Annotated in this window: 107 protein-coding genes and 4 pseudogenes (2 of these 111 only partly in view); 65 read left to right on the top strand and 46 right to left on the bottom strand. The window is 69.5% G+C overall.

Features of this window, described 5'->3' with window-relative positions; translation table 11 throughout:
* From OOK40_RS18310 to OOK40_RS18355, 10 genes are all read right to left on the bottom strand, one after another.
* A protein-coding gene (locus OOK40_RS18310; protein ID WP_266482671.1) for an MCE family protein crosses the window boundary here: on the bottom strand, positions 1-584 show its 5' portion. The gene continues 691 nt to the left of window position 1, outside the view; only the first 584 of its 1,275 coding nucleotides appear in the window; the start codon lies at positions 582-584; the stop codon falls past the left edge of the window.
* Positions 581-1,735, bottom strand: coding sequence for an MCE family protein (locus tag OOK40_RS18315; RefSeq protein WP_266482674.1), 1,155 nt, complete (start codon positions 1,733-1,735; stop codon positions 581-583). Before OOK40_RS18315 ends, OOK40_RS18310 begins: the two co-directional genes overlap by 4 nt.
* Positions 1,732-2,712, bottom strand: coding sequence for an MCE family protein (locus OOK40_RS18320; RefSeq protein ID WP_266482676.1), 981 nt, complete (start codon positions 2,710-2,712; stop codon positions 1,732-1,734). The genes OOK40_RS18315 and OOK40_RS18320 overlap by 4 nt, the downstream gene beginning before the upstream one ends.
* Complete coding sequence (locus OOK40_RS18325; protein ID WP_266482679.1) at positions 2,709-3,743, bottom strand: MCE family protein; 1,035 nt, start codon at positions 3,741-3,743, stop codon at positions 2,709-2,711. Before OOK40_RS18325 ends, OOK40_RS18320 begins: the two co-directional genes overlap by 4 nt.
* Entirely contained in the window at positions 3,740-4,984 is a 1,245-nt protein-coding gene (locus tag OOK40_RS18330) for an MCE family protein (RefSeq protein WP_266482682.1), read from the bottom strand. The genes OOK40_RS18325 and OOK40_RS18330 overlap by 4 nt, the downstream gene beginning before the upstream one ends.
* A gap of 5 nt (positions 4,985-4,989) precedes the next feature.
* Positions 4,990-5,793: an ABC transporter permease gene (locus OOK40_RS18335; RefSeq protein ID WP_266482685.1), complete on the bottom strand. Its 804-nt coding sequence runs from the start codon at positions 5,791-5,793 to the stop codon at positions 4,990-4,992.
* Positions 5,794-5,795: 2 nt separating this feature from the next.
* Positions 5,796-6,566, bottom strand: coding sequence for an ABC transporter permease (locus OOK40_RS18340; RefSeq protein WP_266482687.1), 771 nt, complete (start codon positions 6,564-6,566; stop codon positions 5,796-5,798).
* Positions 6,563-7,522 carry an ABC transporter ATP-binding protein gene (locus OOK40_RS18345; RefSeq protein ID WP_266482690.1) on the bottom strand — a complete coding sequence of 320 codons (960 nt, stop codon included), beginning with the start codon at positions 7,520-7,522 and terminating at the stop codon, positions 6,563-6,565. Before OOK40_RS18345 ends, OOK40_RS18340 begins: the two co-directional genes overlap by 4 nt.
* Before the next feature lie 100 nt (positions 7,523-7,622).
* Positions 7,623-8,675, bottom strand: a complete 1,053-nt coding sequence (locus tag OOK40_RS18350; protein ID WP_266482692.1) for an RNA polymerase sigma factor — start codon at positions 8,673-8,675, stop codon at positions 7,623-7,625.
* A gap of 57 nt (positions 8,676-8,732) precedes the next feature.
* Complete coding sequence (locus tag OOK40_RS18355) at positions 8,733-9,782, bottom strand: lytic transglycosylase domain-containing protein (protein ID WP_266482695.1); 1,050 nt, start codon at positions 9,780-9,782, stop codon at positions 8,733-8,735.
* Positions 9,783-9,951: 169 nt separating this feature from the next.
* Here OOK40_RS18355 and OOK40_RS18360 point away from each other — a divergent pair, with 169 nt between their 5' ends.
* Entirely contained in the window at positions 9,952-10,200 is a 249-nt protein-coding gene (locus OOK40_RS18360) for a hypothetical protein (protein WP_266484407.1), read from the top strand.
* A complete protein-coding gene (locus tag OOK40_RS18365; protein WP_266482699.1) occupies positions 10,197-10,580 on the top strand; it encodes a helix-turn-helix domain-containing protein in 384 nt (127 codons plus the stop codon). The genes OOK40_RS18360 and OOK40_RS18365 overlap by 4 nt, the downstream gene beginning before the upstream one ends.
* 33 nt (positions 10,581-10,613) lie before the next feature.
* Here the strand turns inward: OOK40_RS18365 and OOK40_RS18370 are convergent, their stop codons facing one another.
* Complete coding sequence (locus OOK40_RS18370; RefSeq protein WP_266482702.1) at positions 10,614-10,907, bottom strand: hypothetical protein; 294 nt, start codon at positions 10,905-10,907, stop codon at positions 10,614-10,616.
* A gap of 441 nt (positions 10,908-11,348) precedes the next feature.
* Here OOK40_RS18370 and uraD point away from each other — a divergent pair, with 441 nt between their 5' ends.
* The 5 genes from uraD to OOK40_RS18395 all read left to right on the top strand — a co-directional run bounded on the left by uraD (position 11,349) and on the right by OOK40_RS18395 (position 16,401).
* Complete coding sequence (gene uraD, locus OOK40_RS18375) at positions 11,349-11,891, top strand: 2-oxo-4-hydroxy-4-carboxy-5-ureidoimidazoline decarboxylase (RefSeq protein ID WP_266482705.1); 543 nt, start codon at positions 11,349-11,351, stop codon at positions 11,889-11,891.
* A complete protein-coding gene (gene uraH, locus OOK40_RS18380) occupies positions 11,888-12,277 on the top strand; it encodes a hydroxyisourate hydrolase (RefSeq protein ID WP_266482707.1) in 390 nt (129 codons plus the stop codon). Before uraD ends, uraH begins: the two co-directional genes overlap by 4 nt.
* 5 nt (positions 12,278-12,282) lie before the next feature.
* Entirely contained in the window at positions 12,283-13,206 is a 924-nt protein-coding gene (gene pucL, locus OOK40_RS18385; protein ID WP_266482710.1) for a factor-independent urate hydroxylase, read from the top strand.
* A 146-nt stretch (positions 13,207-13,352) separates the two neighbouring features.
* Positions 13,353-14,729 carry an 8-oxoguanine deaminase gene (locus OOK40_RS18390; protein ID WP_266482713.1) on the top strand — a complete coding sequence of 459 codons (1,377 nt, stop codon included), beginning with the start codon at positions 13,353-13,355 and terminating at the stop codon, positions 14,727-14,729.
* 232 nt (positions 14,730-14,961) lie between these two features.
* A complete protein-coding gene (locus OOK40_RS18395; protein ID WP_266482715.1) occupies positions 14,962-16,401 on the top strand; it encodes a nucleobase:cation symporter-2 family protein in 1,440 nt (479 codons plus the stop codon).
* Between the two features lie 67 nt (positions 16,402-16,468).
* On the opposite strand, the gene OOK40_RS18400 is transcribed toward OOK40_RS18395, so the two are convergent.
* The 6 genes and pseudogenes from OOK40_RS18400 to OOK40_RS18425 all read right to left on the bottom strand — a co-directional run.
* Entirely contained in the window at positions 16,469-17,326 is an 858-nt protein-coding gene (locus tag OOK40_RS18400; protein WP_266482717.1) for a chitosanase, read from the bottom strand.
* Between the two features lie 196 nt (positions 17,327-17,522).
* A complete protein-coding gene (locus tag OOK40_RS18405; protein WP_266484411.1) occupies positions 17,523-18,344 on the bottom strand; it encodes a chitosanase in 822 nt (273 codons plus the stop codon).
* 29 nt (positions 18,345-18,373) lie between these two features.
* Positions 18,374-18,961 (bottom strand): 3'-5' exoribonuclease, encoded by a 588-nt coding sequence (locus OOK40_RS18410; protein WP_266482719.1) that lies wholly within the window; start codon positions 18,959-18,961, stop codon positions 18,374-18,376.
* Positions 18,962-19,067: 106 nt separating this feature from the next.
* Positions 19,068-19,670 carry a TIGR03086 family metal-binding protein gene (locus OOK40_RS18415; RefSeq protein WP_266482722.1) on the bottom strand — a complete coding sequence of 201 codons (603 nt, stop codon included), beginning with the start codon at positions 19,668-19,670 and terminating at the stop codon, positions 19,068-19,070.
* A gap of 203 nt (positions 19,671-19,873) precedes the next feature.
* Positions 19,874-20,275, bottom strand: coding sequence for a hypothetical protein (locus tag OOK40_RS18420; protein ID WP_266482726.1), 402 nt, complete (start codon positions 20,273-20,275; stop codon positions 19,874-19,876).
* A gap of 75 nt (positions 20,276-20,350) precedes the next feature.
* Positions 20,351-20,556, bottom strand: a pseudogene (locus tag OOK40_RS18425) (ATP-binding protein); the annotation flags it as partial.
* A gap of 6 nt (positions 20,557-20,562) precedes the next feature.
* On the opposite strand from OOK40_RS18425, the gene OOK40_RS18430 reads away from it, so the two are divergent.
* The gene (locus OOK40_RS18430; protein ID WP_266482729.1) at positions 20,563-21,405 is read left to right on the top strand and encodes a MerR family transcriptional regulator; all 843 of its coding nucleotides are present in this window, start codon (positions 20,563-20,565) and stop codon (positions 21,403-21,405) included.
* Positions 21,406-21,600: 195 nt separating this feature from the next.
* On the top strand, positions 21,601-23,763 hold the full coding sequence (locus tag OOK40_RS18435) for a hypothetical protein (protein ID WP_266482731.1): 2,163 nt from the start codon (positions 21,601-21,603) through the stop codon (positions 23,761-23,763).
* A gap of 28 nt (positions 23,764-23,791) precedes the next feature.
* On the opposite strand, the gene OOK40_RS18440 is transcribed toward OOK40_RS18435, so the two are convergent.
* On the bottom strand, positions 23,792-24,973 hold the full coding sequence (locus OOK40_RS18440) for a GDSL-type esterase/lipase family protein (protein WP_266482733.1): 1,182 nt from the start codon (positions 24,971-24,973) through the stop codon (positions 23,792-23,794).
* A gap of 212 nt (positions 24,974-25,185) precedes the next feature.
* Positions 25,186-25,491 carry a hypothetical protein gene (locus OOK40_RS18445; protein WP_266482735.1) on the bottom strand — a complete coding sequence of 102 codons (306 nt, stop codon included), beginning with the start codon at positions 25,489-25,491 and terminating at the stop codon, positions 25,186-25,188.
* 10 nt (positions 25,492-25,501) lie between these two features.
* On the opposite strand from OOK40_RS18445, the gene OOK40_RS18450 reads away from it, so the two are divergent.
* From OOK40_RS18450 to OOK40_RS18460, 3 genes are read left to right on the top strand one after another with little or no spacing between them, the layout of a single operon-like run.
* Positions 25,502-25,741 carry a hypothetical protein gene (locus tag OOK40_RS18450; protein ID WP_266482739.1) on the top strand — a complete coding sequence of 80 codons (240 nt, stop codon included), beginning with the start codon at positions 25,502-25,504 and terminating at the stop codon, positions 25,739-25,741.
* Between the two features lie 53 nt (positions 25,742-25,794).
* Entirely contained in the window at positions 25,795-26,487 is a 693-nt protein-coding gene (locus tag OOK40_RS18455; protein WP_266482742.1) for a response regulator transcription factor, read from the top strand.
* On the top strand, positions 26,484-27,788 hold the full coding sequence (locus OOK40_RS18460) for a HAMP domain-containing sensor histidine kinase (protein WP_266482746.1): 1,305 nt from the start codon (positions 26,484-26,486) through the stop codon (positions 27,786-27,788). Before OOK40_RS18455 ends, OOK40_RS18460 begins: the two co-directional genes overlap by 4 nt.
* Positions 27,789-27,811: 23 nt before the next feature.
* On the opposite strand, the gene OOK40_RS18465 is transcribed toward OOK40_RS18460, so the two are convergent.
* Together OOK40_RS18465 and OOK40_RS18470 are read right to left on the bottom strand one after the other, a co-directional pair.
* Positions 27,812-28,624 (bottom strand): CAP domain-containing protein, encoded by an 813-nt coding sequence (locus tag OOK40_RS18465; protein WP_266482748.1) that lies wholly within the window; start codon positions 28,622-28,624, stop codon positions 27,812-27,814.
* Between the two features lie 405 nt (positions 28,625-29,029).
* Positions 29,030-29,827, bottom strand: a complete 798-nt coding sequence (locus tag OOK40_RS18470; protein WP_266482750.1) for a hypothetical protein — start codon at positions 29,825-29,827, stop codon at positions 29,030-29,032.
* A gap of 220 nt (positions 29,828-30,047) precedes the next feature.
* Here OOK40_RS18470 and OOK40_RS18475 point away from each other — a divergent pair, with 220 nt between their 5' ends.
* Both OOK40_RS18475 and OOK40_RS18480 read left to right on the top strand, forming a co-directional pair.
* Complete coding sequence (locus OOK40_RS18475) at positions 30,048-30,998, top strand: fibronectin type III domain-containing protein (protein WP_266482752.1); 951 nt, start codon at positions 30,048-30,050, stop codon at positions 30,996-30,998.
* 304 nt (positions 30,999-31,302) lie between these two features.
* Positions 31,303-36,213: a DUF3320 domain-containing protein gene (locus tag OOK40_RS18480; RefSeq protein ID WP_266482755.1), complete on the top strand. Its 4,911-nt coding sequence runs from the start codon at positions 31,303-31,305 to the stop codon at positions 36,211-36,213.
* Positions 36,214-36,276: 63 nt separating this feature from the next.
* Here OOK40_RS18480 and OOK40_RS18485 read toward each other — a convergent pair whose 3' ends face one another.
* From OOK40_RS18485 to OOK40_RS18495, 3 genes are all read right to left on the bottom strand, one after another.
* Positions 36,277-37,269 (bottom strand): hypothetical protein, encoded by a 993-nt coding sequence (locus tag OOK40_RS18485; protein WP_266482757.1) that lies wholly within the window; start codon positions 37,267-37,269, stop codon positions 36,277-36,279.
* Positions 37,266-37,823 (bottom strand): hypothetical protein, encoded by a 558-nt coding sequence (locus tag OOK40_RS18490; protein ID WP_266482759.1) that lies wholly within the window; start codon positions 37,821-37,823, stop codon positions 37,266-37,268. Before OOK40_RS18490 ends, OOK40_RS18485 begins: the two co-directional genes overlap by 4 nt.
* A gap of 353 nt (positions 37,824-38,176) precedes the next feature.
* Positions 38,177-38,638: a MarR family winged helix-turn-helix transcriptional regulator gene (locus tag OOK40_RS18495; RefSeq protein ID WP_266482762.1), complete on the bottom strand. Its 462-nt coding sequence runs from the start codon at positions 38,636-38,638 to the stop codon at positions 38,177-38,179.
* A gap of 85 nt (positions 38,639-38,723) precedes the next feature.
* Here OOK40_RS18495 and OOK40_RS18500 point away from each other — a divergent pair, with 85 nt between their 5' ends.
* Both OOK40_RS18500 and OOK40_RS18505 read left to right on the top strand, forming a co-directional pair.
* Positions 38,724-39,095, top strand: coding sequence for a VOC family protein (locus OOK40_RS18500; RefSeq protein ID WP_266482764.1), 372 nt, complete (start codon positions 38,724-38,726; stop codon positions 39,093-39,095).
* A gap of 2 nt (positions 39,096-39,097) precedes the next feature.
* A complete protein-coding gene (locus tag OOK40_RS18505) occupies positions 39,098-40,069 on the top strand; it encodes a DNA-3-methyladenine glycosylase (protein ID WP_266482767.1) in 972 nt (323 codons plus the stop codon).
* Between the two features lie 98 nt (positions 40,070-40,167).
* Here OOK40_RS18505 and aceB read toward each other — a convergent pair whose 3' ends face one another.
* Both aceB and OOK40_RS18515 read right to left on the bottom strand, forming a co-directional pair.
* The gene (gene aceB / locus OOK40_RS18510) at positions 40,168-41,790 is read right to left on the bottom strand and encodes a malate synthase A (RefSeq protein ID WP_266482770.1); all 1,623 of its coding nucleotides are present in this window, start codon (positions 41,788-41,790) and stop codon (positions 40,168-40,170) included.
* A gap of 217 nt (positions 41,791-42,007) precedes the next feature.
* Positions 42,008-42,625 (bottom strand): NTP transferase domain-containing protein, encoded by a 618-nt coding sequence (locus OOK40_RS18515; protein ID WP_266482774.1) that lies wholly within the window; start codon positions 42,623-42,625, stop codon positions 42,008-42,010.
* Positions 42,626-42,791: 166 nt separating this feature from the next.
* Between OOK40_RS18515 and OOK40_RS18520 the strand changes: the two genes are divergently transcribed.
* A complete protein-coding gene (locus OOK40_RS18520; RefSeq protein ID WP_266482777.1) occupies positions 42,792-44,678 on the top strand; it encodes a serine/threonine-protein kinase in 1,887 nt (628 codons plus the stop codon).
* Positions 44,679-44,797: 119 nt separating this feature from the next.
* Positions 44,798-45,109, top strand: a complete 312-nt coding sequence (locus OOK40_RS18525) for a DUF5955 family protein (protein WP_266482780.1) — start codon at positions 44,798-44,800, stop codon at positions 45,107-45,109.
* A gap of 55 nt (positions 45,110-45,164) precedes the next feature.
* On the opposite strand, the gene OOK40_RS18530 is transcribed toward OOK40_RS18525, so the two are convergent.
* The gene (locus tag OOK40_RS18530; protein WP_266482783.1) at positions 45,165-45,797 is read right to left on the bottom strand and encodes a response regulator transcription factor; all 633 of its coding nucleotides are present in this window, start codon (positions 45,795-45,797) and stop codon (positions 45,165-45,167) included.
* Positions 45,794-46,978, bottom strand: a complete 1,185-nt coding sequence (locus tag OOK40_RS18535) for a sensor histidine kinase (protein WP_266482787.1) — start codon at positions 46,976-46,978, stop codon at positions 45,794-45,796. The genes OOK40_RS18530 and OOK40_RS18535 overlap by 4 nt, the downstream gene beginning before the upstream one ends.
* A 110-nt stretch (positions 46,979-47,088) precedes the next feature.
* On the opposite strand from OOK40_RS18535, the gene OOK40_RS18540 reads away from it, so the two are divergent.
* Together OOK40_RS18540 and OOK40_RS18545 are read left to right on the top strand one after the other, a co-directional pair.
* Positions 47,089-48,168, top strand: a complete 1,080-nt coding sequence (locus tag OOK40_RS18540; protein ID WP_266482790.1) for an ABC transporter permease — start codon at positions 47,089-47,091, stop codon at positions 48,166-48,168.
* Positions 48,165-48,857, top strand: coding sequence for an ABC transporter ATP-binding protein (locus tag OOK40_RS18545; RefSeq protein ID WP_266482794.1), 693 nt, complete (start codon positions 48,165-48,167; stop codon positions 48,855-48,857). The genes OOK40_RS18540 and OOK40_RS18545 overlap by 4 nt, the downstream gene beginning before the upstream one ends.
* Positions 48,858-48,878: 21 nt before the next feature.
* On the opposite strand, the gene OOK40_RS18550 is transcribed toward OOK40_RS18545, so the two are convergent.
* Positions 48,879-49,298 carry a nuclear transport factor 2 family protein gene (locus tag OOK40_RS18550; RefSeq protein WP_266482799.1) on the bottom strand — a complete coding sequence of 140 codons (420 nt, stop codon included), beginning with the start codon at positions 49,296-49,298 and terminating at the stop codon, positions 48,879-48,881.
* A gap of 92 nt (positions 49,299-49,390) precedes the next feature.
* On the opposite strand from OOK40_RS18550, the gene OOK40_RS18555 reads away from it, so the two are divergent.
* Positions 49,391-49,957 carry a TetR/AcrR family transcriptional regulator gene (locus tag OOK40_RS18555; protein ID WP_266482802.1) on the top strand — a complete coding sequence of 189 codons (567 nt, stop codon included), beginning with the start codon at positions 49,391-49,393 and terminating at the stop codon, positions 49,955-49,957.
* Between the two features lie 76 nt (positions 49,958-50,033).
* On the opposite strand, the gene OOK40_RS18560 is transcribed toward OOK40_RS18555, so the two are convergent.
* Positions 50,034-50,834, bottom strand: a complete 801-nt coding sequence (locus tag OOK40_RS18560; protein ID WP_266482806.1) for an IclR family transcriptional regulator — start codon at positions 50,832-50,834, stop codon at positions 50,034-50,036.
* A 337-nt stretch (positions 50,835-51,171) separates the two neighbouring features.
* On the opposite strand from OOK40_RS18560, the gene allB reads away from it, so the two are divergent.
* The 5 genes from allB (at position 51,172) to OOK40_RS18585 (ending at position 56,094) form a co-directional block, all read left to right on the top strand.
* The gene (allB, locus tag OOK40_RS18565; RefSeq protein WP_266482813.1) at positions 51,172-52,515 is read left to right on the top strand and encodes an allantoinase AllB; all 1,344 of its coding nucleotides are present in this window, start codon (positions 51,172-51,174) and stop codon (positions 52,513-52,515) included.
* Positions 52,515-53,630, top strand: coding sequence for an allantoicase (alc, locus tag OOK40_RS18570; protein ID WP_266484413.1), 1,116 nt, complete (start codon positions 52,515-52,517; stop codon positions 53,628-53,630). The genes allB and alc overlap by 1 nt, the downstream gene beginning before the upstream one ends.
* A gap of 283 nt (positions 53,631-53,913) precedes the next feature.
* Positions 53,914-54,732 carry an AIM24 family protein gene (locus tag OOK40_RS18575; protein ID WP_266482817.1) on the top strand — a complete coding sequence of 273 codons (819 nt, stop codon included), beginning with the start codon at positions 53,914-53,916 and terminating at the stop codon, positions 54,730-54,732.
* Between the two features lie 107 nt (positions 54,733-54,839).
* Positions 54,840-55,448: a dihydrofolate reductase family protein gene (locus tag OOK40_RS18580; protein ID WP_266482819.1), complete on the top strand. Its 609-nt coding sequence runs from the start codon at positions 54,840-54,842 to the stop codon at positions 55,446-55,448.
* 82 nt (positions 55,449-55,530) lie between these two features.
* Positions 55,531-56,094 carry a dihydrofolate reductase family protein gene (locus tag OOK40_RS18585; protein WP_266482821.1) on the top strand — a complete coding sequence of 188 codons (564 nt, stop codon included), beginning with the start codon at positions 55,531-55,533 and terminating at the stop codon, positions 56,092-56,094.
* A gap of 39 nt (positions 56,095-56,133) precedes the next feature.
* On the opposite strand, the gene OOK40_RS18590 is transcribed toward OOK40_RS18585, so the two are convergent.
* Positions 56,134-56,718: a DUF1062 domain-containing protein gene (locus tag OOK40_RS18590; RefSeq protein ID WP_266484415.1), complete on the bottom strand. Its 585-nt coding sequence runs from the start codon at positions 56,716-56,718 to the stop codon at positions 56,134-56,136.
* Here OOK40_RS18590 and OOK40_RS18595 point away from each other — a divergent pair.
* A complete protein-coding gene (locus OOK40_RS18595) occupies positions 56,717-57,097 on the top strand; it encodes a hypothetical protein (protein WP_266482823.1) in 381 nt (126 codons plus the stop codon). The genes OOK40_RS18590 and OOK40_RS18595 overlap by 2 nt on opposite strands.
* Before the next feature lie 8 nt (positions 57,098-57,105).
* On the opposite strand, the gene OOK40_RS18600 is transcribed toward OOK40_RS18595, so the two are convergent.
* Positions 57,106-57,324 carry a hypothetical protein gene (locus OOK40_RS18600; protein ID WP_266482827.1) on the bottom strand — a complete coding sequence of 73 codons (219 nt, stop codon included), beginning with the start codon at positions 57,322-57,324 and terminating at the stop codon, positions 57,106-57,108.
* A gap of 145 nt (positions 57,325-57,469) precedes the next feature.
* Between OOK40_RS18600 and OOK40_RS18605 the strand changes: the two genes are divergently transcribed.
* The 3 genes from OOK40_RS18605 to OOK40_RS18615 are packed head-to-tail and all read left to right on the top strand — an operon-like array spanning position 57,470 to position 60,558.
* Positions 57,470-58,693: a sensor histidine kinase gene (locus tag OOK40_RS18605; RefSeq protein WP_266482829.1), complete on the top strand. Its 1,224-nt coding sequence runs from the start codon at positions 57,470-57,472 to the stop codon at positions 58,691-58,693.
* Positions 58,690-59,361, top strand: a complete 672-nt coding sequence (locus tag OOK40_RS18610) for a response regulator transcription factor (protein WP_266482831.1) — start codon at positions 58,690-58,692, stop codon at positions 59,359-59,361. Before OOK40_RS18605 ends, OOK40_RS18610 begins: the two co-directional genes overlap by 4 nt.
* A gap of 18 nt (positions 59,362-59,379) precedes the next feature.
* Positions 59,380-60,558 (top strand): cytochrome P450, encoded by a 1,179-nt coding sequence (locus OOK40_RS18615; protein ID WP_266482834.1) that lies wholly within the window; start codon positions 59,380-59,382, stop codon positions 60,556-60,558.
* Positions 60,559-60,623: 65 nt separating this feature from the next.
* Here OOK40_RS18615 and OOK40_RS18620 read toward each other — a convergent pair whose 3' ends face one another.
* A complete protein-coding gene (locus OOK40_RS18620) occupies positions 60,624-61,628 on the bottom strand; it encodes a Gfo/Idh/MocA family oxidoreductase (protein ID WP_266482836.1) in 1,005 nt (334 codons plus the stop codon).
* Between the two features lie 155 nt (positions 61,629-61,783).
* Here OOK40_RS18620 and OOK40_RS18625 point away from each other — a divergent pair, with 155 nt between their 5' ends.
* The 12 genes and pseudogenes from OOK40_RS18625 to OOK40_RS18680 form a co-directional block, all read left to right on the top strand.
* Positions 61,784-62,503 carry a GntR family transcriptional regulator gene (locus OOK40_RS18625; protein WP_323136086.1) on the top strand — a complete coding sequence of 240 codons (720 nt, stop codon included), beginning with the start codon at positions 61,784-61,786 and terminating at the stop codon, positions 62,501-62,503.
* Between the two features lie 142 nt (positions 62,504-62,645).
* Positions 62,646-63,644: a substrate-binding domain-containing protein gene (locus OOK40_RS18630; RefSeq protein WP_266482838.1), complete on the top strand. Its 999-nt coding sequence runs from the start codon at positions 62,646-62,648 to the stop codon at positions 63,642-63,644.
* Between the two features lie 128 nt (positions 63,645-63,772).
* A complete protein-coding gene (locus tag OOK40_RS18635; RefSeq protein WP_266482840.1) occupies positions 63,773-64,786 on the top strand; it encodes a sugar ABC transporter substrate-binding protein in 1,014 nt (337 codons plus the stop codon).
* Complete coding sequence (locus OOK40_RS18640; protein ID WP_266482843.1) at positions 64,783-65,838, top strand: ABC transporter permease; 1,056 nt, start codon at positions 64,783-64,785, stop codon at positions 65,836-65,838. Before OOK40_RS18635 ends, OOK40_RS18640 begins: the two co-directional genes overlap by 4 nt.
* A complete protein-coding gene (locus OOK40_RS18645) occupies positions 65,835-66,662 on the top strand; it encodes an ATP-binding cassette domain-containing protein (RefSeq protein WP_266482846.1) in 828 nt (275 codons plus the stop codon). Before OOK40_RS18640 ends, OOK40_RS18645 begins: the two co-directional genes overlap by 4 nt.
* Positions 66,663-67,132: 470 nt before the next feature.
* Positions 67,133-68,293, top strand: a complete 1,161-nt coding sequence (locus OOK40_RS18650; protein WP_266482849.1) for an ROK family glucokinase — start codon at positions 67,133-67,135, stop codon at positions 68,291-68,293.
* Positions 68,294-68,295: 2 nt separating this feature from the next.
* On the top strand, positions 68,296-68,874 hold the full coding sequence (locus OOK40_RS18655) for a hypothetical protein (RefSeq protein WP_266482852.1): 579 nt from the start codon (positions 68,296-68,298) through the stop codon (positions 68,872-68,874).
* Positions 68,875-68,910: 36 nt separating this feature from the next.
* Positions 68,911-70,209, top strand: coding sequence for a 4-carboxymuconolactone decarboxylase (gene pcaC, locus OOK40_RS18660; RefSeq protein WP_266482854.1), 1,299 nt, complete (start codon positions 68,911-68,913; stop codon positions 70,207-70,209).
* A 44-nt stretch (positions 70,210-70,253) separates the two neighbouring features.
* On the top strand, positions 70,254-70,886 hold the full coding sequence (locus OOK40_RS18665) for an MBL fold metallo-hydrolase (RefSeq protein WP_266482858.1): 633 nt from the start codon (positions 70,254-70,256) through the stop codon (positions 70,884-70,886).
* A 44-nt stretch (positions 70,887-70,930) separates the two neighbouring features.
* Positions 70,931-71,710: an exodeoxyribonuclease III gene (locus tag OOK40_RS18670; RefSeq protein ID WP_266482861.1), complete on the top strand. Its 780-nt coding sequence runs from the start codon at positions 70,931-70,933 to the stop codon at positions 71,708-71,710.
* 58 nt (positions 71,711-71,768) lie between these two features.
* Positions 71,769-72,215, top strand: coding sequence for a DUF6278 family protein (locus OOK40_RS18675; RefSeq protein ID WP_266482866.1), 447 nt, complete (start codon positions 71,769-71,771; stop codon positions 72,213-72,215).
* 302 nt (positions 72,216-72,517) lie between these two features.
* Positions 72,518-72,652: pseudogene (locus OOK40_RS18680) on the top strand (amino acid ABC transporter permease); the annotation flags it as partial.
* Positions 72,653-72,698: 46 nt separating this feature from the next.
* Here the strand turns inward: OOK40_RS18680 and OOK40_RS18685 are convergent.
* Positions 72,699-74,288 carry a CocE/NonD family hydrolase gene (locus OOK40_RS18685; protein ID WP_266482869.1) on the bottom strand — a complete coding sequence of 530 codons (1,590 nt, stop codon included), beginning with the start codon at positions 74,286-74,288 and terminating at the stop codon, positions 72,699-72,701.
* Positions 74,289-74,454: 166 nt separating this feature from the next.
* On the opposite strand from OOK40_RS18685, the gene OOK40_RS18690 reads away from it, so the two are divergent.
* Positions 74,455-74,997, top strand: coding sequence for a hypothetical protein (locus tag OOK40_RS18690; protein ID WP_266482873.1), 543 nt, complete (start codon positions 74,455-74,457; stop codon positions 74,995-74,997).
* Positions 74,998-75,025: 28 nt separating this feature from the next.
* The gene (locus OOK40_RS18695; protein ID WP_266482877.1) at positions 75,026-76,321 is read left to right on the top strand and encodes a cytochrome P450; all 1,296 of its coding nucleotides are present in this window, start codon (positions 75,026-75,028) and stop codon (positions 76,319-76,321) included.
* Here the strand turns inward: OOK40_RS18695 and OOK40_RS18700 are convergent.
* Positions 76,318-77,060, bottom strand: a pseudogene (locus OOK40_RS18700) (hypothetical protein). The gene OOK40_RS18695 and the pseudogene OOK40_RS18700 sit on opposite strands and share 4 nt — an antisense overlap.
* Positions 77,061-77,165: 105 nt before the next feature.
* On the opposite strand from OOK40_RS18700, the gene ggt reads away from it, so the two are divergent.
* Entirely contained in the window at positions 77,166-78,983 is a 1,818-nt protein-coding gene (ggt, locus tag OOK40_RS18705) for a gamma-glutamyltransferase (protein ID WP_266482881.1), read from the top strand.
* 26 nt (positions 78,984-79,009) lie between these two features.
* On the opposite strand, the gene map is transcribed toward ggt, so the two are convergent.
* Positions 79,010-79,777 carry a type I methionyl aminopeptidase gene (gene map / locus OOK40_RS18710; protein WP_266482884.1) on the bottom strand — a complete coding sequence of 256 codons (768 nt, stop codon included), beginning with the start codon at positions 79,775-79,777 and terminating at the stop codon, positions 79,010-79,012.
* Positions 79,778-79,832: 55 nt separating this feature from the next.
* Between map and OOK40_RS18715 the strand changes: the two genes are divergently transcribed.
* The 8 genes from OOK40_RS18715 (at position 79,833) to OOK40_RS18750 (ending at position 88,834) form a co-directional block, all read left to right on the top strand.
* A complete protein-coding gene (locus OOK40_RS18715) occupies positions 79,833-80,090 on the top strand; it encodes a helix-turn-helix domain-containing protein (RefSeq protein WP_266482887.1) in 258 nt (85 codons plus the stop codon).
* Positions 80,091-80,389: 299 nt separating this feature from the next.
* Positions 80,390-80,770: a PPOX class F420-dependent oxidoreductase gene (locus OOK40_RS18720; RefSeq protein ID WP_266482889.1), complete on the top strand. Its 381-nt coding sequence runs from the start codon at positions 80,390-80,392 to the stop codon at positions 80,768-80,770.
* Between the two features lie 105 nt (positions 80,771-80,875).
* Positions 80,876-82,474 carry a hypothetical protein gene (locus OOK40_RS18725; RefSeq protein ID WP_266482892.1) on the top strand — a complete coding sequence of 533 codons (1,599 nt, stop codon included), beginning with the start codon at positions 80,876-80,878 and terminating at the stop codon, positions 82,472-82,474.
* A 246-nt stretch (positions 82,475-82,720) separates the two neighbouring features.
* Positions 82,721-83,563 (top strand): nitrilase-related carbon-nitrogen hydrolase, encoded by an 843-nt coding sequence (locus OOK40_RS18730; RefSeq protein WP_266482895.1) that lies wholly within the window; start codon positions 82,721-82,723, stop codon positions 83,561-83,563.
* Positions 83,560-84,843 carry an aspartate aminotransferase family protein gene (locus tag OOK40_RS18735; protein ID WP_266482898.1) on the top strand — a complete coding sequence of 428 codons (1,284 nt, stop codon included), beginning with the start codon at positions 83,560-83,562 and terminating at the stop codon, positions 84,841-84,843. The genes OOK40_RS18730 and OOK40_RS18735 overlap by 4 nt, the downstream gene beginning before the upstream one ends.
* A gap of 32 nt (positions 84,844-84,875) precedes the next feature.
* Positions 84,876-86,282 carry a dihydropyrimidinase gene (gene hydA, locus OOK40_RS18740; protein WP_266482900.1) on the top strand — a complete coding sequence of 469 codons (1,407 nt, stop codon included), beginning with the start codon at positions 84,876-84,878 and terminating at the stop codon, positions 86,280-86,282.
* A gap of 12 nt (positions 86,283-86,294) precedes the next feature.
* Positions 86,295-87,296 (top strand): TIGR03842 family LLM class F420-dependent oxidoreductase, encoded by a 1,002-nt coding sequence (locus OOK40_RS18745; RefSeq protein WP_266482902.1) that lies wholly within the window; start codon positions 86,295-86,297, stop codon positions 87,294-87,296.
* 14 nt (positions 87,297-87,310) lie between these two features.
* Positions 87,311-88,834: an NCS1 family nucleobase:cation symporter-1 gene (locus OOK40_RS18750; RefSeq protein ID WP_266482904.1), complete on the top strand. Its 1,524-nt coding sequence runs from the start codon at positions 87,311-87,313 to the stop codon at positions 88,832-88,834.
* A 303-nt stretch (positions 88,835-89,137) separates the two neighbouring features.
* Here the strand turns inward: OOK40_RS18750 and OOK40_RS18755 are convergent, their stop codons facing one another.
* Positions 89,138-89,929, bottom strand: a complete 792-nt coding sequence (locus OOK40_RS18755) for an SDR family oxidoreductase (protein WP_266482907.1) — start codon at positions 89,927-89,929, stop codon at positions 89,138-89,140.
* Positions 89,930-89,984: 55 nt separating this feature from the next.
* Here OOK40_RS18755 and OOK40_RS18760 point away from each other — a divergent pair, with 55 nt between their 5' ends.
* Positions 89,985-91,415, top strand: a complete 1,431-nt coding sequence (locus OOK40_RS18760) for an amidase (RefSeq protein ID WP_266482909.1) — start codon at positions 89,985-89,987, stop codon at positions 91,413-91,415.
* 5 nt (positions 91,416-91,420) lie between these two features.
* The gene (locus tag OOK40_RS18765) at positions 91,421-91,996 is read left to right on the top strand and encodes a TetR/AcrR family transcriptional regulator (protein WP_266482911.1); all 576 of its coding nucleotides are present in this window, start codon (positions 91,421-91,423) and stop codon (positions 91,994-91,996) included.
* Positions 91,997-92,239: 243 nt separating this feature from the next.
* On the opposite strand, the gene OOK40_RS18770 is transcribed toward OOK40_RS18765, so the two are convergent.
* Positions 92,240-93,022, bottom strand: coding sequence for a TIGR02569 family protein (locus OOK40_RS18770; RefSeq protein WP_266482913.1), 783 nt, complete (start codon positions 93,020-93,022; stop codon positions 92,240-92,242).
* A 133-nt stretch (positions 93,023-93,155) separates the two neighbouring features.
* Positions 93,156-93,722 (bottom strand): nucleoside deaminase, encoded by a 567-nt coding sequence (locus OOK40_RS18775; protein WP_266482915.1) that lies wholly within the window; start codon positions 93,720-93,722, stop codon positions 93,156-93,158.
* A gap of 81 nt (positions 93,723-93,803) precedes the next feature.
* Between OOK40_RS18775 and OOK40_RS18780 the strand changes: the two genes are divergently transcribed.
* The 3 genes from OOK40_RS18780 (at position 93,804) to OOK40_RS18790 (ending at position 97,154) form a co-directional block, all read left to right on the top strand.
* Positions 93,804-94,781, top strand: a complete 978-nt coding sequence (locus OOK40_RS18780; protein WP_266482918.1) for an antibiotic biosynthesis monooxygenase — start codon at positions 93,804-93,806, stop codon at positions 94,779-94,781.
* Between the two features lie 48 nt (positions 94,782-94,829).
* Positions 94,830-96,209: an FAD-binding oxidoreductase gene (locus OOK40_RS18785; protein ID WP_266482920.1), complete on the top strand. Its 1,380-nt coding sequence runs from the start codon at positions 94,830-94,832 to the stop codon at positions 96,207-96,209.
* 123 nt (positions 96,210-96,332) lie between these two features.
* Positions 96,333-97,154, top strand: coding sequence for an inositol monophosphatase family protein (locus OOK40_RS18790; RefSeq protein WP_266482922.1), 822 nt, complete (start codon positions 96,333-96,335; stop codon positions 97,152-97,154).
* 372 nt (positions 97,155-97,526) lie between these two features.
* Here OOK40_RS18790 and OOK40_RS18795 read toward each other — a convergent pair whose 3' ends face one another.
* Positions 97,527-98,321 (bottom strand): nucleotidyltransferase family protein, encoded by a 795-nt coding sequence (locus tag OOK40_RS18795; protein WP_266482924.1) that lies wholly within the window; start codon positions 98,319-98,321, stop codon positions 97,527-97,529.
* Positions 98,322-98,407: 86 nt separating this feature from the next.
* Here OOK40_RS18795 and OOK40_RS18800 point away from each other — a divergent pair, with 86 nt between their 5' ends.
* The 5 genes from OOK40_RS18800 to OOK40_RS18820 all read left to right on the top strand — a co-directional run bounded on the left by OOK40_RS18800 (position 98,408) and on the right by OOK40_RS18820 (position 103,371).
* The gene (locus OOK40_RS18800) at positions 98,408-99,832 is read left to right on the top strand and encodes an NAD(P)/FAD-dependent oxidoreductase (RefSeq protein WP_266482926.1); all 1,425 of its coding nucleotides are present in this window, start codon (positions 98,408-98,410) and stop codon (positions 99,830-99,832) included.
* A 36-nt stretch (positions 99,833-99,868) separates the two neighbouring features.
* Positions 99,869-100,390, top strand: coding sequence for an O-acetyl-ADP-ribose deacetylase (locus tag OOK40_RS18805; RefSeq protein ID WP_266482929.1), 522 nt, complete (start codon positions 99,869-99,871; stop codon positions 100,388-100,390).
* A 49-nt stretch (positions 100,391-100,439) separates the two neighbouring features.
* Positions 100,440-101,915, top strand: coding sequence for an AlkA N-terminal domain-containing protein (locus tag OOK40_RS18810; protein ID WP_266482931.1), 1,476 nt, complete (start codon positions 100,440-100,442; stop codon positions 101,913-101,915).
* Positions 101,916-101,927: 12 nt separating this feature from the next.
* Positions 101,928-102,422 (top strand): methylated-DNA--[protein]-cysteine S-methyltransferase, encoded by a 495-nt coding sequence (locus OOK40_RS18815; protein ID WP_266482933.1) that lies wholly within the window; start codon positions 101,928-101,930, stop codon positions 102,420-102,422.
* Between the two features lie 85 nt (positions 102,423-102,507).
* On the top strand, positions 102,508-103,371 hold the full coding sequence (locus OOK40_RS18820) for an ROK family protein (protein WP_266482935.1): 864 nt from the start codon (positions 102,508-102,510) through the stop codon (positions 103,369-103,371).
* A gap of 75 nt (positions 103,372-103,446) precedes the next feature.
* On the opposite strand, the gene OOK40_RS18825 is transcribed toward OOK40_RS18820, so the two are convergent.
* The 4 genes from OOK40_RS18825 to OOK40_RS18840 all read right to left on the bottom strand — a co-directional run bounded on the left by OOK40_RS18825 (position 103,447) and on the right by OOK40_RS18840 (position 107,279).
* Positions 103,447-104,178: a Sir2 family NAD-dependent protein deacetylase gene (locus OOK40_RS18825; protein ID WP_266482937.1), complete on the bottom strand. Its 732-nt coding sequence runs from the start codon at positions 104,176-104,178 to the stop codon at positions 103,447-103,449.
* A 193-nt stretch (positions 104,179-104,371) separates the two neighbouring features.
* Entirely contained in the window at positions 104,372-105,109 is a 738-nt protein-coding gene (locus tag OOK40_RS18830; RefSeq protein ID WP_266482940.1) for a Sir2 family NAD-dependent protein deacetylase, read from the bottom strand.
* A gap of 87 nt (positions 105,110-105,196) precedes the next feature.
* Entirely contained in the window at positions 105,197-106,105 is a 909-nt protein-coding gene (locus OOK40_RS18835) for a DUF4231 domain-containing protein (RefSeq protein ID WP_266482945.1), read from the bottom strand.
* Between the two features lie 19 nt (positions 106,106-106,124).
* Positions 106,125-107,279, bottom strand: coding sequence for a hypothetical protein (locus OOK40_RS18840; RefSeq protein ID WP_266482948.1), 1,155 nt, complete (start codon positions 107,277-107,279; stop codon positions 106,125-106,127).
* A gap of 569 nt (positions 107,280-107,848) precedes the next feature.
* Between OOK40_RS18840 and OOK40_RS18845 the strand changes: the two genes are divergently transcribed.
* The gene (locus OOK40_RS18845; protein ID WP_266482950.1) at positions 107,849-108,913 is read left to right on the top strand and encodes a hypothetical protein; all 1,065 of its coding nucleotides are present in this window, start codon (positions 107,849-107,851) and stop codon (positions 108,911-108,913) included.
* A gap of 367 nt (positions 108,914-109,280) precedes the next feature.
* Positions 109,281-109,616: pseudogene (locus OOK40_RS18850) on the top strand (aminoglycoside phosphotransferase family protein); the annotation flags it as partial.
* A gap of 129 nt (positions 109,617-109,745) precedes the next feature.
* Here the strand turns inward: OOK40_RS18850 and OOK40_RS18855 are convergent.
* Positions 109,746-110,237 carry an NUDIX hydrolase gene (locus tag OOK40_RS18855; protein WP_266482952.1) on the bottom strand — a complete coding sequence of 164 codons (492 nt, stop codon included), beginning with the start codon at positions 110,235-110,237 and terminating at the stop codon, positions 109,746-109,748.
* A gap of 28 nt (positions 110,238-110,265) precedes the next feature.
* On the bottom strand, positions 110,266-112,144 hold the 3' portion of the coding sequence (locus OOK40_RS18860) for an SAV_2336 N-terminal domain-related protein (protein ID WP_266482955.1). The gene runs 1,910 nt beyond the window's last position; 1,879 of the gene's 3,789 nt are visible here — the last part of the coding sequence; the start codon falls outside the window, past its right edge; its stop codon occupies positions 110,266-110,268.

The raw sequence follows: 112,144 nt of genomic DNA on the forward strand, positions 1-112,144 counted from the left end.
AAGGTGTCGAGCTCGCTCAGCAGGGACTTCACCCGGTTCTCCCGGCCCTCCAGGGCCTTGTTCAGCTCTGTGGTGACCGTCTTCAGCTGGGCCACCCCGCCGCCGTTGAGCAGCGCCGACAGCGCGGACAGCACCTCCTCGATCTCCGGGTTGCGCCCGCTGCGGGACAGCGGGATCCGGTCGCCGTCACCGAGCTTTCCCGCGGGGGCGCTGTCCACCGGGGCGGACAGCGCCACGTACTTCTCGCCGAGCATGCTCGTCTGGCGCAGCTCGGCGATCGCGTTGGCCGGCAGCTTCACCTTGCCGTCGACCCGCAGCCGCACCCGGGCGTGCCAGCCGGCCAGTTCCACCTTCTCGACCGCGCCCACGGTGACGTTGTTGACCTTCACGGCCGACTGCGGAACCAGATCGAGTACGTCCCGGAACTCGACGGTGACCCGGTAGGCGTTGCCGTCGTCGGCCGCGCCGCCGGGCAGCCCCACGTCGTACAGGCCGTTGAACTCGCAGCCGGTGAGCACGACCGAGCCCATCGCCGTCCACAGGGCCGCGGCCCTGCCCCCGCGCAGCACTCTGCTGAACCTCATGCACCGGCCTCCAGGATTCCGCCGAGCGTCCGGTCGACCGGTCCGGTGCCCGACACCGGTGCGGCGGTGGGCAGTTGGGGCAGCGTGTCGAAGAGCTGCCGGAGCTCCTTGCAGTCCGGGTTCTTGCCGCCCGCGTCCCCCGTGGTCCGCAGCAGCGAGCACAGCAGCGCGGCCGGATCCTGTGACTGGTTCAGGTTGTTACGGGTGTCGAGGGTGCCGGACGAGGGGTTGTAGGCGTTCTGCAGATTGGAGAGCCCGGCCGGTGCGACCTCCAGCAGTTCCGCCAGGGCGGCACGCTGGGTGACCAGCACTCGGGTGACCTTGCTGAGTCCCTTCACATCGGCGGTCAGCGCCTTCTTGTTGCCGCGAACGAACGCGGACACATCGCCGAGCGCAACCCCCAGATTCCGCAGCGCCGCCGCCAGGTCCTTGCGTTCGCCGGCGAGCTGGTCGGCCACCTGGGCGAGGCTGTCGTTGAACGACCGCACGTTCCTGTCGTCGGCGGCCAGCGCCGCGGTGAACACCTGCAGGTTGCGTACGGTGCCGAACAGGTCCTGCCTGCCGTCGGACAGGGTGGTGACCGCCAGCGACAGGTCCTCGACCGTCTGGTGGAGCTTGGCGCCCTGCCCGTCGAGGTTGTCCGCGCTCACCCCGAGCAGCCGGGACAGCGAGCCGTCCGCGTTGGCGCCCTTGGGGCCCAGCGCCTCGGCTGTCGTATGCAGGCTGTCGAAGACCCGGTCCAGCTCGACCGGCACGGCCGTGCGGCTCAGCGGAATGACCGCGCCGTCCTTCATCGCGGGCCCGCCGCGGTAGACGGGCAGCAGCTGGACGTAACGGTCGCTGACGACCGAGGAGTTGATGATCGCGGCCTGCGCGTCGGCGGGGATCCTGCGACCGGGCTCGTACTCCAGCTCCACCCGCACCCGGCCGCCCTCCGGCGTGATCTTCCCGACCTCGCCGACGCGGACGCCGAGGACGCGCACGTCCGAGCCGGGGTGGATGCCGACGGTGCGCGGGAAGTACGCGGTGACATGGACCGGGGACGAGCGCGGCCACAGGACGACCGCCGCCGTGCCCGCGACGAGCGCGAACGCCAGGGCCAGTGCCACGCGCCGGGTGAGGCGTCCTCTCCAAACGAGCCGGGCGTTCATCGCGAGCCTCCCGTCCGCGGAACCACCGGAGTGGCGACCATGTTCTGGATGTAGCTGTCGAACCACCGCCCGTTGCCAAGGGTGTTGGTGAACACGCGCACATACGGCGCGAGCAGCTTGATGCTGCGGTCGAGGCTCGCCTGGTTGCGTTCGAGCATGGCGACCACCGAGCCCAGGCCCTTGAGCGCCGGGCCGATCTGCTTGCGGTTGTCCTGCACCAGGCCCGAGAGCTGGACGCCCAGTGCGGCCGAGCTCTTGAGCAGCGAGTGGATCGCCGCCCGCCGCGCGGCGATCTCCTTGAAGAGTTTGTCGCCGTCCTTGACCAGTACGGCGAACTCGTCGGAGCGGTCCTTCAGCACGCCGGTGACCCCGTTGGCGTGATCGAGGAGTTCCCGAAGCGACTGATCGCGGGAGGCCACCGTCCGGGAGATCTTCGACAGACCCTTGATGGACGCCCGTACCTCGGCGGGCGAATCCTCGAAGGTGGTGGAGATGGTGTCGAGCGCCTTCGCCAGCCGGGCGGTGTCCACCTTCTCCGTGGTGGTTGTCAGATCGCTGAACGCCGCCACGACGTCGTACGCCGGAGTTGTCCGGTTGAGCGGGATCTCGCTGCCGGGCCGCAGCTGCCCGGATCCCTTCGGCTGCAGCGCGAGGTACTTCGCGCCCAGGATCGTCTTGACCCTGATGGCGGCCCCGGTCCGGGTGCCGAACTCCGGCTCGCCCTTGATCCGGAAGGTGACCTTCACGTGGTCACCGTCCAGGTCGACCTCGTCGACCTTGCCCACCTTGACCCCCGCGATCCGCACCTCGTCGCCGGGCTTGAGGCCGCCCGCCTCGGAGAAGGCCGCGCTGTAGGTCTCGCCGTCGCCGATCAGCGGCAGGCTGTCGGCGTTGAACGCGGCCAGTGCCAGCAGCGCGAGCGTGGTGACGCCCACGGCTCCGATCACCACAGGATTTCTCTCACGGAACGGGATCATGAGCACCTCGCCCGGGCGACATGGAGCTCGGGGGTGATGACCTCTTTGGTCTTCGGCAGCACGATCCGGCCGTCGAAGTCGCAGAGGTAGAAGTTGAACCAGGAGCCGTACGAGGCGGTCCCCGTCAGCTTGTTGAGCTTGTTCGGCAGCCGTTTCAGCACGCCCTCCACGGTCTTCTCGTTCTCGTTCAGCGTTCCGGTGAGCTCTCTCAGCCCGGCGATGTCGTCACGCAGCGGCGGCCGGGCGTCCTGGAGCAGACCCGAGGTGGCCTCGGTCAGCCCGTCGATGCCCGCCAGCGAGGCACCGATCGGCTTGCGGTCGGCGGACAGACCGGAGATCAGCCGCTGCAGCTGCTTGAGCAGCCCGGAGAAGCGGGCATCGCGCTTGTCCAGGGTCCCCAGCACCGTGTTGAGGTTGTCGATCACGGAGCCGATCAGCTCGTCGCGGTCGGCGATCGTCGTGGTGAGCGACGCGGTGTGGGCGAGCAGGCTGCCCACCGTCCCGCCCTCGCCCTGCAGGGTCTTGATGATCTCGGTGGCGAGCTGGTTGACGTCATCGGGGCTCAGCGCCGCGAACAGCGGCTTGAACCCGCCGAGCAGAGCGTTGAGATCGAGCGCGGGCTTCGTCCGGGACAGCGGGATCACTCCGCCCGCCTCAAGCCGTGTGCCGTCGCCCGCGCCTTCGGTCAGCGCGACATAGCGCGAGCCAACCAGGCTCCGGTAGCGGATGACGGCGCCGGTGCTCGCCAGCAGCGGCCGGTCATGGGCGACGGTGAACGTCACCTCGGCGAGTGTGCGGTCCTTGATCGCGATGTCCCGGACCTCACCGACACGTACTCCGGCGACCCTGATGTCGTCGCCCTCCTCCAGGCTGGTGACATCGCTGAACACCGCCCGGTAGGTGTCCTCCGGTGTAAAGCTGATGTTGACGATGGTCGCCGCGAGCAGCGCGGTGGCCAGCACCGTCACCACGGCGAACACACTGAACTTGACCAGCGGCGCCATGGCCGCCGTGGCACGTGCCCTCCTCATGCGACACTCACCGCCGTTCCGCGGGCCATCGGTCCGAACAGCAGCGTCGTGACCGCGGGCACACGGTCGGCCGGCACCCCGAGGACGGGGGCCACGAGCGAGCCGACGGCACGCTGCTCGGCCGCGGTCGCCGACACCCCGGCTCCGCCGGGCAGCCCGCCCGCGCCCGTCCGCTTCGTACCGTCGTCGAGATGGACCTCCGGTGCCGGGACACGGGGGCTGGGCAGACCTCTGCAGTCGGGTCCTGAGTGCTCTGCATAGCGCGGTTCCTCACCGGGTCGGTACGCGGGCCGGGGACGGACGAATTCGAGCGTGATGCGCATCTCCCCGCCCGCGAACGCCTTTTCGGATGCCGCCTCCTGGCGCACCAGGCCGTCGAGGAGGCAGGGGTACTCGGGGGAGTAGCGGGCGAACAGCGCCAGGGTCGGCCGGGAGACCCGGCCGAGCGTGATCAGCCGGTCGCCGTTGTCGTCGAAGAACTTCTCCGCGGTGCCCGCGACCGTGGTGGTCGCCTTCAGGGCCTCGGCCAGCCGGTCCTGCTGCTCGACGAGCGTGCGGCTTGTGGTGACGGAGTTGCGCAGGATCCGCATCAGATCGGGTGCCGCGTCGCCGTACACCTCGGCCACATCGGCGAAGCGCGCGATGTCCTCCTTGATGGACGGCATATGGGGGTTGAGCTCGCGCAAATACCCTTCGACGCGGGTCAGATTGGCGCCGATGCGATCGCCGCGCCCTTCCAGGGCGGTGGCGAACGCGGACAGGGTGGCGTTGAGCTCCGCGGGCCGTACGGTGCGCAGCAGCGGCAGCAGGTCGTTGAGCAACTGCTGCACCTCGATACCGACCGTGGTGCGGTCCTGCGTGATGACATCACCGCCGCGGATGGGCCGGACGCCGGAACTGCGCGGCGCCACCAGCTCGACGAACTTCTCCCCGAACAGCGTCTTGGGCAGCAGCCGGGCGTGCACATCGGCCGGGATCCGCGCGACATGCTCCGGTTTGAGTGCGATGTCGACGGTCGCCTTGCTGCCGTCGGCCCGCACCGCGCGCACCTCGCCGACCAGCAGCCCGCGCAGCTTGACGTCGGCCCGGGGATCCAGCTGGTTGCCCAGCGTGTCGGCCTCCAGCGTGATGCGTACGACCGAGGTGAACACCTGCTGGTACACGGCCACGGACAACGACAGCAACAGCCCCATCACCACGATGAAGGCGACGCCGTACAGCTTCAGTCGGACGGTCCGCACCGGCCCTACCCCGCAATCCGTACGGTCGTGTTGGCGCCCCAGATCGCCAGACTGAGGAAGAAGTCGAGGATGTTGATGGCGACGATCGAGGTGCGCACCGCACGGCCAACGGCGACACCCACGCCCGCCGGGCCGCCGCTCGCGTAGTAGCCGTAGTAGCAGTGCACAAGGATGATCACGACGGCGAAGACGATCACCTTGCCGAAGGACCACAGCACATCGACCGGCGGCAGATACTGCTGGAAGTAGTGGTCGTAGGTGCCGGTCGACTGCCCGTAGTAGCCGGTCGTGATGGTGCGCGCGGCGAAGTACGAGGACAGCAGCCCGATCACATACAGCGGGATCACGGCGACAAAGCCGGCGATCATCCGGGTGGTCACCAGGAAAGGCAGCGAGGGAACGCCCATCACCTCCAGGGCGTCGGTCTCCTCGCTGATCCGCATCGCGCCGAGCTGCGCGGTGAATCCGGCACCGACCGTCGCGGACAGGGCGAGACCCGCCACCAGCGGTGCGATCTCACGGGTGTTGAAGTACGCCGAGAGGAACGCCACGAAGTTCGACGTGCCCAGCTGGTTCAGGGCCGCGTAGCCCTGCAGGCCGACCTCGGTACCGGTGAAGAAGGACAGGAAGGCGATGACACCGACCGTGCCGCCGACGACCGCCAGCGCACCGCGGCCGAAGCTCACCTCCGCGAGCAGCCGCAGGGTCTCCTTCTTGTAGCGGCGCAGGGTCCGGCCGGTCCATGCCAGTGAGCGCCCGTAGAAGGTCAGTTGGGTGCCCAGTTCATCGAGCCAGTGCGTGAGCGCCATCCTCATCCCCTCTGCGGCACGATCTGGAAGTAGGCGGCCGTCATCACGAAGTTGGTGACGAACAGCAGCATGAAAGTGATCACGACCGACTGGTTGACGGCGTCGCCGACACCCTTCGGGCCGCCCTTGGCGGTGAGCCCCTTGTACGAGGCGACGATCGCGGCGATGGCGCCGAACACCAGGGCCTTCAGCTCGGCCGCCCACAGGTCCGACAGCTGGGCGAGGGTGGTGAAGGAGGCGAGATAGGCGCCGGGTGTGCCGTTCTGCAGGACCACGTTGAAGAAGTAGCCGCCGGCCACGCCGACGACCGAGACCAGCCCGTTGAGCAGCACCGCCACCAGCATCGTCGCCAGCACCCGCGGTACGACGAGCCGGTGGATGGGGTCGATGCCCAGCACCTGCATCGCGTCGATCTCCTCGCGGATCTTCCGCGCCCCGAGGTCCGCGCAGATCGCGGTGCCTCCCGCCCCGGCGATCAGCAGCGCGGTCACGATCGGCGAGGCCTCGCGCAGCACCGCCAGGACGGACGCGGCACCGGCGAAGGACTGCGCGCCCAGCTGCCGGGTCAGGCTGCCGATCTGCAGCGCGATCACGGCGCCGAAGGGAATGGAAACCAGCGCGGTCGGCAGGATCGTGACGCTGGCGATGAACCAGGCCTGCTGGATGAACTCCCGTGCCTGGAAGGGGCGTTTGGGTATCGTCCGCAGGACGTCGAGACCCATTGCGAAGAGGTTGCCCGTGTGCCTGAGGGCTCCGGTGGGCGACAGGCTCATACGTCCGCCCCCCTTCCGCGCACCGCGGCACGCATCTGTCGCAGCGCCTCGCGCTCGGCGATCGCCTCCCAGCGCGGCGGACGGGTGATCCCCGCGGTGGGCAGAAGGCGCGGCGTCAGCTCGGGCAGGCCTTGCGGTACGGGGTCGGCGGCATCGCCGAGCTGTGCCAGCTCCTGCTCGACCTGGGCCGCGTCCTTCTCCTCGGCCATGCCGATCGGACCTTGCATCCGGCCGTTGAGGAACTGCCGTACCACCGGCTCCTCGCTGGTCAGCAGCTTCTCCCGGGGGCCGAACATCACCAGTTCGCGGCGGAAGAGCAGCCCGATGTTGTCCGGGACCTGCCGTGCGGAGGCGATGTCGTGGGTGACGATCAGAAAGGTCGCGTCGATCTGCGCGTTGAGGTCGACGATCAGCTGGTTGAGATAGGCCACCCGGACCGGGTCGAGCCCCGAGTCCGGCTCGTCGAAGAGGATGATCTCCGGATCGAGCACCAGCGCCCGGGCGAGTCCCGCCCGTTTGCGCATCCCGCCGGATATCTCGCCGGGCAGCTTCTCCTCGGCGCCGATCAGGCCGACCATGTCCATCTTCTCGAGCACGATCCGTCTGATCGCGCTCTCCGGTTTGCGGGTGTGCTCACGCAGCGGGAAGGCGATGTTGTCGTAGAGGTTCATGGACCCGAACAGCGCGCCGTCCTGGAACAGCACGCCGAACAGCTTCCGCACCTCGTACAGGTCGTGTTCGCGCAGGGCGGTGATGTCGGTTCCCGCGATCCGGATCGACCCGCGTTCGGGCCTGAGCAGCCCGACGAGCGTCTTGAGGAACACCGACTTGCCCGTGCCCGAAGGGCCGAGCATCACCGAGACCTCGCCGGCGGGCAGCGTCAGCGAAACGTCCTGCCAGATGACCTGGTGGCCGAAGGACTTGGTCAGTCCTTCCACACAGATCTCGACACCCATCCGGTTCACCCTTCAGCCGTGGAGCAGCTCCGACATCTGCTCTACGGGGAGGGGCGGCCGGTCCGTCGCTGCGGGCCGAAGAATTTTTCCGGGAGGTTTCCTACGGGTGAGGAACGGGCGACGCGGCGTCCGACATGTCCACGGGAAGGTCCCCGGTGGGAAGGTCCTGCGTGGGCAGGGACGCCGACGGCAGCGACGTCGATGGCACGGACGGCACGGACGCGGACGGCAAGGGTGCCGACGGCAGGCCGGACAGGCCGGGTAGGGGAATCTCCGGCACCTTGGGCACCCCCGGGACGTCCGGAACCGCCGGAGCGGTCAGCGGCAGCGGCGGCAGAGGGGGCAGCGAAACCCCCGGCAGGGACGTGAGCAAGGGGCCGCCGGAAGGCCGCCCGGTGTCCGTATCGGCCCGCGGCGAGGCGGTGGGAGCGGGCGCGGTCGGCGCAGGGCCACCGCCCGACTCCCGCGCATCCCCTGCCTGTGACACCGCCGGGGACGCAGGACGCGGCGAGCCGGGCCCGTCGCTCTCGTGGACGTGCGGCAGCAGGATCAGGCCCGCGAACGCCAGCGTTGCCGCCGTCGAGGCCACCACCATCGCCTGGGCATGCCCGCCGCGCGGGCGGCCGTGCCCGATCAGCCACAGGGCGCCGCCCAGCGTGGCGGCCAGCGAATGGCGCAGGGTCCGACGCGCCCGCGCAAGCAGCGACTCGACCGTCCGGTAGCTCAGCCCCATCTTCACGGCGACCTGGCCCACATCCAGGTCCTCGGACTTCAGCCACAGGGCCTCGGCCTGGCGGGCGGGCAGCTCACCGCTCCGTACCGCGAGCCATCGGGCCTCGGCGCGGTCGCAGACCGCCTCCTCGACCGGCACCGGGACCGGTGTCAGGAGCGTCGGCTGGCTGCGCACCTCGCTCTCCCGGTTGACCTGCCGGTAGCGGTCCACGCACAGCCGCATCGTCACCGTCGTCAGCCATGCGCCGAGCCGCTCGTCGTCCAGTTCCGGGTGCTCGGCGGCGCGCAGCATCGCCTCGTGTACGGCGTCCTCGGCGTCCTCCAGACTCATGGACCTGCGCCGGGCCACCTTGAGCAGCTGCTCGCGGTGGCTCCAGGCGCGCTGCCACCGGTCGTCGGCCTCGTCTGTGTCCGTCGCCATGAGGGCCCCTTCGCGCTCACCCGGCCGGGCAGGTGCAGAGGCCCGGCGCGGGGGAGATTACCGCCCGGTATCCGGGCTTGTGGAGGGGGAGGCGCGCATCGATTCCGTTCCGTTGCTGGTCAGCCCGCCGAGCCCGGGCAGCTCGCCGATGGGGTTCGGGACCGTCGGCAGCGGCAACGAGGGCACCGTGGCGGGTCCGCCGCTCTTCGACGGCGAGGGTGAAGGGGCGGGCGTGGGCGAGGAGTTGGGCGCTGCGGACGCGCCCGCCGGGTGGGCGGGAGCCGCCGCGGACGCAGCCGGCCGTGGTTGCGTGGGGGCCTTCGGCTTCGGGCGGACCGCCGGTCCGGCACCCTGGTCCGGCACGACCCGGTGGCCTTCGAGGTAGTACGTGAACCACGCCCTGACCGTGCGCAGATACGCACCGGAGCGGTTGTAGCCGAGAATCGCGCGGTCCAGGTCCGCCGCCCGGGAGAGATCGCGCCCGCCCGCGCACAGGTAGTGCCCCGCCGCGAGCGCCGCGTCGTAGATGTTGCCCGGATCGCTGTGTCCGTCGCGGTTGCCGTCGGCGCCCCAGACGTCCCAGGTCGAGGGGATGAACTGCATCGGGCCGACAGCACGGTCGTACGAGGAGTCCCCGTCGTACAGCCCGCCGTCGGTGTCCCTGATGACGGCGAACCCCTTGCCGTCCAGACGCGGGCCGAGGATCGGGGTGAGCGTCGTGCCGTCCGCCCGCACCCGGCCGCCGCGCGCCTGCCCGGACTCGACCTGCCCGATCGCGGCGAGCAGCTGCCAGCGCAGACGGCACCCCGGCCTGCTGTCCGCGAGCTCGTCCTCGGCCTGCCGGTAGGCGGCCAGGACGGTGGCGGGCAGCGCCCCGCCGACCGGTGCGCCGCTCTCGGTGTCGTGTGCCGCGCCGCGCGCCCGCAGGGGTGGAAGCTCGGTGCGGTACGGGGTGTCTCCGGAGACGCTCGGCCCGGGCGGTACCGGGCGAACCCTCGGGGCCGGTGCGTGCGCCGCCGTTCCCGGTGCCTGTGATGCGGTCAGTGCCGCCATGGCCGCCGTGACGACCACGCTCGCGTGGACACCTCTGCGCTTGCGCCCTGTCATGATGCAGACCCCTCCCAGTACCGCTGCTCTGCGCCCCGTTCACCTGCTCTACGCGGCAGCGGCGTCCGTCCGTCGCGACGTGTCGTACCTTTTCCGGAGCTTTTCGGGAGCTGTTCCGGCCCGGGAGGCCGACGACTGCGCCGAAGTGCGCGGCTAACGTGGGGGCATGGTGCGACTGAGAGTGGAGTTCACGACCGAGCCGTTCGACCTGGACGAGCCGCCGGCGCACGCGCTGGCCGTCCGCGAGGTCGTCCAGAGCGCGGATCTGGACAAGGTGGATGTGGGCCCCTTCGGCAATACGGCCGAGGGCGGCGCCGACGAGGTGCTGAGCGCGGTCGACATGCTGCTGCGCAAGGCTCTGGCCGCCGGGGCCACCCGGGTCTCGCTGCAGGTCAACGTGGTGGAGGGCGAGGCATGACCGAGCCCGCCGACCACGCACTCGCACAGGCCGTCAAGCCGCTCGTGGACGCCATGGGGGGCGAGCTGCTCGCGCCTGGTGAGGCCCGCGAGGACGATGTCGTACTCAGCTGGGAGGGCGAGGAGGTCCTCGCCGTACGACTCCCGCAGCTCGCGGACTCTCTCGACCACATCCTGGCCGCCATGGAGCGCCGGCACGGCATGCCGCTGTCTGAGCTGGACCGCAAGACCAAGCAGCTCGTCGTGCGAACCCTGGAGGCGCGCGGCGCGTTCTCGGTACGGCACGGTGTGGAGACGGTGGCCGGTGCGCTCGGCGTCAGCCGATTCACCGTCTACAACTACCTGAACCGGGAAACAAAGACGCGGGCGGAGAGCCCGTAGGCGGCCGTCGGTTTCCCCCGGGAGCCGACCGTCCTACAAATTCGCGTGCATCTCTTCCGGTTTCCACTCAAGGCATTTGCAGGAACTCCATGACGGAGTTTCATTCTGCTGGTCCGGCGACGGAATGTTCTCGGCTGCCGGCGGCGCGGGCAATGGTTCCACGGGGAAAGTGGTCTGCGCTGCGAGAACTGCCCTCAGACGTCGGCGGCGTTCCAGCTCTTGCAGGTCCGTGCGCCACATCCGGCCGGCCGGAGGCGGAGACATGGCCGCCAGTACGGTGCACACCGCACCGAAGATCAGAGCGGTCCACAGCAGGATGTCTTTCACAACAGTTCTCTCCCATGTGAGGGCATGCTGAGAGGCGAATTGCCTTTACGGGGTGGCAGGGGCGGGCATCGGCCGCCTGCTCGGCGTCTTCTGGGCGCCGGTTTTGCGATGACATCCACATAACGCCTTGGTCTATGCCAAGTTACGTGAGGGCTGTGCGATGTGGGCCGTTAGGGGTAGTTCCTATTTATGGTCCGGTGGGCGGCATTTATTAATGTCCGTCCGTACGATGCCCGGCGCGGCTCCCTGCCCGCCGTCATGAGCTGGACATGTCAGCCATGCCCGCCCGGCGGTTCTGTGCCACCGTGGACCTTCTGGATGTCCGGACGGCGGCTTGCGCCTTGCCGAGTTTTCAACAAAGTGTTGACGTCGTGTTGCCGGAGGGCGTTAGCTACTCGCAGCCCGTCCAACGCACAGCGAAAAACAGCCACGGAGGCTCCCGTGACTTCAGGACCACACCCCTTGCCGGGGGCGGCCCCAGAACCCCCAGCGGGCCTCGCCCGGTTCAACGCCTCACAGGACAGCGCGGCCCTGGCCGCACTGCACGAGGTGTGCGCCAGTTCGGCATGGGGGAGCAAGCTGCTCGCCCAGCGTCCGTACGCCACCGCGGAGGCCCTCTTCGACGCCAGTGACGCCGCCATGGCCGAACTGACCGCCGAGGATCTGGCCGAGGCGATGGCGGGGCACCCGCCGATCGGCCGCCCGAAGCCCGGGGACCCGACGTCCTCCCGCGAGCAGAGCGGGATGTCCGGGGCCTCCGAGGAGCTCAAGGCTGAAATGCTGGAACTGAACCTGTCCTACCAGGACACGTTCGGGCACGTCTTTCTGATCTGCGCCACCGGCCGGACCGGTGAGCAGATGCGCGACGCGGTCCGTGAGCGGATCGGGAACTCGCCCGAGCAGGAGCGGGAAATCGTCCGCACCGAACTGGGCAAGATCAACCGTATCCGGCTGAGCCGTCTCGTAGAGGAAGAGAGCGCATGAGCACGGAAACCACCGCCTCGGTGTCCACGCACATCCTGGACACCAGCGTCGGACGCCCCGCCGAGGGCGTCGCCATCTCGCTCGCGGCCCGCAGCGGCTGGGACGCGGGGTGGGTGGCGCTCGGCGGATCCGCGACCGATGCGGACGGGCGCTGCAAGGACCTGCCGGCACTGCCGGAGGGCACCACCCACGTACGTCTCGACTTCGAGGTCGAGCAGTACTTCTCCAAGAAGCAAGCCGAGGCGCAGCAGGACGCCCCCCGCGTAAGGGACAGCGGTGCGTTCTTCCCCGAGGTGACGATCACTTTCGCCGTCACGCCGGGCGAGCACTACCACGTACCGCTGCTGCTCAACCCGTTCGGCTACTCCGTTTACCGAGGGAGCTAGCAGACATGCCCACGATTCTCGGCCAGAACCAGTACGGCAAAGCAGAGAACCGCGTCGTCAAGATCACGCGGGACGGCGAAACGCACCACATCAAGGACTTGAACGTCTCCGTCGCCCTCTCCGGCGACATGGACGACGTCCACTACTCCGGCTCCAACGCCAACGTCCTGCCGACCGACACCACCAAGAACACGGTGTACGCGTTCGCCAAGGAGTACGGCATCGAGTCGGCCGAGCAGTTCGGCATCCACCTGGCCCGGCACTTCGTGACCAGCCAGGAGCCGATCCACCAGGCGCGCATCCGCATCGAGGAGTACGCCTGGGAGCGCATCGAGACCTCGGACAGCAACTCCAAGTTCATCGGAGCCGACGAGGTCAAGCACTCCTTCGTCCGCAAGGGCCAGGAGACCCGCGTCACCCAGATCACCTTCGACGGTGAGAAGTGGCAGGTCATCTCCGGCCTGAAGGACCTCGTCGTGATGAACTCGACGAACTCCGAGTTCTGGGGCTACGTCAAGGACAAGTACACGACACTCCAGGAGGCGCACGACCGCATCCTCGCGACCCAGGTGTCCGCCAGGTGGCGCTACACCTGGTCCTCGGACGAGGAGCGCATGCCCAACTGGGAGAAGTCCTACGAGCAGGCCAGGAAGCACATGCTCCAGGCCTTCGCGGAGACGTACTCCCTCTCGCTCCAGCAGACCCTGTACCAAATGGGTTCGCGGATCATCAACAGCCGCAGCGAGATCGACGAGATCCGCTTCTCGCTGCCGAACAAGCACCACTTCCTGGTGGACCTCCAACCGTTCGGGCTCAAGAACGACAACGAGGTCTACTTCGCGGCGGACCGCCCCTACGGTCTGATCGAGGCCACAGTCCTGCGGGACGGCATCGAGCCGCAGATCCCCCTCGACATGACCAACCTGTAGTACACCGCCGTACCCCCGACGCGTGCGCCGGCGTCAGGCTCAGGGGGAGAGCGGGGGCATCTGCGCAACAACAGCACCGCGGATCCGGTCGTCACCCCGCTCGACCCCCGGGTCCGTTCCACCAATGGGAAGAACGAGGACCCGCCATGGCGGCTTCGCGCATCGTCATCGAGAACTGTGCCATCGCGACCGTGGACGCGAACGACACCGAGTACGCCTCGGGTTACGTCGTCGTCGCGGACAACCGGATCGAGTCCGTGGGAGCGGGCAAGGCCCCCGAAGGCCTGGAGAACGTGGTCCGCCGCATCGACGGCACCGGCCATCTCATCACCCCCGGCCTGATCAACACGCACCACCACTTCTACCAGTGGATCACCCGGGGTCTGGCCACCGACCACAACCTGTTCAACTGGCTGGTCGCGCTGTACCCGACCTGGGCGCGGATCGACGAGCCGATGGCGCGCGCGGCGGCCCAGGGCTCCCTCGCGATGATGGCCCGCGGCGGTGTCACCACCGCCATGGACCACCACTACGTCTATCCGCAGGGCTCCGGAGACCTGTCCGGCGCGATCATCGGCGCGGCGAGCGAGATGGGTGTCCGCTTCACCCTCGCCCGTGGCTCCATGGACCGCGGCACGTCGGACGGCGGACTGCCGCCGGACTTCGCCGTCGAGACCCTCGAAGGCGCGCTCGGCGCCACCGAGGAGACCATCGACAAGCACCACGACGCCTCCTTCGACGCGATGACGCAGATCGCCGTCGCGCCCTGCTCCCCCTTCTCCGTATCCACCGAACTGATGCGCCAGGGCGCCGAGCTGGCCCGCCGCAAGGGCGTACGGCTGCACACGCACGGCTCGGAGACCGTCGAGGAGGAGGAGTTCTGCAAGGAGCTCTTCGGGAAGGGCCCGACCGACTACTTCGAGTCGACCGGCTGGCTCGGCACGGACGTGTGGATGGCCCACTGCGTCCACATGAACGACTCGGACATCGCCGCCTTCGCCCGTACGGGCACGGGTGTCGCGCACTGCCCGTCCTCCAACGCACGCCTCGCCGCGGGCATCGCCCGCGTTCCCGACATGCTGAAGGCGGGCGTCCCGGTCGGCCTCGGCGTCGACGGCACCGCGTCCAACGAGTCGGGCGAACTCCACACCGAGCTGCGCAACGCGCTCCTCATCAACCGGCTCGGCCCCCACCGCGAGGCGGCGCTGAACGCCCGCCAGGCCCTGCGCCTCGGTACGTACGGCGGCGCCCAGGTCCTCGGCCGCGCCGACCAGATCGGCTCCATCGAGGCCGGCAAGCTCGCCGACCTGGTGCTGTGGAAGCTGGACACGCTCGCCCACTCCTCCATCGCCGACCCGGTCATCGCGCTCGTCTTCGGCGCGGCCGCCCCGGTGACGCTCTCCCTCGTCAACGGCAAGACCGTCGTCGAGGACAACCACCTGACCACGGTGGACGAGGACGCCATCGCCCGCTCCGCGCGGGACGAGGCACAGCGCCTCGCGCGCATCGCCGCGCAGGACTGACCACAAGAAGTCCGGTCGAGGGGGACGGCCCTCGACCGGAGGCCGTGGACCCGAGCGGGGTCCATGGCAGCCGTGACCGGGGGGTGCGGCACCGCGTATCGGTGCCGCAACCCCCGGGACGGTGACTCGTGTCTTCACACCCCGGAAGCACCGGGCTCACCGCTGCACCATTCGCACCACCTCCCTGCACCCGCGTCATCGCCAGACGCGATACCTACCGGAGGAATCACCCGTGGCCGCACAGCCCAGGTTTCCGAAAGATGCAGTCGCAGAAGCAGAAGAAGCAGTTGAAGAAGATGCAGTCGCAGCACCGGAGGGACAGCATCCGGTCGATGAGACCCTGCCCCCTCTGAAAATGTTCACCAGCGGACTGCAGCATGTGGCCGCGATGTACGCGGGCGTGGTGGCCCCGCCCATGATCGTTGGGCCCGCCGTGGGCCTCAGCGCCAAGGAGACCGCCTTCCTGATGGGGGCGAGCCTCTTCACCGCCGGTATAGCCACCCTCCTTCAGACCCTCGGCTTCTGGAAGGTCGGCGCCAGGCTCCCGTTCGTCAACGGAGTCTCCTTCGCCGGTGTGACGCCGATGATCGCCATCGGCAAGGACCGGGGAGCCGACGGCATCACCGTCATCTTCGGTGCCATCATCGTCGCCAGCCTGCTGGGCTTTGTCCTCACTCCGTACTTCTCGAAGCTCGTACGTTTCTTCCCGCCCGTCGTCACGGGCACCGTCATCACCCTGATCGGTCTCTCGCTGCTGCCGGTCGCCTTCCGCTGGTCCCAGGGCGGCAACTCCACAGCGTCCGACTACGGTTCGATGAAGAACATCGGGCTGGCCGCGCTCACCCTGGTCATCGTGCTCGCCCTGCGTAAATTCCTGCGCGGGTTCCTGCAGCAGATCGCCATCCTGCTCGGTCTTGTCGTCGGCACGGTCATCGCCGTCCCGATGGGGATGACCAGCCTCGACGCCATCAAGAACGCGGACGTTGTCGGCTTCCCGACGCCGTTCCACTTCGGTGCCCCCCAGTTCGAGATCGCCGCGATCGTCTCGATGTGCATCGTGATGCTGGTCTGCATGACCGAGTCCACGGCCGACATGCTCGCCCTCGGCAAGATCGTCGACCGGCCGGCGGACGAGCGGACCATCGAGGGCGGTCTGCGCGCCGACACCCTCGGCAGCGCGATCAGCCCCCTGTTCAACGGCTTCATGTGCAGCGCCTTCGCCCAGAACATCGGCCTGGTCGCGATGACCAAGGTCCGCAGCCGGTTCGTCGTCGCCGCGGGCGGCGGCATCCTGATCGTGCTGGGGTTGTGCCCGGTCGCCGCCTCCGTGATCGCGCTGGTCCCGCTGCCGGTCCTCGGCGGCGCGGGCATCGTGCTCTTCGGCTCGGTCGCCGCCAGCGGCATCCAGACGCTGGCCTCGGCGGCCCTGGAGAAGGGCGAGAACGCGCTGATCGTCGCGGCCTCCGTCGGCGTCGGGCTGATCCCGATCGCCGCGCCGGAGTTCTACCACGCCTTCCCCAAGGACGCGCTCGTCGTCCTCGACTCGGGAATCTCCACCGGGTGCATCGTGGCGATCGTCCTCAACCTCGCCTTCAACCACCTGGGGAGGAAGAGGAGTTCGCAGAGCTCGGCGACCACCCCGACCGGCCACGAGGCGGTCGCGGTCCACTGACGCGCACGGAGGGCCGGGTGTCCGCGCGGACACCCGGCCCTCCGGCTTTGCCATAGCACTCGACGCGTCAGTCGATGTGGAAGCTTTCGCCGTACACCTTCCAGTCGAGCGGCGTGTTGAGGTTGAAGTTGTTCTTCCTGACGAAGACGCGCTGGGCCGTGTCGACCCGGCTGGTGTCCTCGTGCGCCTCCTCCTGCTTCATCGCCCAGACCCGCGCGTCGAGGAAGGCATTCAGATACGACTTCTCGTCGCCGCCCTGAGCGGGCGGCTTGGCTTTGGCGAGGGCCTTCTTGCGGATACTGCTGAAGCTGGTGGAGTCGCCGCCGTCGCCGTGCATCACGATCGCGTCGTAGTAGATGAACTGGCCGAGGACGCCGATGCCGTCCTGCTTGCCGCGCTTGACCGCGGGGTTGAAGTAGACCCGGTCGCGCTCGTCGTTCTGGGCCTTCTTGAACTCCGAGTCCTGGGCCGCCTTCTTCCAGTCCTTGGTGAAGTCCGGGTCGAGCCCTTCGTGCGAGTCGCTGCCGTCGACCTCGCGCAGCGCGGGCAGGTACTTGGCCAGTACGTTCCCGGGCTTGCGGTCGGTGTAGAGCTCGACCAGGTCCAGCATGTCGCCGGTGCCGGAGCAGAAGCCGATGATTCCGGCGGTGTAACCGCGGCCGTCGTCGATGTCCTCGATGTACTTGTACTGGGCCTTCCAGTCCAGCGAGGAGTTCTCCGCGCTGGAGACGATCTGCATGGCGATCTCCTTCTTCGCCGGGTCGTCGAGGCCGATGGCGGCCGGGGCGGGGGCCGCTGACACCTCGGTGGAGTCGTCGGACGTGGCCGCGACGGCGGTGGCCGGCACTGCGAGAAGTGCCACGCCGAGGGCGATGCGGGGGAGGAACCTGAGCGGACGTGGGGCGCGTACGTGGGGGGTGAGCACCTTGCCTCCATAGGGAGTTCGTCGTTCCGGTGTTCTGTTAGGAAGCTTTCCTATCAGAGTGGGGAAGTGACGTACACCCCTTTCGCCGTACGGTGGTTGGGCGGAAACAAGGACCGGGAGCTCGGTCGAGGACGCCGCCGATGTCCTGCCGCGGGATGGTGATCGTCGCGACCGCCACCCACGGCGAGTCGCATCCCTACTCCGCGTCGATACGGCCGATGCGGTAGCTGTCGCCGTAGACCTTCCACTCCAGCGGCGTGTCGAGGTCGAAGTTGTTCTTGTCGACGAAAACGCGCTGGGCCGTCTCGATGCGGCTCGTGTCCGTGTGCGAGGGCTCGCGGCCGATCGCCTCGACGCGCGCGTCCAGGAAGGCATTCAGATACGCCTTCTCGTCGCCGCCGCTCGCGGGCGGCTTCGCGGTCCGCACGGCCTGCTCGCGCATGGTGCGGAAGCCGACCGACCCCTCGCTGTCGCCCGACCCGTGCATCACATAGGCGTCGAAGTAGATGAACTGCCCCAGCGCGCCCAGCCCGTCGAGCTCGGCCTGGCGCAGCGCGGGCGAGAAGTACAGCCTGTCCCGCTCGGCGTCCTGCGCGGCACGGAACGCCGGGTCCGAGACGGCGGCGCGCGCCCATGCGTCGGTGAAGTGCTGCCCGAGGCCCTTGTGGGAATCGCTGCCCTTGACCGAGCGCAGCGCGGGCAGGAACGGCGCCAGGACGTTGCTGGGGCGGGCCTTCGTATAGCGCTCGACGACGGCGAGCATGTCGCCGGTGCCGGAGCAGAAGCCGATGATTCCGGCGGTGTAGCCGCGGCCGTCGTCGATGTCCTCGATGTACTTGTACTGGGCCTTCCAGTCCAGCGAGGAGTTCTCCGCGCTGGACACCAGCTGCATCGCGATGTCCTTCTTCGCGGGGTCGTCCAGGCCGACGGGCGCGGCGGGTTCGTGGTCCCCGGAGCCCGCACAGGCGGCGAGCGTCAACAGCGACATCAGCAGCAGCGCGAGCAGCGCCCTGGCCATGGACTTCACGGCACAACCCCTTCCTGGGGTCAGCGCCCCGGCCACGCCATGAGGTTACTGAACAGCTCCGCCTGCTCGATCGCGTCGTCCAGCGCGTGATGGGTGTGTCGCCGCCGGGAGAGCAGCTCGCGCGGCATCGTGCCCTTGGCGACGGCACGCAGCGGGAGGTGCGCCTTGGTCGCGTACAGGGTCTTCATGTCCAGGCATCCGGAGTGCCCGAAGGGGCTCGCCCCGGTGAAGCGGATCAGATACCAGTACAGAAAGGTCCAGTCGTACGAGGCCGGATAGCCGCACATCACCGGCTGGGCGCCCGCGCTCACCTCACGCACCCAGTCGCCGAACTCGGCCAGCGCGGCGGCCGGTTCACTGCCCTCGGCGATCAGCCGGTCCCTGTCGAGCCCGCTGACGGCCAGGGCCTCGGGCACGAAGTCCTCGCTGATGGGGCGCAGTTCACGGTAGAAGGTGTACGCCTCGGGGTCCTGAGGTACGTAACCTTCGGCATCCTGGCGACCGGCCACCGCCGCGCCGAAGCTGATCATCGAGTAGGGGCCGGGGATCGGGCCATCTGCTTCGATGTCGACGGAGATGTAAAGGCTGGGTTTCACACGACGTGCCATACCGGGAGCATCGCATCGGCGCTGCTCCCGGCACATCGGGTTTTCCCGCGAGCCGCCCGGCCCCGGTCGCGCTCCGGCCCAGGGCAGGCGTCGGCCGTACGCCCGGTCAGTCGCCCGGCCGCCAGCCGGGCCGTCGGCCGCTGAAGCCGATGACTTGGTCCAGTAGCGGCGCGTCATCGGGCACGGCGACGACCGGGCCGAACATCCCGTCCCGGCTCGGGTCGTCCCCCGCCGGCCGCATCAGCTCGTACGAGACCTGAAGGCTCGCATCGGACGGCTGGTACTCCTGTCCGGTGGCGCGGGCCAAGTCCCAGCCGTGGACGACGAGTTCGTTGATGGCGACGCGTCCGGCGACGGCCGCCGGCATGGCGACGCCGCCCGCCCGGGTCGCTCCGTCCCATGCGCCCGGCCGGTCCCAGGCCTCCGCCAGCTCGTCCAGTCGCCGGGGGAGCACCGTGCGCCAGTCGTCGCGGAGCACCGGCAGGACGGAGCCCGGGTCGGTGTCGGTCGTGGGCCCGAGGTCCTTCCGAGCGGCGTCCCGAAAGGCGGTGGACAGGCCGACGAGATGGCCGAGCAGCTCCCGTACGGCGTACTTGGGACAGGGCGTCTGATCCCCGAGCCGCTCGTCGCCTATGCCGTCGATCAGCTGCGCCACGGCGTGGGCGGCGGGGCGGAGGTCGGGGAATGCGGTCTGTGCAGTGGTGTCCATACAGAGGCAGACCGCACCGCCCGCCAAAACTCATCGCCGACCGGACCTCCCCGACTGGGAGCCCGGCTTGCGGGCCATGAGGAAGGCCTGCGGAGTGGGCTCGTGCGCGTCGGGCTCGCGGACCAGCCTGACAGTCTCCACCAGCCCGGCCCTGCCGAGCTCCTCGGCGACGCGGTCGGGCGGCAGGCTGCCCGTGTCGGCCGTCAGCCGCCCTGGCTGGGCCCGATCACCAGCTCGCGCACTTGCTCCCCGTGGCCCGGCTCGCGGGACCCCTTGTCCTCCACCGTGAAGTGCTCCTGGAGGCCCGAAACGAGCCGCTCGACGTCCTTCGGGTGACCGTAGACGAGCGCGTGGACGGCTTCGGAGAGCAGAACCGCTTCGTGGAGGGGGCGCTGCCTGCCTACGTCGAAGGGCAAGGCGGACACCACCGGTCCACCGCCGTCCGAGACGATCCGACCCGCCCCGGGCGGCGCAAGGGCAAGCTCGAAGATCGCGCTCAGCGTCTCGTAGACGAGGCCACCTGCCCGCGTGGGGTCGATGTGCACGCGGACGGTTCCGGGTGCGTGGTGGCGCGCGGACTTTCTTTCCTTCGGTCGCAGCCGCATGCCTCAAGCATCTGACCAGCGGCATTCATCCGCCATCCGGGGCGGTCACGACTTCCGGGGCGTGACATCGAGCTCGGGGACGTGGCCGTGCTGCACGGCGTTCGCGGTCAGCTCGGCGGCGATCAGCGTGACGGTCTCGTTCGCGGCCGTGGTGTACGAGGGCCCCACTCGTGGAGATGGTGCGAGACGAGGCGCCGTGCGAGCCGTGCGCCGCGTACGGGCTGCGCGCTGCGCCACGCAGCCTCGGCGCTTGACCTTGTAGTTGCTGTAAGGGCGAACATGGCGCCATGTTGTCCATCAGCGAATTCAGTGAAATGTGCAACCTGTCGCCGCAGACGCTGCGGTTCTACCACTCCGAGGGTTTGCTCGTCCCGGCCGACGTCAACGAGCAGACCGGCTACCGCTCGTACACGTTTGAGCAGGTCGAACAGGCCATGCTGATCACCGTCCTGCGCGGCACGGGGATGAGCGTCAAGCTCGTCCGGCGTGCTCTCGACGAGCCGGACGCGGCACCCGCCCTGTTGCAGCAGCACAGTACGGACGTGCAGCTCCAGCGGCAGGCCCAGGACGAGGCGATCAGCGAAGCTCAGGAGCTCTTCAGGTTGTGGCCGCAGGCCCGCCTGCGCCACGCACCCGAGACGACCGTGGTGTCGAAGCTGGTACCCGGCCCGACGGCTGGGCCTCACCCGTTCGACTGGGACGCAGCCGATGCCGCCGCCACCGCGACCGTTCACGAGGTGGTCAAGACCGTGGTGTCGTGCGGAGCCGTCGTGTCGGGGCCCCCTTGGCGAGCCTTGGCAGCCGAGACCCCGGAGCAGAAGAGGCAGATTCTCACCGGCGAAGGGCCGTGCTGGCTGGTGAAGGTCCCCGTCACGGCGGACGAGAAAGCGGTCGCCGCTCTGCCCGGCGACATCGAGGTGCAGATCTTCGAGGCTCGGGACGAACTGTCGATATTCATCCCGGGCAAGAGCTCGATGGCCAAGTACGGCACCGCGCTCTCGCGCCTGGTCACGCATCCCCTCGAGGCCGCCTACGTCGACATCTCCCGTATGCGCCATCTGCTGCACGACGAAGGCGTGGAAACCACCGCGGCAATCTGCGAGCTCGACGGGACCAACGCTGACGGATGACCTGACGAGCTGCGGCCCCTGCGTACCGAGCAGCATCGGGAGACTGGGCGCCCGTACACAGACCGGAGCAGGGTCAGCTGGAAGCCCGGGCACGGGAGCCTTCGTCGGCTTCGCGGCAGAGCGTACGCAACCGGAACGGGTATGAACCGTCCAGCGACCCCGCAGGGACCCGCGCCGTTTCCTACGCTGGGAGATGTGACCACTAGCCTCACCCCCGACGCAGGCCTTGATCTCTTCCTCCAGGAGGCCACCGGCTTCGGCAGCCCTTCCTCCGCCCGGATCGCCGACGCCGTGCTGACCCTGCTCGTACTCAGAGGCGCGGATCGCCGGTCCGGCCTGCCGGAGCCGACCCCCGAGCTGGTCCGGCAGGTGCTCCACCAGGATGTGCCCGTCCTGGTCTGCGTGACCGAGTCCGAGTTGCCCGTTGCCCCCGCCGTCCTGCGCGCGCTCGCCGACCTCGTACGGGCCAGGGGCCGGCTGAACACGAAGCGTCACGCCCGGTTGCTGGCCGCGATCGACGAGGCCGTGCCGGAATCCCGGCGGGCGATGGCCGATCCGGGCAATCTGACCTGGCCGCGCTGGTACGCGTCGCTGATGCGGGCCGACGGAACACCCGTCGACGACCCCGAGGCGGTGCTCCGCCGGCTCGACGCGCACGAACGCACTCCACGGGCCGACCGTCCCGCCCTGCCCGCCGGGGTGGAGCGGGCGGATGTCACCGGACGAACCGTCGTCACACAGATCCTCCTGGCCGAGGCCCTGCTGCGGGCCTTCGCCCGCGATCTTGAGCAGCCCTCGCCCGCCGGGCCCCTGCTGCCCGGTCTGCCCCTGGAGGCGGTGGACGTGGATCCGGAGGAAGGGCTTCCGGGCGAAATGCGCCGTATCGCGGGCACGCTGATGGATCGTTGGACGGCCGCCGGACTGTCCGACGCCTTCTCGGGGCCGTACGCGCATCTCGCCCCCGGCCCCGAGGACTCGCCCCACCTCGTCCTTGCCGACGCGCTGCTCGATCAGCACCTCAGTTACTACGGCGACTCCGGTCTCCCGGTCCCGCCGCCGCCCGCACTGCCCGCGCCGCTGGAAGTGCGCGGCCTGCTCCAAGAAGCCCCGCTGCCCGCCCTCCTCTCGGCGGCAGCCGACGGGCCGGATCTCGTGGACGAGGAGGTGCGTCACCTCGCGGTCGCCTGTGGCCTGCTCCAGCAGGACGGCCTGCTGACGACACCGGGCCCGGCCGCCGGGATCTGGGCCGATGGCACCCCGCAGGAACTCACCGAACTCGCGGCGGACATCCTCGCCACGGCCGTCGGGCGTCTCACGGAGGATCCAACCCTGGACCGGGAGTACGCCGACGACGCGGCGCACCTGCTGTACGCCCTGTACGAGCGCGGCTGCACCGCCGAATCCGTGGCGCGCAAGGCCGCCGAGTACAACGACTGGCTGATCGACCCGGCCGTGGAGAACAGGGCTGTGCCGGTCCCGGACAGCGCCCCGGCCGAGTACGCGACCCCGGCTGCGCAGGAGCTGTCCGACCTGCTCGGCCTCCCGGCCCTGGATGACGAGGACCGGACGGAGCTCGACGCTCCCGCCCGAGCGCTCGCCGCCGTCGTCGACCGGCTCTCCGCCACCGGCGCGGTCTTCCGGACCGGTGACGCGTTCGGTCTGACCCCCCTCGGTGCCGCCGCGGTCCGCCACACGCTCAAGGCCGGTGCGGTCGCCGCGCCCGACCGGGACACGGTCACCGGCTGGGAGCCGGCCACCCTCGTCGAAGCGGCCCGGCTCTGGCCCCGGGACGCCACCACCCGGGCCTTCACCGACTGGCTGACCGCCCGCGAGAACGCCGCCGAGGCATGGGACGAAATCCTCGGCGCCCTCGCCGCCACCAAGCCAGGCACCGACGAGGCGGGCCTCACCCGCGCCCTGTTCACCTCCCTGGACACCTCAACCGCACCGCCGGCGGCCCTGCGCGGACAGCTCGCCGACCCCGCGCTCGGCGCGTATGCCCTCCAGGCGCTGCGCGCCCGCGGAGAGCAGGCGGATGAACGGCAGGTCCCTGTGAGCGCGCGGGCGGCCCTCGTCCTGGACGACCTGAACGCGGGCCACCACGAGGACCGCCTGGCTGAACCCGGGCTCGCCCCGAGTTCCCTGGTGACCGCGTTCGACGCGGTCGGCACCACGTGGCCGGGTGGCCCCGGGGCCCTGATCGCCGCGCTCGCCGACGCCGATGCCAACCGTGCGCATCACGTGCTGGCCGACCTCGGTGACCGTCATTCGGACCCCGGTATCGCGGCTGTCGCCCGTCGCACCGCCGCGGCGACCGACCCGCTGAGGACGCGGTCGAAGAAGACCCGCAGACGCTGATCCGCCCGGAGACCGGAGTCGGGTGCCGTCAGGAGAGCGGGGACAGGTACATCCCGGCGGCTCCGGTCCCGGCCGTGTTGCGGCACGCGTGGTTACCGGTCGGCGAGGCGTGGATCAGGGTGAGGCAACGGCCCTGGCCGAGCTGACCGTAGGAGTTCGGATGCATGGACTCCTGGACCGGGCCCTGGGTGGAGTCGCTGTCGATCCACCGTGCCCACTCACTGCTGGTGGCAGACGGCGGCTGGGTGGCGCTGACCAGCTTGCTCGCCTTGGCGCACACCTCACGGCCCTGCAGCATGTCCCGCAGGTCCAGGAACTGTACGCCCTTCGCCGACGCCACGCCCTTGAGACGGTTCGCGATCTGCGGGACCAGGGAGTCGCGCGCCCAGTCCGAGTCCTTGTTCCAGAACGGGCAGCCGCCGGTGCTGACGCGCGACCAGCCGCTTTCCGAATAGCGGTTCTCGGTGCTCCGGGGGATGGGGGAGGGGTAGGACTGGAGCACGATGCGGTAGTCGGAGGCGGCATAGCCCGCGCCGGACATGACGGCGCGTATCTCGTCGACCGACTTGCCGACATCGGCCATCGCCTTGTCGATCTTCGAGTCGACCACGGCCTGCTGGTCGTCGTAGCAGTACGAGTACCAGACGATGTAGTCCGTGGCGCACGTGGTGATTATGTCGGCGAAACCGAGGTCGTTGCCGCCGATCGACAGGGCGATCAGTTCGACCTTGTGGGTGCCTGCGATGGTGGCGAGCTGGTCGGCCTGCGGGGCCTCGCCCTTGTACGCCTGACCGCCGTTCGAGGCCCGGAAGACGTTCGCCGTGGTGGCGCCCGAGCAGGCGATGTTGATCTGCGCCGCGGCGAGGCCCGTGGCACTGCGCACCTCGGCTGAGTCCGACCGGTGGCAGCCGTTGAAGGAGGTCGAGCCGTATACCCGGCTCGGGTCGTAGCCGCTGCCGGTCCACGCCCGGTCGGTGCCGTCGCGGCTGGTGCTGTTGGTGAGGCTGTTGCCCTGCCAGCGGCCTGCCTCGCCGGAGATGTAGCTGTCGCCCATGGAGACGATTGCGGTGGGCCCGTAGGCGGGGCTCGCGGCGGACGAGCCGGCCCCGGTGGTCAGCAGGGCGGTGCAGACCAGCGGCAGTACGAGGGCCGCGGCGGCGGCCCGTCTTCGGGAAAGCGGGGAGACACGCGTAGTGCGAAATCCGGTCACGGCGGAACACTCCTGCGGTCGGCCGCGCCTGGAGGCACGACAAAGTCCAGGCGGTAATGGCGTGGGTGTGAGGGGCCGCCGGCCGGTGGCACGCGGAATCTCGCACGCCGTGGCTTGTTACCGCTAGGTAGCCGCAGGTTTCGGTTCGGTCACGCCGCCGGATGTGAACGTGGCGAGAAAATGCCCGAGGTCGATCCGACGTCGGGACGCCCTCAGAAGGACGTCTCCCGCACACTCGCCCGGTCCGAGGGAACGGTCGATGCCGTGATTTCCGAGCGGTGCCGGTCGCCCGCGAACGTCACCGTCAGAGTGTCCGGCGCACTCTGTGTGGTGCTCGCCGTGAAGCCCTGGTTCGGCACCGCCGAGATGAGGCACACCCCGCCGCTTCCGTAGCGCACGGTGGCCTTCCCTCCCTGGGACGTGATGGTGTGCACGCCCGAGCCGCCCTCCTCGCAGCCCACGCCGCCCGGGTTCGCCCCGGACTGCTCCTGTGAAGGCGGGGGAGTGGTGCGGGCCACGGGTGACGCTGTGGGGGGTCTGTCGGTCTTCCTGGGCGGCTTCGGCCTGGGCGACGGCCGGCTCGGGGTGGGCTCGGGGCTCGGGGAGGCGCTGGGAGTCGCCGAGGCCTGCGGCGAGGCGGTGGTGAAGTCCTTCGCCGCCGACTGGGCGACCGGGGCCGTCGGCCTGGTCGAGCCCACCACGAAATGGACCGTGATCATGACGGCCGTGACGCTGGCCGCCGTGCAGGACAGCCAGATGAGCACGTAGCGCAGGTACCGGGACACGACACCATCTTGGCGGACCCGCTAACGTGCCTGCTCATGGCCTCCGTACTTGTCGTCGAGGACGACCCAGTCATCCGGGCCGCGCTGATCGAGGTCCTCACCGGACACGGGTACGCGGTGAAGACCGCTCACCAGGGTTTCGAGGCGCTGCGGCAGATCACCCAGGGCCCGCCCGACATCGTCGTGCTGGACCTCGGGCTGCCCGACCTGGACGGTCTCGACGTGCTGCGGATGATCCGGGGCATCTCGCGGGTACCCGTACTGGTCGCCACGGCCCGCGACGACGACACCGAGGTCATCAGGCTCCTCAACGCCGGAGCCGACGACTACATGGTCAAGCCCTTCTCGGGCGGCCAGCTCGCCGCCCGGCTCGCGGCCGTACTGCGGCGGTCCGGGCCGGCCGCGGACGACGGCAACCGGCAGCAGGTCCTCCAGGTCGCCGGTCTCAGGATCGACCCACTCGCCCGAACCGCACACCTCGACGGCGGCGAACTCGCCCTGACCCGGCGGGAGTTCGACCTGCTCGCCTACCTCGCGCAGAACGCCGACCAGGTCATATCCCGAAAGCGCATACTCGCCGAGGTGTGGCAGCAGCCCTATCTCGAGGACCAGACGGTCGACGTCCACCTCTCGGCGCTGCGCAGGAAGCTGGGTGAAAAGGCGGCGCATCCGCGCTATCTGCACACAGTGCGCGGTATCGGGATCAAGCTGGTCGCCTCGCCGTCATGAGACGCGCCCTCGCAGGGATCTCCCTGGCCGCGACGCTGATGGTCGCTTTGTCCTTTCTCGTTCCGCTTGCCCTGCTCGTACGGGAACAGGCCCGGGACCGGGTGACCACCGCCGCCGAGCAGCGGGCGGCGGCTCTCTCACCCGTACTCGCCCTGACCACCAGACGCGCCGATGTGCAGCAGGCGGTCTCGGGCCTGGGCTCGGACGACCGGCTCGCCGTACGGCTCCCGGACGGCGGGCTCGTCGGCACCCTGCACGCCCCGCAGGAGGCGCTGAAACGCGCGGTGGGCAAGCGGGAGACGCTGGCGCTCGACACCGCCGAGGGATGGGTCTACCTCCAGCCCGTCGTCCTCGCCGAGAACCGGGTGGCGGTCGTCGAGGCGTACGTGCCCACCGGGGATCTGACCCGGGGCGTGTGGGCCTCGTGGGGCGTCATGTCGCTGCTCGCGCTCGGCCTGGTGGGCGGCTCGGTGCTGGTCGCCGACCGGCTCGGCGCCCGGGTCGTCCGTTCTTCCAGGAGCCTGAAGCGTGCCTCGCTGGCCCTGGGGTCGGGGGACCTCGACGTACGGGTGGATCCGGACGGTCCGCCGGAGCTCCAGGAGGCCGGTGCCGCGTTCAACACCATGGCCGACCGGGTCGTGGAACTGCTCGCCATTGAGCGGGAGATGGTCGCCGATCTCTCGCACCGGCTCAGGACCCCTCTGACCGCGCTGTACCTGGAGGCGGATCTGCTGGGTGGTTCACCGGGCGCCCGGCGGATCACGGAGGCCGTCTCGCAGTTGGAGAGCGAACTGGACTCGATCATCACCGCCGCGCGCACCCCGCTGGCCGCCGGCCCCGTGAACGGGACAATTCCGGCGCGCCCCTGCGAGCTGACCGAAGTGGTGGCGATGCGGCTCGACTTCTGGTCGGTGCTCGCCACCCAGCAGGAGCGGCTGTACGAGCGCTCCTTCACGCCGCGCCGGACGCCCGTCCGGTTCCCCGAGGACGACCTCGCCGCGGTCGTGGACGCGCTGATCGGGAACGTCTTCCGGCACACTCCGCAGGGCACTGCCTTCGCCGTACGCGTGGAGCGCACCGATCGGCACGTGCTGCTCACGGTCGAGGACGCGGGTCCCGGCGTTGCCGACCCGGACGCCGCGCTCACCCGGGGTGTCAGCGTCGGTGGTTCCACGGGCCTCGGCCTGGACATCGTGGCGCGCGCGGCCTCCGTGGCGGGCGGGGAGCTGGAGATCACCCGCGCCGCGATGGGCGGGGCCCGGGTACGGGTGTCCTTCGGGCTGGCGCGCGACGAGCTGTAGCCGGTCCGGCTAGCGGCTAGCGGCTAGCGGCTTGCGCCGAAGTCCTGCGTCCACCAGGGGCCACCGTCGCCGAAGTGCACGCCGATGCCTATCTCCTTGAAGGAGCAGTTGAGGATGTTGGCGCGGTGGCCGGGGCTGTTCATCCACGCGTCCATGACGGCCGCGGCGTCGGACTGCCCCTGAGCTATGTTCTCGCCCAGCGTGGACCAGGCGTATCCGGCCGCCTCGACGCGGCCGGCCATCGTCGACCCGTCCGGCCCGGTGTGGGACATCACGCCCGAGTCGGCCATGACGTCGCTGTAGTCGTCCGCGGCCTTGGTGAGCTTCGCGTTCGAGGTCAGCGGCGAGCAACCGGCCGACGCGCGCTCCTTGTTGACGAGCGCGAGAACCTGCGCCTCGGCGCCGTTCGACGACCCGCCGTCGTCGCCCGAGCCGCTGCCCGACCGCTCGGTCGGCCGACTCGCATCACCGGCGCCGCTCCCGCTCTTGGACTGCACGGTCGGAGTCGGGGTCGCAGTCGCCGTCCGCTTCGGCTTGGCGGAGGCCGTGACACGCGGGCTCGGGGAGGCGGTGGCGCTGGGTATCGCCGAGGGAGAGGCAAGGGGCGACGCGCTGCCCGCGGCGGCCTGGCCGTCCGTCGGTCCGGGAAGGTCGGCCGCATCCGTCGTAACCTTGCCCGCCGAGCCGCTGTTGCCGCCGCCCGTGGCAAGGGTGACGCCGACGCCCGTCGTGACGGTGATCGCACCGAGCGCCAGAACGACATTGCGCGCCCGCAGCCCGTTCTTGGGGCGGGCGTGGGAACGGGGCTGGGGGCGATCGGCTCTTCGGGAACCCATACGTGCAACACCTCGGGAGTGTGTCGAGCTCGGGAAAACCCCGGCAGGCGCGCGATCGCGCCCACCGGGTGTGGGGGGTTGGCAAGAGCGTATGGGTGTCCGGGGCCGGGAACGGCGTTCGGAAGGTCTTCTTCAAGAAGCCCTAAGAAAGCCCTAAGACTTCCGTCGGCTACGCCGGATACGTCGGATACTCACCGTCAGCGCGATCGAGGCGAGCCGACCGTGTGCTGCCGTCGCGCTCAGACGGACAGAGCGGCCACGGGCACCGGCCTCCGTGCGACCGGCGTGCTGAATTCGTAGACGTACCAGTGGCCTTGGACCGGTGAGCGGTGCAAGCGCCTGCGGGGCCGGTGCACGCGGCGCGTACGGCGTGACCGGGGGCTGCAGACCCCGGCGCCGGAGTGATCACCCCGGGAGAACGCCGGTGACCCCGGTCACCGGGAGGACGCGGCCGGGTGCCGGCGCGACCGCCGTAACAGGTTTCCCCAAATCCGAAAGGGTCATGGTCACCGTGACGCTCGTCATGCTGGTGAAGGACAGGCCGACGCGCACCACCCGTCCCTTGCCGTCGACCCAAGCGTCCGCGAAGACCGGGATCTCGCTGCCGAGCGCATCGCGCATCGCGTCTGCCTTGGTCCGCACGCCAGTTGCCAGCCGGAGCGTAAGGGTCTGGTGGTCGAGCGTGCCGCGGTAGTGCACGGCCGGTACGCCGTTCACGTTTTCCTCACCGAGCCTGGAGACCTTCTGCATCGCTGCCACCTGCCGAAGCACGTGCTCGGGGTCGTTGAGCGGTGCGCGGAGCAGGAAGTGTGCCTCGGCCCTGTCGCGAGCCATCGATCCCCATGCGTCCTCGAGGCCGTTGACACCGCGCAGGTAGACGGTGTCGCCGGCGAAAATCTCGTCCATGTGACTGATGGCCCCGCCCGGGAGGTCCACGGCAAGTCGGCCCTTGTCCTTGGCCAGGTCGAAGCTGCCGGTGACGGAGAGGACGTATGTCGTGCCCCCGTCGCGCAGCTCGATCTTTTCCTCGATCCGGGCGGTGCTGCCACTGGTTGCGGCAACTGCGGCTCGCACAGTCGACGCGTCGTGCGCGCGCTGGGTGACCGTCGATCTCGCCGGTTCCTCTGCGTCGTTCCCGGCATTGCCCGCACAACCGGTGCACAGCAGCACAGCGGTGCCGAGGAGGATGAGGGAACGGCGCATGATCACTCCGGGAATTGACAGCTGGTCAGGATCCGGCGGTCGTAGGAATGATCGCCCCCGAGGGAAGAGTGCCACACGGCCGCGCCGCCGTGGACTGTGTTTTCCGGGCCACGAGGCGCGGCGGCGGACTGATCGCCATCCGCGCCTGCCCTCTTGTGAGGCGGGCCGCGGTTGTGCCATATAGGTCTGGACCATTGCCGTCGTCCGCGGAGGTCAGACCGTGCAACGTCCCCCCACACCCGCCGCGTTGACCTGCGCGGCCATCCTTGTCCTCACCGCTTGCGGAGGCGGGGAGAAGGACACCGAACGCCCAACGACACCCGCCGGGGTGACCGCCCAGGCGGGCAGCGCCACCTCCGTCCACGTCATGTGGAACCAGGCCACCGACAACAAGGCGGTCACCGGCTACGAGGTATTCCAGAAGGGCGCCAGGGTCAAAGCGCTGCCAGCTACCAGGAACATGGTCGACATCGACCAATTGACACCCGAGACCTCGTACACCTTCACCGTCCGGGCGCGCGACGCCGCGGGCAACCTCTCGAAGCCCAGTGCCGCTGTAGCCATCACCACGCCGGCTCCCACGCCCGAGGACCATCACGCGCCCTCGCGACCGCTGAAGCTCACCGTCCGGGCCGACGGGAGCCGTGCGGCCACCTTGTCCTGGGTGCGGGCCGGGGACGACGTCGGCATCACCTCGTACGACATCTACCAGGAGGACTCCCGGATCCACAGCGTGAGCGGCACCGAGACCACCGCCCGTGTCAGCGGGCTGCGGCCCGGCACCGTCTACACCTTCACCGTGCGGGCACGCGACGCCGCCGAGAACTCCTCCCCGGACAGCAACGCCGTGGACCTGACCACCGCGTCGGCGCCGGGGAAGGGGCCCAGCACGGCGCCCACCGATCTCAAGGCGGCTGCCCGCAAGGGAAACATCGATCTGAGCTGGACGCCACCGCAGACCGGTGGTCCGGTCAAGGAGCATCAGCTGTTCCTGAACGGGAAGTTGGCTACGACGATTGTCTGGGGTGCCCAGCCTCCCGCCGGGACGGCGGCGTACACGATCACGGTCGTGGACAAGCCGGGCACCCGCTACAGCATCAAGCTCAGGGCCAAGCTGCCGGACGGTAAGTGGGGCGATTTCTCGGCGCAGCGGACGGTGGTGGTCCGATAGCGGAATGGAGCCAGTCGAGGAGTGGACGGAGGCCGCGGCCAAACTCCCTGTATGGCAGAGTGCCGCGGACGACGCCTCGGAGCAGACTCTCACGAAGGCTCTTGCCGTCAGTTTTTCGCGGTCTTCAACACTCTGGCGGAGGAGTTGGGCACGGAGTGGCCCATGGACCTGCGTGCGGCAACGAGTGCATAGCGCGTACTCGATCTCCGGCGTGTCGTCAGGTGTGGGCTGATATGTAGATACCTCCAGGGGGGACCTGTGAGCTGGATGCCCCTGTGCGTTCTGCTCAGGAGGTACTCGCCGTATGCCCCATCAGTCCCGGACCGTGCGCACCGCCACCAGCGATCCCGGTCTTGACCGGCTGAAGGCTGTCCTCGACGGTTGGCGTAATTCACTGCTGGACATGGGTGGGCGCAACCGGCTGCTGAACTTCCGCCACACCAAGACCGCGACCCTGGAACTCACTTCGCCCGGTGCCAATGCTCTCTTATCGGACCTCGCCAAGGGTTGGGACTTCGCACCGGTCGCGGAAGAAGCGGATGACGAAGGCAACGGGATCGTCGACCGGAGACCTTGCGCCGGGTTGGTCACCCAGAAGACGACCCAGGCCACCCTGGACAGCGCGCTGTACCGACTGCGGCAGAAGTCCGGTCAGATGTTCAACGACTACGGCCTATGGGTGCTGTGGCTGGGCGTCGGCATGCTCGACTGGTGTGAAGACGACGCCCATGAGAGCAGCTCGGCGCCACTGATCCTGGTCCCGGTCGAGCTGCGCCGCCCCAGCAGCCACCGCCGCTACCGGCTTCACCTCGCCGGCAACCAGGACCGCGTCCACAATCCCGCCCTGGCCGTGAAGATGGAGCGCCTCGGAGTCGACTGGGGCCCGGTCACCACCACTGACGTCACCGACCTGGCCGCCGTGATCTCGGCCGCCCGCAAGGTCGCGGCAGGACTGAAGGACTGGAAGGTCGACGAGCGGGTGGTGCTCAGCCTGTTCGAATCGCACCGCGAGGCCATGTACCAAGACCTTCAGCAGCATGAGGACCAGATCCTCGCCCACCCGCTGGTCCGAGCGGTCGCTCTCGGGCCCGACGCGGGGCTGCCTGACGACCTGATTGGCTTCGAACCCCCGGAGCTGGACCGTATCGACGACGTCCAGCTGCCCGAGAAGACCCCGCTGGTGCTGGACGCCGATGCCTCGCAGCGTCAGTGCATCGCCTCCGCCCTCGACAACCGGTCGTTCGTAATGAGCGGCCCGCCCGGTACCGGCAAGAGCCAGACCATCACCAACATGATCGCCGCGCTCATGCACGCCGGCCGTAGCGTGCTGTTCGTCAGTGAGAAGGCCGCGGCGCTCGACGTTGTACGCAATCGGCTGCGCGGCGTCGGCCTCGGCGACTCCGTCATGGCCTTGCACAGCGGCGATACGAGCAAGAAGGCGGTCGCCACCGAACTCGCCCGGGTCCTGACCACCGAGGCCCGTGTCACCGGGGCCGCCGAGCACGAACTGGAGCGAGCCCGTCGACTGCGTGAAGAACTGTCCGCGTACGCCGCGGCCATGAATCAGACCCGCGACCCCCTCGAGCGAACTCTTCACGACGTTCTTGGACGCCTGGTTCAGCTGGAGCAGGCGGGCACCCCGCAACTGCCGCTGTCCGCCCAGAATGCGAAGACCGTCCGCACTCTGAGCGCAGGCGCTTTACAGGAGATCGCTGCTGCCGCCGGCGCCATCAGCCGGGCCTGGCGTCCCGCCGCCGAAGGAGAGTCGTTCCCGTGGCGCGGGCTGGTCGGCACCTCGGCGCACCAAGTGGTCACCGAGGCCTCCGACGCTCTCGACGGCCTGCGGACCGCGACCGGCCGACGCCCCTTCGCTGCCACGCAGGACGAGCCCCGCTCGGTCCGCGAACTTCAGCAGACCGTGCGTTCCTTGCGAGCGGGTCTGCCCGACGGCATTGGCTCGCCGGACCCGTCCCTGCCGGAGGACGTCTCCGGCCAACTTGCCCAGCTCGCCGACCTGTTCGGTCTGGCGAAGCAGGACCGCGCCGAGGTGGCATTCGCCCTGTGCGAGCTCGCCGATCTGACGACTACCGGCCACCGACCGCCGCGAGGCTGGTTCGACGCCGACACCCTGCGCGAGGCACATCAGGCAGCTCAGGAGCTGCGCCAGGCCTTGAACGCCGAGGGCGAGGCCCGGACGGCGGCCGAGGACGTCTTCGGCGAGCAGGTCCTCCAGGAGGCGGACCTGCCCGATCTGGTAGCGCGCTTCACCGATCAGCACCGTGGACTGATGGCACGCTTCTCGGCTCAGTACAAGGCCGACCGCGCCGCCGTGACCGCACTCACCCGCACCGGGACATGGCACAAGTCGCTCACGGGCCGCTTGGACGAGGCCCTGGCCTGGCGCAACGCAGCGGCCGAGGTGGTACGCCTCGCCGACGGGCACGCCACCCTCCTGGGCCGCTATGCCCCGCGCAGCCAGCAGGCGGTGGACGCGCTCGATATGGCCCTGGCAACCGCCGACCGTATCGCAGAGCTGAGCCGCGATGCCGACCGGCGCGACCTGCTCGCCGACCAATTGGCCGACGACGCCGACACGGACCGCCTGCCCGTGCTGCTGGCCGACAGCGTACGGCGCTTGCTGGGCGACTGGTGCGCGGTCGCGACCCGCCGCACCGAACGCTGGTCCGCGTCGGTAACCGCGCTCCTCGACATCTTCGACGCCGCGCGAGGAGCGCAGCTCTCACCGTCACTACTCGGCACCTTCGATCAGGCCCAGCAGGTGATCGACGCGCTGCTTGCCGACGCGCACGGCCCCGAGGAATGGCAGGCTTACCGTGGCGGCCTTGTTGTCCTGGCCCGCCACGGCGCTGACGACCTCGTCGCGAGCGCGGCAGAGCGGGGTGTCGACCCGGAGCGGCTCCCGGACATCGTCGAACAGGCAATGCTCCGGTCCTGGGCCGACGGCATCCTCGCCACCGACGACCGGCTGCGCACGACACGCTCGGACGACCTCGACGCACGGGTGTCGGACTATCGGGAAGCCGACCTCCGCCTGATCGCCGCCGCGGGCGGTGCGGTGATCGAGGCGTGCAACAAGCGACGGCCACGCCGCTTCGGCAGCGGAGGCGGCGCCGTGATCACCCGCGAGGCGGAGAAGAAGACGCGGCACATGCCGGTGCGTGAGCTTCTCGGCCGAACCCGCGAGGTCGTGCAGTCGATCAAGCCATGCTTCATGATGAGCCCGCTGACGGTAAGCCAGTTCCTTCCCGCCGACTACCACTTCGACGTGGTCGTCTTCGACGAGGCGTCGCAGGTCCGCCCCAGCGACGCGATCAACTGCATCTATCGCGGACGCACGCTTGTCGTCGCCGGTGACGACAAGCAGCTGCCGCCCACCTCGTTCTTCGACTCCTCGGTGGAGGACGATTCGGACGAGTACGAGGAGGACGTCCCCGACTCGTTCGAGTCACTGCTGCACGCCTGCAAGGCGGGCGCCATGCGAGAACTGCCCCTGCGCTGGCACTACCGCAGCCGCCACGAGAACCTGATCACCTTCAGCAACCGCTCGTTCTACAACAACTCGATGGTGACGTTCCCCGGCGCACTCGACGAGGGCAATGACGTCGGTGTCGCTTTCTGCAAGGCCGACGGCGTCTACGACCGGGGTGGCCGTCGTGACAACCGCGCCGAGGCCGACTTCGTCGCCGAGCGCGTCATCCACCACTTCGACACCCGTCGTGGCCGGACTCTTGGTGTGGTCGCCCTCTCGCAGGCGCAGGCCTCGGCCATCGACCAGGCTGTGCAGCAGGCCCGGTTGATGCGCCCCGATCTCGATCACTGTTTCACCGAGGGGCGCCTCGACGGCTTCTTCGTGAAGAATCTCGAATCGGTACAAGGTGACGAACGCGACGTCATGATCATGTCCGTCGGATACGGCCCCGACGAGTACGGCAAGCTCGGTCTGAACTTCGGCCCCATCAATAAGGGCGGGGGCTGGCGGCGCCTCAACGTAGCAATCACCCGCGCCCGTTACCGCATGGAGGTCGTCGCCTCCTTCCGCGGTACGAGCCTGCCCGACAGCTCGAACGAGAGCGTTCAGCATCTCAAGCGCTACCTGGAGTATGCAGATAACGGCCCGGCCGTCTTGGCCCGCGACGTCGTCCAGTCCGACGCGGAGCCGGACAGCCCCTTCGAGGAGTCCGTCCGCACGGTGCTGCAGGACTGGGGCTACACGGTCCAGCCTCAGGTCGGCGTCGCGGGATACCGCATCGATCTCGGCCTGCGCCACCCGGAACTGCCCGGTGCGTACGCCCTCGGCATCGAGTGCGACGGCGCGATGTATCACTCCTCGAAGACTGCCCGGGACCGAGACCGGCTGCGCGAGCAGGTCCTGAACGGGCTCGGCTGGCGGCTGTACCGGATCTGGGGAACGGACTGGTACCGGGGCCGGGCGGCGGCGGAGCTGCGCCTGCGCGAGGCGGTCGAGCAGGCCATCGCTCGGGGACCGCTGGCCGTGTCGGCGCCAGGGGTTTCGGAAGCGGGCGGCTCGTCCGAGACCGGCCCGGACGGGGGCGGTCCGTTGCCGACAGTTCCGGCTCCGCGTGCGGAGGCGCGGGTCGAGGTCGAGTACGACCGGGTGCCTGTCGACAGTGAGCTGGCGCGCGAGTGGAGCGCCCAGTACCGGACGGCGTCGATCAGCGTCACTGTGCACTACGAGCTCCACACGCCGGAGGCCCGGCCGACTCTGCGTAAGGCGCTGGCGCAGATCATTGAGGTCGAGGGCCCTATCCATGAGGACGTGCTGGTTCAGCGGGCGCGTGAGGCCTGGGGACTCGGCCGGGCAGGGAACCGCATCAGGGACAACGTGCGGGAGGTGGCGCGGGCTCTGGTCCGCTCGGGCCTCGTCGCCTCAGAAGGGTCCTTCTTCGACGTGGCGGAGCGGGCGGAAGCGCTGAAGGCCCGGCGTCCGGAGGACGGGGAAATGGCGCGCAAGGTCACGTACATCGCCCCGGAGGAACGGCATCTGGCATTGTGCGAGCTTGCATCGGAATGCCCTGGAATGTCACAAGATGAGTTGATCAAGCAGGCGTGCGACTTCTTCGGCTGGCGCCGCATGGGCAAGGACATCCGCGACTGCCTGGCGGCGGACATCGTGGAGCTGTACCGGCAGCGGAGGCTGGAGGGCGGTCCGGGGCGGGTTAACGCGGTGCGCTGACAGAGTCTGATGGGTTGCGCCGGGCAGTCGAGCACTGCGCTTCGGGCTGCAGCCCATATGGGCTCAGCTCTCGTCCTGTTCCAGGTCAAGCAGCAGGTAACTGTGGTGTTCACGGCCCAGTGGGGATCGGGCCGTGGTGACCAGAACCCGCGCTCGGACCCTACGATCGGCGTAGGCACGCACTAGTGCGGTCACCTCGCGGTCGGCACGAACCGTGATGACCTCATGTTCTGCGATTTCGACCTCGACGGTTCCGCGCACCTTGCTGCCACCCACCACGGTGCCGACGAAGGTGTCTTCGCGATCCTCGAATTCCGCTGCTCGCAGCGTCTGCCGACAGCGTTGCGCCCCGTCGCTGCTGAGAGTCGAAGACCTCAGCCCGCTGTGTGGTGACTGCCAGGTGAGTCTGACCCTGGCATCTGCGTCGGCGACGACACCGGAGAGCGTTGACAGGTGTCCCGACGCTCGGCGCCCGAGGGGAAGTGCGGTGGCGAGGATCGCGTCCTCGGAGCCCGCTCCTGATTCGGCCTTATCGGCCAGATCCAGGATCGTGCTCATCGTGCGGTCGAGTAGCGACTCTGTCGGGCCGACATCCCGTAGCTCCTGTTGAGCCTCCGGTGGGGCTTCTTCCAGAACCATTCCGTAGGACGAGGGGAAGACAGCTGCTGAATACAGCTTCGTGGCACGCTGGATCTCCTTGGGGACCGGGCCCGAATCATGCGTGGGGCGTTGATCGTCAAGGGCGTGCGCGACTGATGTGACGGCTGCCTGAAGCGCCGTTAGCCAACCACCCAGAACAGCGGACTCCACACGATGATCGCGTACCGGCGGCCCGTCGAGCGCGAGCCAGAGGGAGCGGCGCAATGTGTCCTGCTGTCCCTGATCGATGAGCTGCCCATGAACGATCGCATTCCGGAGGCGCCGGTTCTGAGCGCTTGCCAGCTCGGCCAGCGAATGTACAGGCGCGTGACCGGCTGCCTTTGCCCGGTTGGCCTGCAGCCAGGCGAGGAGAGCTTGCCTGTCCGAAGGGTCGGGCAGGCTCTGCGGGGCGTTCAAAGCAGTACCTCCACATATCCGCGCCGACTGTCTGTGCCACTGCCGTCAAGTGTCGCTCGGCAACGCTGCCAGATCTCGTCGTAGAGACCCAGCTTGTAAAACACTTCCCGGTCTCCCAGCGCCATGGCTCCGGTCACACCGAGGTCGCCGAAGTGGGTGGTCCCCGGCAGCCGCAGGATGTACGCGTCCACTCGCATCCCCTGGCCGACACACCAGTCCCGGGTTGCCAGGTTGTCCAGGTAGTCCGCATCATCGCTGTCTGATGCGTGAGCATCGTAGACATCGTGCGGAATCAGATAGGTGACGTCCGCGTCGCTGGGGTCGATCTTGCCGCTGACGAAGCTCCCGGCCAGCCATATCCGGCTCACTGCTCCGAGGACGGCCTCCACTGCCGCGTAGTGGAACTCCCATTCATTAAAGATCTCCGCTCGTGTGGCGGAGCCGGCGAATCGCTCGCTCTTCACCAGCTCGCTCTCCACCTCTTCCCAGGTGAGGGGAAAGCGCCCTGGCGGCAACGTGTCCGTGGCCGGGAGGAAGGGCGGCAGGGAAGGCATGAGGCTCCTTCGCGGGTGATCGTCCGAGCAGGCTATGGCAGCGGGCTGGTGCCGGGGAGCTGGATGAGATTCTTCCGCCGATGGGGTGACAGAGAGGCGATGGGCAAGCGGCTGGTGCCCAAAGGCCCCCGGGATAGTGATCCGGGGTTCGGACTGCCGTCGGCTGCCAAGGCCGGGCGCGTTGACGAGGCGATGCGGCTGTCGGAGCTGCACATCGGGACCAGCTCACCGAGACCGCGATCGCGGAACGCGCGGCGGCCTGGTCGGCGTCGGCTTCCGGCGCCACATTCGGTGTTCAAATCAACCTGGAGACCAGTGAGTGGTGAACGGCCCCTGGCGCGGGGCCGCCGTTCTCACCCGTCCAGTGCCGCCGCCATGTGGTCGAGGTCGGTGAGGAGTTCGGCGAGACGTTGCTCCGGGACGGCGTCGGTCATGAGCTGGTCAATGGCGTAGACGGCGGAGCGTGCCGCCGCGAGGCGGCGGTGGCCCTCATCGGTGAGGTGGGCGGGCAGAGCGCGGCCGCGGTCGGTGGTGGCAGGCCGGGTGATGAGGCCGGCGTCCTGCAGTCCGCGAAGGACGACGTTCATGGACTGCCGCGTGACGAACGCGCCGCGGGCCAGCTCGGCGTTGGACAGGCCCGGGCGCTGGTCGAGGAGTTCGAGGCAGGCGTACTGCGGCACCGTCAGGCCGTACTCCCGCAGTGCTCTGTCCATCGCGCCGCGCAGCGCCGCGGCGGCACGCTTCAGGCGGTAGCCCAGGCGCTCGGTCACGTCGGTGGCGGGCGGGGCCTGGCTGGAGGGAGTCGCATCATGCATGTCAGGAGTTTGACATGTGTCCGCGGCGCCGTCTAACTTCGTCGTATGTCAAAGTCCTGACATGCAACACGATCGAGGAGTACTCATGACTGTCACCGCCGACGGGCCGGACTTCATCGCTCTGCAGGTGCGCGATGTCGAAGCGGCCGCCACCTTCTACGAGGAGCTGCTCGGGCTGCGCCGGGCTCCCCTCTCGCCGCCCGGCGCCGTGGTGTTCGCCACCGAGCCGGTTCCGTTCGCCGTCCGCGAGCCGCTGCCGGGAGTGGATCTCGGCTCAGTCGAGCGGCCCGGGCTCGGCGTCGCCCTGTGGTTCCCGACCACTGACGCGCAGGCTCTGCACGACAAGCTCCACGCCGCCGGGATCCCCATCGCCAAGGCACCCGAGGACGGTCCGTTCGGCAGGATGTTCACGTTCGTCGGCCCCGAGGGCTACGCCATCACCACGCACGAAGGCTGACCATGACCGCCATCGCCATCACCCCGCGCGGGCCGTTCTCACTTGCGGCGAGCATGCGGTTCCTGGAGGGCTTTACACCCGCCGGGTACCGCGACGCCTCGGACGGCAGGGTGCTGCGCCTGGCCTTTCCCGCCGACGACGGCCGCTCGACGGTGGGCGCGGCGGTGAGGCAGGCACAGGGCTCGGAGGGCACCGTGCAGGCGGATGTGACCGTGCTCGCCAGGGATCCGGGCAAGGACGGGACGGGCGCGGCATCCGCGGAATCGGACGGTGTGAGCGCGGTGCGGGCGCAACTGGCCCGCATCCTCTCGCTCGACGTCGACGGCAGCGGGTTCCCGCGGCTCGCCGAGGGCGATCCCGTCGTGGCCGAACTCATCGCGGCGTACCCGGGGTTGCGGCCGGTGTGTTTCTACTCGCCGTACGAGGCCGCGGCCTGGGCGGTCACCGGCCACCGCATCCGGATGGTCCAGGCCGCCGCGATCAAGGCCCGCATCGCCGAGGACCATGGACAGCGCGTCGCCGTTGCCGGGGAGTCGCTGCACGCCTTCCCCACCCCGCTGGTCCTGCGCGGACTCAGCCGTGTTCCTGGCCTGCCCGAGACGAAGGTCGAACGGCTGCGTGCCCTCGCCGACGCGGCTCTCGCCGGTGATCTCGACGCCGCCCGGCTGCGCGCGATGCCAGGGGAAGACGCCCTTGCTCATCTGCGGACCCTGCCCGGCATCGGCCCCTTCTCTGCGGAGCTCATCCTCATCCGCGGCGCCGGACACCCCGACGTCTTCCCCCGCCATGAACGCCGGCTCCACGCCTCGATGGCCGAGGCCTACGGCCTCAGCGACCCCGACGCCTCCGATGTGCGCCGGCTCGCCGCAATCAGCGACCACTGGGCGCCCTACCGCAGTTGGGTCGCGCTCCTGCTGCGTACCCGCCCTGAGGAGCAGGCCGGGCCGGCAGCCCGCGGCCGGTCGGTGCGGTAGGGCCCGCGGCGGTCAAGGTGCCGGCGGTGGCCTCGAACCAACAGCGACGCCCCCGGTGCTGTGCGAAACCGGGGGCGTCGTCGGGCGTACAGATAGATTCAGCCTGCCAGTTGCTCGTACGCGGGCAGCGTCAGGAAGTCCGCGTAGTCGGCGTCGAGGGCGACGTGCAGCAGCAGATCGTGGGCCTGCTGCCACTTGCCGGACGCGAACGCCTCCTCGCCGATCTCCGCGCGGATCGCGGCCAGTTCCTGCGCCGCGACCGTGCGGGCCAGCTCCGGGGTGGCCAGCTCGCCGTTCTCGAAGACCACGCCCGCGTTGATCCACTGCCAGATCTGGGAGCGGGAGATCTCCGCGGTCGCCGCGTCCTCCATCAGGTTGAAGATCGCGACCGCGCCGAGGCCGCGCAGCCATGCCTCGATGTAGCGGATGCCGACCTGGACGGCGTTGCGCAGGCCCTCGTACGTGGGCTTGGCGTTCAGGGTGTCGATCGCGATCAGATCGCCGGCCGCCACCGAGACGTCCTCGCGCAACCGGTCCTTCTGGTTGGGCTTTTCGCCCAGTACCGCGTCGAAGGAGGCCAGCGCGATCGGCACCAGGTCGGGGTGGGCGACCCAGGAGCCGTCGAAGCCGTCGGCCGCCTCGCGGTCCTTGTCGGCCTTGACCTTCTCGAAGGCGACCTTGTTGACCTCGGCGTCGCGGCGGGAGGGGATGAAGGCCGCCATGCCGCCGATGGCGTGGGCGCCGCGCTTGTGGCAGGTGCGGACGAGGAGTTCGGTGTACGCGCGCATGAAGGGGGCGGTCATCGTCACCGCGTTGCGGTCCGGGAGCACGAACTTCTCGCCGCCGTCACGGAAGTTCTTGACGATGGAGAAGAGGTAGTCCCAGCGGCCCGCGTTGAGACCGGCCGCGTGGTCGCGGAGCTCGTAGAGGATCTCCTCCATCTCGTACGCCGCCGTGATCGTCTCGATCAGGACGGTCGCGCGGACGGTGCCCTGCGGGATGCCGACGTAGTCCTGCGCGAAGACAAAGATGTCGTTCCAGAGGCGGGCCTCCAGGTACGACTCCGTCTTCGGGAGGTAGAAGTACGGGCCCTTGCCGAGGTCGATCAGGCGCTGGGCGTTGTGGAAGAAGTACAGGCCGAAGTCGACCAGCGCGCCCGGGACCGGACGGCCCTCGAATTGCAGGTGCCGCTCCTCGAGGTGCCAGCCGCGCGGGCGCATCACGACGGTCGCGAGCTCCTCGTTCGGCCTGAGGGCGTATGTCTTCCCGGACTTCGGGTCGGTGAAGTCGATCTTCCGCTCGTAGGCGTCGATCAGATTGCGCTGGCCGAGGACGACGTTCTCCCAGGTGGGGGCCGAGGCGTCCTCGAAGTCGGCGAGCCAGACCTTCGCGCCCGAGTTCAGGGCGTTGATGGTCATCTTGCGGTCGGTGGGTCCGGTGATCTCCACCCGGCGGTCGTTCAGCGCCGCGGGGGCCGGGGCGACCTTCCAGGAGTCGTCCGTGCGGATCGCGGCGGTCTCCAGGAGGAAGTCCAGGGTGGAGGTACGGGCGATCTCGGCGCGGCGCTCGGAGCGGCGGGCGAGAAGCTCGTCACGCCGCGGTGTGAACCGCCGGTGCAGCTCAGCCACGAAGGCGAGGGCCGCCTCGGTGAGGACCTCTTCCTGCCGGGGCAGGTGCTCGGCTTCGACGATGGCCAGCGGGGACGGCGCTGGTGCGGACATGAGCTGTCACTTCCTTCAGCGGGCGGTGCCTGACGGCCGCCGGGCGTGCGGTTACGGCACTCGGTGCCGCAAGAGCCGAGGTGCGGTCGCGGGCGCCGTCTGGGGTGTCGGGCGCTTCTGACCAGTGGATAGTAGTTTCCTCATGGTGGAAGTTCAATGGTTTGTTGATATCGAGATTCTCTGGGTCGACAGACCATGGCGCTGAGTGCCACGCCGTTCACTCAAGGTGCGCCAGATCCGCCGCCGTGTCGATGTCGTACGCCTCGGCCACATCGCCGCACTCGACCAGCGCGAGCGAGGACTCGTGTTCCTTGAGATAGGCGCGAGCGCCGCGGTCGCCGACCGCGCTCGCCGTGATCTCCTGCCAGTGCCCCGCGCCGAAGAGAACCGGATGGCCGCGCTCGCCTCGGTACGCGGCCGCCGCCAGCGACTGACGGGAGCGGTAGGCGGCCCGCACCCGGGCCACCGCCTCGGCGCCGATCCCCGGCTGGTCCACCAGCGAGACCAGCGCGGCGTCCGCCGCCGTGGCGGACAGCGACTGGAGACCCGCGCGCAGCGAAGAGCCCATGCCCTCCTCCCAGTCGGGGTTGTCGACCAGTACGCAGCCGGACAGATCGGCCTCCTTGCGTACGCGGTCGGCAGCCGCACCCAAAACCACATGCACCGGAGCGCAGCCGCCCTCGCGCAGCGCGCGCACCGCGTGCTCGACCAGCGGCCTGCCCCGGTGCGTCAGCAGCGCCTTCGGGCGTCCGCCGAGCCGCCGCCCGCCGCCCGCGGCGAGCAGCAGTCCGGCGACGACCGGTTCCTTCGATGGGTGGGGAAGTGGGTGTGCCATAAGGACTCCTTACCTCATAACCGGTCGAAGTGCCGAGCGATTCACCGCCCGCCGGCCGTGTTCCGCAACCGAGCGGGCGCCATCGGTCGTCCGACGTGGAGAGCGGGGCGAGCCTTGGATAGGGTGCCCTCCGATACTGAAGTTCGGCATGGGGGACGAGAGTTCGATGAGTGGGCGCGCACACGAGGGAACGGTCTTCCAGCCTCTGGCCGAAGACGATCCGAAGCACGTCGCCGGATACAAGCTCGCCGCCAAGCTCGGCGCGGGCGGCATGGGCAAGGTGTATCTGTCGTACACGCCCGGCGGCCGTCCCATCGCCATCAAGGTGATCCGGCCGGACTTCGCCCAGGACGCGGAGTTCCGCCGCCGGTTCGCCCAGGAGGTGCAGTCCGCGCAGCGCGTGCAGGGCCTGTACACCGCGCCGGTCATCGACGCCGACGCCGAGGCCAAGCAGCCCTGGCTCGCCACGGCTTACGTCCCCGGGCCCTCGCTCGCCGACGCGGTCCACGAGCACGGCAAGCTGCCGGTGGAGACCGTGCTGCTGCTGGTAGCCGGAATCGCCGAGGCGCTCCATGTCATCCATGGGGCGGGAATCGTGCACCGCGACCTCAAGCCCGCCAACGTGCTGCTGTCCTCGGACGGTCCGCGCGTCATCGACTTCGGCATCGCCCGCGCCGCCGACGCCACCTCGCTCACCAGCAGCGGCGTCACCATCGGCACGCCGTCCTTCATGGCCCCCGAGCAGGCCGCCGGCAGCCAGGTCACCTCCGCCACCGACATCTTCGCGCTCGGCCAGATCGCCGCGTTCGCGGCGACCGGCAAGGCGGCCTTCGGTGAAGGCACTTCGCACGGCGTGCTCTACCGGATCGTGCACGAGGAGCCCGACCTCACCGAACTGCCCCACCAGCTGCATGAGTTGGTGACCCGCTGCCTGACGAAGGAGCCGGACGGCCGGCCGTCGGTCGCCGAGCTGCTCACCATCTGCCAGTCCGCCAATGCGGAGACGGTGCTGCGGCGTCCCGAGGAGTGGCTGCCGGGCGCGGTGGCGGCCGAGATCACCACGCGCACGGCGGCGCCTGCGCCGCCGGTGACACCGCCGGCCGGACAGGCCCCGGCTCCGGCCCACCCGCCCACCCAGGCTGCCGCGCAGGCTCCCGTCCAGCAGCCGCCGGTCCAGTCGCCGCACTACGCGCCCACGCAGACCGCGGGCCCGGCTCAGATGCAGTCGCCCGCTCCGGTTCCGCCGCCCACCACGGCCTCGGCCCCGGCGACCCCGCCGCCCGGCTTCGGCCCGCCGCCCCAGAACCCGACCTACGGCTACCCGCAGGCGCATGCCAACCCGCACGCTCATACCGCGCCCCAGCACGTCCGCGCCCCGCAGCCGTATCCGGTGCAGCCCTACCAGACGGCCTCCGGGCAGCTCCCGCCCGGCGCGCCCAAGAAGAAGAGCAGCACTCTCGCCACCGCCGTCATCATCACGCTGGTGCTCGGCGCGCTCGTCGGCAGTGGCGTGTACGTCGCTCTGTCCGGCAAGGACAAGGACAAGGGCAGCCAGTCCCAGGGCGGCAGCACGTCGGACACGAGCGGGAACGGCGCCACCGACAGCCGGGGCGGCGACAAGTCCACCAAGCCCTCCCAGCCGGTCGCGGACCCGAAGCCCAAGACGTACAACGGCCTCAACGTGACGGACGACTACGGCATCAGCCTCGGCGACGAGCCGGTCAAGCCGGTTGAGAGCGAAAGCGCCAACACCCTCGACTTCGAGCACGAGTACTACCTCGGTACGATCGAAGCCAGGAACGCAAAGCTGATCCTCCTGGGCCCGGGCCAGAGCGCCGACCTGGCGACCTGCAAGAGTGAGACCCGGTTCGCCACTTTGCTCGAGATCAAGAATCTCTCGAAGGGCGCGAAGTTCTGTGTGCTGAGTGAGACGGGGAACGTCGGCCTGGTGACCTACCAGGGAAGGGCGCCCGAATCGGATCCCAGCCACTACATGACCGTCGATGTGACGGTCTGGCGCGGTGCGATGGACTCCGTACAGCCGAAGTCCTGAATTCCGTCCGCGGAGTGGCGCGTACCGCATCGGATGGCGTAGCTTGCCCGCGACCCTCAGTGTCCGACCAACTGCTGACGGTCGTCGAACGGCCATAAGGACCTGCGAGGGGGCGGGCTTTGTTGCGGAGCGTGGGGCAGACGCGGGTGACAGTGAGTGGCGAGGACCATAGGGAGACGGAGCTGCGGGCTGCCGTCTCCCGGCTCCGCCGCGAACTGGCCGGTCATCCGGGCGAGTTCCCCGACCGGGGGATCGCCGAGGACGAACTGGCCGTGCTGGCCGCGATGGTGGCGGCGGGCGATCCCGAGATCCCCCGGATGCGGCGCTCGTTGCTGCTGATCGCCGGGGCGATCGGGTCGGTGAGTGCGCTGGCGCCCGGGCTGATGGCGGTGCGGGAGGCGGTCGACCTGTTCGGCGAGGTGCCGCGCTAGGACCTGTCCGGGAGTCTGCTGCTCAAACGCCGGACAGGCTGAAAACGGGACGGGCTCAGCCGCGGATCAGACGGCGGGATCTCGCCGTTGCCACCGCGGACGTTCGCGAGTCCACCCCCAACTTCGCGTAAATGTGCACCAGATGGGACTTCACCGTCGCCTGGCTCAGGAACAGCTCCTTGCTGATCTGCAGATTCGACAGTCCGTCCCCCACCAGCTGCAGCACCTCCAGCTCCCGCTTCGTCAGCGCCTCCGACGGCGTCCGCATCCGGTCCATCAGCCGGTGCGCCACGGCCGGGGCGAGCGCCGACCGGCCCGCTGCCGCCGTACGGACCGCCGCGGCCAGTTCCTCCGGGGGCGCGTCCTTGAGGAGGTAGCCCGCCGCGCCCGCCTCCACCGCCGCCAGGATGTCCGCGTCCGTGTCGTACGTCGTGAGGACCAGCACGCGCGGCGCGTCCGGGAGCGCGCTGATCGCCGCTGTCGCCTCGGATCCGTACATGCCCGGGCCGAACTGAAGGTCCATCAGCACCACGTCGACACCGCCCGCCGCGGCCCGGACCACGGCCAGTTCCGCCGTGGCCGCCTCCGCGACGACGGCGAAGTCGGGCTCGGTGTCGAGAACCGCCCGCAGCCCCGCCCGTACGACGGGATGGTCGTCGGCGAGCAGCAGGCGGATCGGTGCCTTCATGCGGAGACCTGCGCGGGAAGGGGCAGTGTCAGCGCGACCGCCGTGCCCTGGCCCGGGGCCGACTCCACGCTGAGCGTTCCGCCGAGCGACCGCGCCCGCGAACGCATCGCGGGCAGCCCGAAACCGCCGTCCCCGTGCGGCACCGGCGCCGCGGTCGTGGGGTCGAAGCCCCGGCCGTCGTCGACCACATCGAGCGAGACCGAGGTGTCCATGAAGCTGAGCGTGATCTCGGCCCGGCCCGCTGCGGCATGGCGCACGGTGTTGGCGAGCGCCGACTGCGCGGTACGCAGCAGGGCGACCTCGTACGGAGTGGGCAGCTCGACAGGCATACCGCTGATGCCGAACTGGACGGCGGGCCCGGGCGCCGTGGCGCACAGCCGCTGAAGTGCCCCGGCCAGCGAGCCGTGCTCCAGGTCGGGCGGCGTCAGGGCGCGTACGAAACGGCGTGCCTCGGCGAGGTTGTCCTGGGCGGCCCGCCTGGCCCGGCGTACATGCGCGGCGGCCGGAGCGCCTTCGGGCAGGGTCCGCTCGGCGGCGCGCAGCAGCAGCTGGATGCTGGACAGCCCCTGGGCGAGGGTGTCGTGGATCTCCCGGGCCAGCCGCTCACGTTCGGCCAGCACCCCGGCCTGGTGCTCCGCCTCGGCGAGCTCCGCCCGGGTGGAGACCAGTTCCTCGATGAGCTCGCGCCGGCTCTCGCTCTCCCGGTACAGCGCGCGATAGCCGAGCACGGTGGCGACGGCGACGGCCGCGCCGAGCAGCGGTCCGATGAAGGTGCCCGGAGTGATCGTCCTGCCGTGCAGCAGGAAGCTCCCGATGGCCGCGGCCGCGGTCACGGCGACCGCGGGCAGCCCCCAGCGCACCGGCAGCAGGTGCAGCAGCAAGAAGTACAGCGGGAAGGCGGCCCACAGGCCGTCGGGGGAGAGGGCGAGCAGCGCCAGCCAGGCCGCCCCGAGTGCGGACAGCCAGAGCGCGGCGGCGCGCGGTGAGCGGTGCACGGCCGGGCTCAGCACACCGGCCGCGTACACCGCGGCCATCACGGCGGCGGCCGCCACGACGGCGTAGGCGTGCGGGGTGCCGTCCGACAGGGCCCGTATCGCGGCGAGCGTGAGCAGCCCGGCCAGCAGCGCGTGCAGGCACAGGCGCAGCACGCGCAGGACGGGGGTGAGGGGGCGGGAATCCATGGTCGTCCCAGCGTAAGGGGGGTGCGCGGGCGCGAGGTCAATCAAAAGATTGATGTGAGTACGCACCGCGGCGCGATGTTCGCGAGGGCCTCGCCCCCGAGGCTGGGCCCATGTTCGTCGCATGGAGAGATCTGCGGTTCGCCAGGGGCCGGTTCGCCCTGATGGGCACCGTGGTCGTGCTGATCACGCTGCTTGTGGGGCTGCTGTCGGGACTGACCGCCGGGCTGGCCCGGGAGAACACCTCGGCCGTCACCGGCCTGCCCGCCGACCACATCGCCTTCGCCGCCCCGCCCGGCGGTCGACCGGTGTCCTTCACCAACTCGTCCGTGAACGAGGGCCAGTGGGCGAAGTGGGCGAGGCAGCCCGACGTCACCGGAGCCCACCCCCTCGGCATCCGTACGCTGAACGCCGCCGCCGGGGACCGTAGCGCCGCCGTGTCGTCCTTCGGCGTGGAGCCCGACTCCGGGCTCGCACCGCGGGGCCTCGCGCCGGGCCGTGTCGTCCTCTCCGGGAAGGCGGCCGAGGAGCTGGGCGTCGGCGCGGGCGACCGGGTCAGGATCGGCGGCCTGGAGGAGACGGTCGCGGCGGTCGAAGGCGATGCCTCCTTCAGCCACACGCCGGTGGTGTGGACGGCGCTCGACGACTGGCAGCGGATCGGGAACTCCGGCACCACGACGCAGGAACAGGCCACCGTCATCGCACTCACGACAGCGAACGGCGCGCACCTCGCCGCCGCCGACAAGGCCGCCGGTACGAAGACGCTCGGCGTCGAGGAGGCGCTGACCGCGATCGGCTCCTACCAGGCCGAGAACGGCTCGCTGCAGTTGATGCGCGGCTTCCTCTTCGTGATCAGCGCGCTGGTCACGGGAGCCTTCTTCACCGTCTGGACGATCCAGCGCAGCGCCGACATCGCCGTACTGAAGGCGCTCGGCGCCTCGACGTCGTATCTGCTCAAGGACGCGCTGGGGCAGGCGGTGACGATGCTGGCCGCCGGAACGCTCCTCGGTACGGCTCTGGCCGCCGTGATCGGCGCGCTGATCAGCGGCGGTGACGTGCCGTTCGAACTGGCCGCGCCGACCGTGCTGCTGCCCGCCGCCGTGATGATCGTCCTCGGCGTCCTCGGCGCGGCCCTGTCCATCCGGCGGATCACCGCCGTCGATCCTCTGACCGCCCTCGGGAGCGCCCGATGACCGCTGCGAACCTGCTGCTCGACGACGTGACCCTGACCTACCCCGACGGCGACGGTCGGCTCACCGCGCTGGACTCCGTATCGCTGGAGGTCACGGCGGGCTCGCTCACCGCCGTCGTCGGCCCGTCCGGCTCCGGGAAGTCGAGCCTGCTGGCGGTCGCGGCGACCCTGGTCACCCCCGACCGGGGCAGGGTCGTCGTCGACGGTACGGACACGGCGGGCCTGGACCGGGCGGGCCAGGCCGCGCTGCGGCGCGAGCGCATCGGCATCGTCTTCCAGCAGCCCAATCTGCTGCCGTCCCTGACGGCGGCCGAGCAGCTCCAGGTGATGGCCCATCTGTCCGGGCACAGCCCGCGCGAGGCGCGGGCCGGCGCCCTGGAGCTGTTGAACGCGGTCGGCCTCGCCCGCGAGGCGCACCGCCGTCCGCACCAGCTCTCGGGCGGACAGCGCCAGCGCGTGAACATCGCCCGGGCGCTGATGAACGAGCCCGCCGTCCTGCTGGTCGACGAGCCGACGAGCGCCCTGGACCATGAACGGGGCGCGGCGATACTGGACTTGCTGGGCGCCCTGACCCGGGAGAGGGGGACGGCGACCGTACTGGTCACCCACGACCGGGCACACCTGGAGCGGACGGACCGCACCGTCACGATGGCGGACGGGAGGCTCGCGGCGCTGCCGGTGGCGAGCTGAGCCGCCCCCCCCACGACTGTCTCAGAGAGAGATGCGGCGCTCGTCCGCCGCGATGGGGACGTCGTTGATGCTCGCGTATCGGCGCCGCATCAGACCGTTCTCGTCGAACTCCCAGTTCTCGTTGCCGTAGCTGCGGAACCACCGGTCCTCGTCATTGCGCCACTCGTACTCGAAGCGGACCGCGATGCGGTTGTCGGTGAAGGCCCACAGCTCCTTGCGAAGGCGGTAGTCCAGCTCGTACTGCCACTTCTCGCGCAGGAACTCGACGATCTCCGCACGCCCAGACAGGAACACATCGCGGTTGCGCCACTCTGAGTCCTCGGTATAGGCGAGGGCGACCCGCTCGGGGTCCCGGCTGTTCCAGGCGTCCTCGGCCGCCCGGACCTTCTGCTGGGCGGTCTCGGCGGTGAACGGCGGGACGGGCAGCCTCTTCGCAGTCATGGATATCCCCTTCGGAAGGGAGAGAACGTACGTTCTCCCCGGTGTGCAGTAGCGTAGGAGAACGGTGATTCTCACGCAAGGCGAGGGCTGACATGGAAGCCGCAGTACTTCAGACCCGCGTGCTCGACGCAGCCGAGACGCTTCTGTACGGGCGAGGGCTGCAGACGGTCGGGATGGACGAGATCCGCAACGAGTCCGGGGTGTCCCTCAAGCGTCTCTACCAGCTCTTTCCCTCCAAGGAGCGGCTGGTGGAGGCGTATCTGCGCCGGCGTGACGCACGCTGGCGGGCCTCGCTGGCGAGCCATGTCGACGCCCTGCCCGCGGACGCTGCGGACGAGAATCAAGTCCTCGCCGTCTTCGACTGGCTGCAGTCGTGGTTCGAGGAACCCGACTTCCGCGGCTGCGCCTTCGTCAACTCCTTCGGGGAGCTGGGCGCCACATCGGACGCGGTGGCGGCCGCGGCCCGCGATCATGTCGACGCGCTACGGAGCTATCTCGCGGGCCTGGTGACCGCCGCGGGCCGTCCCGCCTCGCTGGCCGAGCCTCTCCTGCTGCTGGTGGAGGGCGCGATCACGACGGCCGCGATCACGGGTAGCAGCGCGACGGCGGGGCAGGCCAAGGAGGCCGCCCGAGTGCTGCTTGAGGCGGCTCGCTCGTAGGGCATGGAAAGCCGAACGCCCCGCTCCTGCGGCAACGAGCCGGGGGAGCGGGGCGCGGGTGGTGTCCCTTGAGGGATCAGCCTTGCGTCGCCGTGTTCGCCAGCGCCGTCGAGAGGTCCTTCGCGACCTCCTGGAGGATCGGGACGATCCTCTCGGTGGCCGCCTCGGTGACCCGGCCCGCGGGACCGGAGATCGAAACCGCCGCCGCCGTGGGGGAGTTGGGCACCGAGACCGCGAGGCAGCGGACCCCTATCTCCTGCTCGTTGTCGTCGACCGCGTAACCGGCGCGCCGCACCTGTTCGAGCGCTTCGAGGAAGCCCTCGGGTGTCGTGATCGTCTTCTCGGTGGCCGCGGGCATGCCGGTACGGGCGAGCAGCGCTCGCACCTCGTCCGGCGGGGTGTGTGCGAGCAGCGCCTTGCCCACGCCCGTGGAGTGCGGCAGCACGCGCCGGCCGACCTCGGTGAACATCCGCATGGAGTGCTTGGAGGGCACCTGCGCGACGTACACGATCTCGTCGCCGTCGAGCAGCGCCATGTTCGCCGTCTCGCCCGTCTCCTCGACCAGCCGGGCGAGATAGGGGCGGGCCCAGGTGCCGAGCAGCCGGGACGCGGACTCTCCCAGGCGGATCAGCCGGGGGCCGAGTGCGTAGCGGCGGTTGGCCTGCTGGCGTACGTAACCGCAGGCCACCAGCGTGCGCATCAGCCGGTGGATGGTGGGCAGCGGCAGACCGCTGCTGGCGGAGAGTTCGCTCAGCCCGACCTCGCCGCCAGCGTCGGCCATTCTCTCGAGCAGGTCGAAGGCGCGCTCCAGTGACTGCACGCCGCCGCTGGATGCGGGCTTGGCGGCGTCGGTGGTGCTGGCGCTGGACGTTGGCACGTCAACGGTCCTTTCGGGCAGGCGGGCAAGTGAGCAGCCTACCGGGCGTCCGGGTCGGGCACACTGGTGTCGTGAGGGCGTCCATGCCGGTCAGCGGGCGTTTGTCCACGTCTCGGCAGTCACTTCCCATGGTCCCCTGCTGGTCTGCTCGGTGAAAACCACCTTCTGCTTTGCGAAATTCTACTTCCACTTTGTGGAAATATCCAAGCCCTCCGGCCGGAACGAGCAGGTCTTGACGGCGAGGACTGCGGAGTGAAGACTCCTTCAACAGTTCGTTGAATTTCGCGGTGCGGTCCGCTGGACGGTCCGCCGTACCGGACGGAAGTGAGGGGCACGGGTGTCCAATGTGGACGTGAAGCTGGTACTGCGCTCGACGCGCGTGATCACCCCGGACGGCACACGGCCCGCATCGGTCGCCGTGGCCGCCGGAAAGATCGCGGCGGTGCTGCCGTACGACGCCGAGGTGCCGCCCGGCGCCGGGCTGGAGGACTTCGGGGACGACGTCCTGCTCCCCGGCCTCGTCGACACCCATGTCCATGTGAACGACCCCGGCCGCACCGAGTGGGAGGGCTTCTGGACCGCCACCCGTGCGGCCGCGGCGGGCGGCATCACCACCCTGCTGGACATGCCTCTCAACTCCCTCCCGCCCACCACCACCGTCGCCAACCTCGCCACCAAGCAGGAGGTGGCGCGCAGCAAGGCGCACATCGACGTCGGCTTCTGGGGCGGCGCCATCCCGTCCAATGTGAAGGACCTGCGGCCGCTGTACGACGCCGGAGTCTTCGGCTTCAAATGCTTCCTCTCGCCGTCCGGTGTCGAGGAGTTCCCGGAGCTCGACCAGGAACAGCTCGCCCGGTCGATGGCGGAGATCGCCGGATTCGGCGGACTGCTGATCGTGCACGCCGAGGACCCGCACCATCTGGCCGCGGCGCCGCAGGAGTCCGGACCCGCGTACGCGAACTTCCTCGCCTCCCGGCCGCGCGACGCCGAGAACACCGCGATCGAAGGCCTGATCGCACACGCCAAGCGGCTCGACGCCCGCGTACATGTCCTGCATCTGTCCTCCTCCGACGCGCTGCCGCTCATCGCGGCCGCCAAGCGTGAGGGCGTGAAGATCTCCGTCGAGTCCTGCCCGCACTTCCTCACCCTCACGGCCGAGGAAGTCCCGGACGGGGCAACGGAGTTCAAGTGCTGCCCGCCGATACGCGAGGCCGCGAACCAGGACGCCCTGTGGGAGGGCCTGGCCGACGGGACCATCGACTGCATCGTCTCCGACCACTCACCCTGCACCACTGACCTCAAGACCCCCGACTTCGCCACCGCCTGGGGCGGGATCTCCTCCCTCCAGCTCGGCCTCCCCGCCATCTGGACCGAGGCCCGCAAGCGCGGGCACACCCTTCAGGACGTCGTCCGCTGGATGTCCGCCGCACCCGCGCGGCTCGCGGGGCTCGGCCACAAGGGCGCTATCGAGGCCGGGCGCGACGCCGACTTCGCGGTCCTCGCGCCCGACGAGACCTTCACCGTCGACCCGGCCGAGCTCCACCACCGCAACCAGGTGACGGCGTACGCGGGCAAGACCCTGCACGGAGTCGTCAGATCGACGTGGCTGCGCGGCGAACGCATCGTGGAGAACGGCACCCTGGCCGAGCCGACCGGCCGACTGCTCGAAAGGAACAACTGATCGTGTCCATCCCTTCCTTCACCGGTGACGCCGGCCCGTTCGGCGGCGGCGACCCGTACGCCGACTACCGCACGGCGGAGTTCCCCTTCACGCACTACGCCGACCTCGCCGACCGGCGGCTCGGCGCGGGTGTCATCGCGGCCAACGACGAGTTCTTCGCCGAGCGCGAGAACATGCTCAAGCCCGAGGCCGCGGAATTCGACCCCGAGCACTTCGGCCACAAGGGCAAGATCATGGACGGCTGGGAGACCCGCCGCCGCCGCGGCATCTCGGCCGAGCAGCCGCACCCCACGGACGGTGACCACGACTGGGCGCTCGTACGCCTCGGAGCGCCCGGCGTCGTACGCGGCATCGTCATCGACACCGCCCACTTCCGCGGCAACTACCCGCAGGCCGTCTCGGTCGAGGCCACCGCGGTGGCCGGGTCCCCCTCGCCCGGGGAACTCCTCGCCGACGACGTGAAGTGGACGACGCTCGTGCCGCGTACGGTCATCGGCGGCCACGCGGCGAACGGCTTCACCGTCGACGTCGAGCAGCGCTTCACGCACCTGCGCGTCAACCAGCACCCCGACGGCGGCATCGCCCGCCTGCGCGTCTACGGCGAGGTCGCGCCCGACCCCGAGTGGCTCGGCGTGCTCGGCACCTTCGACCTCGCGGCTCTGGAGAACGGCGGCCAGGTCGAGGACGCCTCCGACCGCTTCTACTCCCCGGCGACCAACACCATCCAGCCGGGCCGCTCCCGCAAGATGGACGACGGCTGGGAGACGCGCCGACGCCGGGACAAGGGCAACGACTGGATCCGCTACCAGCTGGTGGCGGAGTGCGAGATCCGCGCGGTCGAGATCGACACGGCGTATCTCAAGGGCAACAGCGCGGGCTGGGCGGCGGTTTCGCTCCGCGACGGCGAGACGGGGGAGTGGACGGAGATCCTGCCGCGGACGCGGCTGCAGCCGGACACGAATCACCGGTTTGTGCTGGGGGCTCCGGCGGTGGGGACGCATGTGCGGGTGGACATCTACCCGGACGGGGGGATCTCGCGGCTGCGGCTGTTCGGTTCGCTGACGTCGGAGGGGGCTGGCGCCCTGGCGAAGCGGCACCGGGAACTGGGCGGCTGATCCCTGCGGGGCTTGTTCCCCTACCCGCCCCCTTCCCGTAACCAAGGGGCTTCGCCCCCTGGACCCCCCGTATGCGACCTCCGGCCGCATGTCCTCAAACGCCGGACGGGCTGAACTCCAGCCCCGTGGGGGTACCCCCGGACGAAGTCTGGGGGAGTTTGAGGCGCGGGGGTCCGGGGGCAGCGCCCCCGGTTACAGGCCCGCCGCAGGCGCCGCGCCGCCGACACGAGGAAAGCGGCCCTGCCTCCTCCGCGCCCGCGCCGAACGGACGTTGAATCACCGTGTGACCCTTCAGCAAGAGATCGTCGGCAGCGCCATGCAGATGGCGGTCGTCTCCCTCCAGCCGGGCCAGACCGTCTACTGCGAGGCCGGAAAGTTCCTGTTCAAGACGTCCAACGTGACGATGGAGACCCGGCTGTCCGGCCCCGGCGGAGGCGGAGGCCAGTCCGCCGGCGGCTCCGGCTCCGGCGGCATGGGCGGAATGCTGCGCCAGGCCATGGGCACCGCCATGCAGGCCGGCCAGCGCGCCCTCGCCGGTGAATCCCTCGCCTTCCAGTACTTCACCTCCACCGGCGGCGAGGGCACGGTGGGCTTCGCGGGCGTGCTGCCCGGCGAGATGCGCGCCCTCGAACTCGACGGCACGCGCGCGTGGATGGCCGAGAAGGACGCCTTCGTCGCCGCCGAGTCCACTGTCGAGTTCGGCATCGCCTTCCAGGGCGGCAAGACAGGCCGCAGCGGCGGCGAGGGCTTCATCCTGGAGAAGTTCACCGGGCGCGGCACGGTCATCATCTGCGGCGCGGGCAATTTCATCGACCTCGATCCCGCCGACTTCGGCGGCCGTATCGAGGTCGACACCGGCTGCATCGTCGCCTTCGAGGAGGGCATCCGCTACGGCGTCCAGCGCATCGGCGGCCTCAACCGCCAGGGCCTGATGAACGCCGTCTTCGGCGGCGAGGGCCTCTCCCTGGCCACCCTGGAGGGCAAGGGGCGGGTGATCCTCCAGTCGCTGACCATCGAGGGTCTCGCCAACGCGCTCAGGAAGGCGCAGGGCGGAGACAAGCAGGGACCGACCGGCGGGCTGTTCTCCACGGACGCCGGCTAGTACGTGCCGAGGCGCGCAGAGCCGACCGATGATTTCCTGGTACGAGGGGGGTCTCAGCTGATGACCGGAACACCGCAATCCCGAGCACCCCGAAAGAGGAACCCGTCATGGCTCAGCTCTCGATCACCAGTTTTGTCACCCTCGACGGTGTGATGCAGGCCCCCGGAGGGCCTGAGGAGGACACCAGCGGCGGCTTCGCGCTGGGCGGCTGGTCCGTGCCGTACGGGGACGAGGACTTCGGCCGGTTCATCAATGAGGTCTTCGAGCAGGCGGGTGCCTTCCTGCTCGGCCGCCGTACGTACGAGATCTTCGCGGGTTACTGGCCCAAGGTGACCGACCCCGCCGATCCGGTCGCCTCGAAGCTCAACTCCCTGCCGAAGTACGTCGCTTCGACCAAACTGGAGAAGGCCGACTGGGAAAACAGCACCATCATCGACGGCGATCTCGTCAAGGAGGTCACCGCGCTGAAGGAACGCACGGACGGCGAGCTCCAGGTCCACGGCAGCGGAGCCCTGGCCCACTTCCTGATGGCGCACGATCTGATCGACAAGTTCCATCTGCTCACCTTCCCCGTCGTCCTGGGCACGGGCCGCAAGCTGTTCGCCAGCGGCGCCGTCCCGACCGCCTTCCGGCACACCGCGTCCCGGGTCACGGGCGCGGGCGTGGCCATCCACACGTACGAGCTGGCGGGTCGTCCCGAGTACGGCAGCTACTAGGCCGTGTGGGCAGGGCTGCTCACCAAGCTCCAGGCGCGAGCGGCGGTCGTACTGTCGAACCCGTTACCGAGGAGGACGTCTGATGCGCAGCGTGACCTATTCGATGAGCGTCTCACTTGACGGCTACATCGTCGGGCCGGACGGCGACTTCGACTGGACGGTGCCCGGCGAGGAGGTCTTTCGCTTCTGGATCAACGAGATTCGAGAGGTCGGCGTCCACCTGTTGGGACGACGGCTGTACGAGACGATGCTGTACTGGGAGACCGCCGACCAGAATCCATCGCTCGACGACTCAGAGCTCGAGTGGACCGCGCTTTGGAAGCCGCTCCCAAAGGTGGTGTTCTCCACCACGCTGTCGGCGGTGCAGGGCAATGCCCGCCTGGCCTCCGACGGCCTGGCGGAGGAGATCGAGCGGTTGCGAGCCGAGCCGGGGGAGGGCGACATCGCGATCGGCGGCGCGACTCTCGCCGCCGAGGCGGCCGCGTTGGGTCTGATCGACGAGTACCGGGCCATGGTCTACCCGGTGCTGGTTGGCGGTGGCATTCCGTTCTTTCCCCAGCACGAGCGCCGTGTGGATCTCGAACTCGTCGAGACCCGCACCTTCAGCTCGAGAGTCGTCTACCTCCGCCACCGCGTGGCGCGCTAGGTGTGCATATGCCGGACAGGCCCTGGTCCCGAGGAGGGCTCAGCGCTTGAGCGTGAAGGTGAAGCCGCCGGAGAGCTTGCCGCTCAGCCGGACTGCCGAGACGAGTTTTCCCTCCGTCATCAGTCTCTCGACCTCGGCCCGCGAAAGACCGCACCCTTCCGCGATCAGTCGCACCGGCCGGACAGGGATCCGCGCCGAAAAGTGGACCGAGACGTCGATCACCTCGCGGTCCAGGTGATCCGATCCGCCGGTGTCGAGGCGCCAGGCGTTGTCCCAGTCGAGGGCGATGCGATTACGGCGTTGCACGATCGGATCCTGGAGCAGCCCCGCTGTCAGGGCAGGGTCGTTGTCATGCAGCCGGTCCAGCAGCTCAGGTCGTACGGAGCGCACATTCATCCGTTCCAGGACCGTGAGCTTTGCAGTTTCCCCGCAAGCGGTACAGAGCGCGAGGAGCCAGGCGTCGATGAGCTTGTGGTTGGCGTTGACGCGAAATTTGCCGCTTGCCCGGAAGCGCTCGGACGCACACGCGTGGCAACGGCGGCGAACGAGCGGCAGGCAGGTGGGCACGACCGCCCAGTTTTTGACTTCGCGGGCAAGGAGTCGACATCTAGGCTCGTGCGCCATGCGATCACTCACGTACGACATAGCCTTCCGCGCGCGTGCCAAGCGCACCCGGGCGTGGGGTTTCGGCCTCCTGTCGCTCGCCGCGCTGCTGTGGGTGTGGTTCGGCGTTCTGCTGCTCACGCCGTACGACGCGGGGTACCGGTCCAACTGCGAGGCGCGGCTCTTCACGGATCGTTCTACGGCCAATGAGGGGGCGTACACCGGTGAGAACAGGTGCACCGCCGAACGGGACTGGCCCGAACTCCTAGGCGTCCTCGGCCTCTCGGTGCCCGTCTCCGTCGTGGGTGCCGTGCTCTTCACGAGCGGCAGCGTCGGCAACCGCATGGCCGAACACCTCGCCGAGATGACCCGGCTGACCGAAGCCGCCGGCCGAGCCTGAGCCGCTGCCTAGGCCTTCCTGTACTGGTCCGCGATCATCAGCACCGCGAAGCCGACCACGCCGATCACCACGTTCGCGAAGATCTCCCGGCCGTGGAGGAAGCCGACATGGACCGTGACGAAGCGCGTGAAGCCCATGAATCGGAACCAGCCGGTCAGCTCGCGCAACACCCCGCAGGCGCCCGCGATCAGCAGCACCATGCCGATGGCTTCGAGAATCTTCTTCATGCGCCGATCGTGGTCCGGGGCGCGGGGCCGTCGCGTCGGCCCTCGGGATGTCTCGCGGAGCCGAAAGTCTGAGCCTGTGCGACTTTGGTAGCTTCCCGCCGCCGCGAGGCGGTATCACCGCTCCCGCCTGCGTAGCTTTGTCGATATGACGCGCACGGAGTACCCCTGGCTGCTGCCCTCGGCCATGTCGCAGGACGCGGACCTGCCGGGCGACCGGACCAGGGCCAGGCCGCGCCGTACCGTACGCGACTGGGTCGTCGACACCTTCGCCTTCGTCATCGCCGCGCTCATCGGCATCCTGGCCTCGGAGGCGAGCCGGCAGGCAGGCAACTCCGAACTGGTCGTCTTCGCCGACCAGATGGTGGGCGTGCTCGCCTGCTGCGCACTGTGGGTCAGACGCCGCGCGCCGCTCGGGCTCGCGCTCACCCTGCTCGTCGTCAGCGTGGTGTCTCCGGTCGCGGGAGGGGCGCTGCTGGTGAGCCTGTTCAGCCTCGCCGTGCACCGCCCCTTCAAGCCCGTCGCCGTCGTCGGGGCCCTGGCCGTCGCGGGTTCGGCGGCCGCGGCGCTCGTACGCCCCGATCCGGGCATGTCGTTCCTGGCCTCGCTCCTCACCGGCGTGATCCTGATCCTCCTGGTGATCGGCTGGGGCATGCTCGTACGGGCCCAGCGCCAGCTCGTCGTCGCCCTGCGCGAGCGTGCCCGGCGGGCCGAGAGCGAGGCCGAGCTGCGCGCCGAGCACGCCCAGCGGCTCGCCCGCGAGGCCATCGCCCGCGAGATGCACGATGTGCTCGCTCACCGCCTCACCCTGCTGAGCGTGCACGCGGGCGGACTCGAATTCCGGCCGGACGCGCCCCCGCCCGAGGTCGCCCGGGCCGCCGGAGTGATCCGCGACAGTGCCCACGAGGCGCTGCAGGATCTGCGCGAGATCATCGGCGTACTGCGGGCCCCCGGCGAGGGCGAAGGCGCCGACCGGCCGCAGCCCACGCTCGCCACCCTCGACGCCCTGGTCGCCGAGTCCCGGCAGGCGGGCATGAAGGTCACCCTCGACAACCGCATCACCGACCCGGCGGCCGTCCCCGCCGCCACCGGCCGCACCGTCTACCGCATCGCCCAGGAGTGCCTGACCAACGCCCGCAAACACGCGCCGGGCGCCGAGGTCACCGTCCTCGTCAGCGGCCGGCCGGGCCACGGCCTCACCGTGGACGTCGCCAATCCCGCCCCGATCGGCGAGGTCGAGAACGTCCCCGGCTCCGGTCAGGGGCTGATCGGTCTGACCGAACGCGCCACGCTCGCGGGCGGCAGCCTCGAACACGGAGCCACGGCCGACGGCGGTTTCCGTGTCCGGGCCTGGCTACCGTGGGCCGCATGACTATCCGGTTGCTCGTCGTCGATGACGACCCTCTCGTCCGCGCAGGACTCGCCTTCATGTTCGGCGGACCCGACGACCTCGAGATCGTGGGGGAGGGGGCCGACGGCTCGGAGGTCGCGGCACTCGTCGACCGGCTCGCGCCCGATGTGGTGCTGATGGACATCCGGATGCCGGGGATGGACGGCCTCACGGCCACCGAGGAGCTGCGCCGCCGCCCCGACGCCCCCGAAGTCGTCGTCCTCACCACCTTCCACGCGGACGAACAGGTGCTGCGGGCGCTGCGCGCGGGAGCCGCCGGATTCGTACTGAAGGACACCGCGCCCGCCGAGATCGTCGCCGCGGTACGGCGGGTGGCGGCGGGCGATCCGGTGCTCTCCCCGGCCGTCACCCGCCAGTTGATGACACACGTCGCCGACCGCAATCCCGGGACCCGCAAGAAATCCGCCGCCGAGCGGATCGCCTCGCTCGCCGACCGCGAAAAGGAGGTGGCCGTCGCCGTCGGCCGCGGCAGGTCCAACGCCGAGATCGCCGCGACCCTCTATATGAGCGTGCCGACCGTCAAGACGCATGTCTCGCGCATTCTGGCCAAGCTGGACCTGAACAATCGTGTCCAGATCGCGCTGTTGGCGCACGACGCGGGCCTGCTCGACGAGGACGAGCCGGTGTAGCGGACGTACGCTGGCGTGATGACAATCGTTGATCTGGGGGAGTACGGAGCGGAGTTCACTGCGAATCCGTATCCGTACTACGCGCGGCTGCGCGAGTCGGGCCCCGTCCACGAGGTGTGCATGGCGGGCGGCGAGCTGTTCTGGCTGATCGTCGGTCATGAGGAGGCGCGGGCCGCGCTCGCCGACCCGCGGCTGTCCAAGTCGCCCGCCACGGTAGGCGCGATGATGCTGGACGAGGAGGTCATTGGACCGAATCTGCTGGTCCTGGACCCGCCCGACCACAGCAGGCTGCGCAGGCTCGTGACGCGCGAATTCACCGGGCGGCGGGTGGAGAGCCTGCGCCCGCGTATTCAGCAGATCACCGACGATCTGCTGGACGCGATGCTGCCGGCCGGGCACGGCGATCTGCTGGACGCGCTGGCCTTCCCGCTGCCGATCATCGTCATCTGCGAGCTGCTCGGCATCCCGGCCGCCGACCGCGACGCCTTCCGCAAGTGGTCCAACGAGGTCGTGGCCCCGACCGGAGCGAATGCCGAGGCGGACGCCATCCACGGCCTGGCCGCATACCTCGACGAGCTCATCGAGGACAAGCGCTGCGCCGGGCCCGCCGACGATCTGCTCTCCGCCCTCATACGGACCCGGGCCGAGGACGACGACCGGCTCTCGGCGGCCGAACTGCGGGCGCTCGCCTATCTGTTGCTGATCGCCGGCCATGAGACAACGGTCAATCTCATCTCCAACGGCGTACGGGCCCTGCTCACCCACCCCGACCAACTGGCCGCCCTGCGCGCGGACTTCGGACTCCTGGAGGGTGCGGTCGAGGAGATGCTGCGCTACGACGGCCCCGTGGAGAACGGCACAACGCGCTTCGCCGCCGAGCCGGTCCCGGTGGGGGACCGGGTGATCCCGGCCGGCGCGACGGTGCTGGTCGGCCTCGCCGCGGGCGACCGCGACCCGTCCCGCTATCCGGCCCCGGACAGCTTCGACATCCGGCGGGACACCCGGGGCCATCTCGCTTTCGGGCACGGTATCCACTTCTGCCTGGGGGCGCCGCTGGCCCGTATGGAGGCCCGCATCGCGATCCGCACCCTGCTGGAACGCTGCCCGGACCTGGCGCTGGATCCCTCCGGCGGCCCGCTCGACTGGCTGCCGGGTCTGCTGATGCGCGGCGTGCGGCGGCTGCCGGTGAGCTGGTAGCCCGCGGCCGGGCCCAGGCTCGGGTCCGGCCTCACTGCCGCGCTCGGTCCACCGGGATCGCGCGCTCAGTCCGCCGGGATCTCCTCGAGTCGGACCGGCCGGTGCTCGCGGCGGGACAGCTCGCACGCCTCCGCGATCCGCAGCGCCGTCAGCGCCTCGCGGCCGTCGCAGGGATTCTCGGCCTCGCCCTGGACCATCCGGACGAAGGTGTCCAGCTCCGCCTCGTACGCGGGGGCGAACCGCTCCAGGAAGCCCGGCCACGGCTTGGTCGCGGGCGGCGGGCCCTGCGGCTCGGTCGAGGTGATCGGCGTACGGTCGTCCAGGCCGACCGCGACCTGGTCGAGCTCACCGGCGAGTTCCATGCGTACGTCGTAACCCGCGCCGTTGCACCGGGTGGCCGTCGCCGTGGCCAGCGTCCCGTCGTCCAGGGTCAGCACCGCGGCCGCCGTGTCGACGTCGCCCGCGTCGCGGAACATCGAGGGGCCCCCGTCCGAGCCGGTGGCGTACACCTCGACGACCTCCCGGCCGGTCACCCAGCGCAGGATGTCGAAGTCATGGACCAGGCAGTCCCGGTACAGGCCACCGGAGAGCGGCAGATACGCGGCGGGCGGCGGCGCCGGGTCGGAGGTGATGGCCCGTACGGTGTGCAGCCGGCCGAGCCGTCCGGAGTGCACCAGCTCGCGGGCCGTGGTGTACCCCGCGTCGAAGCGGCGCATGAAGCCCAGCTGGAGCTGGGTGCCCGCGGTCTCGACCTCGCGCAGGGCGCCGAGCGTGCCCGGCAGATCCAGGGCGATGGGCTTCTCGCAGAAGGTGGGCAGCCCGGCGCGGGCGGCCCGGGCGATGAGGTCGGCGTGGGCGGCGGTGGCGGAGGCGATCACGACGGCGTCGACGCCCCACTTGAAGATCTCGTTGGCGCTGGGCGCGGCGGTGGACCCGGTGCGCTCGGCGACCTCGGCCGCCCGCGCCGCGTCGGTATCCGCCACGACCAGTGAACCCACCTCCCGGTGGCGGCTGAGCACGCCCGCGTGGAAAGTGCCGATACGTCCCGTTCCGATCAATCCGATGCGCATGGCCCAAAGGTGGCGGCGGGCCGGTCGCCATGTCAAGACTTTGTCCTGACAACCGAACTTCACGACTTCCCGTCAACATTCCGTGCGACTACGCTCACCCCGTGCCCAAGCAGCCCAGACACGTGACGGACCCGTCCCTGTCGCTCCAGCTGAGCGTGGACCGCACCAGTCCGGTCCCGCTCTACTTCCAGCTGTCGCAGCAGCTGGAATCCGCCATCGAGAGAGGAACCCTCACTCCCGGCAGCCTGCTCGGCAACGAGATAGAGCTGGCCAACCGGCTCGGCCTGTCCCGCCCGACCGTCCGCCAGGCCATCCAGTCCCTCGTCGACAAGGGCCTGCTGGTGCGCCGCCGGGGCGTCGGCACCCAGGTGGTGCACAGCCAGGTCAAGCGCCCGCTGGAGCTCAGCAGCCTCTACGACGACCTGGAGGCGGCCGGCCAGCGCCCGGCCACCATCGTGCTGCGCAATGCCGTGGAACCGGCGAGTGCCGAGGTCGCGGCCGCTCTCGGGGTGGCGGAGGACAGCGACGTGCAGCTGATCGAGCGGCTGCGGTTTGCCCACGGCGAGCCCATGGCCAGGCTGCGCAACCACCTGCCCGCGGGCCTCTTCGACTGCGACACCGAGCGGCTCGAGGCAACCGGCCTGTACCGGATGATGCGATCCGCGGGGATCACCCTGCACAGCGCCAGGCAGTCGGTCGGGGCACGGGCCGCCACCGAGCTCGAGGCCGAGCTGCTCACCGAGGCGACCGGGGCTCCGCTGCTGACGATGGAGCGCACCACCTTCGACGACACCGGCCGCGCTGTCGAGTTCGGCTCGCACATCTACCGGGCCTCGCGCTACGCCTTCGAGTTCCAGCTCCTCGTGCGTCCCTGACGGCCCCGGGAGGCCCGGGGCAGGTCACGTAAGAATGTCTTTCGCGTAAGAATGTTCGGACAAAGTCTTGACGGGGTCGCGTGGCCGCCGTAAAAACTCACCCAGCCGCAATCGGGCGGCCGGGAGAGAAGGCGGACCCACCATGCGTACCACCCGCACGGCAGCAGCCCTGCTCGCCGCAAGTGCCCTGGTCGTTGTCGCCGGATGCAGCAGTTCCGGCGGCAAGGAGGCCAAGGACAGCCCCTCCAAGGACGGTGGAGGAGGCGTTCCCGCCACCACCGGACGTCTGAAGATCGCAATGGTGACGCACTCCGGCGAGGGCGACACCTTCTGGGACATCGTCCAGAGCGGCGCCAAGGTGGCCGCCCGCAAGGACAACGTCGAATTCCTCTACTCGGCCAACAAGGAGGGCAAGGAGCAGGCCCAGCTCGTGCAGGCCGCCATCGACCAGAAGGTCGACGGCATCATCGTGACCCTCGCCAAGCCGGAAGCAGTCCAGGACGTCGTCAAGAAGGCCGTCGCGGCAGGCATACCCGTCGTCACGATCAACTCCGGCGCCGAGTTCTCCAAGTCGCTCGGCGCGCTCAGCCACATCGGCCAGGACGAGTCCGTCGCGGGCGAGGCCATCGGCGAGGAGCTCAACAAGCGCGGCAAGAAGAAGGCCGTCTGCGTCATCCACGAGCAGGGCAACGTCTCGCTCGAAGCGCGCTGTGCCGGTGTGAAGAAGACCTTCAAGGGCACCGTCGAGAACCTCAATGTCGACGGCACCAACACACCCGCGACCACCTCGTCCATCGAGGCCAAACTCCAGGCGGGCAAGGACATCGACGCCGTCGTCGCCCTCGGCGCCCCCATCGCGGCCGCCGCGGTCAAGGCCAAGGAGGGCGCGGGCTCCGGCGCCGAGGTCAACACCTTCGACCTCAACGCCGAGGTGGTCAAGCAGCTCAAGGCCAAGCAGATCGGCTTCGCCGTGGACCAGCAGCCCTACCTCCAGGGCTATCTCGCCATCGACGAGCTGTGGCTCAACAAGGTCAACGGCAATGTGATCGGCGGCGGCAAGCCGATCCTCACCGGTCCCGCCTTGGTCACCGAGAAGGATGTGCCCGCGCTGGAGAAGCTCACCGCCGACGGAACCCGATGACGTACGCGGTATACCCGGTGCCAACCCTCCGACCTGCTGTGACACATACTTGGGCGGCCGGGGCGCGTCATCACGCCCCCCGGCCGCACCGAGAAGCACAGCGAGTACGGCAAGAAGGGCACGGCGTCGTGGCTAGGACAAGGACAGGGGTACGCGCGCTGGGCGCGGTGCTGGCGGCGGTACTCGGAGCCTCACTCGCGGGATGCAGCAGCACGGGCGGCAAGCGCGCAGCCGACGCCCGCAAGGCGCAGGCCGCGGCCGGCAAGTCCGCGGTCACCACCCCTCGCTGGACCTTCGCGATGGTCACCCACTCCGGCGACGGCGACACCTTCTGGGACATCGTCCAGAGCGGCGCGGAGCAGGCAGCCGTGAAGGACAACATCAACTTCCTCTACTCGCACAACGACGAGGGCCAGCAGCAGGCCCAGCTCGTCCAGGCGGCCATCGACAAGAAGGTCGACGGACTGATCGTCTCGCTCGCCAAGCCCGACGCGATGAAGGAAGTCGTCGCCAAGGCCGAGAAGGCCGGTATCCCCGTCATCACCGTCAACTCGGGCTCAGAGCAGTCCAAGGCGTACGGCGCGCTCACCCACATCGGGCAGGACGAGTCCGTCGCGGGCGAGGCCGTCGGCGACGAACTCGACAAGCGCGGCCGCAAGAAGGCTCTGTGCGTGCTCCACGAGCAGGGCAACGTCGGGCATGAACAGCGCTGCGCGGGCGCCAAGAAGACCTTCGGTGGCGAGCTGCAGAACCTCTACGTCGATGGCACCAACATGCCCGACGTCCAAGCGTCCATCGAGGCCAAGCTCCAGGCCGACCGCTCCATCGACGCGGTCGTCACGCTGGGCGCACCGTTCGCGGACGCCGCAGTCCAGGCGAAGAAGACCGCCGAGAGCACGGCCGAGGTCGACACCTTCGACCTCAACGCCAAGGTGGCCACCGAACTGAAGGCCGGGACGCTCGGCTTCGCCGTCGACCAGCAGCCCTATCTCCAGGGGTACCAGGCCGTGGACCTGCTGTGGCTTTACAAGTACAACGCCAACATGCTCGGCGGCGGGCGGCCCGTCCTGACCGGACCTCAGATCATCACCAAGGCCGACGCCGCCGAGCTGCAGGAATACACAGAGCGGGGGACACGATGAGTGCGACCGCACCACCTGCCACACCACCACAGAAGAGCGACGAGCGGCTGCTGCGCACCTCGCCCCTGCGCAAGCTGATGGGCAGACCCGAACTGGGCTCGGTCGTCGGCGCCGTCGCGGTCTTCATCTTCTTCTCGATCGTCGCGGACTCGTTCCTCCAGGCGTCCAGCCTGTCCACCGTCCTGTACGCGGCATCGACGCTCGGCATCATGGCCGTACCGGTCGCGCTGCTGATGATCGGCGGCGAGTTCGACCTGTCGGCCGGTGTCCTGGTGACCAGCTCCGCGCTGATCTCCTCGATGTTCAGCTACCAGATGACGGCGAACGTCTGGGTCGGCGTCTTTGTCTCACTGCTGGTCACGCTGGCCATCGGGGTCTTCAACGGCTTCATGCTGACACGTACGAAACTGCCCAGCTTCATCATCACGCTCGGCACGTTCCTGATGCTGACGGGCCTCAACCTCGGCTTCACCAAGCTGATCAGCGACACGGTCTCCACGAAGTCCATCGCCGACATGGAGGGCTTCAGCTCAGCGAAGAAGATCTTCGCCTCGCAGCTCACCCTCGGAGACGTCACCCTCAAGGTCACCATCCTGTGGTGGTTCGCGCTGGTCGCCCTGGCCACGTGGATTCTGCTGCGTACCCGCTTCGGCAACTGGATCTTCGCGGTCGGCGGCGGCGCGGACGCGGCCCGCGCGGTCGGTGTCCCGGTCAACAGGACCAAGATCGGCCTGTACATGGGCGTCGCCTTCGCCGCCTGGGTCTCCGGTCAGCATCTGCTGTTCTCCTTCGACGTGGTGCAGTCCGGCGAAGGAGTAGGCAACGAGCTGACGTACATCATCGCGGCCGTCATCGGCGGCTGCCTGATCACCGGCGGCTACGGCTCGGCGATCGGCTCGGCGGTCGGTGCGTTCATCTTCGGAATGACCAGCAAGGGCATCGTGTACGCGGAGTGGAACCCGGACTGGTTCAAGTTCTTCCTGGGAGCGATGCTCCTTCTCGCCACCCTGCTCAACGCATGGGTCCGCAAGCGTGCGGAGGCAAGCAAATGACGGCCCTCGTCGAGCTCGACAACGTCAGTAAGTACTACGGCAACATCCGCGCCCTGGAGGGCGTCTCGCTGGAGGTGCACGCCGGGGAGATCTCCTGCGTACTGGGCGACAACGGCGCGGGCAAGTCCACGCTGATCAAGATCATCGCGGGTCTGCACCAGCACGACGCCGGGACCTTCCTCATCGAGGGCGAGCAGACGAGCCTGGCCAGCCCGCGCGAGGCGCTGGACCGCGGTATCGCCACGGTCTACCAGGACCTCGCCGTCGTACCGCTGATGCCGGTCTGGCGGAACTTCTTCCTCGGCTCCGAGCCGACGAAGGGTGTCGGTCCCTTCACGCGCCTCGACGTCGAGCAGATGCGCGAGACGACCCGGTCCGAGCTGCTGCGCATGGGCATCGACCTGCGCGATGTCGACCAGCCCATCGGCACGCTCTCGGGCGGCGAGCGGCAGTGCGTGGCGATCGCCCGGGCCGTGTACTTCGGCGCGAAGGTCCTGGTCCTGGACGAGCCGACGGCCGCGCTCGGCGTGAAGCAGTCCGGTGTGGTGCTGAAATATGTGGCCGCTGCGCGGGATGCGGGGCTGGGTGTGGTGCTGATCACCCACAACCCGCACCACGCGTATCTGGTCGGGGACCGCTTCATCCTGCTCAAGCGCGGCACGATGTCCGCCAGCCACACGAAGAGCTCGGTGACGCTGGACGAGCTGACGCGCCAGATGGCGGGCGGGAGCGAGCTGGAGGACCTGAGGCACGAGCTGGAGAGGGCGCCGGTGCCGACGCATCTGGGGGGCCACCCGGTGAAGGGTGAGGGCGGGGCGTCGTAGCGCCTGCGGCGGGCCTGTTCCCCACCCCGCCCTCCCCCTACGGCCTGGCGGCCGTGGGAGGTACCCCCATCCCGAACTGGGGGTAGGCCCCCAGACCCCCGACGGGGCTTCGCCCCGGACCCCTGTATGCGACCTTCGGCCGCATGTCCTCAAACGCCGGACGGGCTGGATGTTTCCGCCGGTCGGCCTGAATTTCCAGGCCGACCAGGAGAATTTCAGCCTCGCCGGCGTTTGAGGCGCGGGGTCTGGGGCGGAGCCCCAGTTCGCGCCGCGAAGCGGGCGCGGGGAGGTTGGGGTCCCCCCGGACGGAGTCTGGGGGAGGGCGGGGCGGGGAACAGCCCCGCGCAGCGGCCCCCGCCCCCAGGAAACGGCGCCCCGCCCCGACGGATGGCAGAATCGGCCCCGGTGGGCGCTGCCCATCGCCGGGGACATGACAGCCACCGGCCCCGCCCCCGAGACCCCGCAGGGACATGAGCACCTACCGCGACTTCGCGCACCGCGGCTCCGCCCGCGCCACCGTCCTGAAGACCGTCGGCACCCGCGAGCGGCGCTCGCACCTCACTGCGCCGCGCGTCCCCACCGTCGGCATCGACATCGGCGGTACGAAGGTGATGGCGGGTGTCGTCGACGCCGACGGTGTGATCCTGGAGAAGGTCCGTACGGAGACGCCGGACAAGTCCAAGAGCCCCAAGGTCGTCGAGGACACCATCTGCGAGCTGGTCCTCGACCTGTCCGACCGGCATGACGTGCACGCGGTGGGCATCGGCGCGGCGGGCTGGGTCGACGCCGACCGTTCCAAGGTGCTCTTCGCACCCCATCTCGCCTGGCGCAACGAGCCCCTGCGCGACGCCCTCTCGGCCCGGCTCGCCGTACCCGTCCTGGTCGACAACGACGCCAACACCGCCGCCTGGGCCGAGTGGCGCTTCGGCGCGGGCCGCGGCGAGGACCACCTGGTCATGATCACCCTCGGTACGGGAATCGGCGGCGCGATCCTGGAGGACGGCCGGGTCAAGCGCGGCAAGTACGGCGTCGCCGGCGAATTCGGCCATATGCAGGTCGTGCCCGGCGGCCACCGCTGCCCCTGTGGCAACCGCGGCTGCTGGGAGCAGTACAGCTCAGGCAACGCGCTGGTGCGCGAGGCCCGCGAGCTCGCCGCCGCCGATTCCCCGGTCGCGCACGGCCTCATCGAGCGCGTCGGCGGGAACATCCCCGAGATCACCGGCCCGGTCATCACCGAGCTCGCCCGCGAGGGCGACGCCATGTGCATCGAGCTCTTCCAGGACATCGGCCAGTGGCTCGGCATCGGCATCGCCAATCTCGCGGCCGCCCTCGACCCGTCCTGCTTCGTCATCGGCGGCGGTGTCAGCGCGGCCGACGACCTGCTCATCGGCCCTGCCCGGGACGCCTTCCGCCGTCACCTCACGGGCCGCGGCTACCGCCCCGAGGCGCGCATCGTCAAGGCCGAGCTCGGCCCGGAGGCAGGTATGGTCGGTGCGGCCGACCTCGCGCGGCTCGTGGCCCGCCGTTTCCGCCGGGCCAACCGGCGCCGTGTGGAGCGCCACGAGCGTTACGAACGCTATGCGCAGGCCATCCGTAACTCCGGCACCACCCGCCCCACCCAGGAACCGTAGTCATGACCGTGCCCCGCCAGTCCACCGCAACGGACGAGAGCGTCCGCCCCCCTGAGAACCACCGCCACATGGTGCTCCGTCGCTGGCTGACGGCGATCACCATCGTGCTCCTCGTCGGCATCCCGGCCGGCTATCTGGTGATCTCCGCGGAGCAGAGTCGTGACAGCGGGCGGGACAAGGAGTCGGAGTCCTCGGCCACCGGCCTGCGCAACACCTGGCCCTCCCAGATGAAGCGCCGCGTCTTCGAGGTGCCGATCCCGGAGAAGTCCACGCAGGTCGCGTACTACGAGACGAGCAACTGGAAGACCAGCCGGCTGTACGTGCAGTTCCGTACGACCTCCGCCGGGCTCGACCAGTTCCTCAAGGGCGTCGGCACGAGCCGCGCGCAGCTCGACGACGGCAGGGTCAGCATCGGCGCGCGTGACGCCGAGACCGTCGCCTGGCGCTTCGGCGCGAGCGAGGGCGAGTGGGCGGGCACCAGCCATACGCAGAAGGACCCGCGTCCCTCCCAGGACATCACCGTCGATCTGACCGACAGTTCCCGTCCCATGGTCTTTGTTGTCTCGACAGCGACCCCCTGACCGGAGGCCGTGCTTCCAGTCATTAACGTGGAGCGCGTGAGTGAGACGCAGACGCCCCCGAAGACCCTGCAGTACCGGATCGACGGTCCGGACGACGCACCCGTACTCATCCTCGGTCCCTCCCTCGGGACCACCTGGCACATGTGGGACCGGCAGATAACCGATCTCTCCCGACGGTGGAGGGTGTTCCGCTTCGATCTGCCCGGCCACGGCGGTGCCCCGGCCCACCCCGCGACCTCCGTCGCCGAGCTCGCCGACCGGCTGCTCGCGACCCTCGACGGGCTGGGCATCCAGTTCTTCGGCTACGCCGGCTGTTCCATCGGCGGCGCGATCGGCGTGGAACTGGCGCTGCGCCACCCGCACCGGGTGGCCTCCCTCGCGCTGGTGGCCGCCTCGCCGCGGTTCGGGACCGCCGACGAGTTCCGCCAGCGCGGTGTGATCGTGCGGACCAACGGTCTGGACCCGATGGCCCGCAGCGCGCCCGAGCACTGGTTCACGCACGGCTTCGCCGCCGCCCAGCCCGCCATCGTCGAGTGGGCGGTCCAGATGGTCCGCACCACCGACCCCGGCTGCTACATCGCCGCCTGCGAGGCGCTCGCGGCCTTCGACGTACGCGGCGAACTCGGCCACGTCGGCGTCCCGACCCTCGTCCTGGTCGGCTCAGAGGACCAGGTCACAGGGCCCGCCGAGGCCCGCACCCTGGTGGCCGGCATACCGGACGCCCGGCTCGCGCTCGTGCCGGGCGCATCGCACCTCGCCCCCGTCGAGCAGCCCGGCGCGGTCACCGACCTCCTCGTACACCACTTCTCCACCGCCTGGCAGAACGCATCCGATTCAACGACGGGGCTGACTCCGATCCCGGCCTCGCCGATCACGCCCGCCCTGTCCGCCCCGGTCACGCCCATCGGGGAGATCGCCCCCGCCTCGCCCGCGCAGCCCGAGGCGGTGCAGCAGGGACGCCCCGATCCGTACGTCGCCGGGATGAAGGTGCGCCGCGAGGTGCTCGGTGACGCGCACGTCGACCGGGAGACGGCCGCCGCCGACGACTTCACCGGCGACTTCCAGGAGCTGATCACCCGCTACGCCTGGGGCGAGGTCTGGACCCGTGAGGGCCTCGACAGACGCACCCGCAGCGTGGTGACGCTCACCGCGCTGGTCGCGGGCGGGCACCTGGACGAGCTCGCCTTCCACACCCGCGCGGCGCTGCGCAACGGACTCACCCCCGCCGAGATCAAGGAAGTCCTGATCCACGCGGCGGTGTACTGCGGCGTCCCGGCGGCGAACTCCGCCTTCCGCGTGGCCCACGCCGTCATCCAGGAGGAGACCACCCCCTGAGCCCTTGACCGGCCGGAGACGGCATGGCGTAGCAGGATGGGCCCATGAGGCTCACGAAGAAGACGCACGCCTGCATCCGGCTGGAGAAGGACGGGCAGACGCTCGTCATCGATCCCGGCACCTTCAGTGAAGAGGACGCCGCCATCGGCGCGGACGTCATCCTGGTGACCCACGAGCATCTCGACCACTTCAACGAGGACCGGCTGCGGGCCGCGATGGAGGCGAACCCGGGCGCCGGGATCTGGACCCTGCGCAGCGTCGCCGAGAAGATCTCGGCGGCCTTCCCCGGCCGCGTCCACACCGTCGGCCACGGCGACACCTTCACCGCGGCCGGGTTCGACGTGCAGGTGCACGGAGAGCTGCACGCCGTGATCCATCCGGACATTCCGCGGATCACCAACGTCGGCTATCTGGTGGACGGTTCGGTCTTCCACCCCGGCGACGCCCTCACCGTCCCCGACCATCCGGTCGAGACGCTGCTGCTCCCCGTACAGGCCCCCTGGAGCAAGATCTCCGAGGTCATCGACTACGTGCGCGAGGTGAAGCCGCGGCGTGCCATCGACGTGCACGACGCCCTGCTCACCGATCTCGCCCGGCCGATCTACGACCGTCAGATCGGCGAGCTCGGCGGCACGGACCACGGCAGGCTGACACCGGGCGCGACGACCGACCTGTGACGGCCGCGGGCCCGGCTGTCAGACCGCCCGGCTAGGCTCTTCGCATGCGCATCGCCACGTGGAACGTCAACTCGATCACCGCCCGACTGCCGCGCCTGCTGGCCTGGCTGGAGAACAGCGGCACGGACGTGCTGTGCATCCAGGAGACCAAGACCACCGAGGAGCAGTTCCCCTCCGACGAGCTGCGCGAGCTCGGTTACGAGTCCGCGGTCCACGCCACGGGCCGGTGGAACGGCGTGGCGCTGGTGTCCCGGGTCGGCCTCGACGACGTGGTCAAGGGCCTGCCCGGCGGCCCGGAGTACGAGGGGGTGCAGGAGCCCCGGGCGATCGCCGCGACCTGCGGCCCGGTCCGCGCCATGTCGGTGTACGTGCCGAACGGCCGCGAGCCCGGGCACGAGCACTACGCGTACAAGCTGCAGTGGTTCGAGGCGCTGAAGGCGGCGGTCGCCTCCGACGCGGCGGCGGCCCGCCCCTTCGCGGTCCTCGGCGACTTCAATGTCGCCCCGACCGACGACGACGTCTGGGACCGCGAATTCTTCGAGGGGCAGACGCATGTCACCCCGCCCGAGCGCGCGGCGCTCATCGCGCTCCAGAAGGCGGGCCTCACCGACGTCGTGCCGCGCCCCCTCAAGTACGACCACCCCTTCACGTACTGGGACTACCGCCAGCTGAGCTTCCCCAAGAACCGCGGCATGCGCATCGACCTGGTCTACGGCAATGATCCTTTTGCCCAGGCGGTCAAGGACAGTTACGTCGACCGCGAGGAGCGCAAGGGCAAGGGCGCGTCGGATCATGCGCCTGTCGTTGTGGACCTGGACATCTGACGTTTGTTGACGCGCGCCCTGTGGTGCGCCGGGCGGCAGGGATGCGAGGCTGAGTGGTATGAACATCCCTTTCTTGGACAACTGGCTCAAGCGGCACGACGCCGGGCAGGTGCAGAGCGAGCCCGCCGCGGAGTACGACCCGGAGCGCGAGGCGGCCATCGCCGAGCTGCTCTCGGAGTGTGAGCTGCTGCGTGTCCGAGCAGGGCAGGCCGGGCTCGAACTGGACGACAGCCCCGCCTCGTTGGCCGCCCTCGACCAGCTCCCGCCGCGCTGGCGCGACGACCCCGAGGAGCTGCCCTGGCTGGGCAATGACGCGGGTCTCTACCTCGGCACCGTGATCGTCCGCACGGTCCCCGGGGCGGCCTGGCACATCTGGCCGGGCGGTCATCCCGTGGTGCAGCTCGCCTCCGGCCGGGAGATCAGCGTGGTGGAGGCGGGCCTGGACTGGGCGGTCAACGGTGCGCCTCAGCTGTCTCAGGTGTACGCAGAGGCCGCAGAGGCCTGAGCTGCGCAGACTCCATTAATACGGCTTATGCCCTATTTATGCGTGTCGAGTGTGAAGTCCCTTGTCCGGCTGGATAGTTTGCGCTGACCTCGACACAGCCGAGAGTGGGTAGGTCAGCGTATGGTCGTCGATCCTTTGATCGAGCTGCGTGACGTCAACACGTACGACGGACAGGTGCCCGTGCCGCGGGACTGACGGGGGGTGCAGGACCCATGACGCGACTTCTGAAACACGCCCTACGCCGTGGCGCTCTCGCCCGCGCCGCGCGGAAACCCTGCCACCGGCAGCCTCTTCGACCACCGGATCTCGACTACGATGTGCCGTTCATCCCAGTGGTGATGGCGATCTCCCCGCATACCAAGGCCGCGGATCCGGCTCCGGCCGGACCAGGGACGCTGCTGCCGGGTGGGGGACCCCCCACGGCCCCCAGGCCGTAGGGGGAGCAGCAGCTCAGGGCCATTCCCGCCCGGCGGCAGCCGGTGATCACTTCTCGTGCAGCGGGACCGACAGATATGACGGGTCGGCTGCGGACGAGGAGAAGGTCAGCTGCGCGCCGGACGGGTTGTGCTCGATGTAGAGCGGGTCGACAGTGTCGACGACCAGGGCGAGACGGTGGCCCGCCGGGACGTCGTAGGCGGTGGAGAAGAGCTCCAGGTCGACGGCGAACGGCTTCCCGGGTGTCATGCCGTGGAAGGTGTACGGCGCATTGCTGACCAGCTTGCCGAGGCCGAGCGGGCCCACGTCGTAGAGGTATGCGACGAGGGTGCCGCTCTCCTTGGTGCTTGTGACCGTGGTGTGCATCCTGGCCGTGCCGCGGATCTGCTGCTCGGAGTCGTAGCGCTCGGACTTCCAGACGGCGGCGAAGAGGCGCGGCAGCAGCGGGATCGACGCCATCGGGGGCAGCTTGGCGAACTGGTCCAGGATGCTGGACAGGAAGATGACCCCGCCGTTGGCGCCCGAGTCGATATTGGCGAAGATCCGCTTGGACCCGCCGAGCTCGATCTTCCGTTCGGTCGCGGCCACCGACTTCCAGTCGGGGTAGTTCTCGTATCCGCCGGTGGAACGGGACTTGATGCGGACCGGTTGCTCGCGGTCGATGCCGTTGTCGGCACCCTTGACGTAGCGGTCGAGCCAGCGATGGGCGCTGGTCCAGGTGTCGTTGGGCAGACCGAGCAGACCGCTGCCTTCCGCCGTCGCATGGTCGCCGGGGCGGAACTCTAGGCGCTTGGGACCGGTGAGCTTCTCGTAGAAGTCGGCGTACTGGTTGGGCGGGAAGATCGAGTCGCCCCAGGCGTTGCCGAGCATGATCGCCGTGCCGTTGGCGTTGATCCGGTCCAGATAGGTGGCGGGGGAGCGCTTCTTCCCCCAGTCGATCAGCTCCTGCTCCTTGGCGAGGTTGGAGGAGAAGAAGTCCGCCGTGATCTGCTTGAACTCCTCGCTCGGCCGGCCGGTGAGATACCCCGCCCCGCTGAGCATCGCGGTGGCCTGCACATGCTGGGTGCGGCCGCTGTAGATGGACTCGACCAGGTCGGCCCAGCCGCTGAGGGCGGCAACCGCCTTGATGCGCTTGTCGTGGGCGGCGGCAAGGAGGGTGATGCCCGCGCCGTACGAGACGCCGGCCATGCCCACCCTGCCGGGGTCGGCGGGGGTGTTCGCGAGCGCCCAGTCGATCACCTTGGAGGCATCGGCGATGTCGGGCGGCCCGGCCACTTCTATGGTGCCGCCCGACTGCCAGAAGCCGCGGGTGTTGTAACTCACCACGACATAGCCCGAGTCGGCGAGCTGCTTGGCCTGCGCGATGTATTCGATCTGGGGCAGTCCCCAGCTCGTGGGCAGCACGATCACGGGGTATCTGCGCGTGTCGTCGGAGCCCGCGGGCGTGACGACATTGGCCTTGAGTACGGTGCCGCCGTCACCGGTGATGTCGACGAACCGTACGTCCGCGGTGGCGGATTGGGCCTGGTTGCCGGCCATCGGGACGGCGGGAGCCACTCCGGCGGCCGGTCCGGCGAGAAGCGCGACGGAGACCGTACCGATCGCGGTCGTACGCAGGGCCTTGCGCGACTGTCCCACGGGTCACTCCTCACTCGTGTCACTGCAAAGTGACCCGACGGTAACCTTGAGGACTTACTTGAGGTAACTCCTCGGTAAGTTACGCGACGGTAACGATTATTGGACGTGGTGTCAGTTGGCGCGTGAGCCCCTGGTGTTCTGGCGGACGGAGCGGCACGCTCGCGCTGTGGACGCGACGACTGATCGGACGACACTGCAACTGCGGCTGAGACGGCGGGTGGAGTGGGTGCCCGTCGCCGCGCTCGTGCTGCTCGTCGTATGGGGCATCGCCGTGGCGGCGATCGTCGAAGGGCCCAACGGCACCGCGGGCGGGATCGCCCTGTCGGTGCTCGGCGTGCCCCTCGCCCTCATCGCCGTCAGCTGCGCCACGCATCTCGTGCGGCCGCTCGGGCTGACGGTCGACGGGGACGGACTGACCGTACGGCTGCCGGCCTGGCCCGCCAGAACCGTGCCCTGGTCCGCGGTCCGGGGGGTGAGCGCCTCCTCCGGCTACGTCTTCGTCGACTGCGAGGCTCCCGTCGGGAAGCTTCCGCGCACCTGCCGACTGCGGGCCGCGCACCGCAGGCTCGGCCCCGAGCTGGAGCGTCCGGGTGGGGACGGGCTCTGTTTCGAGACGCAGGTCTTCGATGTCGATCCGGCCGAACTGCTGGACGCCATCGGGCAGTACGCGCCGACAGGGATCACGATCACGGATAAAGCGCCGCGGTAGACGGGCGTCCGCGTACGACAATGGAGGAATGACGAGGCCCGAAGAGCGCGAGCCCGATCCGAGTCTGGCCGGTCCGACGGAGCCCGGTCCGAGGGAGACCGGTCCGGGCGTGCCCGATGTCTTCGACCCGCGGATCTACGCCGCCGGTCTGCCGCACGCCGCCTTCCGCGAGCTCCGCGAGCGCCACCCCGTCGCCTGGCAGCAGGAGTACGAAGTCCTCGGCTGGCCCGCGGGCCCCGGCTTCTGGGCCGTCACCCGCCACGCCGACGTGGTCGGGGTCCTCAAGGACTCCGGGACCTTCTCCTCCCACCTCGGCGCCACCCAGATCCGCGACCCCGACCCGGCCGACCTGCCCTTCATCCGGCGCATGATGCTCAACCAGGACCCGCCGGACCACGGGCGCCTGCGACGGCTGGTGAGCCGTGCCTTCACCCCTGGACGGATCGACCGGTTCGGCGTGGCCGCGCGGGCCCGCGCCCGCCAACTGCTCACCGCCGCACGGGACAGCGGCCCCGCCTTCGACCTGGTCACCGCCGTCACCGACGACTACGCCCTGCTCAACCTCTCCGATCTGCTGGGCGTCCCGGAGAGCGACCGCGGACTGCTGCTGAAGTGGACCGAGCGCGTCATCGCCTACCAGGACCCCGACGAGCCGCCGGTGCTCGGAGCGGACGGGCGTCCGGTCAACCCCCGCTCACCGGCGATGCTCCAGGAGATGTTCAGCTACGCCCAGGAGCTCGCCGCGTACAAACGCAGGAACCCCGCCGACGACGTCATGACCTCGCTCGCGCAGTCGGAACTCTCCGACGCGGAGCTGGAGATGTTTTTCTTCCTGCTGACAGTCGCGGGCAACGACACCGTGCGCAGCGCCGCCCCCGGTGGCTTTCTGACGCTGGCCGAGCACCCGGACGAACAGCGCAGGCTGCGGGCGGGCGATGTGGACCTGGACCGTGCCGTCGACGAGCTGCTGCGCCGCCACCCGCCCGTCCTCAGCTTCCGCCGTACCGCGACCCGCGACACCACGCTCGCCGGGCAGCACATCCGCTGCGGCGACAAGGTGGTCGTCTTCCACGCCTCGGCCAACTACGACGAGCGGGTCTTCGACCAGCCGTACGGGCTCGACCTCGGCCGTTCCCCGAACCCGCATGTCTCCTTCGGTGACGGCCCGCATGTCTGTCTCGGCGCCCACTTCGCCCGGCTCCAGCTGCGGATCCTGTACGGGGAAGCGATGGATCTGCTGCCGCCGCTGGTGATGGCGGGCCCGCCGCGGCGGCTCGTCTCCAACTTCATCAATGGCGTGAAGTCGCTGCCGCTGACCGTCTAGGTTGCGGCGCGGTGGGAACTGCGCGCGGCGGGGACGGGAGTCTGTGCCGTCCGCGTCACATCGGAGACCAGCTCGACCACATCGGCGCCGTACGCCTGGGAGTTGACGACCTTCAGCAGCAGACAGAAGGAGTTGCCGCCGTGCTTGCGGGCGAGCTTCTCGTGCTGGCGCGCCGATAGCGGGTGGCCGCCTGGTTGGTGATGGCGCGCTGGCCGCAGAAGAGAAAGACGGGCCGGGCGTCCTGGCCCGCGGTGAGCCGGGCGAGCAGGACGTACTCCGCGACACCCGGCTCCATGCGGTAGCGCTCCGGGCCGATCTGGAACGCGCCCTGGTCGGGGCCCGGCTCCGGATCCGTGTTGATCTTCACGCCGGGGAGCAGCGAGTGCAGATGCGCGGCCATCCGCCGGTTCGAGACCGGACCGCCGACGCAGAATTCCGTACGCTCGCCGAAGCCCTGCTGGGCTATGTCGTGCCAGACGATCTGCGCGTTCGCCCCGCAGTCCTTGATCAGCGCGGAGAGTTCGAGCAGCGCGAAGACGTCGAAGCGGTGCACGGAACCGTCCCGGCCGGCCTCGCGGTTGACGACGAGCAGCGACTCGGAATTCCCGGGCAGCCCGAAGAAGTCCTGCTTGCGGCGGAGTCTGCGCCGCCACAGATAGGTGCGGGCGAGCCAGCCGAGAGTGGCGCTGATGCCGGCGGCCAACACGCCGAGCACGATGTTGCGTACGTCGTCAGTCATGGGCGCGCATGTTAGCGGTGTTTGCGGACCATTGTTCGAGGCGGTCCTGACGGGGCAGTGGCGGTGAAGTTACAGTGCGCGGACGTACGTTGACTGGAGGTACGGATGCGTCGCTCAACCGCACGAAATGTGCCGGTTCTGGCCGTTGCCGCGGCCATGGTCTCGACCGTGGTCTCGATCGGAGCGGCAGCTCCGCCCCCGCACGCCCCACCGGCCGGGAGCCCGGTCAAGACGCCCGTCGCAGTGGGCTACGGCGGCGCGGTCGCGAGCGTCGACGCCGATGCCTCGGCCGCGGGCATCGAGGTGCTGCGGCGCGGCGGCAACGCCGTGGACGCGGCGGTGGCCACGGCGGCCGCCCTCGGCGTCACCGAGCCGTACTCCGCGGGCATAGGCGGTGGCGGCTTCTTCGTCTACTACGACGCCAAGTCCCGCACGGTCCACACCATCGACGGCCGCGAGACCGCGCCCCGCACCGCCGACGCCTCCCTCTTTGTGGAGAACGGCAAGCCGATCCCCTTTGAGGAGGGCATGACGAGCGGCCTCGGCGTCGGCACTCCCGGCACCCCGGCGACCTGGGAGTCGGCACTCGACGCCTGGGGCAGCAGATCCCTGCGGACGCTGCTGAAGCCGGCCGAGCGACTGGCGAAGGACGGCTTCACCGTCGACGCCACCTTCCGTACCCAGACCCAGGCCAACGAGGCGAGATTCCGGGACTTCCCGGACACGGCGGAGCTCTTCCTGCCGGGCGGCGCGCTGCCGGTGGTCGGCACCGTCTTCAAGAACCCCGACCTGGCGGCCACATACAAGGAAATGGGCCGCAAGGGCGTCGGCGCGCTCTATCGCGGCGGCATCGCCGACGACATCGTCAGCACGGTCCGCACGCCACCCGTGGCCGCGGGCACGACGCGCAAGGTACGCCCCGGCGATCTGACGGCGAGGGATCTGCGGTCGTACGAGACGATCCGGCGCGCGCCCACCAAGATCGCCTATCGCGGTCTGGACGTGTACGGCATGGCGCCGGCCTCCTCGGGCGGCACGAGCGTCGGCGAGGCGCTCAACATCCTGGAGCGGAGCGACCTTTCGAAGGCCACGCAGGCGCAGTATCTGCACCGTTTCATCGAGGCGAGCCGGATCGCGTTCGCCGACCGGGGGCGCTGGGTCGGCGACCCGGCTTTCGAGGACGTGCCCGTGAAGGAGCTGCTGTCGCAGCGCTTCGCGGATTCCCGCGGCTGCCTGATCAAGGACGACGCGGTGCTCACCAGCCCGCTGGCTCCGGGCGACCCGCGCAAGCCCGAGGCATGCGGTACGCCGGGAACGGCCGCCCCCACCACGTACGAGGGCGAGAACACCACCCACCTGACGGCCGCCGACAAGTGGGGCAACGTCGTTGCCTACACCCTGACGATCGAGTCGACCGGCGGCAGCGGCATCACCGTGCCGGGCCGCGGGTTCCTGCTCAACAACGAGCTGACCGACTTCTCGTTCGCCCCCGCGAACCCCGCGGTCCACGACCCGAATCTGCCGGGCCCGGGCAAGCGCCCGCGCTCGTCCATCTCGCCGACGATCGTGCTCGAGAACGGCCGCCCGATCCTCGCCCTCGGCTCACCCGGCGGCGCGACGATCATCACGACGGTGCTGCAGACGCTGACGGGCCATCTGGACCGGGGCCTGCCGCTGGTCGAGGCGATCGCCGCGCCGCGCGCGAGCCAGCGCAACCAGACGACCACCGAGCTGGAGCCCGCGCTGTGGAACAGCACTCTGCGCGCCGAACTGGAAGCCATCGGCCATGCCTTCCGGCAGAACCCGGAGATCGGCGCGGCCACGGGCATTCAGCGACTGCCCGACGGGCGCTGGCTGGCCGCGGCGGAGAAGGTGCGCAGGGGCGGGGGTTCGGCGATGGTCGTCCATCCGTCCGGCGGCTGACTGAACAACTGGCGCGCGGCGAGGGCCTAGAGCGCGGTCAGGATGCGCGGGCCGTCGTCCGTGATCGCCACCGTGTGCTCGGCGTGGGAGGCGCGGCTGCCGTCCGTCGTACGGATCGTCCAGCCGTCCCCCGCCGTGTGGTGCTCGTCCGTGCCGCCGCCGATCACCATCGGCTCGATCGCGAGCGCCATGCCGTGACGCAGTGGCATGCCGCGGCCCGGGCGGCCCTCGTTGGGCACGCCCGGGTCCTCGTGCATCTGGCGGCCGATGCCATGGCCGCCGAAGCCGTCCGGGATGCCGTATCCCGCTGAGCGGCAGACCCGGCCGACCGCGTGGGCGATGTCGCCGATGCGGTTGCCCACGACGGCCGCGGCGATACCCGCCTGCAGGGCCTCTTCGGCCGTGGCGATCAGACGTACGTCCTCGGGGCGGGCGCGGCCGACGGTGAAGCTGACGGCCGCGTCGCCGACCCAGCCGTCGAGGGTCGCACCGCAGTCGATGCTCACCAGGTCGCCGTCGCGCAGCCGGTAGTGGTCGGGGATGCCGTGCACGATCGCGTCGTTGACGGAGGTGCAGATGACGGCGGGGAAGGGGATGGGCGCCCAGTTGGGGCGGTAGTCGAGGAAGGGCGAACCGGCTCCGGCCCCGGCGAGGACCGCGCGGGCGGCGCCGTCCAGCTCGCGCAGGCTGACGCCGACGGCTGCGGCCTCGCGGACCGCGGTGAGGGCATGGGCCACGATGCGGCCCGCCTCGCGCATCGCGTCGATCGACGTATCGCTTTTGATCTCCATCATGCCAATTACTATACCGGTTCTTCCGGTATTGAAATACCGGCATTAGAATAACGGCATGGTACGTACCCCTCTCACCCCCGAAGAGCGCGAACGCGGCGAACGGCTCGGACAGTTGCTGCGGCGGGCGCGCGGTGATCGGAGCATGGTGGAGGTGGCGGCGGCGGCGGGGCTGTCCGCGGAGACCTTGCGCAAGATCGAGACGGGTCGCGCGCCGACTCCGGCGTTCTTCACGGTGGCGGCGGTGGCGGCGGTGCTGGGTCTGTCCATGGACGAGCTGGCGGTGAGCTGCGCGGGGGCGCGGGCTGCGGCGTGACGCCTGCGGCGGGCTTGTTCCCCGACCCGCCCTCCCCCTACGGCCTGGCGGCCGTGGGAGGTACCCCCATCCCGAACTGGGGGCAAGCCCCCAGACCCCCGTATGCGACCTTCGGCCGCATGTCCTCAAACGCCGGACGGGCTGAAATTCAGCCCCTTGGGGGTCCCCCCGGACGAAGTCTGGGGGAGTTTGAGGAGCGGGGAGGTTGGGGGTCCCCCCGGACGGAGTCTGGGGGAGGGCGGGTCGGGGAACAGCCCCCGGCAGGGCCCACAGCTTGCCGCCCGGCGTAGGCTCGCCGCGTGAATGCCGAGGACTTCGCCAGCGCCAGATACGTCAGCCTCACCACCTACCGCAAGGACGGGACAGGCGTGTCAACACCCGTCTGGTTCGCGGTGGACGCCGGTGAGCTGTTCGTCTGGACCCGGTCCGACTCCTGGAAGGTCAAGCGGCTGCGCAACAACAGCCGCGTCGCCGTCACGGTCTGCGACGCGCGCGGCCGGGTATCGGAGGGTGCGCCGAGCGCGGAGGGTACGGCGCGGCTGCTGGACGACGAGGGGACGGGCGCCATCCGCAAGCTGCTCTCCCGCAAATACACCTGGCAGTTCTGGCTCGTCGACTGGCCGGCCATGGTCGTACGGCTCGGTAAGCGGCCGCACACTGGCATCGCGGTGACCATCTGAAAACACTGCGTGACAGCGTCGTAACACTGCTGCGGTCGAATGCCTACGGACTGGAAGCTTCCAGACTGGAAGGTTCCATTCGACGGTGGGGCAGGGGCGGCAGCGATGACGGTGCATCAACTTCCGGTCGAGACCGGCGTGTTCGCGCGATACCTCAAGGGGCTCGCGGCGCTCATCGACCCGGGCAGCGGCTGGTACGGAATCTTCTGGACGCGTGATCCCGAGGGCATGCGGGCCTGTCTGGACGGGACCGAGATCCCGCCGTGGGACGTGGTGGAATCGCTGCTCCAGGACCTGGCAGGGGTGCGCGGCAGGCAGTTCGCGGAGTTGGAATCCGTGCGCGCGCGCCAGCTCCACGCGGACTCGGCGGCGGCGCACGACCGGCTGCCCGGCGGCCGCGAGGCGCTGGAGGAGCGACTGGAGCTGATGCTCCGGGAAGAGGTGTACGCGACGGGCCGCGCGGATGAGTTGCTGCGCCGCCTGGCGGGGGAGCCGGAGGGCAGCGCGGCGGCGGAACAGCTGGCCAACGAACTGGAGTGGACGCGCGACGACTACGCCCGCGCGAAGGCCCGGGTGAGCGAGCTGCGGGCCCGCCACACAGCACTGTGCGGGGACGCGACGCGGGCGGCTGGACCCGAGCACGGCGGGGAGCCGGAGGAGTGGTCGGGCTTCGCGGCGCGTACGGCGTATGAGGCGCCGAGTGCCGCAGCCGACGGCTGGACCGATCTCCGGGAGCGAGGCTCGCAGCACGAGGCCGGTGCCCACGCCGCCGTGCCGCAGCAGGGCGCGCCCACAGGCCCGGCGTACGACGCGAACAGCGCTGCCACCGTGCCGCCGCAGCCGGGTGCGCCCGTGGGCCCCGCGCACGAAGCCCCCGCCCTCGGCGTACCCGCGCTGCCCGACGACTGGTTCCGGCCCCAGCCCGCCGCACCCCACGACGGCCCGCCCGCCCAGGCGGACCCGACGGCTCCGGAGGCCGCGCACCCCGTCGACCGCGCCGCCGGCAAGAAGAAGCGGCGCCCCCGCGGCGCCCGGTTCGCCGGGGTCGAGGGGAGCGGGGACGAGGTCGCCGCCGTGCCCGTGCTGCCCGTCGTCGGCGACACACCCCGCGGGGCACGGTTCGGCGGCGGGCCCATGGAGCAGCAGGCGCCCACCGCGCCCGAACCCCCTGCCGGGGCTCGGCAGGCTGCCCGTGACACCGTCGCCACGCTCGGGCGCCTGCGGGCCGAGGGCCGCAGCGGCGAGGCGCACGCCGTGATCTGCGAGGCGGCGTCCCGGCCCGCCCCCTGGCTGCCCGTATTCGCCGCCGAGCTGCACCGCGCGGGCCTCGCCGCCGACTGGACCACCCTGCTGTGGGAGGCCGCATCACAGCCGGCCTTAAGGCTTGCGGCAGCCGCGGGCGCACTCGCCGCGGCCGGCCGCACCGACGACAGCAGCCGGCTGCTGCGGCAGGGCGTGACCCGCCCCGCCGACGACATCGCCGCGGCCGTGCTCGCCCTGGAGGACGAGGGCCGCGATCTTGAGGCGCGGGCTTTACTGACCGCGTTCGTCCAGCTCCACTCCGCCGAGGACGCCGTCAGGATCGCCGACCGCGACCCGCGCAGGCTGGTGCCGCAGCTGCTCGACGCCGCACGCGCGATCTCCACGTCGCACGAGCGCGATCTTGTCCACGCGCTGCGTGTAGCGGGTCATCTCGGCGCCTGACCCGCGCCTGAACCGCGGCCTGATCCCGTGCCTGGCCCCGTGCCTGACCCCGGGCCTGGTCCGCGACTGATCAACACACCCCGGGCCGAAGCCGTTCGGTGTGGACCGCTCGGGTGTGAAACATGATCGACTCTGCCGGTTAACGACGATGGTCTTGCCCCAGTGTGTGACGGGGCTTACGTTCTCCTCCTACGCAAGCATCTACGTGCGTAGAGGGTCTCTGACCCCGCGTCGAAGGAGCAGCTCATGGCCAACGTCGTACGCGCCGCACTTGTCCAGGCAACCTGGACCGGCGACACCGAATCCATGATTGCCAAGCACGAGGAACACGCCCGTGAGGCGGCCCGCCAGGGCGCGAAAGTGATTGGTTTCCAGGAAGTATTCAACGCTCCCTATTTCTGCCAGGTCCAGGAGCCCGAGCACTATCGCTGGGCCGAGCCCGTCCCGGACGGCCCCACCGTCCGCCGGATGCAGGAGCTCGCCCGCGAGACCGGCATGGTGATCGTGGTCCCGGTGTTCGAGGTCGAGGGCGCGGGCTTCTACTACAACACCGCCGCGGTGATCGACGCCGACGGCACTTACCTCGGTAAATACCGCAAGCACCACATTCCCCAGGTCAAGGGCTTCTGGGAGAAGTACTACTTCAAGCCGGGGAATCTGGGCTGGCCGGTCTTCGACACGGCGGTGGGCAGGGTGGGGGTGTACATCTGCTACGACCGGCACTTCCCGGAAGGCTGGCGTCAACTGGGCCTGAACGGCGCCCAGTTGGTCTACAACCCGTCCGCGACCTCGCGTGGCCTCTCCGCATACCTCTGGCAGCTGGAGCAGCCCGCGTCCGCCGTCGCGAACGAATACTTCATCGCCGCGATCAACCGCGTCGGCCAGGAGGAGTACGGCGAAAACGACTTCTACGGCACCAGCTATTTCGTCGACCCCCGGGGCCAGTTCGTCGGTGAGGTCGGCAGCGACAAAGAGGAGGAACTGCTTGTACGCGACCTCGACTTCGACCTGATCGATGTCGTACGCCAGCAGTGGGCCTTCTACCGCGATCGCCGCCCGGACGCGTACGAGGGGCTGGTGCAGCCGTGACCAGCCTGTACGACCGGCACCGGGCCGTCATCCCGGACTGGGTCGCCCTCTACTACAAGCAGCCTGTCGAGATCACGCACGGTGAGGGCCGCCATGTCTGGGACGCGGACGGCAACCGCTACCTCGACTTCTTCGGCGGCATCCTCACCACCATGACCGCCCACGCCCTGCCCGAGGTCACCAAGGCCGTCAGCGAGCAGGCCGGGCGGATCGTCCACTCGTCCACGCTGTATCTCAACCGCCCGATGGTCGAGCTCGCCGAGCGGATCGCCACCCTCTCCGGCATCCCCGACGCCCGGGTCTTCTTCACCACCTCCGGCACCGAGGCCAATGACACCGCCCTGCTGCTGGCGACCGGATACCGCCGGTCCAACCAGGTCCTGGCGATGCGCAACAGCTACCACGGCAGGTCCTTCTCGGCTGTCGGTATCACCGGCAACCGGGGCTGGTCGCCGACCAGTCTCTCCCCGCTGCAGACGCTGTACGTGCACGGCGGCGTCCGCACCCGCGGCCCCTACGCCCAGCTGTCCGACGCGCAGTTCATCGAGGCCTGCGTCGCGGACCTGGAGGACATCCTCGGCCAGACCCGGGGCTCGGTCGCGGCGCTGATCGCCGAGCCCATCCAGGGCGTCGGCGGCTTCACATCCCCGCCCGACGGCTTGTACGCCGCGTTCCGCGAGGTCCTGAACCGGCACGGCATCCTCTGGATCGCCGACGAGGTGCAGACGGGCTGGGGCCGCACCGGCGAGCACTTCTGGGGCTGGCAGGCGCACGCCGACAGCGGGCCGCCCGACATGCTCACCTTCGCCAAGGGAATCGGCAACGGCATGTCGATCGGCGGTGTCGTCGCATCCGCCGAGGTCATGAACTCCCTGGACGCCAACTCCATTTCGACCTTCGGCGGCTCCCCGGTCACCATGGCGGCGGGCATCGCCAACCTCTCGTATCTGCTGGAGCACGACCTCCAGGGCAACGCCCGCCGCGTCGGCGGCCTGCTGATCGAGCGGCTGCGAGCCATCGGGGCGGGCGTCGCCGCCGTACGCGAAGTACGCGGCCGCGGCCTGATGATCGGCATCGAGCTGGTCAAGCCCGGCACCGACGAGGCGAACCCGGAGGCGGCATCGGCCGTCCTGGAGGCCGCGCGCGAGGGCGGCCTGCTGATCGGCAAGGGCGGCGGCCACAACACCAGCGTCCTGCGGATCGCCCCGCCGCTCTCACTGACCGTCTCCGAGGCGGAAGAGGGCGCCGTCATCCTCGAACAGGCCCTGCACAAGGCGTAGTCGACCGTACGCACGAGAGGGAGCGCACCACCATGAGCAGCACCCGCACCCTGATCCGCGGCGGCCTGGTCGTCACCGCCGCGGACGAGATCCACGCCGACGTACTGATCGAGGACGGCCGGATCGCCGCTCTCGCGGCGCACGCCTCCGCCGTAGCCGAGGGCTGGACCGCCGACCGCATCATCGACGCGACCAACAAGTACGTCATCCCGGGCGGCGTCGACGTGCACACGCATATGGAGCTGCCGTTCGGCGGGACCTCCGCCTCCGACACCTTCGAAACCGGCACCCGGGCAGCCGCCTGGGGCGGCACGACCACCATCGTCGACTTCGCCGTGCAGTCGGTCGGCCATGCCCTGCGCGAAGGACTCGACGCCTGGTATGCCAAGGCCGACGGCAACTGCGCCATCGACTACGGCTTCCACATGATCCTTTCGGACGTGAACGGGTCCTCGCTGAAGGAGATGGACCACCTGGTGGCGGAGGGCATCACCTCCTTCAAGCTCTTCATGGCCTACCCGGGCGTCTTCTACAGCGACGACGGGCAGATCCTGCGAGCCATGCAGCGCTCCGCCACCAACGGCGGGCTGATCATGATGCACGCCGAGAACGGCATCGCGATCGACGTCCTGGTGGAACAGGCGCTTGCCCAGGGCCGCACCGACCCGCGCTACCACGGCGAGGTGCGCCAGGTCCTGCTGGAGGCGGAGGCCACCCACCGCGCCATCCAGCTCGCCCGGGTCGCCGGCGCCCCGCTCTACGTCGTCCACGTGTCGGCCGACGAAGCCGTGGCCGAGCTCGCGGCCGCCCGCGACAAGGGCCTCAACGTCTTCGGCGAGACCTGCCCGCAGTACCTCTTCCTGTCCACCGACAATCTCGCCGAGCCGAACTTCGAGGGCGCCAAGTACGTCTGCTCGACGCCCCTGCGGCCGCGCGAGCACCAGGCGGCGCTCTGGAGGGGACTGCGGACGAACGACCTCCAGGTCGTCTCCACCGACCACTGCCCGTTCTGCTTCAGCGGCCAGAAGGAGCTGGGCCGCGGGGACTTCTCCAAGATTCCCAACGGGCTGCCGGGCGTGGAGAACCGGATGGACCTGCTGCACCAGGCCGTCCTGGACGGGCACATCACCCGCCGGCGCTGGATCGAGATCGCCTGCGCCACACCGGCCCGGATGTTCGGCCTCTACCCCAAGAAGGGCACCATCGCCCCCGGCGCCGACGCCGATGTCGTCATCTACGACCCGCACGCCGAACAGACTCTCTCCGTCGAGACGCACCACATGAACGTCGACTACTCCGCCTACGAGGGCAAGCGGATCACCGGCCAGGTGGAAACCGTGCTCTCGCGCGGCGAAGTGGTCATCGACCAGCGCGAGTTCACCGGCCGGGCCGGACACGGCCAGTACACCCCCCGCGGCACCTGCCAGTACCTGAACTAGGAGCTCCACATCATGGACTTCGGACTTGTCCTGCAGACCGACCCGCCGGCCTCGGCCGTCGTCTCGCTCATGCAGCGCGCGGAACACAACGGCTTCCGCTACGGCTGGACCTTCGACTCGGCGGTGCTCTGGCAGGAGCCCTTCGTCATCTACAGCCAGATCCTGGAACACACGCAGCAGATGCACGTCGGACCGATGGTGACCAACCCGGGGACCAGGACCTGGGAAGTCACCGCCTCCACCTTCGCGACGCTGAACGACATGTTCGGCAACCGCACGGTGTGCGGCATCGGGCGAGGAGACTCGGCGATGCGCGTCGCGGGCCGCAAGCCCAACACCCTGGCCCGGCTCGGCGAGGCGATGGGCGTCATCCGCGATCTCGCCGAGGGCCGGGAGGCCGAGGTCGACGGACAGCCGCTGCGGCTGCCGTGGGTGCGCGACGGGAAGCTGCCGGTGTGGATGGCGGCGTACGGGCCGAAGGCACTGGCGCTCACGGGCCAGAAGGCCGACGGGTTCATCCTCCAGCTCGCCGACCCGTATCTGACCGCGTCGATGGTCACCGCCGTACGCACGGCCGCCTCCGACGCCGGACGCGACCCCGCATCCGTCACCATCTGCGTCGCCGCGCCCGCCTATGTCAGTGACGACCTGCCGCACGCCCGCGAGCAGTGCCGGTGGTTCGGCGGGATGGTCGGCAACCACGTCGCCGATCTGGTCTCCCGTTACGGCGAGCACTCCGACCTGGTGCCCGAGGCCCTCACTTCGTACATCAAGGCGCGCGAGGGCTACGACTACAGCCACCACGGCCGCGCCGGGAACCCGTCGACGGACTTCGTCCCGGACGAGATCGTCGACCGCTTCTGTCTGCTCGGCCCGGCCGAGGCGCACATCGAGAAGCTGAAGGAGCTGCGCGCACTGGGCGTGGACCAGTTCGCCGTCTACAACATGCACGACGCGAAGGAAGCGACCATCGACGCGTACGGCTCCGAGATCATCCCGGCACTCAACGGCTGAAGGGCGAGCCGCCTGTGACTGCGACCGTCCCCTCCGGAGAACCCATAATCGACCAGGACGGCCGCGTCGAGCTTGCGCCCGGCGCGGCACCCTCCGACAACCGCTTCGTCAACGACGATCTGCTGCCCGTACCGGTCGCGCAGCGCCGCTGGACGACGTACAACTTCGCGGCCCTGTGGGTCGGCATGGCCCACAACATCCCGTCCTGGCTGCTCGCCTCCGGACTCGTCACGCTCGGCATGGACTGGAAACAGGCGGTGTTCACCATCGCCCTGGCCAATCTGATCGTGCTGTTCCCGATGCTGCTGACCGGGCACGCGGGACCCAAGTACGGCATCCCCTTCCCCGTTCTCGCCCGGGCCTCCTTCGGCCTGCGCGGGGCGAATCTGCCCGCGCTGATCCGGGCGGGGGTGGCCTGCGCCTGGTTCGGCATCCAGACCTGGATCGGCGGCCAGGGCATCTTCGTCCTGCTCGGCAAGATCTTCGGCGGCTGGGCCGAGGCCGCGGAGGTCGGCGGGCAGCCGTGGACGCTGTGGGTGTGCTTCGTGCTCTTCTGGGCGCTCGAACTGGCCATCATCTACCGGGGGATGGAGGCGCTGCGGCGGTTCGAGAACTGGGCGGCGCCCTTCGTCATCGTCGGCGCGCTGGTGCTGCTGGTGTGGATCGCCACGAAGGCGGGCGGCCTCGGCCCGCTGCTCGACCAGCCGTCCAAGCTGGGCTGGGGCGCGGACTTCTGGACGGTCTTCTTCCCCTCCCTGATGGGGATGATCGCCTTCTGGTCGACGCTCTCCCTGAACATCCCCGACTTCACCCGCTTCGGAGCCGGTCAACGGGCCCAGATCTGGGGGCAGTCGCTCGGGCTGCCGACGACCATGACACTCTTCGCCCTGCTGTCGGTCTTCGTCACCTCCGGCTCGCAGGCGGTGTACGGCGTTGCCGTCTGGGACCCTGTCCAGCTCGCCGCCAAGACCGACAATGTCTTCGGGCTGCTCTTCGCCCTGGTGACCGTGCTGGTCGCGACGCTCTCGGTGAATATCGCGGCGAACGTCGTCTCACCGGCGTACGACCTGGCGAACCTCGCCCCGAAGGTGATCAACTTCCGTAGGGGAGCGCTGATCACGGGCGTCGTCGGGGTGCTGATCATGCCGTGGAAGCTCACCGAGACACCCGAGCTCTACATCTTCACCTGGCTCGGTCTGGTCGGCGGGCTGCTCGGCACGGTCGCGGGCATCCTCATCGCCGACTACTGGGTCGTCCGCCGCACCGTGCTCGACCTGCCCGGTCTCTACACCCCCGGCGGCCGCTACTGGTACGCCTCCGGCTGGAATCCGCGCGCGGTCGCGGCCTTCGTGGTCGGCGGTGTGCTGGCGGTGGGCGGATCGCACTCCGCGCCCGGCAAGGGGCCCTTCCCCGAGGACGGCCTCATCCCGTTCCTGAAGCCGCTCGCCGACTACGGCTGGGCGGTGGGGCTGGGGGCTTCGCTCGTGCTCTACATGGTGCTGATGCTGCCGGAGCGGGCCCGGCTGACCGCAGGCTGAACGGCGCATGCAGTGGCGCGAGCGCGCACATCGGTGCCCGCTCGCGCCACGCGCCGGTCTAGGGCCTGTCGTTCGGATCTTGCCGGGTTCGCGTGCCCTGGCACGCACTCCCCCGTAGCCCTTCGGGCACGGGAGGTGCCCCCATGCCGCGTTGCGTCAGTCGCCGACGCTCCGCGTCGGCTCTCCCCCTGCCTTCGGCGGGGGGAACCCCCATCCTCCGGCCTGCGATCGCACGCACCACAGTGACATCAGCCGCTCCGCGGCGGGCCGCTCACTGATCCGGCCTGATCGACCGGACAGGACCTAGCGGCTCGGCCGCTGGGACTCCACGATCTTGCGGATCGTGGGCTCGGCCCCCGACCGCCGCTGGACCCGTTCGGCGAAGCCCGGGAACTGGCCTGCGATCGCGCTGAGGATCTTCAACTCCAGGGGCGCGACATTGATTTCGGCGACATCGCGCTCGATGGCCCTCACCACGCCGTTCACGACCTGCCGCGGCGAGACCGTACGCACACCGGCGGGAGTCCCCGAGCCGGTCGCCGCGAACATCCCCAGGTCCCGTACGAAACCGGGCTGGACGATCGAGACGCCGACACCCGTGCCGTGCAGATCCTGGCGCAGGGCGAGCGAGAAGCCGCGCAGCGCGAACTTGGTTCCGCTGTACAGCGACGAGGACTTGGTCGCCGCCTTGCCGGAGAGCGAGCCGACGAAGGCTATGTGGCCCCGGCCCGCCTCGACCATGGCGGGGGCGAGCAGCCGCGCCAGAAGCGCGGGAGCGCGGAAGTTGACCGCGATGGCGCGGTCGATCTGCTCCGGCGTGTAGTCCAGCAGCTCACCGCTGGAGGGCAGCGCGGCGTTGGGGATCAGGATGTCCGTACCGGCGGCCTCGTCCGCGAGCCGCCGTACATCGTCGTCGTCCGCGAGGTCGGCGAGGATCGTGCGCGCCCCATAGCGGTCGGCGAGCGGCTCCAGGGCCTCGCGGCGGCGGCCGGTCAGCACCAACTTCGCGCCCTTGGCGGACAGTTCGGCGGCGAGTGCGCCGCCGATGCCGCCGGTGACCCCGGTCAGCAGAACGGTTGCTCCGGTGATGCGCATCTGGTTACCCTCCAGTTCTGTTCGTTCGAACGAACAATAGGGAGGCGGGGCGGTCGTGTCCACAGACGAATTCGGCGGACTGGCAGAACACATAAGGGTGTTGAGGGACGGTCACACCTCATCCGAGGAGCTCGTGCGAGACGCGCTCCAGCGCATCGAGGCCAGCCAGTCCACCATCAACGCCTTCCGCTGGACACGCGGCGAACGGGCCGTCGACGAAGCCAGGGACGCCGACCGGCGGCTCGCGGCAGGGGAGCGGCTGCCGCTGCTCGGTGTGCCCGTCGCCGTCAAGGACGACACCGACGTGGCCGGGCTGCCGACCCTCTTCGGCTGCTCCGGCGAACTCGCCCCGGCCCAGCGGGACGGAGAGGCGGTACGCCGGCTGCGCGCGGCCGGCGCCGTCATCGTCGGCAAGACCAACTCCTGCGAACTCGGACAGTGGCCGTTCACCGAGGGCCCCGCCTTCGGCGCCACCCGCAACCCCTGGTCCACAGACCACACCCCGGGCGGCTCCTCCGGCGGCTCCGCGGCAGCCGTCGCCGCCGGGCTCGTGCCCGCAGCCCTCGGCTCCGACGGCGCGGGCTCGGTCCGCATCCCGGCCGCCTGGTCGCATCTCGTCGGCATCAAGCCGCAGCGCGGGCGCGTCTCCCTCCACCCCTACGCCGACGCCTTCCAGGGCCTCGCCGTCAACGGCCCGCTCGCCCGCACCGTCGCCGACGCCGCGCTGCTGCTCGACGTAGTGCAGGGCCCGCACGCCGAAGACCTGCACCAGCCGGCCGCGATCGACGCCTCGGCCGCGGCCCGCCGCGACCCGGGCCGACTGCGCATAGCCCTCGCCTGGCGGCCCCCGCTCACCCTCACCCGCAGCATGCCGCACCCCGAAGTACGCCGCGGCGTCACCGCACTTGCCGAAGCACTCGCCCGGCTCGGCCACCATGTCGAGGAGGCCCGGCCGCGCTACGGGCTGATCGGCCTCGCCTTCGTGCCGCGGGCCACCGCGGGCATCGCCGAGGTCGCGGCCCTCCACCCCGAGCCCGCACTCCTCGACCCGCGCACCCGCACCGCCATGCGGCACGGCCGGACACTCGGCGGCCGCGTCGTGCGGGCCGCCCGCGCCCGCGAAGTCCGCCAGCACCGGCGGATCGGCGCGATCTTCGACTCGTACGACGTCGTCCTCACGCCCACGACCGCGGCCCCGCCCCCGCGCATCGGCACCTTCGACGGCCTCAGCGCCTGGCGCACCGACGCGACCATGGCCGCCGCGTGCCCGTACGCCTGGCCCTGGAACGTCCTCGGCTGGCCCGGCATCAACGTCCCCGCCGGTCTCACGGCCGACGGACTGCCCTTCGGCGCCCAACTGCTCGGCCCCGCAGGCAGCGAGGAACGGCTGATCTCACTCGCGGCCCAACTGGAGGCCGACCTGCGCTGGTACGAGAAGCGCCCGCCCGCCCCGCTGATCCCCGGGAGCGTGCCGGTGGAACAATGACCGCCATGTCCAGCCCCGCCCGCTCCGCCCCCACCCGGCAGCGCATCATCACCGCCGTCCTGCACATCATCGGCAAGGACGGGGTCGCGGCGGTCACCAACCGGCGGATCGCCAAGGAGGCCGGGGTCTCGCTCGGCTCGGTCACGTACCACTTCGAGACCCAGCACGAGCTGCTGCGCGAGAGCCTGCTGCACTTCGTGCGCGAGGAGACCCGCCGCTTCACCGAACTCGCCGACCAGTGCCAGAGCGACGGCGTCGACATCGACGGCGCGGCCGCTTTGGCGGGCCAGGTGGCTGGCGGCACCGCCTTCGACAGCGAGCACATCGCGCCCTTCGAGCTGTACGTCGAGGCCGGGCGTGACGAACGGCTGCGGGAGGCCGCGGCGGAGGCCTTCGCGGCGTACGACCGGCTGGCGACGCAGATCCTCACCGGCCTCGGCGTCCCGGACGCGGAGCACCTCGCCGCGACGACGGTCGCGCTGGTGATGGGCCTCCAACTGCGCCGCCTGGCGACGGGCGGCCCGTCGCAGGACCTGGTCGACGCGCTGCTGCTGCTGGCGCGGGGGGCGGTGGGGAGGTAGGCGGGGCGGTGCGGTGCCGCCTGCGGCGGGCTTGTTCCCCACCCCGCCCTCCCCCAGACTCCGTCCGGGGGGACCCCCAACCTCCGCGCGCCTCAAACGCCGGCGGGGCTGGATTGTGCGGCAGGGCCGCATATCCAGCCCGTCCGGCGTTTGAGGACATGCGGCCGAAGGTCGCATGCGGGGGTCTGGGAGCTTGCCCCAGTTCGGGAAGGGGCGGGGTGGGGAAAGAACCCCCGGGCCCAGTCAGCCGGTCGCCAGGACCAGGTCCACGACCGGCCGGTACTCGCTCTCTGCCGCCTCGTCCACGCTCTCGTGCGTCGCGATACGGAAGATCAGCGCGCGGACGAGGAGTTGACCCCAGTCCGGCAGATGTGACCAGCGCTCCAGCAGCGCCGCGTCGGCCGCGGACCAGCACAGCGCGTCGACCGCGACGACCGCCGAGGCCCAGGCCGCCGGGCGCCAGTACGGCGGCCAGTCGGTGATCGCGGGCGGCAGGCCGGGCTCGAAGAGGACGTTGCCCAGCAGATCACCGTGGACGATCTGGGCGGGTGCCTCGACCGGGCGGCGGGCGGCCAACAGCGGCTTGAGCAGCGGGAAGTCCGGGGCTTCGTCGGTCTCCTGCCAGGCCAGCCGGTCCGCGCGGGACCACGGGTCGTCCCGTACGCCGAGGAAGCGCGGGCGGGGCAGGTCACTGAGCGCCGCGTGGAACGCCTCGCCCGCCCGGATGACGTCGTCGGCGCGGTGCGGATCGGCGGATCCGCCGGTCAGCCGCCAGGCCTCCCAGCCGTGCGCCGCCCAGCCCCCGTCCGCCGCCGGGACGGGGCGGGCCACCCGGAAGTCGGGGGCCTTCGGCAGATGGTGCAGCACGCCCGCACGCCATACCGTCTCGGGTTCCGAGGCGGCGGGCTTCAGCACCAGCGGTCCTGAACGCCAGGCGGAACCCTGGCCACCGGGGAGCGGGACGGGTGCTTCGGATGCCCCGAAAGCCGTGAGTACGCGAGCGGACGGTGCGGGGGACTGGGTCATGGCCGGGAAGCGTAGGCGGCTGGCTTGCATGGCTGCCGAACTTTCCCTTCGTACTCGATGAATTCGAGGTGCCGAGCGAAGCGACCGCGGCGCGTTCCGCCCCCGTATCGCTGCCAGGTGACACCCCGTCTGTTCAGTAGGGGTGCCGGTCGGGCTTTGTGCTCCATGCCTCGTAGGCCTTCGCGCCCATCTCGGGGTGGATCTGCTCGATCTGGATCCTGCGCTCGTCGAGGGGCTTCATGAAGTCCTCGTACTGGAAGGCGTCATCGAATCCGATCTCACGCGTGGCCTTCAGATCGCAGCTGAAATAGACGTTGTCGATCCGCGACCAGTAGATGGCGCTCATGCACATCGGGCACGGGGCGCCGCTGATGTAGATCGTGCACCCCTTGAGCATCCGGGCTCTCTCCGGTACCGGGTCGGGGGATCCTGCCGGGCGCTGCACGTATTCGAGCGTGCTCTCGTTCTGGTGAACCTCCGATATGGAGGGCGCCTCGGGATTGAGCCGCTGAACCGCTTTGCGGATGGTCTCCACTTCGGCGTGCGCGGTGGGGTCGCCGGTGAGGAGTACGCGATTCTGGCCGCGGGCGACGATCTCGCCGTCACGGGTGATGACCGCGCCGAAAGGGCCACCCCAGCCCTCTTCCACGGACTCGGTGGCCAGCCGTATCGCCTCCGACAGAAACTCCTTGTGCCCCATGTCGAACCTCCGCTTCACCACACACCGAGGTATAATTCCCCCATTTGTCCGATAACTCCCCTACGTAGTAGGCTACTCCGTATGGGTGTTACTGCAAGCCGTGTCCCGGGCGGCGACGGTGCCACCGTCGTGACCTCCCAGAAGGTCCGGGAGGGCCGGGTTGACGCCTATAAGCGCTGGCAGGAGAAGACCAACCACGTGGCCGAGGGCTTTGACGGCTTCGAGGGCGCGGAGCTGTATCCACCGGACTCCGGTGAGGAGAACGAGTGGGTGGTGGTCTTCCGGTTCTCCCGTGTCGACCAGTTGACCGCATGGCTGGACTCCGGCGCGCGCCGCAGGCTCCTGGACGAGGCGCAACTGCTGTTCGACGGCGCCCCGACCCAGGAGGTATTGGCCGGCGGAGCGCCCGCCCCTCAGGAGCCGCGGGCTGTCACGGCGGTCATCTCCCATTCCGTACGGCCGGGGAAAGAGCGCGACTTCAAGCGCTGGCAGGACAAGGTCCTGAAGGCGCAGGAACAGCATCCCGGTTTCATGGGGACCGAGTTGTTCGAGCCGGTGGAGGGAATCCAGGACAACTGGGTGGTCGTTTTCCGTTACGACACTCGTGACAACCTCGACGCATGGCTCGACTCTGCCGAACGCGAAAAGCTGCTGCACGAGGGGCGTCAGTACTTCTCCTCGTACGACGTACGCAAGATCGGGTCGGCGTTCAGCGGCTGGTTCCGCTTCGGGGAGGGCGACGAGGAAGGGATTCCGTCCAACTGGAAACAGGCGATGTCCGTCGTCCTGGCGCTCTATCCGACGGTGATGGTTCTGAATCTGACGGTGGGAAAGGAATTCGACGACTGGGGCATACCCGGGTATCTGGGCCTGTTCATCTCCAATGTGCTGAGTGTCTCCATCCTGACCTGGGTGCTGATGCCGCTGGTCAACAGAGCTCTCGCGTTCTGGCTGCTGCCCAGCCGGGCACGTTCCGCGCGTACGCAGGTGGGGGGAGCGCTGGTCGTGATGCTGTGCTGGGCGGTCTTCATCCTTGTATTCGGCCTGACCACTGACTGACTGAGCGAGGACCGACTTACTGACGACTGGTCAACCAATGGGGTCATCGTGGGCGGACAGACGCGGGCGCGGCGTATCGAGGGAGACATCGTCCGGCGGGGCGACCCCGGATACGAGAGCGCCCGGCAGGGCATCCTGTGGAACGGGCTCAAGCCCCACCGGTTCCCCGAGTTGATCGTCCGGGTCGCCTCGGAACGCGATGTCCCCGAAGCCGTGGCACTCGCCCGCTCCGAGGGTCTGCGCATCGCCGTACGGGCGGGCGGGCACAGCTGGTGCGGCTCGCCACTGCGCGACGGGGGCATGCTCATCGACCTCGCCGCACTCAACCGGATCCACATCGATCCGAACTCGGCCACGGCGACCGTCCAGCCCGCCGTCACCGGCGGCGCACTCGCCTCCGAACTCTCCCGGCACGGCCTGGCCTTCCCCACCGGGCACTGCGGATCCGTCGCTGTCGGCGGGTACCTCCTCAGCGGCGGTCTCGGCTGGAATTCCGGAGCGCTGGGACCGGCTTGCGCGAGCGTGCAGCAGATAGAAGCCGTCACCGCCGCCGGAGAGGTCGTCCGATGCGACGCGGAGGAGAACTCCGACCTGTTCTGGGCGGCGCGCGGAGCCGGCCCCGGCTTCTTCGCGATTGTCACCGGCTTCCGCCTCGCCCTGTACCCGCGTCCGGAGACGATTGTCACGACCACGTACGCCTTTGCGCTGGCGGACGTCGGACCCGTGACCCGCTGGGCCAGCGAGGCCGCCACCGAACTCCCGCCGACCGTCGAACTGTCCTTCCTGATGGGCACCGCCGACCCGGCCATGTCGGCGGCCACACCGAGGCCCAAGGTGGTCGTCGTCGCGGCCACCGCCTTCGCGGACAGCCAGGACGAGGCGATCCGCTCTCTCGGGCCGCTGCGTGCCTGCCCGCTCGACGACCGTGCCATCTTCATCCAGGCCGACGAGCCGGCCTCCCTCGAGGCCCTTGACGAGTCCTCCGGGACCCTGTGGCCGGCGAGCTACCGCTGTGGCGCCGACACCCTGTGGTCGGGCGCGGACTACGAAACCCTGCTTTCGAGGCTCGCCGCAGTGGTCGCTGCGGCCCCCTCGGAGAAGTCCCTCGTACTCGCCCCCGTGTCACCGGTCTCTCGGGACAAGGCGCTCCAGCAGGACATGGCCTTCTCGGTGCTCGGCGACAGCTATGTCGTCCCGTTCGCGATCTGGGACTCCCCGGCGCAGGACGACGCCAACATCCGCTGGCTGCGCGACGCCATGCGAGCCGTCGAACCCCTCGGCACGGGCCATTACATCGCCGAAGCGGACCTCACGGCCGACCCCTCCCGCGCCCGGCGCTCCTTCAGCCCGTCCGACTGGGACCGCCTGGAACGGCTCAAGGCACGCTACGACCCCGAGGACGTCTTCTTCTCCTATCTCGGGCGATAAACCGCGGCGGCGTGGTCACGCCATCACTGTCGGTGCCCCATGGAACCCGAGGGGAATGCAGGGTTACGCCGTGGGGCGCGGACCGGACAGCGCGATGTCAGCGGGCCGTGCTTTGCTGGAGAAATGATCGATGACTTCTTGAACGGTGATCTTTCCGCAGTCGAGGAGGCGGTCCGCAAGGCGGCCGCCACCGAGATCACGCCGCGCTACCGCCAGCTCGCCGCGCACGAGATCGTCGAGAAGAGCGGCCCGCACGACCTTGTGACGACGGCCGACCGCAATGCCGAGGAACACCTCACCGCCTCGCTGACGGCGCTGCTGCCCGGCTCCGTCGTGGTGGGCGAGGAGGCCGTCCACGCGGACCCGTCTGTGTACGAGGCGCTGCAGGGCGACGCGCCCGTCTGGATCGTCGACCCGGTGGACGGCACACGGCAGTTCGTCCGCGGCGAGCCCGGATTCTGCACGCTCGTCGCTCTCGCACAGCACGGCGAGGTGCTCGCGTCCTGGACGTACGCGCCGGTCCTGGAGGAGATGGCGATCGCCCTCCGGGGCGGCGGCGCACTGCTCAACGGCACGCCGATACGGTCGGGTTCGCCCACGCCGGGCGCGGTGCTGGAGATCGCGATGTCCCACCCGGACTACACAACCCCGGACCAGAAGCACGCGCTGCTCGGCCTGAACGCCGAGGGCATCCACGCCCGCCCCTGCGGATCGGCGGGCCTGGAGTACCTGTCGGTGGCCCGGGGCGACCTGGACGCGGTGGCCTTCTCCTGGGAGAACGCATGGGACCACGCGGCGGGCCTGCTCCTGGTGACGGAGGCGGGCGGGGCGCAGATGACGGTGTCGGGGGAGCGGTTCCGTATCGGGGGAGGGAATGCGCTGCCGTTCACGGCGGCGAGGGACGGGGGGACGGCGGAGAGGGTGCGGGACCTGTTGCGCGGGTGAGTGTCCCCACCCCGCCCCTGCCCGCTGCGACGTTTGCGGCTCGGTCCCAGGGCCCTGTTCCGCAGGAGCGGCAGCTTCGCGCCGCCTGGTGCGGGCCTTCCGCGCCGCCAATCCGGCGCCGGCCAATCAAGCCCGTCCGGCGTTTGAGGACCGGGGTCCGGGGCGGAGCCCCGGTTGTGGGATGGGGGTACCTCCCACGGCCGCCAGGCCGTAGGGGGAGGGCGGGGAGGGGACAAGGCCCCGCGCAGCGGCCCCCGACCCCGCACCCTGCGGCGGCCCCCGACCCCGCACCCTTCGGCGGGCCCGCGCAACGAACCCGCCAGGCGCCGCGCCACGCGGCCGCCCGCGCACCGGACCCCAAACCCCGCGCCGCTAGCCCAGCCGCGACCTCGCCTCGGCCACCAGAGCGTACGCCGACTCCACCGCCCCCGCGTCCAGGCCCCGCAGCACCCCCGACACCCTCGACGCGAAGTCCTCCGGCGCCGCGGGCGAAGACGTCGCCGTCCTCAGCGCGCCCTTCTCGTTCAGGCACCACACCCTCGCGTGCGCGTGCAGCGACTGGACCAGGACGCCGAACGCCCTGCTCAGGCACAGCGACACATGCAGCACGTCCCCCGCGCCCACCGACTTCCGCGCCGCCGCGACCGAGAAGTCCGCCTCCCATGCCGCGTCGATCAGGGCGCGGCGCAGTGGCTCCGGATACACCTGGGTCCGGGTGCGTAGTGACGTCAACTCGCCGTCCGCGTCGGCCAGTACGCGGCACAGCGCCACCTCGCCCGCGTACGCGGGCGACCAGAAGCCCAGGGGGTGGCCCGCCTGCATGCCCGTCTCGTACCGGCCCGCCAGGCAGTCCGCCCAGACCGCCTCGACGCGGTCGAGGTCGCGCAGGATCCAGTCCACCTGGCCGCCGTCCACCGTCAGCCACGCGCCGCCGTTGACCCAGGGACCCCAGCCGCCGGGGCCCGCGATGTCCACCTGGGTGCCCGTTACCTCCGTGGCGAGGGCTGCCAGCGCCCCGGTATCGACCGAACCGCGGTAGTAGACGCCCAGGTCCCAGTCGGAGTCCGGGCGGTGCGTGCCCCGGGCGCGGCTGCCGCCGCGGGCCACCGCGCGCACCCCGCGTACCGCCATGAGCTGCTGCGACATCGCTTCGATTCGGGAAATCATCGCCGTGGAGCGTACCGCCGCCCCCGCTGTCGGTGCTCCGCAATATCCTGGGGACCTTGGCCATCGGCTGACAAAGGAGTCCGAAGGTGCCGTCGATGCTCGATGCCGTCGTCGTGGGGGCGGGGCCCAACGGGCTGACCGCAGCTGTCGAATTGGCCCGCCGCGGCTTCTCGGTGGCGGTGTACGAGGCGATGGACACCGTCGGCGGGGGAGCGAGGACCGAGGAGCTCACCCTCCCGGGCTTCCGGCACGACCCCTGCTCCGCCGTCCATCCGCTCGGCATCGGCTCACCGGCCTTCGCCGCCATGCCGCTGGCCCGGCACGGCCTGGAGTGGCTGCACCCCGAACTGCCCCTCGCGCACCCTTTTCCGGACGGCACCGCAGCCGTGCTGAGCAGGTCGGTCGGTGAGAGCGCCATGTCGCTGGGCGCCGGTGACGCCGGGGCGTACCGACGGCTCGTCGCGCCCTTCCTCGGGCGCTGGGACACCCTCGCCGCGGACTTCCTGCGCACCCCCTGGGACGGCCTGCCCCGCGACCCGTACCGTCTCGCCCGCTTCGGGATGGTCGCGTTGCAGCCCGCCACCTGGGTCTCGCGCCGTTTCGAGGGGGAGCGGGCCCGCGGTCTGTTCGCCGGTCTTGCCGCCCATGCCATCGCCCCCACCAGCGGGTTCGCCACCGCCGGGGTCGCCCTGTGCTTCGCGCTCGCCGCGCACGAGGTCGGCTGGCCGGTGCCGCGCGGCGGTTCGCAGGCGATCTCGGACGCTCTCGCCTCGTATCTGCGTGAGCAGGGCGGCGTGATCCATACGGGCACGGAGGTCAAGCGGCTGGACGAGCTGCCCCCTGCCCGTGCGTATGTCTTCGACACCTCGCCGACCGCGCTCGCCAGGATCGCGGGTCTCGGCCAGGCGTATCAGCACTACCGCTACGGCGCCGCCGCTTTCAAGATCGACTACGCGCTCTCGGGGCCCGTGCCCTGGACCGCGAAGGAGGCCCGTGCGGCAGGGACCGTGCACATCGGCCCCACCGCCGGCGAGATCGACGCGGCCCTGACCGCCGCCGTCGCCGGCCGCGACCCCGAGGTCCCCTTCCTGATCACCGCCCAGCCCAGCCTGGTGGACCCCTCCCGCGCTCCGGCGGGCAAGCATGTCCTGTGGGCGTACGGCCATGTGCCGGCCGGCTGGGAGGGCGACGCGACCGAGGTCATCGAGCGGCAGCTGGAGCGTTTCGCGCCCGGTTTCCGCGATCTCGTGCTGGCCCGCGCCGTCGCGGGCCCGCCCCAGCTCGCCCGGCGCAACGCCAACTACGTCGGCGGGGACATCGCCTGCGGAGCCTTCGCCGGACTCCAGACGCTGATCCGTCCCAGGCTCGCCCGCGTCCCGTACGCCACCGCGCACCCCGCCGTCTTCATCTGCTCCTCCGCGACCCCGCCGGGCCCCGGTGTGCACGGCATGTCCGGCCACCACGCCGCGAAGGCGGTCTGGCGCAGTCTGCGCAGGGTGCACTCTGCGTAGCTGAAGCCGCATGGTCCACGTGCGTAGGCTGAAGTCATGGTCGAGATCACGCTCGTGCGCGGGGACATCACCCGGCAGCGTGTCGACGCCATCGTCAACGCCGCCAATTCCTCACTGCTCGGCGGCGGTGGTGTCGACGGAGCCATCCACCGTCGCGGCGGACCCGAGATCCTCGCGGAATGCCGTGCCCTGCGCGCCTCGCAGTACGGCAAGGGCCTGCGCACCGGGCAGGCCGTCGCCACCACCGCCGGCCGCCTGGACGCCGACCATGTGATCCACACGGTCGGCCCCGTGTGGTCCCGGCAGGAGGACAGGTCCGGCCTGCTGGCCTCCTGTTACCGTGAATCGCTGCGCGTGGCACGGGAGCTGGGCGCGAGCACCGTCGCCTTCCCCGCCATCTCGACCGGCATCTACGGCTGGCCGATGGACGACGGCGCGCGGATCGCAGTCCGTACGGTCCGCGAGGCGGCCGCCGCGCCGGTCACCGAGGTACGTTTCGTGCTCTTCGACGAGCACGCGTACAAGGAATTCGAGACCGCCCTGGCAGCGCAAGGCTGATGTCGTTTTCTCGCTAGCACCGGCCCTGGCGCTGCCGGATGCTTGAGCCATGCACACCGACACCGAGCGCTGCGTACGCGCCGTCCAGGCGAAGGACGCCCGATTCGACGGCTGGTTCTTCACGGCCGTGCTGACTACGCGGATCTACTGCCGCCCCAGCTGCCCGGTGGTGCCGCCGAAGGTCGAGAACATGACCTTCTATCCGAGCGCGGCCGCCTGTCAGCAGGCCGGATTCCGGGCCTGCAAGCGCTGCCGCCCCGACACCAGCCCCGGCTCCCCGGAGTGGAACGCCCGCGCGGACACCGTCGCACGCGCCATGCGTCTCATCCGCGACGGAGTCGTCGACCGCGAAGGGGTACCGGGCCTCGCCGCCCGCCTCGGCTACTCCACCCGGCAGATCGAGCGCCAGCTCCTCGCCGAGCTGGGCGCGGGACCGCTCGCCCTGGCCCGCGCGCAGCGCGCCCAGACCGCGCGCCTCCTTATCGAAACCACCGCGCTCCCGATGGCCGAGGTCGCCTTCGCGGCCGGTTTCGCCTCCATCCGCACCTTCAACGACACCGTCCGCGAGGTCTTCGCACTCGCCCCCGGCGAACTGCGCACCCGAGCCATCCGCAGCCGTACCGCACCCCCGCAGACCCCCGGAGTGATCTCCCTGCGGCTGCCGTACCGCGCGCCGCTCAATCCGAGCAACCTCTTCGGCCACCTCGCCGCGACCGGGGTACCCGGCGTCGAGGAGTGGCTGGACGGGGCCTACCGCCGCACCCTCAACCTCCCCTACGGGCACGGCATCGTCGCCCTCGCCCCGCGGCCCGACCACATCGCCTGCCGGCTCGCCCTCACCGACCCGCGCGACCTCACCATCGCGATCAGCCGCTGCCGCTGGATGCTCGACCTCGACGCCGATCCGGTCGCCGTCGACGACCAACTGCGTACGGACGAACTGCTCGCGCCGCTGGTCGACAAGGCGCCGGGGCGACGGGTGCCGCGCACCGTCGACGCGGCGGAGTTCGCCGTACGGGCGGTGCTGGGCCAGCAGGTCTCGACGGCCGCGGCCCGCACCCACGCGAGCCGCCTGGTCAGGGCCCACGGCGAGGCGATCGAGGACGCCGAGGGCGGCCTCACGCATCTTTTCCCGTCCTCCGAGGCGCTGGCGACGCTGGACCCTCAGACCCTGGCGCTGCCCGGCACCCGCCGCACCACCTTCATGAGCCTCGTCGGGGCGCTGGCCGACGGCTCACTGCAGCTCGGCATCGACAGCGACTGGGACAAGGCCCGCGCGCAGCTGACCGCGATCCCCGGCTTCGGCCTCTGGACGGTCGAAGTGATCGCGATGCGCGCCCTGGGCGACCCGGACGCGTTCCTGCCCGGCGACCTCGGCATGCGGCGCGCCGCCGCCGAACTGGGTCTGCCCTCGACCCCCGCAGCGCTCACCAACCGCGCCGCGGCCTGGCGCCCCTGGCGGGCGTACGCCGTCCAGTACCTCTGGGCCACCGACGATCACCCCATCAACCGCCTGCCCTCATAAGGAAGTTCAGCCATGACCAAGCAGCACACGGTCGTCGACAGTCCCTACGGCCCGCTGACCCTCGTCGCGACCGACGGAGTGCTGAGCGGCCTCTACATGCCCCAGCAGCGCCACCGGCCCGACGAGGAGACCTTCGGCGAGGTGGATCCCGCCCCCTTCGGCGAGGCGATCCGCCAGCTGGAGGCCTACTTCGCCCGCGAGCTCACGGAATTCGATCTGCCGATGCGGCTGCACGGCACGGACTTCCAGCAGCGCGTCTGGGAACAGCTGCGGCAGATCCCGTACGGCGAGACACGGACCTACGGCGAACTGGCCGAGGCGCTCGGCAACGCCGGTGCCTCCCGCGCGGTGGGTCTGGCCAACGGCAAGAACCCGATCGGGATCATCGTCCCCTGCCACCGGGTCATCGGCTCGACGGGCAGCCTCGTCGGCTACGGCGGCGGACTCGACCGCAAGCAACGGCTGCTGGCGTTCGAGTCCGGCACACCCGACGACGCGCTGTTCTAGGGCCGGGCCCCGGCGATCTCACAGCCGCTCGGCTTCCCAACGGGGCGATAGGTTTCTGTTCGGGATCGCGGCGTGAGGTGAGGCAATGCGGCATGCGGCAGTAGGCGTCGACATCGGTGGTACCAAGGTGCTCATGCTCGCAGAGGGGCAGGATCTTGAAGCGCCGCTCACTCGGCGCCTGGCCACGGGTCCCTCGGTCGTTCCCGCAGACATCGAAGCCTCTGTCCGGGCCTTCCTCGCCGACAACGCCCTGAAGCCGACGGCACTGGGGATCGCCGTGCCCGGCCTCGTCGAGAACGGTCAGGTCAAGATCTCCGACGTGTTGCCCCAGCTGACGGGCTGGGAGGGACTGCACAATGCCGGAACCCCACAGCTGCTCGTCAATGACATCCGAGGCGCTCTCGCGCAGGAGTCGGCCGGCCTCTCCCAGGCCTCGTCCGCTGCGGTGATCGTCTGTGGGACCGCAGTGGGATCGGCCTACCTGTGCGAGGGACGGGTCGTCCGCGGCTCGCGAGGATGGGCCGGCGAGATCGGCAGCCTGCCGCTGCCGACGCCACAGGGTGTCAAGCGGCTCGACGACCTCGCCGGCGGGGGAGCGATCGTACGCGCGGTCGGCGAGCCTCCGGAGCAGATCCATGCCGCGCTCGCCACTGGTGACCCTCGGACACGGTGCATCGTCAATGCTGCGGGCGAGGCGCTCGGACTCGCCATCGCCTCGCTGATCAACATCCTCAACCCGGACGTGGTGCGGATCGCTGGTGGCACCCTCGGATATGCGGGCTACTGGGACACCGCTGTAGCGACGGCACGCACCCACGCCCTGCCGGAGTTGTGGGACGTCTGCAGCGTCGACCGAATCCAGGCCACGGAACTGGTCGTTGCCCGAGGCGCCATGCGTCTCGCCGCCGCAGCGATCGACGGCCAGGCATGGGTCCAGCAATACGTCTGACCCGAATATTTGGGATTCCGGATCCGTTCGCCACCTGGCCGTCTCCGGCGCGTGGGCATAACTGCGCAACGACTCTCAGCTCTCGGTGCCCAGCCGGCGCAGGAGTTCGGGCAGGGCGGTGCCGATGGGCTCCCGGACGACTTGGTCGGCTCGGTCGTCGTAAGGGGTCGGCTCGGCGTTGACGATGATCAGTTGGGCGCCGTGGTCGGCGGCGACGCCGGCAAGCCCGGCGGCGGGCTGGACCTGGAGGCTGGTTCCGACGGCGATGAAGATCTGGCATGCCTTGGTGATCGCGAGAGCCTCGCCCAAGACCGCGGGGTCGAGCCGCTCGCCGAACATCACCGTCGCCGACTTGAGGATGCCGCCGCACTCCAGGCACGGCGGATCCTCCTCACCGGCGTCGACTCGCGCGAGCGCTTCCTCCATCGGTGCCTTGGCGTTGCACTTGGTGCACACCACGGTCCGTGCGGTGCCGTGCAGTTCGAGCACCTTGCGGGCGGGCAGGCCGGCGAGCTGGTGCAGCCCGTCCACGTTCTGCGTGATCACCCGCACCGGCACCCCGGACCGCTCCAGTTCCGCCACGGCCCGGTGCGCCGTGTTGGGCTCGGCCTGCAGCGTCCGGTTCTTCCGCCGCATCTGCCAGGACCGCCGCCGGATCTCCGGATCGCCCATGTAGTACTCGTACGTCACGAGCTTCTCGGCCTCCGGATTCCGCCGCCACAGCCCGTTGGGCCCGCGATAATCAGGGATACCGGAATCAGTGGATATACCTGCGCCACTGAGGATGGCGACGAGGGACCTGTTCATGGAGGCGCCCGCCGTGGTGGACACCTACTTGGTCCGCGCGGATTTCAGAAAGGCTGAGGTCCTCAAGCTGACAACACACGTCTCACCAAACGGGCTGCTGGCACGGGCGTGGTGAAGTCGACGTCGAGGCAGGTGCTGGACGTGGCACCTCAAGCACCTGTCGCATCCCCTTAGAGCCAGGCCCAACTGGGCGTCAGTAGTCACTCTCGGTGCCCAGCCGGCGCAGGAGTTCGGGCAGGGCGGTGCCGATGGGCTCCCGGACGACTTGGTCGGCTCGGTCGTCGTAAGGGGTCGGCTCGGCGTTGACGATGATCAGTTGGGCGCCGTGGTCGGCGGCGACGCCGGCAAGCCCGGCGGCGGGCTGGACCTGGAGGCTGGTTCCGACGGCGATGAAGATCTGGCATGCCTTGGTGATCGCGAGAGCCTCGCCCAAGACCGCGGGGTCGAGCCGCTCGCCGAACATCACCGTCGCCGACTTGAGGATGCCGCCGCACTCCAGGCACGGCGGATCCTCCTCACCGGCGTCGACTCGCGCGAGCGCTTCCTCCATCGGTGCCTTGGCGTTGCACTTGGTGCACACCACGGTCCGTGCGGTGCCGTGCAGTTCGAGCACCTTGCGGGCGGGCAGGCCGGCGAGCTGGTGCAGCCCGTCCACGTTCTGCGTGATCACCCGCACCGGCACCCCGGACCGCTCCAGTTCCGCCACGGCCCGGTGCGCCGTGTTGGGCTCGGCCTGCAGCGTCCGGTTCTTCCGCCGCATCTGCCAGGACCGCCGCCGGATCTCCGGATCGCCCATGTAGTACTCGTACGTCACGAGCTTCTCGGCCTCCGGATTCCGCCGCCACAGCCCGTTGGGCCCGCGATAATCAGGGATACCGGAATCAGTGGATATACCTGCGCCACTGAGGATGGCGACGAGGGACCTGTTCATGGGTCAAGAGTAGGACGCCTGTTGCATCAGCTGGCCGTAGCGACCGCACACACGATTCTCTGAGGCGGATACCGAGGTAATCGAGTGTCATTCTTCGCTCTTCCAGGAAGTCATCCATGCCTCATTTTGGGCAGAGATAATCCTTTCACATTGCGCCACAAATCGATCATCTTCATGATGAGAGGCTGCCCCACCCACCAACTGCCGACCAGCAAGCAAGCGTTGAAGCTCGTCAGCTGTACGTGAATATTCGAGGTATTGGTAGCTGTAGCGAGCCGCTGTTCCGTATGCGATCACCGCGGTCCCCATTGTTGCTGCAGTCGCTACCCATACTGCTGCGTGTTCTATTCCCAAAGCGCCAGATACTCCAGCAAGAACTGTTGCAGCGATGGCAAAAAATGAGGCGACATAGTGGACGGCATTTTCTCGCCTCTTCATATTCAAGGTCTGCGGGCGATAGTAATCTCTTATCTGCCCTTGGATTCGTCGCTCGCAGTAGGTGTCGACGTCGCCGACTGGGGGAAGTTGTCGTTCTTTTGGTAGAATTCCGATCGCGTGGCCCATCAAGTCTGCAGCTTCCTGCTCGAATCGGGAGCATCTGTCCCACAAGTTTTCCGCCGCCGAATTTTCCCGGTAGGGACTGACATGCGCTAGATAAGTAAGAACTTCTGCCTTTATGGCTTCAGAAACGGAACGTATTCGAGTCCAATCTCGGATCAGAGAAGGCCTTGAGCCGCGGCCAGCCAAAGGCGTCAAACCGGCGGCCACTGCAGCAGCGAATGCTGCATAGCGTCCTGAATCGTTGCGCCAGATTTCCATCTGTGCACTCGCGGTCCCTGTTATGGCGGCGACTACGGCCAGTGCTAGCAGAAATCGGCGAGCTCTCTGAATTTTCACCTTCAGTTTGGTAGCTGCCTGCGACCATACATTCTGGCGATCCCACCAATAAGTTGGCGCATCTTGCATGGCCTGGCGTCTACTAACTTCGTTCGCCACGTGCATGGTCCACCACCGATTATTTGGACTGCCTCTCTGCACCGAGCAGCACATTGACCCGCTGCCTTAGATCGTCTTTGAAATCAACTTCGAGTAGCTCATGGCTTCTTTTCACACGCGGCACCTGGAGAGTGCGCAGCGCAGAAAAGTCGAACGGCGCTGGTGGCGATCTCAATTCGCGGATCGGTATCCAGCCAGAGGGCTCGCCACTTTTCCTTTCCTCGCCAGCGCTAGTCCGAGCGTGTAGCATCCCCGCTTCGAAGACGACGTTTGGGTTATCGAAATACTTTACATCCGCGGCGCCTGGGCTGGACCTGTCAGACTCATACGGCTCCGAAAAGTAACAAACACCGAACTTTGATTCACTTATTTCACGACTGATCTGAGAGGCGATCGATCCGGATTCCTTCATTTGGGACCAGTCGGTGAACTCGGCTCTGTCTTTGAACTCATCGAGAATATCCAAAATTGCGCCCACCACCTGCCTGTCTGCCCTCTGCGAAAAGGCCACGAAGAAGTGTGGTTTTGCTACCCTGGGGAATTCTGAAGCCTTCAGCAAGTCCTCAAGGTCTTGGATTGCGTAAAGTGTGTTCCTATCCTGTGCAGTGTTGGATTCGTAGAGCTCATATAGGATGGCCAATGCATTTCCCAGTCGCGAGATTTCCGTTTTGGCGATATCTGTCGCTTCCATGTACATTCCGGATTCGACGAGCAGAACTCCGTCGGAGTGCTTGAAGCGCAGTGGTACGACTATCACGGTATGTGCATTCTCGGTACACGGCGTGTATTGAGCGATCTCGCCATTGGAGGATGTGAACTGATTAGCCAGGGTGCTGGGATTGAGCAGATCCTCACTATTTCGGCTGGCAATCCAGATCGGATGGCCATCTGAGAAGGCCTGTGTTGCCGCGTTGGTGGGCGACCCGCTTGAAGTCAGGAGATCCCAATGATGGTTCAGGTCGTCCAAGCTCCAAAAGGTATCTAGAGTAATTTGCTCTTTTCCGTTGAGAAACCTCGATTCGCGCAGGAGTTCGCAGTATTGCGCGTCGAGTTGATCCCGGAGATATCTGTAAACGACCGAGCGCACGCGATCGAAAGTTTTGTCGTCTACTATGTCGACGGACTGGGCGAAGTGGAGCAGATGGCCAGCGAAGGTGCTCGTTTTGACGGGCATAGGATTCCCCACGTTCCGTGTCGGCTATGCGTTTGCTCAAAGCTGCAACCATCGAAGCTGAGCGGAAGAGCGCCACGGCACCGCTATTCCCAGCATGCGACGATACGAGAAGACTGGCGACTTGAGGACCAGTCTCGTAAAGCCGGGCGCCAGGGATCCCTCCTCGGTCGGGCAGCGGGGGGCCGCCAAGGCTCACACCGTGACGCTCGCGCTCGGCCCTTGGCGGGGCCCTGGAAGGTCACTAGATAACACCTCCGGGGTCTCGTTGCAGCCTCCTGGTTAGAAGGTTGCTGATTCACCTTTGTGCTACCCGTGGCTGTCCATGGTCCCCAACCGCAAACGTGCAGGGCAGATTGACCGACGCTGCCCCGCGTCCCGTCCGCAACTGGCGGGACAGAAGCTACGGTGCAAGGATGGACGTATAGAGGTATGGAAAGGGTCGGTGATGGTTGAAACCTTGTTGCTTGACTGTCTGATCTAGCACGCAGAGTGACGTTTCACCTCACCTGACTTTTGGTTTGGCGTTTCGTTGAACCTTCGTCTTCCAAGGGCCGTAAAGGGGGACGACCATGAACGATGCAAGTGACTCGCGTTCAACCCAGTCCGATAACGGCTCGCGCCCATCGGCCACCGAGGAGATTCCGCTTCCGCATGGACCTTTGGTATTCATCAGTCATGACTCGCGGGACGCTAATGTCGCTGAAGCGTTCAGTAGGCTTCTGAATAGTGTCACCGCAGGACTGCTGAAGTCATTTAGGTCGTCTGATCGGAGGGGTTCTCAGGGCTTCGAATACGGGGTCGAGTGGTTTCCTGAGCTGATGCGGCAAATTGGAGATGCTAGTGACGTTGTCTGCCTTCTTACGGAACGGAGTTTGGATCGTCCCTGGATTCTATATGAGGCTGGGGTTGCAAAAGGGAAGATTAGTGCAACTGTGCATGGACTTGCGCTAGGTGTTCCGCTCAAGAAAGCGAGCACGGGCCCCTTTGCTCAGTTTCAGAACTGTGGCGACGATGTCGAATCGATCACAAAACTGATTATTCAGCTCGTCAAGCGCCTGCCAAACGCTGATCCCGATCGCGAGATGGTCGAAGTTCAGGTGAAAAGCTTCAAGGAGCGCGTTGACGAGCTTCTGGAAGCCTTCAAAGGGGAGGCGGAAGACGACGCATTCCCGGACGGTGAGGGAGCAAGGGACGCACAGCTCTTCGAGGAAATAAAAGCAATGTTCCAAGAATTGCCACTTCGGGTAGAGTCGAGTATCGTTAATAGCGGCCTGCAGCCCCTGCGTGGTGAAATATTGAATCCGAGGGCGCTCGGAGATATTGCCGAAATGACGAGAGCCGGAAAGGGAGGAGAGGGTATTAGCCTTCTCATCCTTGCGAGTCCATTTCGTGAAATCATGCCTTGGCTCTATGAAATCGCAACTGAGGTGTATCGAGCTGAATGCCGACGAGATCGCGAAGCGGTTCGTCGAGGTTGGGGCGATTTCGTTCGGGCGATAGAAGTGGCTGGCCAGGTTCCGTTGCGCGGTGGGCGCGACTTCCGTCATCTTGCACGCGACATTATGCGCCTGGCTTCGCGCTTCGTGGATTTGGAAGAATTGCACGTTGTGTCGGATATTCATTCGGCAGATTGATCCAGCTTGGATCCCTATTATTTCTTCGGGTGGCACCGCTCGACGGCCACCAGTCGGATCCTCTCGCGCAACTCCCGCCGCTCGCCTCTCAGGCCACCACCCCAAAGCGGCTAGTTCACTACATGGGAAACGCCGTGACGGGAGGCGGAGCCCTCCAGGGCTGTCGCTGTGCGGCGGAGTGGGCCCACTATCAGGGAGAGACGTACGCGCGTGACCGAGGGCAGACGACTACGTCGGTGCGGGGCCGGCTCTCTCGTCGTCACCCCTAAACCTCGGTACGGTCGTGGTCGTGTCTGACGTGCGTCGGGTTGGTCACCCGTTGGCGTGCGTCAGTTGATCGCGCAAGACTAGGGGAGCTGGTACGGGCATGGCGGTTGACGCTGCCCGATCGGAAGAGGGGTTCACATCGGCGGGGGCGACGCGGGTGATGGTTGCCGCGTGCCAGGCTACGGGGCTCCACGACAGAGGCGCGGAGTTGATCCGCCTCGGAGAGAACCCGTTGTTCCGGCTGGCCTCGGCGCCGGTGATCGTGCGTGTGGCGCGCGGGGAAGAGTGGTTGCCGAAGGCACGCACGGAAGTCGCCGTCTCGCGCTGGCTGAACGGCGAGGGGTTCCCTGCCGCGCAAGCTGTGGAGGACCTGGAGCAGCCGCTGTTGGTCGACGGCCACCCTGTGACGTTCTGGCATCTGATCGTTGAGGGGGATCCTGTCCGGTCGATCAGGCCGGATCAGTGAGCGGGTCTGGCGATGGGGGCACCTCCCGTGCCCGAAGGGCTACGGGGGAGAAGTGCCGTGCCAGGGCACGCGAGCCCGGCAAGATCGACCGGACAGGACCTACGCGGGCGGCAGCCCGTTCTCCAGCTCCACCGTTCCGCTGCCCTTCTCCAGGGCGTCCAGAGCGGCCAGCACCCGGTGACCCAGCGAGCCCAGGAAGTGCGCCGGGATCTCGTCACGCGACACCAGCCGCCAGGAGATCAGCTCTTCCTCCTGCAGCCGGATCGCCGCGAACTGCGCCTCGGTCAGCACTCCGCCGTCGTACACATACGCCGCGATCGGCGGCCGCGCGGTGCCCTGCACCCAGTCCACCGCCAGCAGCGCGCCCGGCTCCACGTCGAGTCCGATCTCCTCGAGCGTCTCCCTGCGGGCGGCCAGCCGCGGGGTTTCGCCCAGATCCGACTCGATGGTCCCGCCGGGCAGCGCCCAGCCCTCGCGGTAGTTGGGCTCGACGATCAGCACACGTCCCTCACCGTCACGGATGAGAACGGCGGCACCGGCGAGGATGCGGGGCAGGGATGCGATGTACGTGGCGTAGTCAGAGGTAGTCACTTGGGGAAGCGTAACGGGGGTGCGGGCGTCAGCCCTTGGTGCCCGGCGGGCGGTTTCCGGCGGGTGGGCCGTCGAGCCGGAGACGGGCCTGGTCGGCATCGTGCTGGGCGGCGCGCGTGTCCGGGTGGTCGGCCCCCAGGACTCGCGTACGGGTCCCTGCCACGACCTCGTACATCTCCAGCGCCCCCGCCCACTGACCCATGCGGGCGAGGAAGTGGCCCGCCTCATGGCGGGTGACCAGAGTGTCGGGGTGGTCGCCGCCGAGCACCCCGATCCGGGCGGTGAGGACTTGGGAGGCCAGGTGGTACGCCTCCTGATGCCGGCCGAGGGCGCTGAAGGTGAAGGCCACGTTGTGCTGACAGCGCAGTGCGTCGGGGTGCCGGGCGCCCTGCATCTGCAGCCGTCGCGTCAGTACTTCGTTGTAGAGGGGCAGGGCTTCCCTGTGGCGGCCCAGCAGGCCGAGGGTGAAGGCGGTCTGCTGGCGCGCGTCCAGCGTGTCGGGGTGGTACGGGCCGAAGGCCGCGCTCCTGCCCTCCTCGACGGTCTGGAACTCGACCAGCGCCTCCCGGTACTGGCCCAGCGCGAGCAGTGCGAACCCCCGCTCCCACCGTGACATGAGCGTGGCCGGATGCTCCCGGCCCAGCAGCGCCAGCCGGGCGGATGCGACGCCGCTGAGCACGGCGTGCGCCTCGGCCCATTCGCTGCGCCGTAGATGCCCGACGCCGCGGCTGTGCTCGGCGTCGAGTTCGGCGGCCTGTTCCTCGGCGGACCGCGGGGTGGGGCGGAAGGGGACGGGCTGGAACACGCCGTCATGGAAGAGGCCGTGCCCGCGGGGGCCGGTGAGTTCGATACGGCAGGTCAGATGCGCCGTGCCGGTCCCGGACCGGCGACGGACGCGATCGTCCCCGAGGAGGATGTGGACGCCCTGGTAGCGAGCGGTTCTGATCGTCTCGTCGACAATGCCCAGCTCCGGGCCGGAGCGAATGCGTTCGTAATCGTCCAGGACCACCACGAGCCAGGGGCGCTGCAATCGCCTTCGCTGGTCCAACTGCGTGTGCAGGAGGTCACGCAGTTCACCGATTGCCTCCGGCCGCGCGGTGAGATCCTGGGCCCACTTCACCTCTGGCAGCGCGGCGAGCGCGGAGAGGTGCTCCGAGTCGCCGTGCCAGGCGCAGACGAAGGTGACGGCACCCCCGGGGTTCGCCTCGGCCAGGCCCCGGACGACCGCGGCGAGCATCCGGTGCCGGTCCCGGACGTCGGTGCCGGTCAGCAGTCCGTGCGGGCCGTCGCCGCCGTACACCCGCTCATTGAGGTCCAGCAGGACCGGTCGGCCGCCCTCGCCCACGCCGAACTGTGCGGCCAGCAAGGGAACGTCGGGCTGATCATGGGCTCTGGCGTTGAAGGCCCGCAGCAACTCGTCCGCGGTGGGCCGGTCGGCTGGATCGGTCGCGACGCAGCGGCGCAGCAGTGCCTGGTGGCCGCGGCCCGTCGCGGGGGGAAGGCGCGGATCCGCGGCCGGATCGTAGCGCCAGTCGCCGGCAGCCGCGGCCAGCAGCATCCGTCCCACCGCGTACATGTCGGACGCCTTGCTCGGCGGATCGTCGTCGCTGAGGAGTTCCGGTGCCCGGAACTCCTCCTGCTGGCGCAGGACCCACCGGTAGGGGCTGTGGACACCGTCCAGGGAGGCGGCCATCCACCCGGTGATCTCGACCTCCTGTCCCGCCAGGAGGACGCAGTTGGGGATCAGCGTGCTGTGGATGACGCCCTTGCGGTGCGCCCGTGCGAGACCGTTCGCCAGCTGCCTCCCGACGGACACGAACTCCATGCCGTGGAGGGCACCCCGTTCGTTGACGAACGTGCGCAGATTGGGCGCCGGACCGGAGGCGCGCTGGTCCTGGGCGTATGAG

Source organism: Streptomyces sp. NBC_01481 (assembly GCF_026339995.1).
Taxonomy (GTDB): Bacteria; Actinomycetota; Actinomycetes; order Streptomycetales; family Streptomycetaceae; genus Streptomyces.

What these genes read in the sequence shown, in the direction of transcription:
- OOK40_RS18315 (WP_266482674.1), bottom strand. Translation starts at nt 1,735, where the DNA reads ATGAACGCCCGGCTCGTTTGGAGAGGACGCCTCACCCGGCGCGTGGCA.
- OOK40_RS18320 (WP_266482676.1), bottom strand. Translation starts at nt 2,712, where the DNA reads ATGATCCCGTTCCGTGAGAGAAATCCTGTGGTGATCGGAGCCGTGGGC.
- OOK40_RS18325 (WP_266482679.1), bottom strand. Translation starts at nt 3,743, where the DNA reads ATGAGGAGGGCACGTGCCACGGCGGCCATGGCGCCGCTGGTCAAGTTC.
- OOK40_RS18335 (WP_266482685.1), bottom strand. Translation starts at nt 5,793, where the DNA reads ATGGCGCTCACGCACTGGCTCGATGAACTGGGCACCCAACTGACCTTC.
- OOK40_RS18340 (WP_266482687.1), bottom strand. Translation starts at nt 6,566, where the DNA reads ATGAGCCTGTCGCCCACCGGAGCCCTCAGGCACACGGGCAACCTCTTC.
- OOK40_RS18345 (WP_266482690.1), bottom strand. Translation starts at nt 7,522, where the DNA reads ATGGGTGTCGAGATCTGTGTGGAAGGACTGACCAAGTCCTTCGGCCAC.
- OOK40_RS18350 (WP_266482692.1), bottom strand. Translation starts at nt 8,675, where the DNA reads ATGGCGACGGACACAGACGAGGCCGACGACCGGTGGCAGCGCGCCTGG.
- OOK40_RS18355 (WP_266482695.1), bottom strand. Translation starts at nt 9,782, where the DNA reads ATGACAGGGCGCAAGCGCAGAGGTGTCCACGCGAGCGTGGTCGTCACG.
- OOK40_RS18365 (WP_266482699.1), top strand. Translation starts at nt 10,197, where the DNA reads ATGACCGAGCCCGCCGACCACGCACTCGCACAGGCCGTCAAGCCGCTC.
- uraH (WP_266482707.1), top strand. Translation starts at nt 11,888, where the DNA reads ATGAGCACGGAAACCACCGCCTCGGTGTCCACGCACATCCTGGACACC.
- pucL (WP_266482710.1), top strand. Translation starts at nt 12,283, where the DNA reads ATGCCCACGATTCTCGGCCAGAACCAGTACGGCAAAGCAGAGAACCGC.
- OOK40_RS18390 (WP_266482713.1), top strand. Translation starts at nt 13,353, where the DNA reads ATGGCGGCTTCGCGCATCGTCATCGAGAACTGTGCCATCGCGACCGTG.
- OOK40_RS18405 (WP_266484411.1), bottom strand. Translation starts at nt 18,344, where the DNA reads ATGGCCAGGGCGCTGCTCGCGCTGCTGCTGATGTCGCTGTTGACGCTC.
- OOK40_RS18410 (WP_266482719.1), bottom strand. Translation starts at nt 18,961, where the DNA reads ATGGCACGTCGTGTGAAACCCAGCCTTTACATCTCCGTCGACATCGAA.
- OOK40_RS18415 (WP_266482722.1), bottom strand. Translation starts at nt 19,670, where the DNA reads ATGGACACCACTGCACAGACCGCATTCCCCGACCTCCGCCCCGCCGCC.
- OOK40_RS18420 (WP_266482726.1), bottom strand. Translation starts at nt 20,275, where the DNA reads ATGCGGCTGCGACCGAAGGAAAGAAAGTCCGCGCGCCACCACGCACCC.
- OOK40_RS18430 (WP_266482729.1), top strand. Translation starts at nt 20,563, where the DNA reads ATGTTGTCCATCAGCGAATTCAGTGAAATGTGCAACCTGTCGCCGCAG.
- OOK40_RS18455 (WP_266482742.1), top strand. Translation starts at nt 25,795, where the DNA reads ATGGCCTCCGTACTTGTCGTCGAGGACGACCCAGTCATCCGGGCCGCG.
- OOK40_RS18460 (WP_266482746.1), top strand. Translation starts at nt 26,484, where the DNA reads ATGAGACGCGCCCTCGCAGGGATCTCCCTGGCCGCGACGCTGATGGTC.
- OOK40_RS18465 (WP_266482748.1), bottom strand. Translation starts at nt 28,624, where the DNA reads ATGGGTTCCCGAAGAGCCGATCGCCCCCAGCCCCGTTCCCACGCCCGC.
- OOK40_RS18470 (WP_266482750.1), bottom strand. Translation starts at nt 29,827, where the DNA reads ATGCGCCGTTCCCTCATCCTCCTCGGCACCGCTGTGCTGCTGTGCACC.
- OOK40_RS18480 (WP_266482755.1), top strand. Translation starts at nt 31,303, where the DNA reads ATGCCCCATCAGTCCCGGACCGTGCGCACCGCCACCAGCGATCCCGGT.
- OOK40_RS18490 (WP_266482759.1), bottom strand. Translation starts at nt 37,823, where the DNA reads ATGCCTTCCCTGCCGCCCTTCCTCCCGGCCACGGACACGTTGCCGCCA.
- OOK40_RS18495 (WP_266482762.1), bottom strand. Translation starts at nt 38,638, where the DNA reads ATGCATGATGCGACTCCCTCCAGCCAGGCCCCGCCCGCCACCGACGTG.
- OOK40_RS18500 (WP_266482764.1), top strand. Translation starts at nt 38,724, where the DNA reads ATGACTGTCACCGCCGACGGGCCGGACTTCATCGCTCTGCAGGTGCGC.
- OOK40_RS18505 (WP_266482767.1), top strand. Translation starts at nt 39,098, where the DNA reads ATGACCGCCATCGCCATCACCCCGCGCGGGCCGTTCTCACTTGCGGCG.
- aceB (WP_266482770.1), bottom strand. Translation starts at nt 41,790, where the DNA reads ATGTCCGCACCAGCGCCGTCCCCGCTGGCCATCGTCGAAGCCGAGCAC.
- OOK40_RS18515 (WP_266482774.1), bottom strand. Translation starts at nt 42,625, where the DNA reads ATGGCACACCCACTTCCCCACCCATCGAAGGAACCGGTCGTCGCCGGA.
- OOK40_RS18520 (WP_266482777.1), top strand. Translation starts at nt 42,792, where the DNA reads ATGAGTGGGCGCGCACACGAGGGAACGGTCTTCCAGCCTCTGGCCGAA.
- OOK40_RS18530 (WP_266482783.1), bottom strand. Translation starts at nt 45,797, where the DNA reads ATGAAGGCACCGATCCGCCTGCTGCTCGCCGACGACCATCCCGTCGTA.
- OOK40_RS18535 (WP_266482787.1), bottom strand. Translation starts at nt 46,978, where the DNA reads ATGGATTCCCGCCCCCTCACCCCCGTCCTGCGCGTGCTGCGCCTGTGC.
- OOK40_RS18540 (WP_266482790.1), top strand. Translation starts at nt 47,089, where the DNA reads ATGTTCGTCGCATGGAGAGATCTGCGGTTCGCCAGGGGCCGGTTCGCC.
- OOK40_RS18545 (WP_266482794.1), top strand. Translation starts at nt 48,165, where the DNA reads ATGACCGCTGCGAACCTGCTGCTCGACGACGTGACCCTGACCTACCCC.
- OOK40_RS18550 (WP_266482799.1), bottom strand. Translation starts at nt 49,298, where the DNA reads ATGACTGCGAAGAGGCTGCCCGTCCCGCCGTTCACCGCCGAGACCGCC.
- OOK40_RS18555 (WP_266482802.1), top strand. Translation starts at nt 49,391, where the DNA reads ATGGAAGCCGCAGTACTTCAGACCCGCGTGCTCGACGCAGCCGAGACG.
- OOK40_RS18580 (WP_266482819.1), top strand. Translation starts at nt 54,840, where the DNA reads ATGGCTCAGCTCTCGATCACCAGTTTTGTCACCCTCGACGGTGTGATG.
- OOK40_RS18585 (WP_266482821.1), top strand. Translation starts at nt 55,531, where the DNA reads ATGCGCAGCGTGACCTATTCGATGAGCGTCTCACTTGACGGCTACATC.
- OOK40_RS18595 (WP_266482823.1), top strand. Translation starts at nt 56,717, where the DNA reads ATGCGATCACTCACGTACGACATAGCCTTCCGCGCGCGTGCCAAGCGC.
- OOK40_RS18590 (WP_266484415.1), bottom strand. Translation starts at nt 56,718, where the DNA reads ATGGCGCACGAGCCTAGATGTCGACTCCTTGCCCGCGAAGTCAAAAAC.
- OOK40_RS18600 (WP_266482827.1), bottom strand. Translation starts at nt 57,324, where the DNA reads ATGAAGAAGATTCTCGAAGCCATCGGCATGGTGCTGCTGATCGCGGGC.
- OOK40_RS18605 (WP_266482829.1), top strand. Translation starts at nt 57,470, where the DNA reads ATGACGCGCACGGAGTACCCCTGGCTGCTGCCCTCGGCCATGTCGCAG.
- OOK40_RS18610 (WP_266482831.1), top strand. Translation starts at nt 58,690, where the DNA reads ATGACTATCCGGTTGCTCGTCGTCGATGACGACCCTCTCGTCCGCGCA.
- OOK40_RS18615 (WP_266482834.1), top strand. Translation starts at nt 59,380, where the DNA reads ATGACAATCGTTGATCTGGGGGAGTACGGAGCGGAGTTCACTGCGAAT.
- OOK40_RS18620 (WP_266482836.1), bottom strand. Translation starts at nt 61,628, where the DNA reads ATGCGCATCGGATTGATCGGAACGGGACGTATCGGCACTTTCCACGCG.
- OOK40_RS18630 (WP_266482838.1), top strand. Translation starts at nt 62,646, where the DNA reads ATGCGTACCACCCGCACGGCAGCAGCCCTGCTCGCCGCAAGTGCCCTG.
- OOK40_RS18640 (WP_266482843.1), top strand. Translation starts at nt 64,783, where the DNA reads ATGAGTGCGACCGCACCACCTGCCACACCACCACAGAAGAGCGACGAG.
- OOK40_RS18645 (WP_266482846.1), top strand. Translation starts at nt 65,835, where the DNA reads ATGACGGCCCTCGTCGAGCTCGACAACGTCAGTAAGTACTACGGCAAC.
- OOK40_RS18650 (WP_266482849.1), top strand. Translation starts at nt 67,133, where the DNA reads ATGAGCACCTACCGCGACTTCGCGCACCGCGGCTCCGCCCGCGCCACC.
- OOK40_RS18655 (WP_266482852.1), top strand. Translation starts at nt 68,296, where the DNA reads ATGACCGTGCCCCGCCAGTCCACCGCAACGGACGAGAGCGTCCGCCCC.
- OOK40_RS18665 (WP_266482858.1), top strand. Translation starts at nt 70,254, where the DNA reads ATGAGGCTCACGAAGAAGACGCACGCCTGCATCCGGCTGGAGAAGGAC.
- OOK40_RS18670 (WP_266482861.1), top strand. Translation starts at nt 70,931, where the DNA reads ATGCGCATCGCCACGTGGAACGTCAACTCGATCACCGCCCGACTGCCG.
- OOK40_RS18675 (WP_266482866.1), top strand. Translation starts at nt 71,769, where the DNA reads ATGAACATCCCTTTCTTGGACAACTGGCTCAAGCGGCACGACGCCGGG.
- OOK40_RS18695 (WP_266482877.1), top strand. Translation starts at nt 75,026, where the DNA reads ATGACGAGGCCCGAAGAGCGCGAGCCCGATCCGAGTCTGGCCGGTCCG.
- ggt (WP_266482881.1), top strand. Translation starts at nt 77,166, where the DNA reads ATGCGTCGCTCAACCGCACGAAATGTGCCGGTTCTGGCCGTTGCCGCG.
- map (WP_266482884.1), bottom strand. Translation starts at nt 79,777, where the DNA reads ATGATGGAGATCAAAAGCGATACGTCGATCGACGCGATGCGCGAGGCG.
- OOK40_RS18715 (WP_266482887.1), top strand. Translation starts at nt 79,833, where the DNA reads ATGGTACGTACCCCTCTCACCCCCGAAGAGCGCGAACGCGGCGAACGG.
- OOK40_RS18725 (WP_266482892.1), top strand. Translation starts at nt 80,876, where the DNA reads ATGACGGTGCATCAACTTCCGGTCGAGACCGGCGTGTTCGCGCGATAC.
- OOK40_RS18730 (WP_266482895.1), top strand. Translation starts at nt 82,721, where the DNA reads ATGGCCAACGTCGTACGCGCCGCACTTGTCCAGGCAACCTGGACCGGC.
- hydA (WP_266482900.1), top strand. Translation starts at nt 84,876, where the DNA reads ATGAGCAGCACCCGCACCCTGATCCGCGGCGGCCTGGTCGTCACCGCC.
- OOK40_RS18745 (WP_266482902.1), top strand. Translation starts at nt 86,295, where the DNA reads ATGGACTTCGGACTTGTCCTGCAGACCGACCCGCCGGCCTCGGCCGTC.
- OOK40_RS18755 (WP_266482907.1), bottom strand. Translation starts at nt 89,929, where the DNA reads ATGCGCATCACCGGAGCAACCGTTCTGCTGACCGGGGTCACCGGCGGC.
- OOK40_RS18765 (WP_266482911.1), top strand. Translation starts at nt 91,421, where the DNA reads ATGTCCAGCCCCGCCCGCTCCGCCCCCACCCGGCAGCGCATCATCACC.
- OOK40_RS18770 (WP_266482913.1), bottom strand. Translation starts at nt 93,022, where the DNA reads ATGACCCAGTCCCCCGCACCGTCCGCTCGCGTACTCACGGCTTTCGGG.
- OOK40_RS18775 (WP_266482915.1), bottom strand. Translation starts at nt 93,722, where the DNA reads ATGGGGCACAAGGAGTTTCTGTCGGAGGCGATACGGCTGGCCACCGAG.
- OOK40_RS18780 (WP_266482918.1), top strand. Translation starts at nt 93,804, where the DNA reads ATGGGTGTTACTGCAAGCCGTGTCCCGGGCGGCGACGGTGCCACCGTC.
- OOK40_RS18790 (WP_266482922.1), top strand. Translation starts at nt 96,333, where the DNA reads ATGATCGATGACTTCTTGAACGGTGATCTTTCCGCAGTCGAGGAGGCG.
- OOK40_RS18795 (WP_266482924.1), bottom strand. Translation starts at nt 98,321, where the DNA reads ATGATTTCCCGAATCGAAGCGATGTCGCAGCAGCTCATGGCGGTACGC.
- OOK40_RS18805 (WP_266482929.1), top strand. Translation starts at nt 99,869, where the DNA reads ATGGTCGAGATCACGCTCGTGCGCGGGGACATCACCCGGCAGCGTGTC.
- OOK40_RS18810 (WP_266482931.1), top strand. Translation starts at nt 100,440, where the DNA reads ATGCACACCGACACCGAGCGCTGCGTACGCGCCGTCCAGGCGAAGGAC.
- OOK40_RS18815 (WP_266482933.1), top strand. Translation starts at nt 101,928, where the DNA reads ATGACCAAGCAGCACACGGTCGTCGACAGTCCCTACGGCCCGCTGACC.
- OOK40_RS18820 (WP_266482935.1), top strand. Translation starts at nt 102,508, where the DNA reads ATGCGGCATGCGGCAGTAGGCGTCGACATCGGTGGTACCAAGGTGCTC.
- OOK40_RS18825 (WP_266482937.1), bottom strand. Translation starts at nt 104,178, where the DNA reads ATGAACAGGTCCCTCGTCGCCATCCTCAGTGGCGCAGGTATATCCACT.
- OOK40_RS18830 (WP_266482940.1), bottom strand. Translation starts at nt 105,109, where the DNA reads ATGAACAGGTCCCTCGTCGCCATCCTCAGTGGCGCAGGTATATCCACT.
- OOK40_RS18840 (WP_266482948.1), bottom strand. Translation starts at nt 107,279, where the DNA reads ATGCCCGTCAAAACGAGCACCTTCGCTGGCCATCTGCTCCACTTCGCC.
- OOK40_RS18845 (WP_266482950.1), top strand. Translation starts at nt 107,849, where the DNA reads ATGAACGATGCAAGTGACTCGCGTTCAACCCAGTCCGATAACGGCTCG.